This window comes from Kitasatospora sp. NPDC087314 (assembly GCF_044744365.1).
Lineage (GTDB): Bacteria > Actinomycetota > Actinomycetes > Streptomycetales > Streptomycetaceae > Kitasatospora.
Map to the genome: position 1 here is coordinate 57,672 of NZ_JBIUYE010000021.1, position 87,493 is coordinate 145,164.

The following is an 87,493-nucleotide window of genomic DNA, read 5'->3' on the forward strand; positions in this document are numbered from 1 at the left end:
GGCTGCGCGAGCGCTTCGAGCTGTTCGACCTGTTCCGGCCCCGGATCGACCGGCTCTGCCTCAACCGCAACCGGCTGCTGCTCGACGGCTACCAGGACCGCCCGCACCGCCCGCACGCCGCCCGGTACGGGACCGTCCCGAACGCCCTGGTGACCCTGGAGGCGGATCTTCCCGGGCGACGGAGCCGGATTGTCACCCCTGCCCCGTAGGCTGGGAGGGTCATGACGAACGACTCCGAATCCCAGCTCCCCGGCGCGACCGAGCTCCCAGGCGAGGATGGCGACGCCGCCGTCGACGTCGAGGAAGCCACCGCCGTCCCGCGCTCGCGCATTCCCGACCTGCTGCACGCCGCGGTGGCGGCCGTCGGCGGCGTCGAGCGGCCCGGCCAGGTCCGGATGGCCGAGGCCGTCGCCGACGCCGTCGACAACGCCGAGCACCTGCTCGTCCAGGCCGGCACCGGCACCGGAAAGTCCCTCGCCTACCTGGTGCCGGCGGTCGCCCACGGGGACCGCGTGGTGGTCGCCACCGCCACTCTGGCGCTGCAACGCCAGCTGGTCGAACGGGACTTGCCGCGCACCGTCGAGGCGCTGCACCCGGTGCTCCGCCGCCGCCCGCTGTTCGCGATGCTCAAGGGCCGCTCCAACTACCTGTGCCTGCACCGGGCCAACGAGGGCACCCCGAGCGACGAGGGCGAGGGCCTGTTCGACGCGGCCGAGGCGCTCGGCGGGCCCGCCAGCAAGCTCGGGCAGGACGTGCTGCGGCTGCGCGAGTGGGCCGAGGAGACCGACACCGGGGACCGGGACGACCTCAGCCCCGGCGTCTCCGACAAGGCCTGGGCCCAGCTGGCGGTCACCTCCAAGGAGTGCCTGGGCGCCACCCGCTGCGCGTACGGGCAGGAGTGCTTCGCGGAGAAGGCCCGGGAGCGGGCCAAGCTGGCGGACGTCGTGGTCACCAACCACGCGATGCTCGCGATCGACGCGATCGAGGGCGCGCCGGTGCTGCCCGAGCACGGGCTGCTGATCGTCGACGAGGCGCACGAACTGGTCAACCGGGTCACCGGCGCGGCCACCGCCGAGCTGACCGTCGGCGCGGTCAACCGGGCGGTCAAGCGCGCCGCCCGGCTCGCCAACGAGAAGGCCGTGGACGCCCTGCAGGCCGCCGCCGAGAACTACCACGGCCTGATGGAGACCGCCCAGCCCGGCCGGGTCGAGGAGCTGCCCGAGTATCTGGCGTACGCGGTCACCGCGATCCGGGACGCCGCGCGCCAGGTGATCAGCTCCCTCGGCGAGACCCGCGACAAGGGCCTCAGCGACGAGGACGCCGTCCGCAAGCAGGCGATGGCCTCCGCCGAGTCGCTGCACGAGACCGCCGAGCGGCTGCTGGAGGACTCCGAGTACGACGTGGTCTGGATCGAGCGCAGCGACCGCTTCGGGATGGGTACGGCCTCGCTGCGGGTCGCCCCGCTCAGCGTCTCCGGGCTGCTGCGCGAGGGCCTGTACAAGGAGCGCTCGGTGGTGCTCACCTCGGCCACCCTCAAGCTCGGCGGGGACTTCAACGGCGTCGCCGCCTCGGTCGGCCTGCCCTCGGAGGCCCGGCTGCCGGACGAGCGCACCCCCGGGGACAACCCGGAACCGGGCTTCGGCGAGGACGCGGTGCCGCACTGGCGGGGGATCGACGTCGGCTCGCCGTTCAAGTACCCCAAGCAGGGCATCCTGTACGTCGCCCGGCACCTCGCCGATCCCGGACGCGATCCGGAACGGCCCGACATGCTGGACGAGTTGGCCGAGCTGATCGGCGCGGCCGGCGGGCGCACGCTGGGCCTGTTCTCCTCGATGCGTGGCGCCCAGACCGCCGCCGAGGCGCTGCGGGAGCGGCTGGACAACCGGATCCTGCTCCAGGGGGAGGACACCCTGGGCGAGTTGATCCGCGAGTTCGCCTCGGACGCGTCCACCTGCCTGTTCGGCACGCTCTCGCTCTGGCAGGGCGTGGACGTGCCCGGCTCGGCCTGCCAGCTGGTCGTGATGGACCGCATCCCGTTCCCCCGACCGGACGACCCGCTGATGAGTGCCCGCCAGAAGGACGTCGAACAGCGCGGCGGGAACGGCTTCATGGCCGTCGCGGCGACGCACGCGGCGCTGCTGATGGCGCAGGGCGCGGGCCGGCTGGTGCGCGCGGCGGACGACCGGGGCGTGGTCGCGGTGCTGGACCCGCGGGTGGAGACCAAGCGGTACGGGAGCTTCTTCCGGTCCTCGATGCCGGAGTTCTGGTACACCACGGACCGCAACCAGGTGCGCCGCTCGCTGGCGGCGATCGACGCCTCGGCGCCGCCGGTCAGGCCGGTGGTGAAGCGGGGCTGAGCGGCGGGACTCGTCGGACGCGCCCTGGACGCCGGAGGGGCTCCCCGCAGCGGTGCGGTGGAGCCCCTTCTCCCGGTTCGTGCGCGCGGAGGCGTCAGAGGCGGCGCAGGACCGCGACGACCTTGCCCAGGATGGTCGCGTTGTCGCCGTTGATCGGCTCGTACGCGGGGTTGTGCGGCATCAGCCAGATCCGGCCGTCCTCGCGCTTGAGCCGCTTGACCGTCGCCTCGCCGTCGATCATCGCGGCCACGATGTCGCCGTTCTCGGCGACCGGCTGGCGGCGCACGGTGACCCAGTCGCCGTCGCAGATGGCCGCCTCGATCATCGAGTCGCCGCGCACGGTGAGCGCGAACAGCTCGCCCTCGCCGACCAGCTGGCGGGGCAGCGGGAAGACGTCCTCGACCGTCTGCTCGGCGAGGATCGGCCCGCCGGCCGCGATCCGGCCGACCAGCGGCACGTACGAGGTGGACGGCCGGCCGGCCGTCTCGGCGGTGTTCGGACGGGCCACCTCGACGCCGCGGACCTCGTAGGCGCGCGGGCGGTGCGGGTCGCGGCGCAGGAAGCCCTTGCGCTCCAGGGCCATCAGCTGGTGGGCGACCGAAGAGGTGCTGGACAGGCCGACGGCCTGGCCGATCTCGCGCATGGACGGCGGGTAGCCCCGGCGCTGGACGGAGTCCCGGATGACCTCGATCACCCGGCGCTGGCGCTCGGTGAGCCCGGCCTCGTCGGTGCGGATTCCGGGGGGGCGGCCGGGCATCGCGCGAGTGGGCGCCGGGTGGGCGTCGTCGAGCGCGGGGGAGTGTTCGATCGGCTGGTCCGGAACGCGGCTCGTGCTGGAAAGGGCCTGGCCGGAGAGTCGGTGGTCTTCGCTACGGTCCATGCTGATGTCCACGCTCTGCTGATTCGTGGTGCGCTGCCCCACCTTGAACTGGGAGTGTTCCTGCACCGGGATGGTGTTGCTTTCGATGGTGTTCACGGCGGCCCCTCTCGACGGCTGTCCTCTCCCCTTTTCCAGCCCAACGCCCCTCCTATCGAAAGGTTGCGCCAAACACACGTTCGAGTGAATTATTCGGGAGTTGGCTGACTCGATCAAGGCTTTGTTGTACATCGAGTAAATGTTCGACCTGATGTCGACCTCGGCAGTCTAATCGGCGCCGACACGCCAGGGGTGTCGCTTCCCCCGGAGGCCTACATCTAGTGGTTACAGTCCTCTCCGTGCCCAGTACTAGTGGTTACGGCGCATGATCAGCTTGCCGAGGCCGGGGTCGCATCGCATAGACTCAACCGGTCCGCACGTCCTGCCAGGGAGGGATCTCCAGGTGCACTGCCCCTTCTGCCGGCACTCCGACAGCCGCGTTGTCGACAGCCGGACCAACGAGGACGGCAGTTCCATCCGCCGCCGCCGGCAGTGCCCGGACTGCGGCCGCCGCTTCACCACCGTGGAGACGGCCGCGCTGATGGTCGTCAAGCGCAGCGGGGTCACCGAACCGTTCTCCCGGCAGAAGGTCATCTCCGGCGTCCGGAAGGCCTGTCAGGGCCGCCCGGTCACCGAGGACGCCCTCGCCCAGCTCGGCCAGCGGGTCGAGGAGTGCGTGCGCGCCACCGGCAACGCCGAGCTGACCACCCACGACGTCGGGCTGGCCATACTCGGCCCGCTCAAGGAACTCGACGTGGTCGCCTACCTGCGCTTCGCCAGCGTGTACCAGGCGTACGACGGACTGGAGGACTTCGAGGCCGCCATCGCGGAACTCCGCGCCCAGCGGCCCGACCCCGAGGCGGACGGCACCTGCGTGCCCGTCGCCGCCGCCGCGCCCTAGGAGGCGTCGGCAACCCGGCCCCGTTCCGAAGGGGCCTGCTGCACCGCATCGGCCCCGCGGGGCCCCGCGCGCCCGGAAACGGGGCGCAGAACACTACAAACCGTGCGTGAGCGGGCGATGTCTCCGCCTGCCCGCACACCGGAAGAACGAGCCAGCGGTGCCCGGACTTTTCAGGGCACTTCGGGCGTTTGCCCAGGAGGAGGAGAAGTGACAGACACCACGAGCGGTTCCGCACGAGGGTCGAAGTCCGACAAGGCCGCTGCCAAGGGCGCCGGCAAGGCACCCAAGGGTGGTCTGCGGATCGGGCGCATCTACACCACTCCTGGCGTGCACCCGTACGACGAGGTCCGCTGGGAGCGGCGTGACGTCGTCATGACCAACTGGCGTGACGGGTCGATCAACTTCGAGCAGCGCGGCGTCGAGTTCCCCGACTTCTGGTCGGTCAACGCCGTCAACATCGTCACGTCCAAGTACTTCCGCGGCGCCGTCGGCACCCCGCAGCGCGAGTGGAGCCTCAAGCAGATCATCGACCGCGTGGTGCTCACCTACCGCGCCGCCGGCGAGAAGCACGGCTACTTCGCCACCAAGGACGACGCCGAGGTCTTCGAGCACGAGCTGACCCACGCCCTCCTCCACCAGGTGTTCAGCTTCAACTCGCCGGTCTGGTTCAACGTCGGCACCAAGCAGCCCCAGCAGGTCAGCGCCTGCTTCATCCTGGCCGTCGACGACTCCATGGAGTCGATCCTCGACTGGTACAAGGAAGAGGGCATGATCTTCAAGGGCGGCTCCGGCGCCGGCCTCAACCTCTCCCGGATCCGCTCCTCGAAGGAGCTGCTGTCCTCCGGCGGCAACGCCTCCGGCCCGGTCTCCTTCATGCGCGGCGCCGACGCCTCCGCCGGCACCATCAAGTCCGGCGGCGCCACCCGCCGCGCGGCGAAGATGGTCGTGCTCGACGTCGACCACCCGGACGTCGAGGCCTTCATCGAGACCAAGGTGAAGGAGGAGGAGAAGATCCGCGCCCTGCGCGACGCCGGCTTCGACATGGACCTCGGCGGCGACGACATCACCTCCGTCCAGTACCAGAACGCCAACAACTCGGTCCGCGTCTCCGACGAATTCATGACCGCCGTCGAGAACGGCACCGAATTCGGCCTGCGCGCCCGGATGACCGGCGAGGTCATCGAGACCGTCGACGCCAAGAAGCTGTTCCGCAAGATGGCCGAGGCCGCCTGGGCCTGCGCCGACCCCGGGATCCAGTACGACTCCACGATCAACCACTGGCACACCTGCCCGGAGTCCGGCCGCATCAACGCGTCCAACCCCTGCTCCGAGTACATGCACCTGGACAACTCCAGCTGCAACCTCGCCTCGCTGAACCTGATGAAGTTCCTGCGCGACGACGACTCGTTCGACGCCGGGACCTTCGCCAAGGTCGTCGAGCTGGTCATCACCGCGATGGACATCTCCATCTGCTTCGCGGACTTCCCCACCGAGAAGATCGGCGAGACCACCCGCGCGTTCCGCCAGCTCGGCATCGGCTACGCCAACCTCGGCGCCCTGCTGATGGCCACCGGCCACGCCTACGACAGCGAGGGCGGCCGCGCCCTGGCCGGCGCCATCACCTCGCTGATGACCGGCACCGCCTACCGCCGCGGCGCCGAACTCGCCGGCGTCGTCGGCCCGTACGACGGCTACGCCCGCAACGCCGCCCCGCACCAGCGGGTCATGAAGCAGCACGCGGACGCCTCGGTCGCCGCCGTCTCGCTCGACGAGCTGGACGCCCCGGTCTGGGCCGCGGCCAACGACACCTGGCAGGACGTCCTGCGCATCGGCGCGCAGAACGGTTTCCGCAACGCCCAGGCCTCGGTGCTCGCCCCCACCGGCACCATCGGCCTGATGATGGACTGCGACACCACCGGCGTCGAGCCCGACCTCGCCCTGGTCAAGTTCAAGAAGCTCGTCGGTGGCGGCTCGATGCAGATCGTCAACGGCACCGTCCCGCGCGCCCTCAAGCGCCTCGGCTACCAGGACGAGCAGATCGAGGCGATCGTCGCCCACATCGCCGAGCACGGCAACGTGGTGGACGCCCCGGGCCTCAAGGCCGAGCACTACGAGGTGTTCGACTGCGCGATGGGCGAGCGCTCCATCTCGCCGATGGGCCACGTGCGGATGATGTCCGCGATCCAGCCGTGGATCTCCGGCGCCATCTCCAAGACCGTCAACATGCCGGCCTCCGCGACCGTCGAGGATGTCGAGGAGATCTACTTCGAGGCGTGGAAGATGGGCGTCAAGGCGCTCGCCATCTACCGCGAAAACTCGAAGGTCGGCCAGCCGCTCTCGGCGAAGAAGAAGGACTCCGAGACCAAGGCCGAGGAGGCCCCGGCCGCCGCGGTCGAGAAGGTCGTCGAGTACCGCCCGGTCCGCAAGCGCCTGCCCAAGGGCCGCCCGGGCATCACCACCTCCTTCACGGTCGGTGGCGCCGAGGGCTACATGACCGCCAACTCCTACCCGGACGACGGCCTCGGCGAGGTCTTCCTCAAGATGTCCAAGCAGGGCTCGACCCTCGCGGGCATGATGGACGCCTTCTCCATCGCCGTCTCGGTCGGCCTGCAGTACGGCGTGCCGCTGGAGACCTACGTCTCGAAGTTCACCAACATGCGCTTCGAGCCGGCCGGTCTGACCGACGACCCGGACGTGCGGATGGCGCAGTCGATCGTCGACTACATCTTCCGCCGCCTGGCGCTGGACTTCCTGCCGTTCGAGACCCGCTCGGCGCTCGGCATCCACTCCGTCGAGGAGCGCCAGCGTCACCTGGAGACGGGCTCCTACGAGCCGCTGGAGGCCGAGGAGCTCGACACCGAGTCGCTCGCCCAGTCCGCCCCGGTGGTCGCCGCGCCGGCTCCCGCCGCTGCAGCGCCCAAGGCCGCTCCCAAGGCGAGCCCGGCGCAGGCGCACAACTCCACGGAGCTGATCGAGATCCAGCTCGGCCTCAACGCCGACGCCCCGCTCTGCTTCTCCTGCGGCACCAAGATGCGCCGCGCCGGCAGCTGCTACCTCTGCGAGGGCTGCGGCTCCACCAGCGGCTGCAGCTGACCGCCGGTACTGACCCCACGCGGGTGAGCCACCGCTGAGGCGGGGCGAGGACTTCAGGTCCTCGCCCCGCCTCTTCTCGTTTCCTCCTCCCGTTGCCTGGGGGGCGGTCGATGTCACGGATGGGGGCGGTGGGTGGTCGGTAGGGGGTGACGGGGTTCGAGTGGAGGAGTGGTGTGGTGGCGGGGACGGTGCTGGTGACCGGGGCGACGGGGACGTTGGGGCGGGAGGTGGTGCGGCTGCTGGTCGCGCGGGGGGTGGCGGTGCGGGCGTTGAGCCGGCGGGCGCGAAGCGGGGGTGACGGGGTCGAGTGGGTGGTCGGGGACCTGGTGACCGGGGCGGGGATCGCCGGGGCGGTGGCCGGGGTCGAGGTGGTGGTGGACTGCGCGACCACGGTGGGGCGCAAGGACGTGGCCGCGGTCCGGACGCTGGCGGCGGAGGCCGGGAGGGCGGGGGTACGGCACCTGCTGTACGTCTCGATCGTGGGGATCGACCGGGTGCCGATCCCGTACTACCGGGCGAAGCTCGCCTGTGAGCGGGTGGTGCGGGAGTCGGGTCCGGGGTGGACGGTGCTGCGGGCGACGCAGTTCCACGAGCTGCTGCTGAGGGTCTTCGACGGGTCGGCGAGGCTGCCGGTGTTCCCGGTGCCGGGCGGGGTGCGGATCCAGCCGGTGGACGTGCGGGAGGTGGCGGCGCGGGTGGTGGAGCTGGTGGGGGAGAAGCCGGTCGGGTACGCGCCGGAGGTGGGCGGGCCTCGGGTGTGGTCGTACCGGGAGCTGGCCGAGGCGTACCTGCGGGCGGCGGGTCGGCGGCGGGTGCTGCTGCCGGTACGGGTGCCGGGGACGGTGGGCCGGGCGCTGCGGGCTGGCGGGAACCTCACGCCGGAGCGGGCGGTGGGCCGGGGGACCTTCGAAGAGGCGTTGGTGGAGCGGTTCGGCAGCCGCTGATGTCAACCAGGGGAGACATCAGCGGCGTGAACCGTCGGCCTCGACGGTGCGTCGGCCATGTCGCCAATCGGTGTGCGTGAGGTGAATGAAGGAGACTGGCCGTCAACTCGCCGCTTGAGGCCGATGTCTGAATCGATATGATCGGTCGAAAGCGTGAACCGATCGGCCGCCCGGAGACGTTACGCAACGTCGCCGGGCGGTCTCGTATGCGCCCGACCAGCTGTCGGCGTCTTCCCGCCGCCGGCCGCCGCCCGCCGACGTTGCCGAGGATCGCACCGATGAGAGAAGCCACCAGCCCCGACGGTCGGCCGCGCCGGCGGCCCGCGCCGCGCACCGCCGCCCTGACCGCGGTGGCCGTCCTGCTGGCGGCGGTCGCCGCCCCGGTGGGGATCGCCCGGGCGCTGGGTGCGCGCCAGCCGCTCACCGCCCTCGCGGTGGGCGCGGTCGCGGTGCTCTGGCTCATCGCGGTCGGCCTCGCGGCGGCCGGCGCCGAGCGCTCCCGCCGACTGGCCGAGGACCTGGACGCGCAGCACGAGGAGACGAGGGCCGCACTGGTCGTCGCCGGCGCCGCCCGGCAGGCCGAGACGGCCGCCGGGGACCGCGCCGGCGACGCGTACGCCGAGCGGGACGCCGCCCGGGCGGAGCAGGCCAGGGCGGAGGCGGACATCACGGCCGCGCACGCCGAACTGGCCCGGCTGCGGGCCGAGATCGAGACCGAGCGCGCCGGGTTCGAGGCCGAGCGGGCCCGGGCCGAGGCCGAACGCGCCGAACTGGACCGGCTCACCGAGGGCGTGCTGCCCGAGGTGGTGAAGAAGCTGCGGGGCGGCGCGGCCGTGGACAGCGCGCTGGCCGCCCACCGTGCGCACCCCCAGCGGGCGCTGCTGCGCGCCGTGGCCGAGGAGGTCGGCCGGGGCGAACGGCTGCGCGCCGCCGCGCTCGCGGTCTGCGCCACCGCCGCCGGGCGGGTGCAGGCACTGGCCACGAGCATGCACGCCGAGCTGCGCGAGATGCAGCACCGGCACGACGAGGAGGTCCTCGGTGACCTGCTGCGGCTGGACCACTCGACTGCCCAGGCGGGCCGGATGGCCGACGGCATCGCGGTGCTCACCGGGGCCCGCTCGGGCCGGCGCTGGGCCAAGCCGATCGCGGTGGAGTCGGTGCTGCGCGGTGCGCTCGGCCGGATCGGCGCCTACCAGCGGGTGCGGCTGCACAACGCCAGCACGGCCGCCGTCGCCGGGTTCGCCGCCGAGGGCGTGATGCACGCACTGGCCGAACTGCTGGACAACGCCACCAACTTCTCCGCCCCGCCGGCCGAGGTGCACGTCTACGTCGAGGAGGTGCCGGCCGGGCTGGTGATCACCGTCGAGGACAGCGGGCTGGGACTGAGTGACAGTTGGCTGCGCCGGGCCGAACGGGCCGTCTCCGCCGAGCCGTTGGACCTCACCATGCTGTCCGCCGGCACCCGGCTCGGGCTCGCGGTGGTCGGCGTGCTGGCGCGCAAGCACGGGCTGCAGATCTCCTTCCGGCCGTCGGCGCGCGGCGGTACGGGGGTGGTGATGCTGATCCCGCAGCAGCTGGTCACGCATCCCGCTCCGGCGTCCGAGCCGGCGCCCGTCCCGGCTCAGGCGCCCGTCGCGGAGTCGGTGCGCCCGGCGCTCATCCCCGCGCGCCCGGCCCCCGCACCCCTGCCGCCGGCACCGACCGCTGCGGGCGTTCGCGCGCCCGCCGTCGCCGTGCCCGCCGTTCCGGCGCCCCCCACAGCCGCCGCCCAGGCCACCCCGGTACCCGCTGTCGCCGGGCCAGCCCGGATTACCGAGAGCGGGCTGCCGCAGCGCCGCCGCGGCCAGACGCTGGCCGCCACCACGCCGACGGCAGCAGCCGCGAAGCCCGTACGCGCCGATGCGGTGGGCGCCGCCGCCCGGTTCGGCGCCTTCCGCAAGGCGGCCCTGTCGGCACCGGGCGACCAGCCCGCCGCGGTGGCGCCGACGACCACGGACACCGACACCGACACCGACCCCACGCCCGACGATTCCCCCGTCACCGAGAAGGACTCCCGATGAGCAGCGCCACCGACCGCGACCTCGACTGGCTGTTGGAAAACCTGCTGGCCGCAACCCCCGGCACCCGGCACGCCCTGGTTCTCTCCGCCGACGGCCTCAAGCTCTGCCACACCGCCGGGCTGAGTGCCGACCAGGCCGACCAACTGGCCGCGATCGCCTCCGGTCTGCAGAGCCTGGCGCACGGCGCCTCGATCGAGTTCGGCGACGGCAGCGGCGGCGTCCGGCAGTCGATGACCGAGTTCCACGGCGGCATCCTGTGCATCGTGGCGGCCGGCGAGGGCGCGCACCTGGCGGTGGTCACGGACGAGGAGGCGGACGTCGGCGTGGTCGGCCACAACATGCACGGCCTGATCGAGCAGATCGGCGTCCACCTCAGCGCGCCGGCCCGCGGCGACGCCGCGCCGCAGGAGGCGGAGTCGACCACACCGCAAGGGAGCACCCTGGCATGAGCGAGCGGACAGTCGGGGCGGGCGCATGAGCGGCCGGCCGGTGCTGCCGGGCCGCGACGACGACCCGGACCGCCTCTACACCATCACCCGGGGCCGCAGCCGTTCCCCGGAGAACGCCTTCGACCTGGTCACCCTGATCGTCGCCGAGCGGCGGCCGGTGCCGGGGATGCAGTCGGAGCACGCACGGATCCTGCGGATGTGCGAGGCCCCGACCGCCGTCGTGGAGGTGGCCGCGGAGCTGGCGCTGCCGATCTCGGTGGTGAAGATCCTGCTCGGCGACCTGCTGGAGTCCGGGGCGGTCACCGCCCGCCACCCCCGGTTCGCGCCGACGAAGGCCCGGCTGCCCGATCTCGACACGCTGAAGCAGGTGCTGCATGGCCTTCAACAGCTCTGACCCGGCCTCCGGAGGCCCTATCTCCGGTCCCGGCGTCGTGCCCGCCACCGGGCGCACCCCGCTGCGGGCGACGGCCGACAACGCGCTGAAGGTCGTCGTGGTCGGCGGCTTCGGGGTGGGCAAGACGACGCTGGTCGGCTCGGTCAGCGAGATCCGTCCGCTGAACACCGAGGAGGTCATGACCAAGGCGGGGGAGGGGGTCGATCCGGCCGGTGCCTGGGGCAAGCGCTCCACCACGGTGGCCTTCGACTTCGGCCGGATCACCCTGTCGGCGAGCCAGGTGCTGTACCTGTTCGGCGCGCCCGGGCAGGAACGGTTCTGGTTCCTCTGGGACCGCCTGTTCAGCGGTGCGCTCGGCGCGGTCGTCCTGGTGGACACCCGCCGGTTGGAGGACTCCTGGTACGCGATCGACCGGCTGGAGCACCACGGCACCCCGTTCATCGTGGCCCGCAACAACTTCGGCGAGCCGACCCACACGCTGGCGCAGATCCGCGAGGCCCTGGACCTGCCCGCCGAGGTGCCGCTGGTGGACTGCGACGCCCGGGACCGGGAGTCCGGCAAGCGGGTGCTGATCGAGCTGGTCCGCCACCTGACCGCCCTGGCCGAGGCCGCTGCCACCCCGTCGGCCGGAGCCGCCGTCACCGCGGAGGCCGGAGCGGCCGTCACCGCCGAGGCCGAAGCCCCCGCCCCCGCCGAGGCCGAAGCCCCCGTCACCCCGGAGTACGAGGAGAGCACCCCGTGACCGAGCCCGCCGCCACCCCGCCCCCGGGCTGCCCGGCGCACGCCGGGGCCACCCCGCTGTACGGGCCGCGCTTCCAGACCGACCCGGCCCAGCTCTACCGCGAGCTGCGCGCCGCGCACGGCCCGGTCGCCCCGGTCGAACTGGCCGGCGGCGTCCCCGCTTGGCTGGTCATCGGCTACCGCGAGCTCCAGTTGGTGACCGGCCAGCCGCAGCTGTTCGGCCGCGACTCCAGCCGCTGGCACGCCTGGGCGACGCTGCCCGCCGACTGGCCGCTCAAGCCGATGATGGCGCCGGTGCCGTCCATCCTGTACGCGGAGGGCGAGGAGCACGTCCGCCGCTCCCGGGCGGTCACCGACGCGCTGTCCGACGTCGACCCGTACGAGCTGCGCAAGCACGCGGAGGAGATCGCCGACCTGCTGATCGACGAGTTCGCCGGCCGCGGGGAGGCCGACCTGGTCGCCGAGTACGCGCACCGGTTGCCGCTCCTGGTGCTGTGCCGGGTGTTCGGCCTGGACGAGGAGCAGGCGCCGGAGCTGATCGCGGCGTTGCTCACCATGCTGGACGGCGGCCCGGACGCGCCGGCCGGCGCCGAGCGGTTGCTGGAGCTGATGCTCGCGTTGGTGCGGGAGAAGTCCGAGCACCCGGGTGGCGACGTCGCCTCGCGGATGCTGGCGCACCCGGCCGGGCTGACGCAGGACGAGGTGATGCGCGACCTGCGGGTGCTGCTGATCGCCGGTCACCAGCCGTCCTCCTACTGGATCTCCAACGCGCTGCGGCTGATGCTCACCGACGAGCGCTTCGCCGCCTCGCTGGCGGGCGGCCGCCGCAGCATCAGCCAGGCGCTCAACGAGGCGCTCTGGGAGGACACCCCGACGCAGATCTTCGCCGGTCGCTGGGCGACCAGGGACACCCGGCTCGGCGGTCAGCGGATCGCGGCGGGCGACCTCGTCCTGCTGGGGATCGCCGGGGCGAACGCGGACCCGTCGGTGCGCCGGCCGGACGGCCGCCCGGCCGAGGGCAACCGGGCGCACATGAGCTACTCCTACGGCGAGCACGGCTGCCCGTTCCCGGCCCAGGAGGCCGCCGAGGTGATCGCCACCACGGCGATCGAGGTGCTGCTGGACCGGCTGCCGGACCTGCGGCTGGCGGTGGCCGAGCACGCGCTGGTGTGGCGGCCGTCGGCCTGGGTGCGCGGGCTGGTGGCGCTGCCCGTCTCGTTCACCCCGGGCCACCCGGTCTGATCGACACCCCTGTCCTGCCCGGGCGTCCTGCCCGAGCGCCCTGCCCGAGCGAAGGTCCGAGTTCAAGAACCGAGTTCAGGACCGAGTTCAAAGATCGAGTTCAAAGATCGAGTTCAAGGAGAACCGCCGCCGATGACCGCTGCCCCGGCCCCGATCGCCCTCGATCCGCTGGCCCGCGACAGTGCCGCCGAGGGCGCCCTGCTGCGGGCCGCCGGCCCGGTGGTGCCGGTCGAACTGCCCGGCGGTGTCGCCGCCTGGGCGGTGACCCGGCACGCCGAGGCCCGCGACCTGCTGACCGACGTCCGGCTGGTGAAGGACGCCGCGCACTGGGCGGCCTACCAGCGCGGCGAGGTCCCGAAGACCTGGCCGCTGATCGGTCTGGCGGTGCCCGGCCCGAGCATGGTGACCACGGACGGCGCCGAGCACCGGCGGCTGCGGGCGCTGGTGGCGCAGGCCTTCACCCCGCGCCGGGTGGAGCTGATGCGCCCCCGGGTCGAGCAGATCACCCACGCGCTGCTGGATGCCCTGGCGGCGGGGGAGCCGGTGGTGGACCTGAAGTCGGCCTTCGCCTTCCCGCTGCCGATGACGGTGATCTGCTCGCTGCTGGGCGTGCCGGAGTCCGACCACGGCGTGCTGCGGGACCTGTACGAGCGGTTCTTCGGCATCATGCCCGACCCGGCGGGCATCCAGGCGACCGTCGCCGGGCTGAACGCCTTCGTCAACGACCTGGTGGCGCAGCGCCGTTCGGCGCCGGGCGACGACCTGGCGAGCGCGCTGCTGGCGGCGGACACCGAGGGCGGGGCGCTGACCGACGCGGAGGCGGCGGCCACCCTGCGGGTGATCATCGCGGCCGGCCACGAGACCACGGTGAACCTGATCGGCAACGCCGTACGGGCACTGCTGGCGCACCCGGACCAGTTGGCGCTGGTGCGCTCGGGGCAGGTGTCCTGGGACGCGGTGGTCGAGGAGTCGCTCCGCTGGACGCCGCCGACCAGCAACTTCCTGTTCCGCTTCGCGGCGGCGGACGTCGCGGTCGGCGACGCGGTCATCCCGGCGGGCGAGCCGGTGCTGATCTCGTACAACGCGATCGGCCGGGACCCGGCGCAGCACGGGCTGACGGCGGAGCTGTTCGACGTCACCCGGGACCCGACCCGCCACCTGTCCTTCGGTCACGGCCCGCACGTCTGCCCGGGCTCGCCGCTGGCGCGGTTGGAGGCGGGGGTCGCGCTGCCGGCGCTGTTCGCGCGGTTCCCGGGGCTGTCGCCGGCGGTGCCGGACGAGGAACTGCGGCCGAGCCCGTCGCTGGTGGTGAACAGCCTGCTGGAGCTGCCGGTCCGGCTGTACTGACGGATCGCCGCGGTACGGCCCCGTCCGGGTTTCCGGATGCTGTTGGTGAATCCAGGGGCCTGACTACTTCGCCCCGTCGAGTCGTTGCTCGGCGGGGCGAAGTCGTGCGAAGTGGCTTGTGCGGGTGCGCGCCCGGGGAGTTTCGGTGAGGTGGGCGTCGATGCGGGCGAGGTTGATCGCGGCGCCGGTGAGCTGGTGCTGCAGGTTGGTCTTCGCGAGGCCTTGGTAGCGGGACCTGCGCAGGCCGCAGCGTTGGATGCCTTGGGAGATGGTTCCCTCGACCCCTGCGCGGATCTTGTAGCGCTTCTTCCAGTCGTCGGTCTGCTGGAGGGCGCGGGCCTGGCCGATGGCCTGGTGCTCGTCGCGGTGGCGGAAGGTGAGCTCGCGGTGTACCGCCTTCGGCGAGCTGACGCAGTTTCGCAGGGGTGGGCAGGGCCGGCAGCCGGTGGCCGAGAACGCCACCCGGATCACGGGAGTGCCGGGGTGGGACATCGCCTGGCGCCATTGGTCGGTGGTGCGGCCGCCCGGGCAGGCGACGCGCTGGTTGTCCCAGTCGATGGTGAAGGCGTTCTGGGTGAAGGCCCCGTCCTCGGCCGCGGCCTGGGCGGTGGTGTCGGCTCTGATCGGGCCGTGCAACTCGACGCCGTGCTCGCGCCGGGCAGCCACGATCCCGAGGGCGTACTTGAAGTCGATCCTCACCCGCACCGCCTCCGCGACCTGCCGGTCAGTCAGTCCCTCCACGAACTGCAGCACCAGCACCAACGCCAGTCGGCCCGGGGACCAGGCCGGTTTGCCCCGCGTCGGGAACAGGTCGGCGAAGAGCTCATCCGTGAACAACACCCCCAGCTCGTCCCGGACCCGGATCGCCAGGCTCCCCTTCGGGAACGCCGCCCGGGCCACCCGCACCGTCTCCAGCGGGATCCCGCCCTGCTCCCTCGGTCGCATCGACACCACACACCCCCACCACAACGACGAACTCCGGCCTCCGAGAGCAAGTCTCGAAGTCCGGAGTCACTCACCGCAGGCGATCGCTCACAATTCACCAACAGCATCCGGGTTTCCGGGCGGGGCCGCCGGGTTGCCGCGGGGGGCTCCGGGGTCACGGTCGGGACACCGGCGGACGAAGGTCGACGTGGACCTTGGCGGCGGCTGGCGGCTGCGTTAACGTCGTCGGATCGGTTCGTCCGTCGCCCACCCGTGATCTCTGCACGCCCATCTCCGGTACAGCGCAATGTCGTTCAGCCCACAGCCGGCAGCACGCCCTGGCCAGGAGGACCGCATTGACCCTCAACCCGACCGCGTCGTCCAGGAGTTCCGGCCGCCGCCTGGTCGCCGTACCGGCCCTGCTGGCGGCGCTGGCCCTGACCGCGGCCTGTTCCAACAGCTCCGGCGGATCGGGGGGCGGTGGTGGCGCAGCGGCCCCGTCGCTGTCCGGTGACTGCGCCAAGTACCAGCCGTACGCCGGGCATTCGGGCACCACGGTGACGGTGTTCGCCTCGATCCTCAGCCCGGAATCGGACAACCTGGAGAAGTCCTGGGCCGAGTTCGCCAAGTGCACCGGCATCAAGATCGGTTACGAGGGGTCGAACGACTTCGAGTCCCAGCTGCCGGTCCGGGTGGCCGGCGGCAACGCCCCGGACTTCGCGATCATCCCGCAGCCCGGGCTGCTGGCCCAGATGGTGAAGAGCGGCAAGGTGGTGAAGCCGCCCGCCCAGACGGTCGCCAACCAGGAGAAGTGGAGCCCGATCTGGAAGACCTACGGCTCCGTCAACGGCACCTTCTACGCGGCGCCGATGAGCGCCAACATGAAGTCGCTGGTCTGGTACTCGCCGAAGGCCTTCAAGACGGCCGGCTACGAGGTCCCGAAGACCTGGGCGGACCTGACGGCTCTCAGCGATCGGATCGCCAAGGCCGGCGGCGCCAAGCCCTGGTGCGGCGGCATCGCCTCGGGCACGGCCACCGGCTGGCCGGCCACCGACTGGCTGGAGGAGGTGGTGCTGGGCACGTACGGCGGTGACGTGTACGACCAGTGGGTCGGCCACCAGGTGAAGTTCTCGGACGAGAAGATCACCACGGCGATGAAGACCGTGGCCGGCTGGATGCAGAACCCGGCCTGGGTCAACGGGGGCTACGGCGACGTCAAGTCGATCGCCACCACCACCTTCCAGGACGCGGGCGCGCCGGTCCTCACCGGCAAGTGCGCCATGCTCCAGCAGGCGTCCTTCTACGAGGCGCAGTGGCCCAAGGGCACCAAGGTCGGCCCGGACGGCGACGTGTTCGCCTTCCACCTGCCCGCGGTGAACCCGGCGATCCCCAACCCGGTCGAGGGCGGCGGCGAGTTCCTGGCCGCCTTCTCCGGCCGGCCCGAGGTGCAGGCGGTGCAGAACTACCTGTCCAGCGCGGACTGGGCGAGCAGCCGGGTGAGGACCGCGACCGGCTGGGTCTCGGCCAACCAGGGCGTGGACAAGAGCCTGTACACCGACCCGATCGACCGGCTGTCGGCGGACGCGCTGACCGACCCGACGGCGACCTTCCGCTTCGACGGCTCCGACCTGATGCCGGCGGCCGTCGGCGCCGGGCAGGAGTGGAAGTCGCTGACCGCCTGGTTCGCCGAAGGGCAGTCGATCCAGAAGACCGCCGCCGACATCGACGCCGCCTGGCCGCAGTAGCCGCCAGGCCCGGGTCGGCGCCGGGCCCGAGCCGGCATCAGGCCTGAGTACGCGCCGGGCCCGAGCAGGCGCCACCCGGCGTCTCCAGGACCACCTGTCGAGGGCGGTGCGGGGCCACCCACCCGCACCGCCCGCCCCCTTCCCACGAGAGCAGGAGGGACGCACAGCCATGTCCGTACCCGGAACCCCGTCCCCGGCCACCGCGCTCGCCACCGGCGCGTGGGGCGATGCGGCGGTCAAGTTCGGCAACAGCCTCGGCGCCGTCGCGGGCTTCCTCGGCATCCTCCTGCTGGTCTTCTTCGCCGCCGGCCGGGCCAGGGGCCGGCTCTCCCGCCCGCTGGCGGTGGCGGTGTTCCTCGGCCCGGCCGCGGTGCTGCTGCTGGTGGGCCTGGTCGTGCCGCTGATCCGGACGGTCTACCTGAGCCTGCAGAACGACGACGGCAGCCGGTTCGTCGGCGGCGAGAACTTCGGCTGGGCGTTCACCACCGACTCGGTGCAGAAGGTGCTGGTCAACACGCTGCTCTGGCTGGTGGTCGCGCCGCTGGTGGCGACCGGCCTGGGCCTGCTGCTGGCGCTGCTGGTGGACCGGATGCGCGGCCAGGCGGTGTACAAGTCACTGATCTTCATGCCGATGGCGATCTCGCTGGTCGGCGCCTCGATCATCTTCAAGTTCGTCTACGAGTCGCGCGGGCCGGGGCAGCAGCAGATCGGCCTGCTCAGCCAACTGGCCATCGCGGTGGGCTGGGACGACCCCCCGAACTGGATGCTCTCGCAGCCACTGAACACCTTCCTGCTGATGGCGGTGATGGTGTGGGTGCAGACGGGCTTCGCGATGGTGGTGCTGTCGGCGGCGATCAAGGCGATCCCGGACGAGGTCACCGAGGCGGCCCGGCTGGACGGGGCGCAGGGGGTGCGGCTGTTCTGGTACGTCACGGTGCCGATGATCCGCACCACGGTGGTGGTGGTGCTGACCACCATCATGATCATCACCCTGAAGGCCTTCGACATCGTCCGCACCATGACCGGCGGCAACTTCGGCACCCAGGTGCTGGCCAACGAGATGTACTCGCAGTCCTTCGTGCAGTTCAACACCGGTCGGGGCAGCGCCCTCGCGGTGATCCTCTTCCTCGCGGTGCTGCCGCTGGTGGCCTACAACATCGTTCAGCTGCGGAAGGAGCGGAGGGTCCGATGAGCGCTCGACACGGCAAGCCGACCCGCGCGATGAGCGCGCCGCACGCCAATCCGGTCCGGAAGGCCTTCAGCCGCCCGCTGGCCTCGGTCTTCGTCATCGCGGTGACCGTCCTGTGGACGATCCCGACGCTGGGTCTGCTGGTGACCTCGCTGCGCCCCAAACAGGACGTCACCTCGAACGGCTGGTGGAACGCCCTCCTCCACCCGGACCTCGGCCTGGGCAACTACCACACGGTGCTGTTCGAGGGCGGCTCGGGCGTCTCCACCGGGCTGATGCCGTTCCTGGTGAACTCGCTGGCGATCAGCGTCCCGGCCACCCTGTTCCCGCTGGTGCTGGCGGCGATGGCGGCGTACGGGCTGGCCTGGGTGCGGTTCCGGGGCAGTGACACGGTGTTCTTCGCGGTGTTCGCGCTCCAGGTGGTGCCGATCCAGATGGCGCTGATCCCGCTGCTGCGGCTGTTCTCCGGCGGCGCGCACCTGGGCTCGCTGACGCTGATCCCGGCGGTGGACCTGAAGGGCAGCTACGCGCCGGTCTGGCTGGCGCACACGATGTTCGCGCTGCCGCTGGCGGTGTTCCTGCTGCACAACTTCATCGCCCAGTTGCCGCGCGACCTGATGGAGGCGGCGGTGGTGGACGGCGCCTCGCACTTCAAGATCTTCCGTTCGATCGTGCTGCCGCTGTGCACCCCGGCGCTGGCCTCGTTCGCGATCTTCCAGTTCCTGTGGGTCTGGAACGACCTGCTGGTCGCGCTGACCTTCGCGGGCGGCACGCCGGAGGTGGCGCCGATGACGGTCCGGCTGGCGCAGCTGTCCGGATCCTTCGGCGGGCGGTGGGAGCTGCTGACGGCCGGGGCGTTCCTGTCGATCATCGTCCCGCTGATCGTCTTCTTCAGTCTGCAGCGGTACTTCGTCCGGGGGCTGCTGGCCGGGTCGGTGAAGGGGTAGCGAGGGGCGGGGGGCGAGGAGCGAGGGTGAGGGGGGTGAGGGGCCGGCGGTTGGGGCACAGTGGCTGGCCAGGGGTTTCTGAACTTGTTCAGAACTGATTTTTGAACCTGTTCAGAATGGTCTACAGTCGGCTGCAGTCGCGGCGCCGAGCGCGCCCGCCGGCGGACCGCCCCGAGGGCGGCTTCCGCGTGCCCACCGACCACTGAGGGGGACCCGTGTCCGGTCCGTCCACGCCCGCCCCGGCCGACCTGCCACCCGGACCCGGGCCGGCGCCAGGGCATGCGCCCGCGTCCGGACCCGTGCCCGGTCCGTCCTGGGGCGCCGGCCTGCCCGTGCCGCCGTCCACCTCGTGGCTGCGCCCCAGCGAGCCCGAGCGCAAGGCGCCCGCCACGCCCCGGACCCTCCTCCTGGCCCTGCTCACCGGCCTGCTGACGGCCTGGCTGCTGTTCGACGGCCTGGGTGTCAACCTGCTGATCTGCGCCGGGGTCACCGCCGTCGCGGCCGGCCTCGCCGCCCGGTCGGCGGGCCGCCGGATCCGGCCCTGGACGGCGGTGTGGAGCCTGCTGGCCGTCGCCCTGCTCGCCGTCCCGGCGTTCTGGGAGGCGGGCTGGCCGGTGACGCTGTCCGTCGTGTGCGCCCTGGGCCTGGCCTCGCTCGCGCTGCACGGCGGCCGCCGCTGGGCGGGCGTCCTGCTCGCCCTGCCCGCCATCGTCTGGCAGCTGCCGCCCGGCGTGCTCTGGGCGGTGGACGGGCTGCGCAGCCGGAGCCTGCCCGGCCGGGGCCGGATCGTCCCGGTGCTCAAGGCGCTCGCGGTCGCCGCCGTCCTGCTGACCGTCTTCGGCCTGCTGTTCGCCGGTGCGGACGCCGCCATGGCCGACCTGCTGAGCGGCCTCAGCCCCAGCCTCGACCTCGACGAGCTCCCGCTGCGCTCGGTGCTGTTCGCCCTCGGGGTGCTCACCGCCGTGGGCTTCGCCCACATCGCGGCCGGGCCGCGCCGCTGGGACCGTACGGTCGTCCGGCCGGGCCGGGCCCGCCGCCGGCAGGAGTGGGCGCTGCCGCTGGTGGCGCTCAACCTGATGTTCGGCACCTTCGCGGTGATCCAGGGCCTGGTGGTGCTCGGCGGCGCCGACGCCGTCCTGCGCACCACCGGGATGAGCCGCTCCGAGTACGCCCGGCAGGGCTTCTGGCAGCTGAGCGTGATCACCGCGCTCACCCTGGTCGTGGTGGCGGTCGCCAAGCGCTGGGCCCCGCGCAGCACGCCGGCCGACCGCCGGGTGGCGCGGATCCTGCTCGGCGCGCTCTGCCTGCTCGCCCTGGTCGTGGTCGCCTCGGCACTCGGCCGGATGTGGTTCTACGTCGACGCCTCCGGGCTGACCCGGCTGCGGCTCTGGGTGCTGGTGGTCGAGGGCTGGCTCGGCGTGGTCCTCCTGTTGCTGATCACCGCCGGGCTGACCCGCTCGGCCGGCTGGCTGCCGCGCGTCGTCGTCCTCAGCGGCATGCTCACGGTCGCGGTGTACGGGCTGATGGGCCCGGACGCGATCATCGCCGAGCAGAACGTCGCCCGCTTCGAGCGGACCGCCCAGATCGACCTGCGCAACGTCCGCGACCTCTCGCCGGACGCCGTCTCCGCGCTGGACCGGCTCCCCGGCGTCGAGCGGACCTGTGCGCTGCAGCTGATCCACGACGGGCTGGAGCACCACCCGAGGCCCTGGTACGCCACCAGCGCCTCCGCCGCCCGGGCCCGGGAGATCCTGGCGCAGCGGCCGCCGGCGGACCACTGGGCGAACGGGCGCACCTCCTGCGAGCAGGCCGGGCTGACGTACGAGCACCTCCGGCCGTGACAGCGGGTCGGTCGTGGCGGCGGCCGGTCGTGACGGCGGCCGGTCTGACGGAGACCGGTCCTGACACGGGTCGGGAAACGGCCGGGCCGGCCGGGAGCGTGCTGCTCCCGGCCGGCCCGGTGTGGTGCGGTGTGGTGCGTCTCGGTGGAGCTCAGTGCATCGCGACGCCGGAGGCGCCGCTCGGCAGGTCGCTGGCCTTGGCCTTGACCACGAAGACCGCGACCACCAGCGCGACCGCGGCGAGCACGGCGCCCACGATGAAGCCGTGCGAGATGCCCTGGGTGAGGACCGAGTTGGCGGCGTCGGTGCCCTTCGGGAACTCGTGGTGCTGCTGGAGGTAGGCCAGCTGGTCCGGAGTGGCCGACTGCAGGAACTTCGGCTGCTGGATCTTGCCCTCGGCGGTGGCGTAGTGGGCGAAGACCGTGGTCAGGATCGACAGGCCGAGCGAACCACCGATCTGCTGCATCGAGTTGAGCAGGCCGGACGCGGCGCCGGTCTCCTGGCCGGGGACGCCCGCGACCGCGAGCAGCATCACCGGGACGAAGATCAGGCCCATGCCGAAGCCGAAGATGACCGTGGGGCCGAGCACCCCGTCCAGGTAGCCGCTGTCCTTGCTCATCTGGGTCAGCCAGGTGAGGCCGACGGTGACGAGCAGCGCGCCGCCCGCCATGAACGGCTTCGGGCCGTACTTGGCCTGGAGGGTGGAGGCGATTTGCGCGGCGACGATGATCGACACGCTGATCGGGAGGAAGGCCACACCGGCCTTCAACGGGCTGTAGCCCAGCGGGCCCTGCACGAAGAGGGTGATGTAGAAGAAGATGCCGAACATGGCGGCGGCCAGGCAGAGCATCATCACCAGGCCGCCGGTGCGGTTGCGGTTGGCGAGCAGGTGCAGCGGGGTGATCGGCTGGTCGGTGCGGTTCTCGATCACGACGAACGCGGCGAGCAGCAGCACGCCGGCCGCGAAGGAGCCGAGCGTGATGCTGTCCGACCAGCCGTCGGAGGCGGCCCGGATGAACCCGTAGACCAGGCCGACCAGGCCCAGTGTCGAGGTGAGTGCGCCGGGCAGGTCGAAGCGGCCCGCGTGGCGCTCGGACTCGGCGATGTAGCGCGGCGCGGCGAGCGCGATCAGCGCCGCGATCGGCACGTTGACGAAGAAGACCCAGCGCCAGTCGAGGTATTCGGTGAGCAGACCGCCGGCCAGCAGACCGATCGCGGCACCGGACCCGGCCACCGCCGAGAACACGCCGAACGCCCGGTTGCGTTCCGGCCCTTCCTCGAAGTTGGTGGCGATCAGGGCGAACGCCGTCGGTGAACAGATCGCGCCGCCGATGCCCTGGAGCGCGCGGGCGGCCAGCAGCATGCCGCCGTCCTGGGCGAAGCCGCCCAGCAGGGAGGCGAAGCCGAACAGCAGGGTGCCGAAGATGAACACCCGGCGGCGGCCGAGGATGTCGCCCGCGCGCCCGCCGAGCAGCAGCAGCCCGCCGAAGGTCAGCGTGTAGGCGTTGATGACCCACGACAGGTTGGTGGTCGAGAAGTTCAGCGCGTCCCTGATCTGCGGCAACGCGATGTTCACGATGGTGGCGTCGAGCACCACCATCAGCTGCGTGGCCGCGATGACGGTCAGGGTGATGCCCTTGCCCCGGCCTTGGCTGCTTTGCGGTGGTGAGTTCTTGCTGAGCGTGTCGGAGATAGCCACGATTGTGCCCCCTGCTGGCTATGTGCCTGGCTGTGTGCCGTGTGCTTCGTACGCTGCGGACCGACTGGTCCGGCGTGGGCCCGCAGGCTGGCGCGGGCCTAGGAAGGAACGGGATCGTTCACTAATGTGGACGATATCCTGGCCTTGATTGTGAACGCAAGCGTTCCCTAAGGATGGTGGCGATGGATCGGTTGGTGCGGCGCCTGACGGCGGACCGGGCGGCCGGTCGGGCGGGCGCCCGACCGCCAGAGGCGGCGGACGCGCCCCCGTCGCCCTCGGGGGCGGCGCCGGGTCCGGCGGCTCACTGCCCGATGCGGGTCGCCAGGGAGGCCCTCGCGCGGCCGGTGCGGCGGCGGGGGAAGGAGTTGGAGAACGCGATCTTCGAGGCCACGCTCGACCAGCTCACCTCCGGCGGGTACGCGCGGCTGACGATGGAAGGTGTCGCCGGCGCGGCACGGACCGGGAAGGCCGCGCTCTACCGGCGCTGGGCGTCCAAGGACGAACTGGTCATCGACGCCCTGGACTCCACTCTCCCACGCCCCTACGACACCTCCGACCTGGGGTCCGCCCAGCTCGAATTGCGCCAGCTCATCGAGGTGTTCGCGGACGCGATGAACTCCCCGACGGGCGCCGCCATCCAGGCGCTGATGGGCGAGATCGACCATGAACGGGCCGAGGTCTTCAAGGACTTCATCGTCCAGCGGGTGATCGAGCCGACCAAGGAGACCATCCTGGCGATCCTGCGCCGTGGCGCCGAACGCGGCGACGTCCGGCCCGGCGCGGCCACCGCGCTCGTCGCGGATGTCGTCCCGGCGATGCTGCTCTACCAGGTGAAGATCTGCGGCCGGCAGAACATGGGGCCGGACTTCGGGGCCCGGCTGGTGGACGAGGTGCTGCACCCGCTGATCCGCGCCTGAGCGCGGCGCGGGCGGCCCCCGGCGGGTGCGGGCGGGTTCTGTGCGGGTGCGGGTGGGTTCGGGCGGCTGCGGAGAGGTGCCCGGTGGCCGGACGGCGGGGCTTAGGCTGGAGGCTGCCCAGCTGAACGGAATCCGCGATGCCCATCGTCCCGCCGACGCACTCCGTCGAGCGCTCGCTCCGCCGGGCCGGCGCCAAGATCGTCGTCGGCCTGGACGAGGTCGGGCGTGGTGCCTGGGCCGGCCCGGTCACCGTGGGCGCGGCCGTCACCGGCCTGCGCAAGGCCCCGGAGGGGCTGACCGACTCCAAGCTGCTCACCGAGTTGCGCCGCCGCGCGCTCGCCCCGCTCCTCGCCGACTGGGTCACCGCGTACGCGCTCGGCCACGCCTCGCCGCAGGAGTGCGACGAGCTCGGCATGACGGCGGCGCTGCGACTGGCCGCCGTCCGGGCCCTGGAGGCGCTGCCGGTCGAGCCCGACGCGGTGATCCTGGACGGCAAGCACGACTACCTGGGCGGCCCCTGGCGGGTGCGCACGGTGATCAAGGGTGACCAGTCCTGCATCTGTGTCTCCGCCGCCTCGGTGCTCGCCAAGGTCCACCGTGACGGGCTGATGGCCGAACTCGGCGAGGAGCGGCCGGAGTACGGCTTCGCGGACAACGCCGGCTACCCGTCCCCGGTGCACCGCGCCGCGCTGGAGGAGTTCGGCCCTACCGAGCACCACCGGCTCTCCTGGGCGTACCTGGACGGGCTGCCGAAGTGGCGGCACCTGAAGCGCGTTCGGGACGTCGCGGGCGCGGCCGAAGACTCCGCCGACGAACAGTTGACGCTCGGTTTCTGACGGTCCGTCTGGAATTGCCTGGGTGGGGGAGGTGGGTGTCCGGTGCTCAAGGGGTGGGGCGCCCGTGCGCGTTCGACCGGCATTTGATAGATATCCGGGTATGCCTGTCTTCCCCGAGGAGCCGGAGATTCACGAGAGCCTCCCGGGCCCCGGCGTTCCCTTCCCCCGCGAGTCGGACGCACAAGCCCTCCGCGCGCCTGCCAGCAGCGGCGCGACTTCCACCGTACCCACCACCGTCGCCGCCGCTCCGGTGCCCGGCCCCCGCCCGGCACCTCCGCGCCCGGCACCCCCGCGCGCCGACCGTCCCGGTCCGCCGCGGCAGATCCCCAGGTCCGGCCCGGCGCCGCGCCGTCCGGCCGCCGCCGCACCGCAGGTCGAGACCGAGCGCGTCGCCGTCCCCGCCGCGCAGGCGCTGGAGCGCGCCGACGACCTGGTCGACCGGCTGCTCGACGCCGGCCGCAACCCGGGCGACATCCTGGTGCTGACGGTCGGCGAGGCCCACCCCTGGCAGCAGCACGAGCTCTCCTTCGGCGAGGAGCGCTACTGGGCGCAACTCGCCGAGGGCGGGGACGTGTTCTACGCGGACGTCGCGCTGACCCGGCCGGTGCGCCGAGAGGTGGTCGTCCTGGTGCTCAACGGCGGGCCGGCCGCCCGGGCCGCCGAGGCCCACACCAAGGCGCTCGGCCACGCGACCGCGCTGCTCGTGGTCTGCGGAGACCCGGCCCAGCTGCCGCCGGCCCGGCTCACACCCGGCCGGGCGTAACCGCGCCCGGCCGACCGGCCGGCGCCTGACCACGGCTGAGCCACCCCGGGCCCGGCGCCGCACGACGCCGGGCCCGGGGTCGGTCGTACTCCGGTGACGGCGAGGGCTTTCGGCTCCCGGGACACGGGTCGTCGGGGTCAGCGGGTGCCGGTGCGCCGGGCCGGCTGGACAGCAGCGACCCGCGCCGGGGGGCACGGGTGCTCGGGCGGGCGGGAGTGCTGGGCCCGCTCGGCTGCCTGGTGCCGGGCACGCTGGCCGCGCGAGGCGTCCAGCGCCGAGCGCGGCGGCAGTTCCGTCACGGTGTGCACCGGCCCGTCCGCCCACGACCCCGCGTGCGGGTTGCGTCCGCTCCGGCCGTCCCCGAGGATCTGCCAGCCCGCCGGGGTGAGCCCGATGTAGGAGCCGCAGCGCAGCCCGTGCAGGCCGGCCGCGTCCCGCAGCGCCCACATCCAGGCGCCGTCCTGCTCCGTCCAGCCGGGTGCGCCCTCGCGGCAGCGCAGCAGCACGGCCGTCCGGGTCGGTCGGGCCAGCCGCAGGTCGTGCGGAGTGATCTGGCGCAGATGCGTGAGCAGGGCGTTGCGGTGGTGCCAGCCGTCGGTGTCGTGCGGCCAGGGCGTGAACGAGGCCGAGGCGGCCAGGTGGTGCAGCGCGTCGAGGACGGCGACCACGACCGTGCCCGGTTGGGGCAGGTGGCGCTGGTGCAGTTCCAGGACGAACTCGCGCGGGTCGCGCAGCAACGGGATCCCCGAGGCGATCCAGGTCTCCAGGTCCAGCAGCCGTCTGGGCGCCGAACTCCGGGCGAGGGGATGCTGACCTCGGCCGATACCGTTGATCACGATCCTCCTTCCTGACCCACGGGCACGCGGGTACGCGGGTACGCCGAAGGCCGGGTCCAGCGGACAAGGTTTCGGGTACGCGCCAATTCTCGTGGCATAGGGGGTGGAGCGGCAACGATGAAATGATGAACGCCACCCGAAACCCCATGTTCCGCCGGATATGTTCCACCGCTCTCCGAGCGGCGCTCGGGCGGCCTCGGACCTTGATCCAGGCCGCGTGCAGGCTTCGGTGAACCGTCATCGGCACGGTGACCACTCCTTTCCCCGGTGGGGTGTCCCGCGAGTTCGTGGTGGGGCCGTCTTCTCCCTTCGTTAGGCCATTCGAGTGAGTGTCGGGGCGGCGGTCGGCGGCCGCCCGCTCACCCCTGCACAGCCAGCACCAAGGGCAACACCGCGCTCGCTCCGGCGCGGCGCAGCAACCTGGCGGCCACGGTGACCGTCCAGCCCGAATCGACGAGGTCGTCCACCAGCAGCACCGGCCCGCCGGCTTCGGCCACCGCCTGTGCCACCTCCGGCGGCAGCGTCAGCGCCCCGGCCAGCGAGTGCAGTCGCTGGGCGCTGTTGCTGCGCGCGCCGTGCGGCGGCTGACCGCCGGCGTACTCGATCCGGCCGAGCAGCGGCAGCCGCCCGATCTCGCCGATCCGCGCACCGAGGCTGCCGACCAGCTGGGGGCGGGTCGAGGAGGTCATGGTCACCACGCCGACCGGCCGGTCCAGCCGGGTGCCGTCCGCCGTCCCGGGCCCGGCCCACCCGCCCGGGCCGCGCGCCCAGTCGGCGAGCACCGCGACCAGGGCGTCCACCGCCTCCCCGGGCACCGGCACGTCCGGGGCCTGGTCGGCGAGCAGGGCGCGCAGCCGGTTGCCCCAGCCGATGTCGGACAGCCGGCCGAGTGCCCGCCCGTTCTCGGCCTGCTCGCCCGCCGGGATCCGTCCCTTGAGCGGCACGCCGAGGGCGTCCATCCCGGTGGGCCAGAGCCGGCGCGGCTCGAAGCTGACGCCCGGGCGTCCGAGGGCGGCCCGGGCCGCGTCCAGCACCTCGGCGGAGACCTCGGGGGTGTGCAGCGGCCCCGCGCAGTTGTCGCACCGGCCGCACGGCCGGGCCTGGTCGTCGTCCAGCTGGCGGCGCAGGAACTCCATCCGGCAGCCGGTGGCCGCAGCGTACTCGCGCATCGCCCGCTGCTCGGCCTCGCGGGAGGCCGCGACCTTGGCGTACCGGGCGGTGTCGTACGCCCAGCTCTGCCCGGTGGCCGTCCAGCCGCCCTTGACCCGGCGGACGGCGCCGTCCACGTCGAGCACCTTGAGCATGGTCTCCAGCCGGGTGCGGCGCAGGTCCACCCGGGGCTCCAGCGCGGCGGTGGACAACGGGCGGCCGGCCTCGGCCAGCGCGTCGATGGTGCGGCGCACCTGCTCCTCCGGCGGGAAGGCCAGCGAGGCGAAGTAGCGCCAGATCGCCTCGTCCTCGCGCCCGGGCAGCAGCAGCACCTCGGCCCGGTCGACGCCGCGCCCGGCCCGGCCGACCTGCTGGTAGTAGGCGATCGGCGAGCTGGGCGAGCCGAGGTGCACGACGAAGCCGAGGTCGGGCTTGTCGAAGCCCATGCCCAGCGCGGAGGTGGCGACCAGCGCCTTGACCCGGTTGGCCAGCAGGTCGGCCTCGGCGGTGCGGCGCTCGGCGTCCTCCGTCCGGCCGGAGTAGGAGGCCACCGGGAAGCCCCGCTCGCGCAGGAAGGCCGTCACCTCCTCGGCGGCGGCCACCGTCAGGGTGTAGACGATGCCGGAGCCCGGGAGCCGGTCGAGGTGGTCGGCCAGCCAGGCCAGTCGGTGCGCCGGGTCGGGCAGGGCCAGCACGCCCAGGGTGAGGCTCTCCCGGTCGAGCGGCCCGCGCAGCACCAGGGCGCGCTCGTCGGTGCTGCCGGTGCCGAGCTGCTCGGCGACGTCCGCGGTGACCCGGGCGTTGGCGGTGGCGGTGGTGGCCAGCACCGGGACGCCGGGCGGCAGCTCGGCGAGCATCGTGCGCAGCCGGCGGTAGTCGGGGCGGAAGTCGTGGCCCCAGTCCGAGATGCAGTGGGCCTCGTCGACCACCAGCAGGCCGGTGGAGGCGGCGAGCTTGGGCAGCACCTGGTCGCGGAAGTCGGGGTTGTTCAGCCGCTCCGGGCTGACCAGCAGGACGTCGACCTTCCCGGCGGAGACCTCGGCCTGGACCTCGTCCCACTCGTCGGTGTTGGCCGAGTTGATCGTCCGGGCGTGGATGCCGGCCCGGGCGGCCGACTCGACCTGGTTGCGCATCAGGGCGAGCAGCGGGGAGACGATCACCGTCGGCCCGGCGCCCCGGGCCCGGAGCAGGGCGGTGGCGATGAAGTAGACCGCGGACTTCCCCCAGCCGGTGCGCTGCACGACCAGGGCGCGGCGGTGGTCGACCACGAGGGCCTCGATGGCCGTCCACTGGTCCTCGCGCAGGGCGGCGCCGGGCCCGGCGAGCTCGCGCAGGACGGCTTCGGCCCGCGCCCGGACCTCGGCGCGGTCGGCGGTGGCGGTGGTGTGGTTCTCGGGCTGCTGCATGGCGTCCATGTAACCCCGAGCCGCCGACAAGGGGCGAATGCCGGGGCTGCGGGAGAGGTGGAGACCGGATGTATTTCATCAGCTCTTCCGCTGGACGGCCGTCAACTTTCACTCGGAGGAGTGGGCGCGGCGTGCTCCGAATGAGGGAGGTGGAAAACGAGGGCGGGGTTATCCACAGGAAAAGAGAAAAATCTGGCACGGCTTTCGGATTGAGCCACGCTTCCGGTCATGAACGCCATGAACAACGAACACGTCATCCTGTCCCTCGGCCCGGCCTCCGGCCACCGGCCGGTCACCATGCGCGGTCCGGCCGACATGGCCGAGCTGCTGCCCTACCTCCTGGGGTTCTACCCCGACGACAGCATCGTCGCGGTCGGCCTCCAGGGTCCCGACCTGCACCAGGGCGGAGTGATCCGGGCGGACGTCCCGGAGTCGCCCGCGCAGTGGCCGGCCGCGGCGGACGAGACGGCCGCCCTGCTGGTCGCCCTCTCCGAGCGGCACGGCGAGCGGCCGGTCCAGGTGCTCCTCTACCTCTGCCAGGATCCGACCACGGCGCACGCCCCTCCGGTGGTGGACGGCCTGCGGCCGCTCGCGGACGACCTCCGGGCGGCCTTCGGGCGCAGGGGGGTGGCCGTCAAGGAGTCGCTCTGCGTCTCGGACGGCCGCTGGTGGTCCTTCCTCTGCCGCCGTGCCGGGTGCTGCGATCCGGCGGGCAATCCGATCCGCCGGGCCCCCGGCCCGGGCCCGGCGGCGGCCGCCGCGGCCTTCGCGGGCCTAGCGCCGCGCGGCAGCCGGAAGGCGATCATCGGCGGGCTGGCCCCGATCGGCCCGCCGGGGGCGGACGCCCAGCGTGCGGCGCTCGCCCGGGCCGAGGCGGCCGAGGCCGCTGAGCGCGCCGGGTCCGCCGGGGGCTCCGCCGTCGCCCGGGAGCGGGGCGCCGAACTGCTCGACCAGGCCTTCGCCGAGTTCGCGGCCGGAGCCCGGGAGCTGGACGAGGATCGGGCGGCCCGGGTGCTGGTCGCCCTGCGGGACCGCCACACCCGGGATCGCGGTGTCGAGTACACCCGGCCCGCCGAGCTCGCGCCCGCCGAACGGCTCTGGCGCTTCCTCGCCCGGCGCGCGGTGCCGCCCTACGAGGGCTGCGCGGTGGCCCCGCTCACCCTGCTCGTCTGGGCCTCCTGGGTGGCGGGGGACACGGCGACGGCCCGCGTCGTGCTCGGCCACGTCCTCCGGCTCGCCCCGTCCTATCTGCTGGCCGAGCTGCTGTACGAGTCGTTGAACGACGGCATGGCGCCCGACGCGCTGCTCGCGGCGGTCGAGGCGCAGCGGCGGAGGCGCGAAGAGGACGGGCCCGTACCGGCGCCCGCCGACGCACCGGGGCCGGAGGCCGCCGCGGGCCCGGGCGGCGGGCAGGGCGGCCACGGTGGGCGGCCCGGCCCGGCGGGGGCCGCGCGCCGCCACCGGAGCGGCCGCCGGAAGGCCTCGAAGGCCGCACAGGCCGCAGCGGCCGAGCGCGGCCCCGTCGGTCCTGTCGGCCCCGCCGAAGCGGCGCCGGGGCCGGGCGATCCGGGGCCGGCAGCCGTGCTGCCGGCGCCCGGGTGGGTTCCGGCGTCCCGGGAGCGGTCGGCCCGCGGACTGCGGCTCGGTCGGGCGGCGGCGTGCCGGTCGACCGCCGCACCGTCGGCCGCCGGGCGGCACCGCTGCCGGGGCGTCCGTCGGGCGGCGAGGGGAGCCCGCCATGCGCGCTGACCTCGCGGGGCGCCCGTCGGGGGCGGTCCGGAGCCTCGCCGCAGTGCCCGGCCGGGCTCCGCTACGCCTCGCCGTGCGCCATCTTGATCAGGCGGTCGAGCACCGTGCCGCCGCTCGCCCGCAGGCCGTCGTGCTCCCACTCGTTGGTGATCCAGGTCCGCACGCCGCGCACCGCGCGGGCGGTCTCCAGCGAATCGGCGGTCTCCACGTACATGTCGTCGTGGTAGACCGCCGCCACGACGGGCACCGTGTTGGCCGCCAGCCGCGCCGGGTCGTACAGGTCCGGCCAGTCGGTGCGGGCGGCCAGCAGGTCCGCGGTCTCCTTCAGCGGGCGCAGCGCCGGGTCGGTGTCGAACATCCAGGGGTAGATCATCTCTCCGGTGAACAGCACCGGCGAGTCGGAGTCCAGCGCGGCCCGGGCGTCGAACTGCGGGAACTCCTTGCGGACCCGCTCAGCCGACCAGGCGGTGCCGCCCTGGTCCACCGAACGCTGGCCGTAGATCGACTCGTGCAGCACGGCGTACAGCGGGCCCTCCGCGAAGGAGAGCCTGGCCTGGACACCGGCCAGGAAGGTGTCGGACAGCTCGGGGCCGGCCGCGCCGTCCACCCAGGCCTCCTCCAGCAGGTAGTGCAGGGTGCCGGAGCCGCTGCCGCCGCCGAGCATCAGCCCGAGGGCCTGGAACGCCTCGACGGTCAGCAGCCCGCCGTCGGGCAGGGTGGCCGGGGCGGCGGCGAGGTGCGCGGCGATCCGTCGTACCGCCTCGACGTCCTGCGGGAACCTGGCGTAGTGGTCCTCGTTCTTGCGGGCGACCCGCGGGTAGGCGGCGCGGTAGACGTCGTCCGCCGAACTGCCGAGGCCGGCCAGACCGCCGGTGACGAAGGCCTCGGTCAGGCCCTCGGGAGCGATGGAGAGGTAGGTGAGGATGCAGAAGCCGCCGAAGCTCTGGCCGAGCACGCTCCAGCGCCGGTCCGCGCCGAGCAGCTGGTGGCGGATCAGCTCGGCGTCCCGCACGATCGAGTCCGCGCGGAAGTGCGCCAGGTAGTCGGCCTGTTCCTGGGCGCCGCCGCGCCGGGCGAGAGTCTGCCGGGTCGCGGGCGTGGACCGGCCGGTGCCGCGCTGGTCGAGCAGGAGCACCCGGTAGTCATCGAGGGCGCGCTCCAGCCAGGCGTCCCGGCCGAGCGGGCGGGCGGCCTTGCCGCCGGGCCCGCCCTGGAGGAAGAGCAGCCACGGCAGGTCGGCCTGCTCGCGGCCGGCGGCCACCACCTCCCGGGCGTACACCTCGATCCGCTCGCCCTGCGGGGTGGCGTGGTCGAGGGGGAGTTGGAAGACGTGGTCGGTCGTGACAATCCCGGGCAGCCGGCTGACGGTGGACATGCAACTCCTCGGTCTCTGCTGGTCACAGCGGTCACGTCGCGGCTCACGGGGTCACCGGGTGCGGGCACCGCGACCCCCGCACCGTATCCTGGCCGCGGTCGGGCGCCGGTTCGACGGCCACCGTCCACTCGATCAGGCATACGGGGGGCGGGTCGGGGTGGTCCTCGCGGCAGACCCCGGACCTGGAGCGCAGCGGCCGCCGCCCGGCGGCGAGCCTGCGGCGCCGCCCTGGTGACGGCCAGACTGTGACGGCCCGAGGGTCGCGGCACGACCGCCCGGCCCGCCGGGTGCGACGGACCGTACCCGGCGTCGGGCGTGACCTGGAGGTGGTTCGCGGCGTTCACCCTGGGGGCCCTGCACCCGGCCGACGGCCGTCCGGCAGCCCGGTTCCGGTCGGCCGCGCGCCGAGCGGGGCGGCCACCTCGTCACGGTGCCGGAGCGGGCGGCCGTCGCCCGCACCACCGGGCCGGCCGCCATCACGGGCTCGAACGGTCCGGCGGGCGCGGGCCACGGGCCGGGCATCACCGGTAGGCCGGCGCACCGGACCTGGTGATGTACCGGGCACCGCGGCAGGCCCGACGCGAAGGCGCGCGGCGCGCCGGTACCGGCCCGGTACCGCGCACCGCATGGCACGGCCCGGCACCGGGTACGGCCAGACACGGCACACCTGCCGACGGGACACCCCGCCGGCCCGGCACCATCAGCACGCGATCGAGCATGCTCGCGGCCCACCGGCCTGACCGGCCACCGGACCGCCGAGGGGAGGAGAGTCCGGTGACCGCCACGAAGCCACCACAGGCCATGCCGGCCGAGAGCGTGGTCGGCGCGCCGAGACCGGTCGGCCGTCCCGACCAGGTCCAGGCGGGCGGACCGGCGGGGACGCCCGCCGTCCACCACGCGGTGCTCTGCGTCAACGCCCCCGCGATGGCCGCCTCCGGACCGGACGGACAGCTGCGCGGCCACGGCCTGCACGGCTTCTACCGCAATGGAGTCCGGGTGCTCGCCCGGATGGAGCTGCGCCTGGGCGGCATGGAACCGCTGCCGCTCCAGGGCACCCTGACCAGCACCGCCCGGGCCCGGTTCCTCGGCGCCGTCCGGCTCCCCGGCGACCTCGATCCGGATCCGGCGCTCACCGTCGAGCGGCTGCGGCACGCGGACGGCGTGGAGACCGTCACCGTGCGCAACACCGGCAGCCGGCCCGCCCGCCTCCCGATGGAGATCGCCCTCGGCACCGATCTCGGCCCGGTCGCCGAGATCGCTGCCGGGCACCGCCCGCCCGACCTGCCCGGCCAGGTGCAGTCCGCCGGGCTGCGCTGGGCCGGCCCGGCGCACAGCGCCGTGGTCAGCGCCAAGCCCTCCCCGCACGCCGTGCTGGCCGGCGCCGGGGTGCTCCGCTGGGACCTGGAGGTCCAACCCGGCGCCCGCTGGTCGGTCGAACTGCGCGCCGAACTGGAGAGCACCGCCCCCGGCCCGCGCCCACCCGGCGGGCGCGGCACCGGCGTGCCGCTGCCCTGGGCCGAACCGGAGGTCCGCAGCGACGACGCCCGGGCCGCCCTGCTGGTCACCCGTTCCCTGGACGCCCTCGGCACGCTCCTGTTCGCCGACCCGGACCGACCGACCGACCTCTACCCGGCCTCCGGCGCGCCCTGGCGCTTCGGCCTGGCCCCGGCCGACGCGCTCTGGGCCGCCCGGCTGACCCTGCCGCTCGGCACCCGGCTCGCCGCCGGCACCCTCCGGGCGCTGGCCCGCCGTCAGCAGCTCACCCCCGTCCCGGGGCGCACCGAGGGCCTGCTGCCCGGGGCCCTGCGGCACGGCGGCCCCGAGCTGCCGCCCACCTGCACCGCCACCGAGGCCACCCTGCTCTTCGTCACGGTGCTGGCCGAGGCCTGGCGCTGGGGCCTGCCCCGGGCGGAGACCGCCGACCTGCTCCCGGCTGCCGAGCGGGCCCTGGCCGCCCTCCGCGAGGGCCTGGTCGACGGCTTCGTGACCGACCTCAGCCGTCCGGCGGAGGACCGAGCCGCTCACCCGGTGGCCGCCCGCGCCGAGGTCCAGGCGCAGGCCCACCGCGCCGCCCTGCACGGCGCCGAACTGCTGGAGGCCTTCGGCCGCCCCGGCGCCGAGCAGTGGCGCGGTTGGGCCGCCGACCTGCGTGGGCGCTTCCGCGAGCGGTTCTGGATCGACGACCTCTCCGGCGGCCGCCCCGCCGCCGGGCTGGCCCCGGGCGGTCAGCCGCTGCCGGCCGTCGCCTCCTCCCTGGTGCACCTGCTCGACACCGGGCTCGCCGCCGACGGCGGCCGGCACGAGGGCCTGCTGGACCGGGAACAGACCCGGCTGCTCGCCCAGCGCCTGGTCGCGCCGGAGCTGGACAGCGGCTGGGGCCTGCGCACGCTCAGCGCCAAGTCCCCCCGCTTCAACCCGCTGGGCCACCGGGGCGGGGCGGTGCGGGTCCACGAGACCGCGCTGGCGATCGCCGGACTGGCCGAGGCCGGCCACGAGAACGAGGCCGGCACCCTGTTGGAGGGTCTGCTCGCCGCAGCCGCCCACTACGAGGGGCGGCTGCCCGAGATGTACGCGGGGGAGCAGCGCACCCCCGGCTGCCCGCCGGTGCCGCACCCGGCCGCCTGCCGCCCGGCGGCCGTTTCGGCGGCCGGCGCCGCGCACGCGGTGTTCGCCCTCGCCGGGGTTCGCCCCGACGTCCCGGGCGGCCGGGTCCTGGTCCGCCCGGCCAGCACCGCCCCGCTCGGCGAGCTGGAGCTGACCGGCCTGCGGGTGGCCGGAGAGCCCTTCTCGGTCCGGGTGAGCCGGATTGGTGTGGCGATGGTCGAGGAGGCCTCCGCGGCGCTGCACCTGGTCGCCCGCTGACGCTCCCGCCCGGCCCGTCCGCCTCCGGCGACGGCCGGGCGGGCCGGGCGAAGCATGTCCGCGGCCTGTGCTTATCGTCAGAGAGACGACTATGATCGTCGCCATGTCGCGCTACGATCCGTCGGCCTTCCCCCCGTTCGCTGTCACGGTTGACCTGGTGGTGCTGACGGTGCGCGACCACGCGCTCTGCGCCCTGCTGGTCAGACGCGGCGAGCCGCCCTTCCAGGGGTACTGGGCACTGCCCGGCGGCTTCGTCCGCCCGGACGAGGGCCTGGCCGAGGCCGCCTCCCGGGAGCTGGCCGAGGAGACCGGCCTGCGCGCTCACTCCGCCCCCGGCCACGAGGCGGTCGGCCCCGGCGCGGCCGGCGCCCACCTGGAGCAGCTCGCCACCTACGGCCACCCGCAGCGCGACCCCCGGATGCGGGTGGTCAGCGTCGCCTACCTGGTCCTCGCGCCCGACCTGCCGACCCCCCGGGCCGGCGGCGACGCCAGCAGCGCCCGCTGGGCCCCGGTCGGCGAACTGCTCGGCCAGAGCCCGGTCGACGGCGTCCCGCTCGCCTTCGACCACGGGCTGATCCTCGCCGACGGCGTGGAACGCGCCCGCTCCAAGATCGAGTACTCCTCCCTCGCCACCGCCTTCTGCCCGACCGAGTTCACCGTCGGCGAGCTGCGCCGGGTCTACGAAGCGGTCTGGGGCGTGGTCCTGGACCCGCGGAACTTCCACCGCAAGGTCACCGGGACCCCGGGCTTCCTGCTGCCCTCCGGCGGCACGACGACCCGTCAGGGCGGCCGTCCGGCCCAGCTGTTCACCGCGGGCGGCGCGAGCGCCCTCAACCCGCCCATGCTGCGCCCGGAGTCCTGACGGCCCCGGCCCACCCCGCCCACCGCCACCCACCGCCACGGCCATCCCACCCTGGCCCACCCCGCCCCGCCCGGGAATCGCAGGATCGGATTGTCCCCTGATCGGGTGAGGCGGGCGTCCGACGGGCCCGCGCCGCTCCCGTAATGCCCGGAATCGCCGCCGCCGACCCCTAATGTGCTGGCGCGGAGCCGTGCGGGCACGCGCCGACACATCAGGGGGCGCTCCGCGTCGAGCAGGCCGGCCGAGGGCATGGGAGCAGGCAGCGATGATCCAGATCACCGGACTGACCAAGGTCTACCGCAAGGGCGTCCCGCCCGCGGTCCTCGATCTGACCTTCGACACCCGGCCCGGCATGGTGACCGCGCTGCTCGGCGCCGAGGACGCGGGCAAGTCCACCGCGCTGCGGCTGATGCTCGAACTCGAGCGCGGCCAGGGTGTCACGCTCTTCGACGGCCGCACCTACCGCCGGCTGCGCCGCCCGGAACGCGAGGTCGGCGTGCTGTTGCCCGGCCCCGGCCCCGGCCCCGGGCCGGGCGCGGCCGCCATGGCCGGCCACCCGGGCCGCAAGGCGCACTGCCACCTGCGGATGCTGGCCGCAGCGGTCGGCGTCCCCGTGCGGCGGGCCGACGAACTCCTGGAGCAGACCCGGCTGACCGCCGTCGCCGGACAGCGGCTGCGCTCCTTCTCGCCCGGCATGCACCGTCGGCTGGCCCTGGCCGCCGCCCTGCTCGGCGACCCCGGCACACTGCTGCTGGACGCGCCGACCGATGGCCTGTCGCCGCGCAACGTCGAGTGGTTCCACTCCTTCCTGCGCTCGTTCGGCGTCGCCGGCGGGACGGTCCTGGTGACCACCCGCACCCCACAGGAGGCCGCGCAGCTCGCCGACCGGGTCATCACGCTGGATCGCGGCCGCCTGGTGGCAGACCAGCCGGTGGCGGACTTCTGCCGGACCAGACTCAGCCCCGAAGTGGCCGTCCGCGGGCCGCAGATGTCGCGGCTGGCCGACCTGCTGGTCAGTCAGGGCGCCGAGGTGCGCCGCGACGGCGGCGCGGGCCTCGCGGTGGCGGGCATCGACCGCACCGAGATCGGCGAACTCGCCTACCGCCACGGCATCCTGCTGCACGAGCTGGCCGACCGGGTGGTCGAGCAGCCGGCGCCCCGGGCCGCCCTGCCGATCGCCTCCGGCCGCTCCGGCCACCTCCGCGTCCAGCCGGCCCTCACCGCCTCCGAGCCCGCCGCCGAGTCCGCCGCCGAGTCCGCCGCCGAGTCCGCCGCCGAGTCCGCCGCCGAGCCCGCCCCGGAGTCGACCCCTGACGCCCCGGCCGTCACCGTCCCACACCACCGGGACGGCCAGCACCAGGACAGCCGGCACCGGGGCGAGATGGCGCTGCCCACCCGCGCCCTGCCCGTCGCCTCGGTCACGACCGCCCTGGCCGCCCTCGGCCCCGCCCCCCACCGGGCCGACCCCGCCGATTCCGCCCCGACCGTCGCGGTGGAGCGGCTGTTCCGCGACGGCCCCGGCGTTCCGGCCCGATCCGCATCGGCCGCCGGCCCCGCCGCCGCCCTCGCCTCCGCCGCCAGTGCCGGAGAGCCCGCGCCCGACCCGGTCGCCGGCCGCCGCAGGAGCGCCGCCGCCGCCCTCGCCCCCGCCGCCAGTGCCGGAGAGCCCGCACCCGACCCGGTCGCCGGCCGCCGCAGGAGCGCCGCCGCCGACCTGTCGACCGACGACACCGTTCGGCTCGGCCGCCTGGCCCGGGCCACGGCGGCGAGCCCGGCCCCCGCCACCCCCGACGACCACCGGAGCGAGTGAACCGTGCGTGTCCTGGCCTACGAGCTGCGCCGACTGCGCGGCCTGCGTTCCACCTGGCTGCTGCTCGCCGCCGTGCTGCTCTGCAACGCCACCGCGGCCGCCGTCCTGGCGAGCCAGGCCCCGGACGGACCGTTGGCCGCCCCTGCCGGGGTCCGGCTGCTGACCGCCGCCGTGCCGCTGATCCCGTTGCCGTTCGCCGCGTTCGGCGCCGGCGTGCTGGGCGCGCTCTCCTACGGGCACGAGGTGCGCCACCCGGGGCTGTCGGCCTCCCAGGTGTCGTACCTGCGACGGGTGCGGCTGCTGCTGGCGAAGCTGCTGGTGATCGGTCCCGTCGCGGCGCTGCTGGCGCTGGCGACCCTGCTGCTGGACGCGCTGGCGGTGCATCTCGCGCTGCCGGGCGGGGTGACGGTGGCCGCCTGGGCGGAGCCCACGGCGTTGTCGGACCGGGTGTCGGAGGCGCTGGCCGCCGTCGGGCTGTCCGGTCTGGCCGACCTGCCGGGCGCGTTCGCCCCGGTGGCACTGGTGGCCGGCCACGGCGTGCCGGCGGCCTTGCTGGCGTTCGTCCTGCTGACCGTCGTGGCGGGCTGGACCGGGGTGCTGACGGCGTCGCTGACCCGCAGTGCGGCGGCCGGAGTGCTGCTGCTGTGCGCGCTGCCGGCACTGCTGGAGTCCGGTGTGGCACTGCTGCTGCGGCGGACCGGCGCGCCGTGGCCGACCCGGGCGGCCGAACTGCTGCCCTTCCAATCCGGCATCGAGTGGGCCTACGGCTGGGTTTACGGCGGGGAGCGCGAGGCGGTGGCCGGGAGCACGGCGCTGACGGACCCGGTCCTGCTCGCGGCGGTGGCGGCGCCCGCGGTCGTCCTGCTGCTCACGGCGCTCCTGGTGCAGGCCCGGCGGCGCGCGCTCTGACCCGGTGCGCTCCGACCCGGCGCGCACTCCCGCACGGCGTGCACCCCCACCCGGCGCGCACGACCGCACCGAACCACCAAGATCGACCAGCAGTGACCGCAATGCGCGGTTCTTCCTGATAAGAAGTCAATTATCCAGTCGCGGTCGATCACCCTTTCGTGTGCTTTTCACGAGAATTCTCAAGCTGCGCCTGCCGATCGCCGACAAAGGAGCTGTGAGTACCCTTGCGCACCCCACCATGACCCCCGCCCGTTCCGCCGAAGGGCCCATCCACGGCCCCGGCGATCTGGACCGCTTCCCGTACGACCGGCCGACCCCGCCGGCGCCCCGCTGGGAGGGCGCCGAGTCCGATCTCGCCCGGGTCGGCCGCAAGACAACCAGCAGCCGCGGTCGCGGTCTGCACGGCCAGCTGGTCCAGCAGCTCGGCCAGATGATCGTCTCCGGTGACCTCGGCGCCGACCGTCCGCTCGTGCCCGAGGAGATCGGTCAGCGGTTCGAGGTGTCCCGGACCGTCGTCCGCGAGTCGCTGCGCGTGCTGGAGGCCAAGGGCCTGGTCAGCGCCCGGCCGAACGTCGGCACCCGGGTCCGCCCGGTCGCCGACTGGAACCTGCTGGACCCGGACATCATCGAGTGGCGCGCCTTCGGTCCGCAGCGGGACGAGCAGCGCCGGGAGCTGTTCGAGCTCCGCTGGGCGATCGAGCCGCTGGCCGCCCGGCTCGCCGCCGGCCACGGCCGGGAGGACGTCCAGCAGCGGCTGGTCGAGCTGGTCGAGATCATGGGCCACGCCGCCGCCCAGGCCGACCTCGCCACCTACAGCCGGGCCGACGCCGAGCTGCACGGACTGGTGCTGCAGATGGCCGGCAACCGGATGCTGGAGCACCTGTCCGGGATCGTGGCCGGCGCGCTGCAGGTGTCGGGTGGCCCGGCGACCTCGTGCGAGCGGCCCTCCGAGTCCTCGGTCGGTCTGCACGCCCGGCTGGTGGACGCGCTGGGCACCGGTGACGGCACCGCGGGCGAGGTCGCGATGCGCGCGCTGCTCACCGTCCACCCCGAGATCGAGCCGTCCGTCCCCGCCCCCCGGGAGCACTGAGCGGGCTGTTCCGGTGAGCGGGCGCCCAGGGCATCCTCCGCTCCTCCAGGGCCCTCCGGCCGCACCCGCGCGGCGCAGCCGGAGGGCTTCTGCACGTCGGCGGTCCCGCCCGGAAAGCGCGATGCCCCGTCCATGACAACAGGTTTGGGCGCAGGTGAGCGATGATGGATTCCGGCCCCGTGGCCGCGGGTGCCGAGTGGTGTGACCCGCGACACGAAGGCCATGCGTAACACTTGACGAGTAGCAGCGATGTCTCCTGAGCGGGAGCAGCTCCGGAATACTCCAACATGTCACAATGCTGTGTTGGTCCGCGGCGCTGCTGCCGTCCTGCAAACCCAGTCCTCAAACCCGAGTCGGTCGGAATCGACACCGCGCGTCCGACGCGCGATTTCCTTCCCCGCCCGCTCGGGCGGCCGGTACGGGTTCGAGTCCACTCATCGTCCGAGAGGTTGTTCGTGTCGGCCAGCACATCCCGTTCGCTTCCCCCCGAGATCGCCGAGTCCGCAGCTCTGCTGGCGCTCATCGAGCGGGGCAAGGCCCAGGGGCAGATCGCCGGTGACGACGTGCGCCAGGCGTTCGAGGCGGACCAGATCCCGGTCACCAAGTGGAAGAACGTCATGCGCAGCCTCAACCAGGTGCTGATTGAGGAGGGGGTGGATCTCATGGTCAGCGCGGCCGAGCCGGCCGGCGCCAAGCGCAAGAGCGTTGCTGCCAAGAGCCCCACCAAGCGCACCGCCACCAAGGCTGTCACCACCCGGACCCCGGCCGCCTCCGCGGCCCCGACCAAGCCGCCCGTGCGGATCGCGCCCGGTGCGCCCGTGGCGGCCCCGGCCGTCGCGGCCGCCGCCGCGTCGGCCCCCACGGTGTCCGCCGAGATCACCGCCGAGGAGACGACCATGGTCGTCGGCGAGGCGAAGGCGATCGCGGCGAAGAAGGCCGCCCCGGCCAAGAAGGCCGCCGCCAAGAAGACCGCCGCGCCGGCCAAGAAGGCCGCCGCCAAGAAGACCGCGACCGCCAAGGGCGCCAAGGGCGAGGAGGAGCTGCTCGGCGAGGAGGAGCTGCTCGAAGACGCGGCCCTGCCCGGCGACAAGGCCGGCACCGAGGCCGAGGCCGGCCCCGAGGAGGAGTCGGAGGGCTTCGTCCTCTCCGACGACGACGAGGACGACGCGCCGGCCCAGCAGGTCGCCGTCGCCGGCGCCACCGCCGACCCGGTCAAGGACTACCTGAAGCAGATCGGCAAGGTCCCGCTGCTCAACGCCGAGCAGGAGGTCGAGCTCGCCAAGCGCATCGAGGCCGGCCTGTTCGCCGAGGACAAGCTCTCGGCCGCCGACAAGCTCGCCCCCAAGCTCAAGCGCGAGCTGGAGATCATCGCCGAGGACGGCCGCCGCGCCAAGAACCACCTGCTGGAGGCCAACCTCCGCCTGGTGGTCTCGCTGGCCAAGCGCTACACCGGTCGCGGCATGCTCTTCCTGGACCTGATCCAGGAGGGCAACCTCGGTCTGATCCGTGCGGTCGAGAAGTTCGACTACACCAAGGGCTACAAGTTCTCCACCTACGCCACCTGGTGGATCCGCCAGGCGATCACCCGGGCCATGGCCGACCAGGCCCGCACCATCCGCATCCCGGTGCACATGGTCGAGGTCATCAACAAGCTGGCCCGCGTCCAGCGCCAGATGCTCCAGGACCTGGGTCGCGAGCCCACCCCGGAGGAGTTGGCCAAGGAACTCGACATGACCCCCGAGAAGGTCATCGAGGTCCAGAAGTACGGCCGTGAGCCGATCTCGCTGCACACCCCGCTCGGCGAGGACGGCGACAGCGAGTTCGGTGACCTGATCGAGGACTCCGAGGCGGTCGTCCCGGCCGACGCGGTCTCCTTCACCCTGCTCCAGGAGCAGCTGCACTCGGTGCTGGACACCCTCTCCGAGCGCGAGGCCGGCGTGGTCTCGATGCGCTTCGGCCTGACGGACGGTCAGCCGAAGACGCTCGACGAGATCGGCAAGGTGTACGGGGTCACCCGTGAGCGCATCCGCCAGATCGAGTCGAAGACCATGTCGAAGCTGCGCCACCCGTCGCGCTCCCAGGTGCTGCGCGACTACCTGGACTGATCGGCACCCCGTTCGCAAGCGCGTGACGAAGGCCCGGAGCCGTACGGCTCCGGGCCTTCGCGGCTGTCCGGGTCCGGGCGGGTCAGCGTCCGGGTGGCCGTTGTCCCTCGTCCGGGTGGCGGTGCGACGGGAAGCGGTCGCGCAGTGTAGTTGATCACCTACGCTGTGCCGGTTGCCTGCTGCCGAGCCGACTGGAGTCACGGTGTTGCCCAACCCGGACCGCGCTGCCCTGCCGACCCCCGCCCCGCCGCCGGCGAGCCCGTCGGTCGCCCGCGCGGCGCGCCGCCGACGGGCCGCCGTGCTGGCGCTGCTGGCCGCCGTCCCCGTTCCGCTGGCCGCCCTCGGTACGGCCGGGCCGGCCGAGGCGCAGCGCCGGGTGGTGGGCGGCACCGTCGTGAGCACCGCCGACCACCCGTGGGTGGTGGCGCTGTCCAGCCGCCAGCAGTTCGGCAGCGGCCGTTCCGGCCAGTTCTGCGGGGGTGCGCTGGTCACGCCGACCAAGGTGGTGACGGCCGCGCACTGCTTCTACGACGAGACCAAGGGCGCCAAGGTGGACCGGCCGGGCCTCAAGGTCGTCGTCGGTCGGGACGACATGCGGGGCTCGGCCGGCCGTGAGGTGTCCGTCCGGTCGGTCTGGGTCCACCCCGACTACGCCTTCGCCGCCAACCTGAACGACGTCGCGGTGCTCACCCTCGCCGACGCGCAGGGCTCCCGGCCGGTGATCGGCCTGATCGGCCAGGGCGAGACCGGTCCGTACGCGCCCGGGACCACCGCGCAGGTCTTCGGCTGGGGGGACAGCACCGGGCGGGGCGACTACTCGCCCACGCTGCGCGGGGTGGAGGTGCCGATCGTCGCGGACCAGACCTGTGCGCAGGCCTATCCGGGCGGGCAGGACGGGAAGTTCGACGCCCGGGGCATGGTCTGCGCGGGCGAGGAGAAGGGCGGCAAGGACGCCTGCCAGGGCGACAGCGGCGGCCCGCTGGTCGTCGGCGGCCGACTGGTGGGCCTGGTGTCCTGGGGGACGGGCTGCGCCGAGGCGGGCCGCCCGGGCGTCTACACCAGGGTGGCCTCGGTCGCGGACGCGGTGCGCTCGGTGCTGTGAGGCCCGCCCGGGCCGTCGCCGGTGACCGGCCGGTGACCTTCTGACGTCATGTCGGTGCGGACCGTGTTCGGCCAGGGGAACGACAGAGCCGGGCGACCGGCCCCCCGAAGGGGACCCGTCGCCCGGCCCACCGGTCGCGCGCGGTGCGCAGCCGGACACAGCTCGACGTCGGCTGCTGGTGCGGCGCTCGGGATCAGCGCTCTTCTTCGGCCGCCGTGGCGTTGGGGGTGGTGAGACGGCCGCTCTCGTCCTGTATCTCCACGGCGATCTTCTTGAGCTCGGGCTCGAACTTCCGGCCGTGGTGGGCGCAGAAGAGCAGCTCTCCGCCGCTGGCGAGTACGACGCGCAGGTAGGCCTGGGCGCCGCAGCGGTCGCAGCGGTCAGCCGCGGTGAGCGGGCTCGCAGGGGTCAGAACAGTAGTCACGTCGCCTCTTCTCTAGCTCGACGAGCTGTCGTACCAGGGTCAACATCCAACCAGGCCGAAAACGTTCCCGCTCGTGGCTTTTCTTCTCTGAGGATTCTGCTGTGTTGATGAGGACGTGCCCCGGGGGCCGGTGGTTCATGCGTACCGAATCCCAGGATCCGCCCGTCGCTCGAACGCCCGATCGGGACCGGGTGCGAGGTCCGCGTAGCATAATCCTCTGCCGGGTTGGAGCATAAGCCCCGTCCCGGGCCCCGGTAGCCTGCATAACGGCAGTTCCGGAGCCTGCGCCAGGCCCACGATCCGCCAGGACCGGTGGTACCGGGAGGAGATGGCGCCCCGGGGCCCCGGAGGCCGGTGCGGTCCTTGTTCGCGCAGCGCGTACAAGCTGCGCGGGAGCGGCCCGCCGTGCTGCGCACCCAGCGGAGGGGTGCGCGCACACCGGGCGACGGCTGTCGGTGCGGCGTGCTGCACTGGCGGATGGTCCGGATGCGTCCTGATGTGACCGATGAGACAGAACTTCACCGAGGAGAGTGCCGCGTGAGTGCCGAAACGACCGTGCCGTCCGCACTGCTGGCCGGCGACGACGGTTCCAACTACACCGCTCGGCACCTGCTCGTCCTGGAGGGCCTGGAGGCGGTCCGCAAGCGTCCCGGCATGTACATCGGCTCGACCGACAGTCGCGGCCTGATGCACTGCCTCTGGGAGATCATCGACAACTCCGTCGACGAGGCGCTGGGCGGCCACTGCGACCGCATCGAGGTCCTGCTGCACCCGGATTCCTCGGTCGAGGTCCGCGACAACGGGCGCGGCATCCCGGTCGACGTCGAGCCCAAGACCGGGCTGTCCGGCGTCGAGGTCGTGATGACCAAGCTGCACGCCGGCGGAAAGTTCGGCGGCGGCTCCTACGCGGCCTCCGGCGGCCTGCACGGCGTCGGCGCCTCCGTCGTCAACGCCCTCTCCGCCCGGCTGGACGTCGAGGTCGACCGCGGCGGCCACACCCACGCGGTCAGCTTCCGCCGCGGCACCCCCGGCATCTTCACCGAGACCAGCCCGGACGCGCCCTTCGAGCCCGCCAACGGCCTGACCAGGACGCGCAAGGTGCCGAAGACCCGCACCGGAACCCGGATCCGCTACTGGGCCGACCGGCAGATCTTCCTCAAGGACGCCCGGCTCTCGCTGGAGCACCTGTACAGCCGAGCCCGGCAGACCGCCTTCCTCGTCCCCGGCCTGACCATCGTCGTGCGTGACGAGCGGCTCACCGAGAGCGAGCAGGTCGAGGAGTCGGTCTTCCGCTTCGACGGCGGCATCGCCGAGTTCTGCGAGTTCCTGGCCCCCGACAAGCCGGTCTGCGACGTGCTGCGGCTGCGCGGCGAGGGCACCTTCAAGGAGACCGTGCCCGTCCTGGACGAGCTCGGCCACATGACCCCCACCGAGGTCACCCGCCAGCTCGGGGTGGACATCGCGCTGCGTTGGGGCGCCGGCTACGACACCACCCTGCGCTCCTTCGTCAACATCATCGCCACCCCCAAGGGCGGCACCCACGTCACCGGCTTCGAGCGCTCGCTGGCCAAGACCGTCAACGAGGCGCTGCGCGCCGCCAAGCTGCTGCGCGTCGCCGAGGACGACATCACCAAGGACGACGCCACCGAGGGCCTCACCGCGGTGGTCACCGTCCGGCTCGCCGAGCCGCAGTTCGAGGGCCAGACCAAGGAGGTGCTCGGCACCTCGGCGGCCAACCGGATCGTCGCCGCCGTCGTCGCCAAGGAGCTCAAGGCCTTCCTGACCTCGGCCAAGAAGGACCAGAAGCTCCAGGCCCGGGCCGTGCTGGACAAGGTCGTCGCGGCCGCCCGCACCCGGGTCGCCGCCCGCCAGCACAAGGAGGCCCAGCGTCGCAAGACCGCGCTGGAGACCAGCTCGCTGCCGGCCAAGCTGGCCGACTGCCGCAGCGACGACGTCGAGCGCAGCGAGCTCTTCATCGTCGAGGGGGACTCCGCGCTCGGCACCGCGAAGCTCGCCCGGAACTCCGAGTTCCAGGCGCTGCTGCCGATCCGCGGCAAGATCCTCAACGTGCAGAAGGCCTCGGTGAGCGACATGCTCAAGAACACCGAGTGCGCCGCGATCATCCAGGTGATAGGGGCCGGTTCGGGCCGCACCTTCGACATCGACCAGGCCCGCTACGGCCGGGTCATCTTCATGGCCGACGCCGACGTCGACGGTTCGCACATCCGCACCCTGCTGCTGACCCTGTTCCACCGCTACATGCGGCCGATGGTCGAGCAGGGCCGGGTCTTCGCCGCCGTGCCGCCGCTGCACCGGATCGAGCTCACCAGTCCCAAGCGCGGCCAGGAGAAGTACCACTACACCTACTCCGACGCCGAACTGCGCTCCACCCTGCTGGAGTTCCAGCGCAAGGGGATGCGCTGGAAGGAGCCGGTGCAGCGGTACAAGGGCCTGGGCGAGATGGACGCCGACCAGCTGGCCGAGACCACCATGGACCCGCGCCACCGCACGCTGCGCCGGATCAACCTGGGCGACCTGGAGCAGGCCGAGAAGATCTTCGACCTGCTGATGGGCAACGACGTCGCCCCGCGCAAGGAGTTCATCGTGGACTCGGCGGCCACCCTGGACCGCTCCCGCATCGACGCCTGACGCGCCCGTGTGACCGGGGCCCTCCACCCGTGGGTGGAGGGCCCTCGTGCTGCGGGTTCCACCTGCCCGTCCACCCCGGCGCCGATCAGCCGGGGGCGCCGGATCCGTAGCGTCGGAGAGGTCAGCACAAGCCTCCCGTCGGGACGGAGAAGTCCGATGAGCGCCCTCGTCAACGTCGTTGTGATCGCCGCAGTGATGGTCCTGGTCGTCCAGCGCCAGATGCGCGCCCAGCGCCTGGACACCGAGCGCCGTTTCTGGTTGCTGCCCCTGATCCTCGGCGCGATCGCGCTGCTCGATCCGCAGCTCGTCGACCACCAGCACACCGCGGTGTCCGCCGCCCTGCTGGCCGCCGGGCTGGTGGCGGTGCTCGCGATGGGCTCCGTCTGGGGCTGGACCGTGCGGCTGTGGCGGGCCGAGGACGGCGCGGTCTGGGCCAAGGGCACCAGGGCGACGGTGGCCGCCTGGGTCGGGATGATCGCCATCCGGCTCGGCCTGTACGGGATCGGCGCGGCCCTGCACGTCCACCAGGCGGGCAGCGTGCTGATGCTGGGCCTGGCGGTCATGCTGCTGGTCCGCGCGCTCGTGGTGAACTGGAGGGCGCGGGCCCTGGACCTGCCGAAGCAGGCCGCCGTACTGCACTGAACGCCCGGCCCGGGAGCCGCCGGGACCCGCTGTCCGAGATCTGCGAGGAGGCACCCGTGGCCGGGTGGTACTGGACCCGCTGGCCGTCCCGCGAGGGGCTGGAGCGCGAGGCGGAGAGCCGGCCGCGGTGGGTCCTCGCCATGTTCGGCCGGACCGTCCTGCTGGTCGTGGTCTGCTGGGGGACGCTCGGCGGCGGCAAGTACTCCGGCTGGGCCGAGGCGGCCGCGGCGGGCGGGCTGCTCGTGGCCGCCGGGCTGAGCACCGGCTACCTGCACTTCACCCGGGAGCAGCGCCTGGCACCCTCGCTCGGCCTGGCCGTCGCCATGATCGGTGCCGCCTGGCTGGCCAACGCGGGGCAGGCCTACCTGCTGGCCGACTTCCTCTGGTGCGGGCTGGCCGTGGTCGCCCTGGTCCGGCTGCCGCCCGCGCCCGGCGTGCTCACCGCGGCGGGCGCACTGGGCTCGTACACCGCGGCCAGCTGGGCGAGTTGGCTGAGCATCGTCACCACCATCGGCGGGCTCGGCCTGCTCGGCTACCTGCTGCGGCTGGACATCGAGGCGCGCGGCACCGCCCGGCGGCTGCTCGTGCAGGAGCGGGCCGCGCGGGCCGCCGAGGCGGAGAGCGCGGCGCTCGCCGAACGTGCCCGGATCGCCCGGGAGATCCACGACGTGCTCGCCCACAGTCTCTCCGCGCAGCTCGTCCACCTGGAGGCGGCCCGGCTGATGCTGGACGCCGGGACCGACCGCGAGCAGATCCGCGAACGGGTCGTCGCCGCCCGGCGGATGGCGCAGGACGGGCTGGTCGAGACCCGGCAGGCGCTGTCCGCGCTGCGCGGCGAACTCACCCCGGTCGGGGAGTTCCTGGTGGAACTGGCCGGGCGGGAGCGGGCCGCGCTGACCGTCACCGGTACGCCCCGGCCGCTCGCCGCGGAGGCCGCCCTCGCCGTGCGGCGCACCGCGCAGGAGGCGGTGACCAACGTCCGCAAGCACGCGCCCGGCGCCCGGTGCTCCGTCGAACTGCGCTACCTGGCGGAGGCGGTGGAGCTGGAGGTGCGCAACTCCCGGACCCAGCGCGGCGAACCGTTCGGGGAGCTGGCGGCCAGCGGTAGCGGGTACGGTCTGCTGGGGATGCGCGAACGCGCGGAACTGCTCGGCGGCACCCTGCTGGCGGGCCCGGAGGACGGAGGGTGGCGCGTGCTGCTGCGGGTGCCGGCATGAGCGGGGCGGGGCTCACCAGGGTGCTGGTGGCGGACGACCAGACGGTGGTGCGCGAGGGCATCGTGATGCTGCTGGGGCTGCTGCCCGGCATCGAGGTGGTCGGCGCGGCGGCGGACGGGGAGGAGGCCGTCGCCATGGTGGAGCGGTACCGCCCGGACGTGGTGCTGATGGACCTGCGGATGCCGCGCTGCGACGGCGTCGAGGCGACCCGGCGGATCCGGGCCGCGCACCCGCGGACCGAGGTCGTGGTGCTCACCACCTACGCCGACGACGACTCGTTGTTCCCCGCCCTGCAGGCCGGGGCGCGCGGCTACCTCACCAAGGACGCCGGGGGCGAGGAGATCGCCCGGGCGATCGCGGACGTCCGTGCGGGGGCGGCCGGGCTCTCGCCGCAGGTCCAACTCCGGCTGCTGGAGCGGCTGTCGGGGGCGTCCGGCGGATCCGCCGGGGAGGCCGGGAAGCCGGCCGGCCGACCGGGGGAGCTGCCGGACGGGCTGACCGCCCGGGAGGCGGAGGTGCTGGCGCTGATCGCCGAGGGGCTCTCCAACACCGAGATCGCCCAGCGGTTGTTCGTCAGCCCGGCCACGGTGAAGACGCACATCAACAACCTGTTCGCCAAGACCGCCGTACGGGACCGGGCACAGGCGGTCGCGTACGCCTTTCGACACGGGATCACCGGTATGCAGCAGTAGTCGGATGAGTGTCTGTCGGATGATCGATCACCTCATCGAGTGAACGAATCTGCGATGGTCGGAGGCGCTGTCCGGGGGCCGCCATCATGGTTGAGGTCAGAGTGCCCGACCGGTCGCAGGAGCAGCAGTGCCACAGCAGCAGACGAGCAGTCCCGGGCAGGGACAGCGATTCGACTGGTGGGCCGCTCCGGCCGCCGCCACCGACTCCGACCTGTCGACCGCGCCCGACCGATCGGCGGTACCGGCCCAGCCGGTGCCCGTCCGTACGGTCCAGCCGGCTCCCGTCCAGGAGGCCCGGCCGGTAGCGGTCGAGCGCCCGCCCGTCCGGGCGGCCGCCGCCCCGCTCTCCGAACCCGCCGTTGAACCGGCGCCCGCCCGCGCCCTGGTCTCCGCCACCGACAGCACCAAGGTGTACCGGGCCGTCCAGCGCGGCGAGGCCTTCCAGGACATCCGCCGCAGCTACCGGTCGTTCGTCTTCCCGACCAGCGGCGCCTTCCTCGGCTGGTACCTGATGTACGTCGCCGCCCAGGCCGCCGCCCCCGGCCTGATGCGCAGCCAGGTGGCCGGCCCGCTCAACGTGGCCTGGCTGCTCGGCCTGCTGCAGTTCGCCACCACCTTCCTGCTCACCTGGCTCTACGCCCGCAACGCCCGGACCAAGCGCGACCGCGTCGCCCTGGGCCTGCGCTGGGACACCCAGGACCAGCTGCGATGACGACCGCGATGACGACCGCCACCCCGCCCCCCGTCGCCCCCACCGGCGACCACCACGACCTCGCGATCGTGCTCTTCGCCGTCATCGTCCTGGTCACCCTGGCGATCACCCTCTGGGTCGGCCGCCGGGGCAGCGCCACCGAGGACTTCTACGCCGGCGGCCGCGACTTCACCCCGCTGCAGAACGGCTTCGCCCTCTCCGGCGACTACCTCTCCGCCGCCTCCTTCCTCGGCGTCGCCGGGCTGATCGCGCTGTACGGCTACGACGGCGTGCTGTACAGCATCGGCTTCCTGGTCGCCTGGCTGGTGGTGCTGATGCTGGTCGCCGAACTGGTCCGCAACGCCGGCCGGTACACCCTCGCCGACGTGCTCGCGCTGCGGCTGCGCCGCCGCAAGGTACGGGCCGCGGCCGGCGGCGCCAGCGTCGTCGTCACCCTGCTCTACCTGGTCGCCCAGATGGTCGGTGCGGGCTCGCTGGTCGCCCTGCTGCTCGGCACCAACAGCGCCACCGCCCGGACCTGGACCATCATCGCCGTCGGCGGCCTGATGATCGTCTACGTCACGATCGGCGGGATGCGGGCCACCACCTGGATCCAGATCGTCAAGGCCTTCCTGCTGATCGCCGGTTCGGTGCTGCTCACCGTGCTGCTGCTGGTCCGCTTCCACGGTGACGTCGGCGAGCTGATGCGCCAGGCCGCCCAGCACAGCGGCGCCGGTGCGCGCTACCTCGAACCCGGCCTCAAGTACGGCGCCACCTTCACCAGCCGGCTCGACTTCTTCAGCCTGGGCCTCGCCCTGGTCCTCGGCACCGCCGGGCTGCCGCACATCCTGTCCCGCTTCTACACGGTGCCCACCGCGCGGGCCGCCCGCCGCTCCACGATGTGGGCGATCGGCCTGGTCGGCGGCTTCTACCTGATGGCCATCGCGCTCGGCCTGGGCGCGACCGCGCTGGTCGGCTCGTCGGAGGTCCGGCACGCCAACTCGGCCGGGAACACCGCCGTTCCGCTGCTCGCCCTGGTCCTCGGCGGCGGCAACGGCAGCACCGGCGGGGTGGTGCTGTTCGCGCTGATCTCGGCGATCGCCTTCGCCACCATCCTCGCCGTGGTCGCCGGGCTCACCCTGGCCTCCTCGGCGGCCTTCGCCCACGACATCTGGGCCGGCGCCTGGCGCGGCCGGAAGCGCCGCCGGCGCCCCTTCCTGCGGCGCGGCGCCGTCCCGGCCTCCCGGTCGGCCGCCCCGGCGTCGGGGGGCGTGGGCTCGACGGGCTCGGAGCAGTCGGCCGAGGCCACCGAGCGCCAGGAGGTCTGGGTGGCGCGGTTCGCGGCGGTCGGGATCGGCGCGGCCGCGATCGCGATCAGCCTGTACGCCCAGCACCTGAACGTCGCCTTCCTGGTCGGCCTGGCCTTCGCGGTGGCGGCCTCCAGCAACCTGCCCGTCCTGCTGTACAGCCTGTTCTGGTCGCGGTTCACCGCCCGCGGCGCGGTCTGGTCGGTGTACGGCGGGCTGGTCCCGGCGATCGTGCTGGTCGTCTTCTCGCCGGTGGTCTCCGGCACCAAGGCGGCGCTCTTCCCCGGCGTCGACTTCCACTGGTTCCCGCTGGAGAACCCCGGCCTCGTCTCCATCCCGCTCGGCTTCCTGGCCGGCTGGATCGGGACGATCACCTCGCCCGAGCCCGCCGACGCGGACCGCTTCGCCGAGCTGGAGGTGCGCGCCCTCACCGGCGCGGGCGCGGCCTGAGCACAACGCGCGAGGGGACCCCGGCGGGTGCGGGCCTGCCGGGGTTCCCGCACGCCTAGGGCCGGGCTTTCCGGGGTTCCCGCACGTCTAGGCCCGGGCCGCCAGCCCGTAGCGGTGCTCGGGGCGGCCGGTGTCGCCGTAGCGCAGGGTCAGCCGCAGTCGACTGTCCCGCTCCAGCTGCTTGAGGTAGCGCTGCGCCGTCGAGCGGCTCAGTCCGGTGGCGTCCGAGACCTCCTGGGCGGACAGCGGCCGGCCCGCCTGCCGCAGCACCCCCAGCACCAGGTCGGTGGTGGGCGCCGAGTGGCCCTTCGGCAGCGGGCCGGCCGGGGCGGCGGCGCTGCGCAGGGTGGCGAACAGCCGGTCCACCTCGTCCTGGCCGGCCTCCCGGGCCGCCGGGCCGGCCAGCGCGTGCCGCAGCTGCGCGTACGCGACCAGCTTGTCCCGCAGGCCGCCGAAGGTGAACGGCTTGACCAGGTACTGCAGCGCGCCGTGCTGCATCGCGGCGTGCACCGTCGACACGTCCCGGGCGGCCGTCACCATCATCACGTCGCAGGCCACCTGCCGCTCCCGCAGCCGGCGCACCAGCGCCAGGCCGGTCTCGTCCGGCAGGTGGTGGTCGAGCAGCAGCAGGTCCACCGGGCGGCGCTCCAGCGCGGCCAGCGCCTCCCCGGCCGAGTGCGCGGTGCCGGTCACCCGGAAGCCCGGCACCTTGGCCACGTACGCGGCGTGCACGTCCGCGACCCGGAAGTCGTCGTCCACCACGAGTACGTCGATCATCAGGCCTCCACGAGCTGAGTGGTGAGCAGGGCCTCGGGCAGCTCGACCGTGAACCGGGCGCCGCCGAGCGGCCCCGCGTCGAGCACGATCCGGCCGCCGGTCCGTTCGACCAGCCGCCGCACCATCGCCAGCCCCAGCCCGCGCGGACGGTGCGCGGGTGCGTCCTTGCTGGTCCACCCCTCCTCGAAGACCTGCTCGCGCAGCTCCTCCGGCACGCCCGGGCCGCTGTCCGTGACCTGCAGCAGCAGCGTGGAGCCGGCCGCCGCCAGGGTCACCTCCACCCGGCCGCCGCCACCCGCCGCGAGCGCGTCCACCGCGTTGTCGATCAGGTTGCCGAGCACCGTCACCAGCGCCCGCGCGTCCACCACCGCGTCCGGCAGGTGTGCCGCCCGGGCCAGTACCAGCCGCACCCCGCGCTCGCCCGCCACCGCCGTCTTGCCCGCCAGCAGCGCCGCGACGTGCGGATCCTGCACCTGCTCGGCGATCCGCGCCGCGACCACCGCGTGCGAACCGGACTGCTCCGAGATGAAGGCCACCGCCTGCTCGTGGCGGCCCAGCTCCAGCAGGCCCAGCAGGGTGTGCATCCGGTTGGCGTGCTCGTGGTCCTGCGCCCGCAGCGCCTCGGTCAGACTACGGGTGGTGTCCAGCTCGCGGACCAGCGACTCCAGCTCGGTCCGGTCGCGCAGCGTCACGACGGCGCCGCCCAGGGGCCCGTCCCCGGGCTCCCGTCGGCCGGGCGGACGACGGGAGCCCGAGGACAGGCCGGGGGCCGTGCTCATCCGGTTCACCACCAGCACCCGGTCGTCCCGGACGGCCGGCAGGTCGGGGCCGGTGATCCGCCCGGTCAGCACGTCGGCCAGCCGGCCCGGCGGCAGCACCGCGTCGATCGGCAGGCCGGTGCAGTCCTCCGGCAGACCGAGCAGCCGGACCGCCTCGTCGTTCGCCAGCCGGATCCGGCCGCGCTCGTCCAGCGCCACCATGCCCTCGCGGATGCCGTGCAGCATCGCCTCCCGCTCCACCAGCAGCGCCGAGATGTCGGCCAGCGCGATGTTGTGGGTGCGGCGCTTCAGCCGCCGGGCCAGCGCCAGCGTGGCGAGCGTCCCGGCGGCCAGGCCGGCCCCCGCGCACAGCAGGATCCCGGTGAGCATCTTCAGCAGCCGGCGGCGGATCGAGTCGTCGCTGATGCCCACCGACACCTCGCCGACGATCCGGCCGTCCGCGACCCGCAGCGGCACCTTGCCGCGCGCGGTGCGGCCCAGCGTGCCCTGCTGGATCGCGGTGACGCTGAGGCCGCTGAGCGCCGGCTCCGGGTCGGTGCTGACCCGGTGGCCGATCCGCTCCGGGTCGGTGTGCGAGAGCCGGATCCCGTCCAGGTCGGTGACCACCACGAAGCTGGCGCCGGTGGCCAGCCGGATCTGCTCGGCGTTGCGCTGGGCGGTCGCCGAGTCACGGGCGTCGGCGGCCCGGGCGATCGCCTCGTCGGTGGCGGTGGCCTGGGCGATCGACAACGCCCGCTGCATCGCGTCGTGGTCCAGTTCACTGCTGACCGGGGCCAGGAACAGCCCGGCGGTCACGGCGGTGACACCGACGGTGACGACGGTCTGGCTCAGCAGTAGTTGCGCGAAGACCCGGCGGGGCCAGTGGGGGAGCTTCATCCGGGCCTCCTCTCGGGGGCTGCGGGTCCGTGCAGGTGGGGGGCGGCGCGGCTGACGGGCCGTGCAAGTGGGGGTCGGCTCGGGCGGGGGCGGTCGGCGGGTTCGGGGGTCGGGCCGGTGTGGGGTTGGGACACCCTATGTTTCCGGGGTGTTTCTGTCAGCCGCGTCCCCGCAGTTGTAGCGGAAGCAAAACGAGCAGAACACCCCTCAATGCGGAGAAACCGCAGTACGCCGAGAAGGCTCCCGCCGTGGCCCGGCCCGCTCCTACCTTCCAGGGGCAAGCACAGACCCGGGAGGTCACCATGAGCAAAACCCCGGCGATCGAGCTGACCGGCGCGACCAAACGGTTCCGCACCCCGTCCGGGGCCCTGCACACCGCCGTCCGCGATCTCGATCTGACCGTCGCCCAGGGCGAGTTCGTCGCCGTCGTCGGACCCACCGGCTGCGGCAAGTCCACCACGCTGACCCTGGTCAGCGGCCTGGAGGAGCCCACCGAGGGCGAGGTCCTGGTGTACGGCGAGCCGGTCCGCGGGATCGACCCCAAGGTCGGGTTCGTCTTCCAGCAGGACGCCGTCTTCCCCTGGCGCACCGTCCTGTCCAACGTCATGGCCGGGCCGCGCTTCCGCGGCGTGCCCGCCGCCGAGGCCAGGGAGCGGGCCCGGGACTGGCTGGGCCGGGTCGGCCTCGCCGCCTTCGAGGACCGCTACCCGCACCAGCTGTCCGGCGGCATGCGCAAGCGCGTCGCGCTCGCCCAGACCTTCGTCAACGACCCGGCCATCCTGCTGATGGACGAGCCGTTCTCGGCGCTGGACGTGCAGACCCGCGCCCTGATGTCCGACCAGCTGCTGGAGCTGTGGGCCGGCACGGGCTCTTCCGTCGTCTTCGTCACGCACGACCTGGACGAGGCCATCGCGCTCGCCGACCGGGTCGTGGTCATGACGGCCGGACCGGCCACCGTCAAGGAGATCTTCACCGTCGACCTGCCACGACCGCGCACCGTGGAGGCCGTCCGGCTGGAACCGAGGTTCGTCGAGCTGTACCGCGAGATCTGGGCCTCGCTCGGCGAAGAGGTGCGCATCACCCGCGAGAGAGGAGCGGGTCGTGCCGCTTGAGACCGCGTCGGCCGTCGCCGGCAAGCCCCCGGCGGCCGCCCCCGCCAGCCGTACCGAGGCCCGCGAACGGGCCGCCCGCAACCGGAAGTTGACCGTCTACGGGGCCCGGGTCGCGGTCCTGCTCGCCTTCCTCGGGCTCTGGGAGGTCTGCGCCCGCACCGAGGTCATCGACCCGTTCAACTTCTCGCAGCCGTCGAGGATCTGGGACCAGATCTGGCAGTGGGTCACCCACGGCACCGCGCAGGGCTCGCTCGGCGAACAGATCGGCTACACCCTCTACGAGGCCCTCACCGGCTGGGTGATCGGCGTCATCGGCGGTGTGCTGCTCGGCATCGCGCTCGGCCGGATCCGCTTCCTGGCCGATGTGTTCGGGCCCTACATCAAGGTGCTCAACGCCATCCCGCGGATCGTGCTCGCCCCGATCTTCCTGATCTGGTTCGGCCTCGGCCCGGCCTCCAAGGTCGCCTCCGCCGTGGTCCTGGTGTTCTTCCCGGTCTTCTTCAACGCCTTCCAGGGCGCCCGCGAGGTGGACCGCAACCTCGTCGCCAACGCCCGCATCCTCGGCGCCGACAACCGCAAGGTCACCCTCCAGGTGGTCATCCCCGCCGCCACCACCTGGATCTTCACCAGCCTGCACGTCAGCTTCGGCTTCGCCCTGATCGGCGCCATCGTCGGCGAGTACATCGGCGCCACCAAGGGCCTCGGCCTGCTCGTCGCCGCCGCCCAGGGCACCTTCAACGCGGCCGGCGTGTACGCCGCCATGACCATCCTCGCCGTCGTCGCGCTGCTCACCGAGGGACTGCTGACCTTCGCCGAGAAGAAGCTGTTCCGCTGGAAGCCCGCCGACGCGGGCGACGGCCGCTGAATCCCCCCTTGCAGAGAGAGGCACCCCCACCCATGCGCCCGAACTCGACCGGCAGAGTTGCCGCAGCCGCCCTCGCCGCCGTCCTGCTCCTCCCGCTCGCCGCCTGCGCCAACGACGCCGCCACGACCGCCCACGGCGCCGCCGCCCCGGCCGGGCAGCAGGTCGACGGGCCCAAGGTCAAGATCATGGTCGGCGGCCTGGACAAGGTCATCTACCTGCCCGCGATGCTCACCCAGCGGCTCGGCTTCTTCGCCGAGGCCGGCGTCAACGTCGAGCTGATGACCGAGCCGGCCGGCGTCAACGCCACCACCGCCCTGCTCGCCGGCGACGTCCAGGGCGCCGTCGGCTTCTACGACCACACCGTCGACCTGCAGGCCAAGGGCAAGATCGTCGAGTCCGTGGTGCAGTTCGCCCAGGCCCCCGGCGAGGTCGAGATCGTCTCCACCAAGCAGGCCGACGCCATCAGGTCCGGCGCCGACTTCAAGGGCAAGAAGCTCGGCGTCACCAGCATCGGCTCCTCCACCGACTTCCTCACCAAGTACCTCGCCGTCAAGAACGGCGCCGCCGTCAGCGAGTTCAGCCCGATCGCGGTCGGCGCCGGCCAGACCTTCATCGCCGCGCTCCAGCAGGGCAGCATCGACGCCGGGATGACCACCGACCCGACCGTCGCCAACATCCTCGACAAGGGCCTCGGCAAGATCCTCTACGACATGCGCACCCCCGAGGGCTCCCGCGACGCCCTCGGCGGCCTCTACCCGTCGTCCTCGCTCTACATGAACACCGACTGGGTGGAGAAGAACAAGGACACCACCCAGAAGCTCACCAACGCCTTCGTCAAGACCCTCAAGTGGATGTCCACGCACAGCCCCGAGGAGATCTCCGCGAAGATGCCCGCCGACTACGCGCAGGGCGGCGCCGAGCAGTACGCGGCCGCGATCAAGGCGACCCTGCCGATGTTCACCACGGACGGCGTGATGCCCGCCGACGGCCCGAAGACCGTCCTCGCCGTGCTCGCCGCCTTCCACCCGGACGTCAAGGGCAAGGAGGGCACCATCGACCTCGCCCGCACCTACACCACCGAGTTCGTCGGCAAGGCCGTCACCGGCTGACCGGCCTCCCCCGATGTGACGGTCCCGCGCCCACCCCCACGGGCGCGGGGCCGTCCGTTCGTCATGCCCCCGGTCTCGTCAGATCCCCCGGACGGAGAGCACGTCCATCCGCGACGGCGTCCCCGCCACCTTGCCGCAGCTCTCCGGACGCGGCGGCTCGCTCACCGTCTCGATCACGTCCACCTCCCAGGCCCGGCCGTCCGCGTGCAGCACCGAGACCAGCCAGCGGCCCTCGCCGTCCGGCCGCTGGGCCAGCGTCAGCGCGTCCACCCCGGTCTCCCCGGTCGCCAACCGCACCGCGTGCTCGGCCGCCTGGCCCGGACGGTCCCAGCCCGAACAGCCCCGCGACCACTGCGGCACCACGTGTCCGGCCGCCGTCGCCGCCAGCACCTCCTTGGCCGTCTCCGCCGTCAGCCGCCCGTACGCGTAGCCGTACGGCAGCACCAGCATCGTGGGGGAGAAGCGATGCCCGCCCAGGTGCGTCACCTCCCACACCTCGCTGTGCCCGGCCGCCGCCAGCTCCGCCGCCAACGGACGGCCCAGCAGCGCGCAGCAGCGGTCCCGCCGCCCGTTGGTGCACACCAGCGCCAGCGGGCCGCCGACGTGCTCCACCCCGAAACCGCCGTGGTCGCCACCGCCCAGCGCCGCGAAGTCCAGCGCCAGCAGCTCCGCCGGATCGGCCACCTCCGCCCGGCGCACCCAGCCGCGACCCGGCACCGTGTGCGCCACCAGCACCTCGTGCCCCGCCGTCGGCAGACAGTCCGCATGCCGGCCCGGCCGCCGGATCAGCGCCACCCGCACCCCCGTGCCCGCCGCGGCCGCCTCCAGCGCCCGTCCCGTCGCCGGATCCAGATGGCTCTCCCCGAGCGCCTTCGCGCCCCACGGCCCGTTCTGCTCCACCAGCAACCAGGTGGTCGCCACCGCCGCGGTGGCGGCCAGCGGCTCCGACAGTTCACACGACGCCGTCGCACAGGTGCTCACCCGGGCAAGGCTACCCTCACCACCCGCCGCCGCCCCCCGGAACGACGGAGGAGGGGCGCCGGACGGCACCCCTCCTCCGGTCGGCCGTCGGCTACGCCGGGCCGGCGACCACCGCGATCGGCGTCGTCACCGGCGTGCCCGAACCGTCACGGCGCGGGTCGCGCTCCGGCAGCTCCACCGGCGCGCCCTTGCCGGTCGCCGCCCGGGCCGGGGCCGCGCCCGCCCAGGCGAAGGTCAGGCCGTCCTCGCCGCGCAGGAAGCGCTGGCAGCGCACGCCGCCCGTGGCCCGGCCCTTGCGCGGGTACTGCTCGAACGGCGTCACCTTCCACGACGTCTGCTCCTCGCCGGACAGCGTCCCCGACGCGCCCGCCACCGAGACCACCACCGCGTCCGCCGCCGGATCCACCGCCGTGAACGAGAGCACCCGCGCCCCGTCGGAGAGCTTGATCCCCGCCATGCCGCCCGCCGGACGGCCCTGCGGACGCACCTGCCCCGCCGGGTAGCGCAGCAGCTGCGCGTCCGAGGCGATGAAGACCAAGTCCTCCTCACCGGTGCGCAGTTCGACCGCGCCCACCAGCTCGTCACCCTCCTTGAGGGCGATCACCTCGAACTCGTCCTTGTTCGCCGGCCACTCCGGCACCACCCGCTTGACCACACCCTGCACCGTGCCCAGCGCCAGCCCCGGCGAGGACTCGTCCAGCGTGGTCAGCGCCAGCGCCCGCTCCCCGTCCTCCAACCGCAGGAACTCGCCCACCGCCGCACCGCCGGCCAGCGTCGGCGACGGCGTCGGAGGCAGCGCCGGCAGGTCGATCACCGGCAGCCGCAGCACCCGGCCCGCCGACGTCACCACACCCACGTCCGCCCGCGCCGTCGCCGGCACCGCCGACACGATCACATCGTGCTTCGACCGCTTCTCCGACAGCTCGAACGGCTCTCCGTCCGCCGTCCGCGCCAGCAGGCCCGTCGACGACAGCAGCACCCGGCACGGGTCGTCCGCCACCTCCAGCGGCACCGACAGCGCCGCCGACGGGGCCGCCCCCGCCTCCAGCAGCACCGTCCGCCGCTCCGTCCCGAACTGCTTCGACACCGCGCCGAGTTCGGACGACACCACGCTGCGCAGCCGGACGTCCGACTCCAGGATCTCGGTCAGCTCTGCGATCTCCGCGCTCAGCTTCGCCTTCTCCTGCTCCAGCTCCACCCGGTCGAACCGGGTCAGCCGCCGCAGCGGCGTGTCCAGGATGTACGCGGTCTGCGTCTCCGACAGCGAGAAGTGCTCCATCAGGCGCTCCTTCGCCTGCCCCGCGTTGTCACTCGACCGGATGATCGCGATGACCTCGTCGATGTCGAGCAGCGCCACCAGCAGGCCCTCGACCAGGTGCAGCCGCTCCTCCCGCTTGCGCCGGCGGAAGTCGCTGCGCCGCCGCACCACGGTGAACCGGTGGTCGACGTAGACCTCCAGCAGCTCCTTCAGCCCCAGTGTCAGCGGCTGGCCGTCCACCAGCGCCACGTTGTTGATGCCGAAGGTCTCCTCCATCGGCGTCAGCTTGTAGAGCTGCTCCAGCAGCGCCTCTGGCACGAAGCCGTTCTTCACCTCGATCACCAGCCGCAGCCCGTGCTCGCGGTCGGTCAGGTCCTTGACGTCCGCGATGCCCTGCAGCTTCTTCGCGTTGACCAGGTCCTTGATCTTCGAGATGACCTTCTCGGGGCCGACGTTGTACGGCAGCTCGGTCACCACGATGCCCTTGCGGCGCGCCGTCACCGCCTCCACCGTCGTGGTCGCCCGGATCTTGAACGTGCCACGGCCCGACTCGTACGCGTCCCGGATCCCCGACAGGCCCACGATCCGCCCGCCCGTCGGCAGGTCCGGACCGGGCACGAACCGCATCAGCGTGTCCAGGTCCGCGTTCGGGTGCTTGATCAGGTGCCGGGCCGCCGCCACCACCTCGGACAGGTTGTGCGGCGGCATGTTCGTCGCCATGCCGACCGCGATGCCCGTCGCGCCGTTCACCAGCAGGTTCGGGAACGCCGCCGGCAGCGCCAACGGCTCCTGCTCGCTGCCGTCGTAGTTCGGGCCGAAGTCGACGGTGTCCTCGTGGATCGACTCCACCATCGCCATCGACGCCGCCGTCAGCCGCGACTCCGTGTAGCGCATCGCCGCCGGCGGGTCGTCGTTGCCCAGCGAACCGAAGTTCCCGTGCCCGTCGATCAGCGGCAGCCGCATCGAGAACGGCTGCGCCATCCGGACGACCGAGTCGTAGATCGACGCGTCGCCGTGCGGGTGCAGCCGGCCCATCACCTCGCCCACCACACGGGCGCACTTCACGTGCGCGCGATCCGGTCGCAGGCCCATCTCGTTGGCCTGGTACAGGATCCGGCGGTGCACCGGCTTCAGACCGTCCCGCGCGTCGGGAAGCGCACGCGAGTAGATCACCGAGTAGGCGTACTCCAGGAAGGAGCCCTGCATCTCGTCCACGACGTCGACATCGAGGATCCGCTCCTCGAAGTCTCCGGGCGGCGGGGTCTGCGAACTGCGGCGGGCCATCGCGGCGGGGCTCCCTTACGTCTCGCTTGCTGTGTCTCGGTCAGTCTCTGACGTCCATCCGCCGGCCCCCGTCAACAGGGCGCGGCGCCCCCATTGTGGACCCTCGCGCCGACACTCCCGGCCAGCGCCCCTCTTCCGCCCCTGGCGAACGCCCCGCCCGCGCGGAGCACGAACACGCCCCCCGCGCGTTGCACCACAATGGGGGACGCCACACGAACCCCGACATCGACGACGGGAAGGACCCGAGCGCATGGCCAACCCGGCCCCCGCATCCGCCTCCACCGGAGGAAATGGCGCTGCCATCGCCATCACCGAGCACCGCCTGGCCAACGGCCTGCGCGTCGTCCTCTCCGAGGACCACCTCACCCCGGTCGCCGCGGTCTGCCTCTGGTACGACGTGGGCTCGCGCCACGAGGTCAAGGGCCGCACCGGCCTCGCCCACCTCTTCGAGCACCTCATGTTCCAGGGCTCCGCCAGCGTCTCCAACAACGGACACTTCGAACTCGTCCAGGGCGCCGGCGGATCGCTCAACGGCACCACCAGCTTCGAGCGCACCAACTACTTCGAGACCATGCCCGCCCACCAGTTGGAGCTCGCGCTCTGGCTGGAGGCCGACCGCATGGGCTCGCTGCTCGCCGCCCTCGACGAGACGTCCATGGAGAACCAGCGCGACGTCGTCAAGAACGAGCGCCGCCAGCGCTACGACAACGTCCCCTACGGCACCGCCTTCGAGAAGCTCACCGCGCTCTCGTTCCCCGACGGCCACCCGTACCACCACACCCCGATCGGCTCCATGGCCGACCTGGACGCCGCCACCCTCGACGACGCCCGCGCGTTCTTCCGCACCTACTACGCGCCCAACAACGCCGTCCTGTCCGTCGTCGGCGACATCGACCCCGAGCAGACCATCGCCTGGGTCGAGAAGTACTTCGGCAGCATCCCCGCCCACGACGGCAAGCAGCCCCCGCGCTCCGGCGAACTCCCCGACACCATCGGCCGCGAACTGCGCGAGCACGTCCACGAGGACGTCCCCTCCCGCGCGCTGATGGCCGCCTACCGCCTCCCGCACGACGGCACCCGCGACGCCGACGCCGCCGACCTCGCCCTCACCATCCTCGGCAGCGGCGAGTCCAGCCGCCTCTACAACCGGCTCGTCCGCCGCGACCGCACCGCCGTCGCCGCCGGCTTCGGCCTGCTGCGCCTCGCCGGCGCCCCCAGCCTCGGCTGGCTCGACGTCAAGACCTCCGGCGACGCCACCATCGAGCAGATCGACGCCGCCGTCGACGAGGAACTCGCCCGCTTCGCCGCCGAAGGCCCCACCACCGAGGAACTCGAACGGGCCCAGGCCCAGATCGAGCGCGAATGGCTCGACCGGCTCACCACCGTCGCCGGCCGCGCCGACGAACTCTGCCGCTACGCCGTCCTGTTCGGCGACCCCAAGCTGCTCAACGACGCCCTCCCCAAGGTCCTCGACATCACCGCCGAGGAGGTCCAGGCCGTCGCGAAGGCCCGGCTCCACCCCGACAACCGGGCCGTCCTCGTCTACGAGCCCACCGCGGCCGACGACGCCGACGCCACCGCCGCCACCGATGAGGAGGGTGCCGCCGCATGAGCACCGACTACGTCCCCACCATGACGTTCCACCCCCAGCCCGAGCCCGGCACCCCCGGCCCCTGGGCCTTCCCCGCCCCCGAGCGCGCCGCCCTCGGCAACGGCGTCACCGTCCTGCACTGCCACCGGCCCGGCCAGCAGCTCGTCGCCGTCGAGGTCCTCCTCGACGCCCCGCTCGCCGCCGAGCCCGACGGCCTCGACGGCATCGCCGCCATCCTCGCCCGGGCCCTCAGCGAAGGCACCGACACCCTCACCGCCGAGGAGTTCGCCGCCGAACTCGAACGCGCCGGCGCCACCCTCGACGCCCACGCCGATCACCCCTGCATCCGCGTCTCCCTGGAGGTCCCCGCCTCCCGCCTGCAGCGCGGCCTCTCGCTGCTCGCCGACGCCCTGCGCGCCCCCGCCCTCCCCGCGGACGAGATCGAGCGCCTCGTCGCCAACCGGCTCGACGAGATCGTCCACGAGCAGGCCAACCCCGCCCGGCGCGCCGCCAAGGCCCTCTACGCCGAGCTCTTCGACGCCGCCGACCGCCTCTCCCGGCCCCGCAGCGGTACCGCCGACACGGTCAAGTCCATCGACCGCGCCGCCGTCAAGGCCTTCTACGACGCCCACGTGCGCCCCGCCACCGCCACCGTCGTCGTGGTCGGCGACCTCACCGGCACCGACCTGCCCGCCCTCCTGGAGAGCACCCTCGGCACCTGGACCGGCAGCGCGGCCGAGCCCTCCACGCACGCCCCCGTGACCGCCGACGACCACGGCCGCGTCCTCATCGTGGACCGCCCCGGTTCCGTCCAGACCCAGCTCCTCATCGGCCGCATCGGCCCCGACCGCCACGACCCCGTCTGGGCCGCCCAGATCCTCGGCGCCTACTGCCTCGGTGGCACCCTCACCTCCCGCCTCGACCGCGTCCTGCGCGAGGAGAAGGGCTACACCTACGGCGTCCGCGCCTTCGCCCAGCCGCTGCGCTCCGCCGCCGACGGCAGCGGCCGCTCGCTGCTCGCCATCAGCGGCTCGGTGGACACCGCCTCCACCGCCCCCGCGCTCGCCGACACCTGGACCATCCTGCGCACCCTCGCCGCCGAGGGCCTCACCGACGCCGAGCGCGACGAGGCCGTGCAGTTCCTGGTCGGCGTCGCCCCGCTGAAGTACGAGACCGCGGGCTCGGTCGCCGGCACCCTGGCCGACCAGGTCGAGCAGGACCTCGCGGACGACTACCAGGCCGAGGTCTACCGGCAGCTCGCCGAACTGCCCACGGCCGCCGCCACCGAGGCCGTCGTCGCCGCCTTCCCGCCGGACCGCCTGGTCACCGTGCTGGTCGGCGACGCCGCCGTCATCGCCGACGACGTGCGGGCCCTCGGCATCGGCGAGGTCACCGTCGTCAGCTGACCCACGCAGCCCCGCGCGGCTCGGTGGAGCACCCGCTCCGCCGGGCCCGCGGCGTTTCTAAGACCGCCCACCATGTGCCGGTCGGTCTAAATCCGTTGCGGGCGACCGGCGTACCGTGGATAGATATTCCCCGGCACACACGTACGAACTCTGACGCAGGAAGGGAGGCGGTCACCATGCGGGTCGAGCGAACCATACGACGACGCTCCCCAAGGCCGTATTCCCTCTGTGCCCCGGGCGCCTGAGCCCCACCCCCGGACTTCCCCGAGCCACGCCGGGACTTCTTCGCGCGGCACGCCCTTCCCCGAACTACCCGACCCCTGGAGGTCGTTCACCATGACGTACACCGAGGTACCCGGAATCCGGGTCCCGATCCGGATGTGGACCGACCCGGCCACCGTCGAGGGCCAGGCCATGCAGCAGCTGCGCAACATCAGCTCCCTGCCGTGGCTGCACGGCCTCGCCGTGATGCCCGACGTCCACCTGGGCAAGGGCGCGACCGTCGGCTCCGTCATCGCGATGAAGGGCGCCGTCTGCCCGGCGGCGGTCGGTGTCGACATCGGCTGCGGAATGAGCGCGGTGAAGACCTCGCTCACCGCCGAGGACCTCCCCGAGGACCTCTCCCGCCTGCGCTCCAAGATCGAGCAGGCCATCCCGGTCGGCCGCGGCCTCCACACCGACCCGGTCGACCCGACCAAGCTCCACGGCTTCCGGGCCGCCGGCTGGGACGACTTCTGGCACCGCTTCGACGGGGTGGCACAGGAGGTCAAGTGGCGTCGCGAGCGGGCCATGCAGCAGATGGCCACGCTCGGCGGAGGAAATCACTTCATAGAACTGTGCGTCGACAGCACCGGCGTGGTCTGGCTGATGCTGCACTCCGGATCGCGCAACATCGGCAAGGAGCTGGCCGAGCACCACATGGGCGTCGCCCGCGCGCTGCCGCACAACCAGGGCCTGATCGACCAGGACCTCGCGGTCTTCATCGCGGAGACCCCGCAGATGGCCGCCTACCGCCAGGACCTGTTCTGGGCGCAGGAGTACGCCAAGAACAACCGCGCGATGATGATGTGGCTCTTCCAGGACGTCGTCCGCCGTGAGTTCGCCAAGGCGAAGGTCACCTTCGACGAGGTCATCAGCTGCCACCACAACTACGTGGCGGAGGAGACCTACGACGGCGTCGACCTGCTCGTGACCCGCAAGGGCGCGATCCGGGCGGGCACCGGCGACTACGGGATCATCCCGGGTTCGATGGGCACCGGTTCGTACATCGTCCGCGGTCTCGGGAACGAGGAGGCGTTCAACTCCGCCTCGCACGGCGCCGGCCGCAAGATGAGCCGGAACGCCGCGAAGAAGCGGTTCACCACGCAGGACCTGGTCGAGCAGACCAAGGGCGTGGAGTGCCGCAAGGACAGCGGCGTCGTGGACGAGATCCCGGGCGCCTACAAGTCCATCGAGAAGGTCATCGAGCAGCAGAAGGACCTGGTCGAGATCGTCGCCCACCTGAAGCAGGTCGTCTGCGTCAAGGGCTGACCGTGCTGCGGCCGCCGGGATGACCGGGGGCCCCGCCGATTCCGGACACGAAAGCGCCCGGCAGCGTGATGGCTGCCGGGCGCTCGCGTCGGTCGAGGTGGCTCAGGCCGCGGCCGGGAGCTCGTCGAGGCCTTCCTGGACGAGCTTGGCGAGGCGGTCGAGGGCGTCGTCGGCGTTGGCGGCGTCGGAGGCGAGGATGACCTCTTCGCCGCCCTGGGCGCCGAGGCCGAGCAGGCCGAGCATGGAGGCGGCGTTGACGGGGTTGCCGCCGGGCTTGGCGATGGTGATCGGCACGCCGGTGGCCGTGACGGCCCGGACGAAGATGGAGGCGGGACGGGCGTGCAGGCCCTCGGCCCAACCGATGGTGACGCGGCGCTCAGCCATGAGACGTGCCTTTCCGGTGAAGCTGGTCACGGCCGTGCTCGGGGAAGCGGCCATGTTGTCTAGACCAGTGTTGCACGCAGGCGCCCGCTTCGAGCCGCCGCGTTCAGGACTTGTGATTGTTTCTTTTCGGGGCATAAGGCCCGGCCGGCGACCCTGTCAACCCTGCCGTGAGTACGCACCCGGCGCCATTCGGCCCGCCGCCGGATAATCTGACGAACGTGGACGACTCCGCGGTGGCGCAGCCCGAGCAGGATCCCAGTGGCCAGCCGGTATCCGGTGAATCCGGTGCGGACTACCCGCAGCACTGGGAGGCCGACATCCTGCTGCGGGACGGCGGCACGGCTCGAATCCGGCCGATCACGCCGGATGACGCGGGGCGCCTGGTGGAGTTCTACGAACAGGTGTCGGACCAGTCCAAGTACTTCCGTTTCTTCGCTCCTTATCCCCGGTTGTCGGAGCGGGACGTCCGTCGCTTCACCCACCACGACTTCGTGGACCGGGTGGCGCTGGCGGTGGTGGTCCGGGACCGCTTCATCGCCACCGTCCGTTACGACCGGATCGACGCGGAGGGCCGCCCGTCCGATGCCGGGACGGACGCCGAGGTGGCGTTCCTGGTGCAGGACGCCCACCAGGGCCGCGGCGTGGCCTCGGCACTGCTGGAACACATCGCGGCGGTGGCGCAGGAGCGCGGGATCCGCCGGTTCCAGGCGGAGGTGCTGCCGGAGAACCGGAAGATGGTGAAGGTCTTCACCGATGCCGGGTACACGCAGCACCGGAGTTTCACCGACGGCGTGGTGCACCTGGAGTTCGATCTCGAACAGACGGACCGCTCGCTGGCGGTGATGCGGGCGCGTGAGCACCGGGCGGAGGCGCGCTCGGTGCAGCGGCTGCTGACCCCGCGCTCGGTGGCGGTGATCGGGGTGTCGCGCAATCCGCAGACGGTGGGCCGGGCGATCCTGCGGGACCTCCTGGGCGGCGCCGACAGCGGCCCCGACGGCCGCCCCGCCGACGGCCCCGACAGTGGCCCCGGCAGCCGTCCGGCCGATGGCCCCGACGGCACGCGCCCCGTCTACGCGGTGAACCGCAACGCCCCGCCGGGGACCGTGCTGGACGGCGTCCCGGTGCACCGTTCGATTCTGGACATTCCCGGGCCGGTGGACCTCGCGGTGATCGCCGTCCCCGAGGGCGCCGTCCCGACGGCCGTCGCCGAGTGCGGCGCGCACGGGGTGCAGGGCCTGGTGGTGGTGACCGCCGGGTACGCGGAGACCGGCCCGGAGGGGCGGGACCGCCAGCGCGCACTGGTGCGCCAGGCGCGGGCGGCGGGGATGCGGGTGATCGGCCCGAACGCCTTCGGCCTGATCAACACCGACCCGGACCGCCCGCTGAACGCCTCGCTGGCCCCCCACCTGCCCGACCGCGGGGGCTTCGGGATCTTCTGCCAGTCCGGTGCGATCGGCGTGGCCCTGTTGGAGGCCGCCCACCGGCGCGGTCTCGGGGTGTCCTCCTTCGCCTCGGTGGGCAACCGCTCGGACGTCTCCGGCAACGACTTCCTGCAGTACTGGGCGGAGGACGAGGCCACCGAGGTGGTGCTGCTGTACCTGGAGTCCTTCGGCAACCCGCGCAAGTTCACCCGGATCGCGCGGCGGCTGGCCGCGGTGAAGCCGATCGTGGTGGTGAAGGGCGCCCGGCACACCGGCAGCCTGCCGCCGGGCCACGCCGTGCCGGCGACCGCGACGGGGCTGCGCGACGCGACGGTGGGCGCGCTGTTCGAGCAGGCGGGCGTGATCAGGGTGGAGACGATCACCGAGCTGTACGACACCGGCGAGCTGCTGGCCCTGCAGCCGCTGCCGCCGGGGGACCGGGTCGCCGTGGTCGGCAACTCGGACTCGCTGGGCCTGCTGACCTACGACGCCTGCCTGAGCGCGGGCCTGCGGCCGCGCACGCCGGTCGACCTGACCACCGCCGCGACCGGCGAGAACTTCCGGATCGCGCTGGACGTGGCGCTGGCCGACCCGGCGGTGGACGCGGTGATCGCGGTGGCGATCCCGCCGATCGGCACCTCCGCGCACGCGTTCATGGGTGGCCGGTTGACCGGCCCGGACGATCCCGAGATGGGTTCGGACGATCCGGAGATCGCCGCCGCGCTGCTCGAAGCCGGCCGGCGCGCACAGGAATTGGGCAAGCCGCTGGTGCTCGCCCACCTGGCCCTGACCGACCTGCCGGCCCGGCTGCGCCCGGGCGGCGTCCCGGCGTTCGCGGCGCCGGAACGGGCGGTGCGGGCGCTGGCGCACGCGGTGCACTACGCGCAGTGGCGGCGCCGGACGGCGGTGGCGGAGGAGACCGCCCGGGTGCCCGAGCTGGACCGGATCGACGAGCCGGGCGCCCGCACGCTGGTCGAGGCGGCGTTGAGCACCCGGACCGCGACCGCCGCGCGGACCCAGCCGGGCGGCGCCCGGATCACCCTGCCGGACGCCGAGGCCCGCGAGCTGCTGGCCCGCTACGGCATCGACGTCTTCCCGGCGCTGCCGGCCCCGGACGAGGAGACGGCCGTCCGGGCCGCGGCCGCGCTCGGCTACCCGGTGGCGCTGAAGGCGACCGCTCCGCACCTGCGCCACCGCCCGGACCTGGGCAGCGTGCGGCTGGACCTGACCGACGAGCCCGGGCTGCGCCGGGCGCACCGCGAGCTGGACGCACTGCTGGGCGGCGCGGCGCAGGCGGAGCTGGTGCTGCAGCGGCTGGCGCCGCGCGGGGTGGACACCGTGATCGGTGCCACGGTGGACCCGGCGGTCGGCGCGATCCTGTCGTTCGGCCTGGCCGGTGCGCCGGCCGAGCTGCTGGGCGACGTCGCGCACCGGCTGGTCCCGGCCACCGACCAGGATGTGGCCGGGCTGGTCCGGGAGGTGCGGGCGGCGCCCCTGCTGTTCGGCTGGCGGGGCGCGGAGGCGGTGGACACGGACGCGCTGGAGGAGTTGCTGCTGCGGGTGTCGCAGTTGGTGGACGACGTGCCGGAGATCGCCTCGGTGGATCTCGAACCGGTGGTCGTGGCCCCGTACGGGCTGGCGATCCTGGGGGCGCGGGTGCGGATCGCGCCGCTGCCCGTCCGTAGCGATCTGGGCCCGCGCGCCATGAGCACCCTGTAACCTTCCTTGGTTGCGCCTGCCCCGTGGGCGCTGTTGTCCGAAGCTCGGCGCCGTGCCGCCCGCTTCGTCGGCGGACCATGCCAGGATGGAGTTATGGCGAAGACCGGTACCACCAGCACTCAGGACCTGCGCTCGGCGATCGAGCGCAGTGGCTACTACCCGGCCCTGGTGTCCGAGGCGGTCGAGGCCGCGGTGGGCCCGGAGCCGATCAGCTCGTACCTGGTGCACCAGGAGACGACCTTCGACGCCAACGAGGTGCGCCGGCACGTGACCGTGCTGGTGCTGACCCCGACCCGGTTCGTGGTGAGCCACACGGACGAGCAGTCGGGGGACACCGGCAGCCCGGCGGTGCCGTTCGCGACGACGTCGACGGAGAGTGTCCGGCTGGACCGGATCGGTTCGGTCGTGCTGAGCCGGATGGTTGCGAACCCGGAGACGTACACGCCGGGGACGCTGCCGCGCGAGGTGGTGCTGACGATCGGCTGGGGGGCGGTGCAGCGGCTGGACCTGGAGCCGGCGGGCTGCTCGGACCCGAACTGCGAGGCGGACCACGGCTACACCGGTTCGGCGACGGCTGACGATCTTTCACTGCGGGTGAGCGAGGCCGGCGACGGCCCGGAGACGGTTGCCCAGGCGCTGGTGTTCGCCCGCGCGCTGTCCGACGCGACGATCAGCAACGGCCCGCGGGTCTGAGCGCCGCCGTCTCCGACTGCTACGAATCCGGTTTCATGTCCTTTGCACCTGCCGACGGCTTCGACGCCTTCGAGATCCTTGACCCGGCCACGGCTCCCGCGCCCCCGTACGGCAGCGGCTCGCTCTGCGATCTGCTGCCCTCGGTGGCGGCGGGGCTCGGCGTCCCGGGGTTCACTGCGACCCTGCCGATCGCCCCGGCGGACCGGGTGGTGGTGTTCCTGGTGGACGGCCTGGGCTGGGAGCTGCTGCTGCGGCACCCGGAGTACGCGCCGTTCCTGTCCTCGCTGGTGGGGAGTTCGCTGGGTGGCACGGGCCGCCCGCTGACCGCGGGTTTCCCGTCGACCACGGCGACCTCGCTGGCCTCGGTCGGTACCGGCACCCCGCCGGGGCTGCACGGTCTGGCCGGATACACGGTCGCGGTGCCGGGCGCCGGTTACCTGATGAACCAGCTGCGCTGGCAGCCGCACACCGACCCGCGGGCGTGGCAGCCGTACCCGACGGTGTTCGAGCGCACGCACGAGGCCGGGGTGGCGACCGCTCAGGTGTCCTCCCCGCTGTTCGCGCAGACCCCGCTGACCAGGGTCGCGCTGTCCGGCGGCACCTTCCTGGGCCGGACCACGGGCGAGGAGCGGATGGACCTGGCCGCCTCCTGGCTGGCCGAGCACGACCGGGCGCTGGTGTACACCTACGTCAGCGAGCTGGACGGCGCGGGCCACCGCTTCGGGGTCGACTCGGACGAGTGGCGGATGACGCTGGACGCGGTGGACCGGCTGGCCCGCCGGCTGGCCGAGCAGCTGCCGCCGCGCTCGGCGATGTACGTGACCGCCGACCACGGCATGATCGACATCGCGCCGGAGGACCGGATCGACTTCGACGAGGACTGGGAGCTGGGCGCCGGCGTGGCCCTGCTGGGCGGCGAGGGCCGGGCCCGGCACGTGTACGCGGTGCCCGGTGCGGCGGCCGACGTGCACACGGTCTGGAGCGAGGTGCTGGGCGACCGGATGTGGGTGGCCACCCGGGACCAGGCGATCGCGGCGGGCTGGTTCGGCCCGGCCGTGGACGAGCGGGTGTACGGGCGGATCGGCGACGTGGTCGCCGCGGCGCGCGACGACATCGCGATCACCGCCTCCCGCAACGAGCCGGGCGAGTCCGCGATGATCGGTCTGCACGGCTCGATGACCCCGGTCGAGCAGTTCGTGCCGCTGCTCGAAGTCCGCGGCTGAGCCCGGACCCTGACTCTTCTGCGCCCGAACTCCCCTGATGTGAAAGGCCCTTGCTCCACCCATGGCTGAACTGGTGTTCTTCTCGGGCACGATGGACTGCGGCAAGTCGACGCTGGCGCTGCAGATGGACCACAACCACACCGCACGCGGTCGGCAGGGGCTCATCCTGACCCGCAACGACCGGGCCGGCGCGGCGACCATCTCCAGCCGGCTCGGCCTGCGGGCGGACGCGGTCGAGGTGACGGACGACTTCGACTTCCACGCGTACGTGGTGCACCGGCTCTCGGCGGGCGGCCGGGTGGACTACCTGATCTGCGACGAGGCGCAGTTCTTCGACGCCGAGCAGGTCGACCAACTGGCCCGGGTGGTGGACGAACTGGACATCGACGTCTATACGTTCGGGATCACCACGGACTTCCGGACCCGGCTGTTCCCGGGCTCGCAGCGGCTGATCGAGCTGGCCGACCGGGTCGAGGTGCTCCAGGTCGAGGCGCTGTGCTGGTGCGGCGCGCGGGCGACGCACAACGCCCGGACGGTGGGCGGGGTGATGGTGGTCGAGGGCGCCCAGGTGGTGGTCGGCGACATCTCGGTGAACGAGGACGAGATCGGGTACGAGGTGCTCTGCCGTCGCCACCACCGCCGCCGGCAGACCGCCGCGACGGCGCGGGCCTCGGTGCTCTCCCCGGACGTGCTGCCCTTCGAGGAGCAGCAAGCCTAGGGCCTGTGCCTGTCTTCGAGCCGCCACGCAGGCGGGGGTTTGACGACAGGCCCTGGAGCGAGCCCTACCGGAGCTCCAGCACCGAGAAGTGCCCGCCCTGCGGGTCGGCCAGCCGGGCGGCGCGGCCGCGGGCGGTGTCGTGCGGTTCGACCAGGACGCGGCCGCCGAGTTCGACGGCGTGCCGGGCGGTCGTCGCGGCGTCCTGGACGGCGAAGTGGACCCGCCAGCGGGGCGGGTGGCCGCGCAGGTCGGCGTCGTGCCGGATGCCGGCGACCGGTCGCCCCTGCACGAGCAGCGCGGACTCGCCGCCGGTGGGCCGGACGGGGCGGTCGAGCACGGTGGCGTAGAAGGCGGCGGCGCCGTCGGCGTCGGGGGTGAGCAGTTCGGTCCAGGCCGGTCCGCCGGGTTCGGGGCCGGCTTCCCGGCCGGTGTGCTCCTCGCCCTGCCAGAGGCCGAAGACGGCGCCGGAGACGTCGGCGGCGATGGCCATCCGCCCGGCGCGTTCGGCCTGGAGTGGCCCGACGGCGACGGTTCCGCCGCATGCGCGCACCAGTTGGGTGGTGCGGTCGGCATCGTCCACGGCGAAGTAGGTGGTCCACTGCACCGGGAAGCCGGTGGCGGTGGAGACGCCGAGGCCGGCGACCGGTGCCCCGTCGAGTTCGGCGCGGACGTAGGCGCCGAGCTGGCCGGGGCCCGGGGTGTAGGTCCAGCCGAGCAGGTCGGCGTAGAAGGCGCGGGCGCCGGCCAGGTCGTCGGTCAGCAGGCTGACCCAGCAGGGGGTGCCCTGGGCCAGTCGGAGTTCCACCGCGGGCAATGCGGGCCTCCTCATGGGTGGTTGGCGCACGGAAATACTCGCGCGCGAGGGTGATGCTTCCACCCTGGCGCGGGTCGAACCCTCGGGCCGCGCGGAAATTCCGGCAAAGAGCGCACAAAGAGCGGTGGGGCGGCGGCGCTGCGCGACAATGGCCGCCATGACCACCTTCAACGACGGTTCCCCGCTGATCTCCGCGGCCGGGTTGGCGCAGGCGCTCGCCTCCGCGCGCCCGCCGGTGCTGCTGGACGTGCGCTACCGGCTGGTCGGTGCCGCGCAGTCCGGCCCGACCGCGGTCGAGGAGTACCGGGCCGGGCACCTGCCCGGCGCCCACTTCGTCGACCTGGACCGGGACCTCGCGGCCCCGCCCGGAGCCCCCGGCCGGGGCGGCCGACACCCGCTGCCGGACCCGGAGGAGTTCGGAGCGGCGATGCGCCGCCTCGGGGTGGGCGCCGACCGCCCGGTGGTGGTGTACGACGGCGCGGCCTCGCTGGCGGCGGCCCGCGCCTGGTGGCTGCTGCGCTGGGCCGGGCACCGGGACGTCCGGGTGCTGGACGGCGGGTACGCGGCCTGGCTGGCGGCCGGACTGCCGGTGTCGACGGAGGTTCCGGCGCCGGCGGAGGGCGATTTCAAGCCGGCTCCGGGGCAGCTGCCGGTGGTGGACGCGGAGGGTACGGCGTCCTGGGCGCGCAGCGCTCTGCTGCTGGACGCCCGGGCGGGGGAGCGCTACCGGGGCGAGAGCGAGCCGGTGGACCCGCGGGCCGGTCACATCCCGGGCGCGGTGTCGGCGCCGACGGCCGAGAACGTGACCGCCGACGGGCGGTTCAGGCCGGCCGCGGAGCTGGCGGCGCGGTTCCGCGCGCTGGGCGCGGGTGAGCGGGAGACGGCGGTGTACTGCGGCTCGGGGGTGACGGCGGCGCACCAGATCCTGGCCTTGGAGGTGGCGGGCCTGCCGGCGACGTTGTACCCGGGGTCGTGGAGCGAGTGGTCGAGCGACGGGACTCGTCCGGTGGCGGTGACCGACCAGCCGGGCTGAGCCGGGGCGTGCGGAAGGGGCGGGAGGCCGAGCCTCCCGCCCCTTCCGCACGCTGTGCTACTCCTGCTTCTTGCGCCGGCTGCCGAAGACGATCTCGTCCCAGCTGGGCACGGTCGCCCGGCGGCCGGGCCGGACGCCGTCGGCTTCGGCCTGGCGGTCGGTGGTGCCGACCAGGCGTTCGCGGTGCGGGGCGACGGCCCGCGGCATCAGGATGTCGGCGTAGGCCGAGCCCGCGCCGACCGCCGGGGCGGCCGCGGCCGGCTCCTCGCTCTCCTCGGCGACCTCGGCGGGCACCGGCTCGATCGGGGCGGGGCCGACGGCGAGGTCGCCGCGGAAGGCGGGGACCACGTCGAGCAGGCTGGTCAGGGAGTCCCTGGCCTCGGCGGTGGCCTCGCGGGACTCGCGGACCTCGCGCGCGGACATGATGCGGTCGGCGGACGGCCGGTCGATCATCGGGCGGGGCGGCCGGTCCTGGGGGAGCCGGGCGATCCGCGGGATGAACGGGAAGACCGACTCCTCCTCGCGCTCGACGTTCTCGCCGATCAGCGCGCGGGCCTCGTCGTCGTTGGGCTGGACCAGGCGCCGGGGCGGGTCGTACGTCCAGGAGGCGCTGCGGCCCTCGCCGTCGGCCCGGTAGGAGAGGATGACCTCCCAGGTGCCGTCGTCGCGCCGCCAGGAGTCCCAGCGCTCGGTGTCCTTCTCGGCGCCGCGCAGCGCGAGCCGCTCGGAGACGGCCTCGCCGAGCTGCGGCCCGGTGGATTCGCCGTTGCGGCGGATGGCGGTCTTGCGGGCGCGCTCGGCCATGAAGGCGCGCTCGGCGAGCACCGGCCCCTCGAAGCGGCGGACCCGGTCGACGGAGATGCCGGCGGCCTGGGCGACCTCCTCGGCGGAGGCACCGGCTCGTATCCGGGCCTGGATGTCCCGGGGGCGGAGGTGGCTCTCGACCTCGATCTCGATCTGGCCGAGGCGCGGCCGGTCGCCGCGAATGGCGGCGCGCAGCCGCTCGTCGATGGGAAGGGTGTACTCCGTGCTGTCGGCAGCCTTGAGCACCAGCCGTGTGCCGTCGTTGCTGACGGCCACAACCCGCAGTTCGGGCACGGTTACCTCCCGGGTGGTGCCTGCCGACGTCACCTGCGTCGCTGCTCCCGTACTGAGTGTGGCCTGCCCACTCGCGACTGGCCACAACCTTGCTGAGTTCCCCGGCGTGTCGGGCCTACGCCCGATTGCGCCGCTGTGGCACGGTTGCCTTTTTGCCACGTCATCCGTCGACGTCGCGCCTGGGTGTCCCGGCCGTCCTCGCACGCGGAGTGTTCGCGACGATCCGGGACCGGCGTCGCCGTGCGTGCCTGTTCCGTGGCTCTTCGTCAAGCTGCCGGTGTGGGCGCAGTCGACAAGTCGACCCAAGGCTCAGGCTTTACGAACAGTACTCCATTCGTGGCATCCGGAGGGGCGGCTCGCCGCTCAAGTCTCCCGCGATTCACGGGAATCTCAAGAGCGCGTGCCCCTAATGGCGGACCACTGCCGGGTGAACGGTGATCATCTTCACATATATCGGGGACGAAGAACCGCATTTTCGCCCCTTGTGTCCTTCTTTGGGCAAGATGGAGTGACTTGTTCGAGGAACAGTCGTACGGACCGAGGGATGTCGATGTCGGAGCGGAGCCCCGCCGAGGAGGGCGGCGAGAAGCAGCGCAAGCGGATCGATCTGAGTGTGGCTCAGGTCGCGGCGAGTGCGCTGGCCACCGTGGCCGGGGCGCTGCTCGCCTCCGAACTCGGGGTGTACGGAACGATCCTGGGCGCGGCGGTGGTCAGTATCGGGGCCACCACCGGCGGTGCGGTGTTCCAGCACATCTTCAGGCGCACCGGCGAGCAGCTGCGCGAGGCGGTGGTGGATCGGGGGCCGGGCCAGACCGTGAACGGGCTGCGCCAGGTGCCGGCGCGCCCGGTGGAGCCGGCGCCGACGGTGATCTCCTCGGAGTGGAACGAGCCGCAGGTGGTGCGGGCGCGCCGGCGCTGGACCTGGAAGACCTACGCGGCGGTGTCCGGGCTGGTGTTCCTGCTGGCGATGACGCCGATCGTGGCGTTCGAACTGGCCACCGGGCAGCCGGTGTCGGCGACGGTGAAGGGCGAGTCGGGCAACGGCACCTCCTTCGGCGGCGTGGTGGGCCCGAAGTCCTCCTCGCCGCGGGAGGCGCCGCCGACGGAGCGGCCGTCCACCGGCGGCGGGCACGGGTCGGACCCGACGCCGTCCGGCGGGGCCTCGGCCCCGGTGACGACGAGGCCGAGCCGGGAGCCGAGCGCGAGCCCGAGCGGCGGGTCCGGTGAGCGCGGCGACGGTACGGCCTCGCCCTCGGCGTCCCCGAGCGCGACGCCGTCGGCAGGTTCGTCCCCGAGCGCGGACGGCGGGAAGCCGTCCGGCGGGGCGAGCCCGAAGCCGCCGGAGCCGAGCAACGCCCCAGCGTCCGTGGCCCCGCCGCCCGCCGCGCCGACCGGGGACGCGACCCCCTAGGCAGGCCCCGGGACTCCTGCGCCCCCGGGACTCCGACGCTCCGCGACTTCTACGCCCCGGGGCTCCTACGCTCCAAGGACACGGCGCAGGTAGTCGTTGCCGAAGAGGCGCTGCGGGTCGACCTCGTCGCGCAGGGCGGTGAAGTCGCCGAAGTGCGGGTAGACGCCGGCCAGGTACTCGGCGTCCCGGGTGTGCAGCTTGCCCCAGTGCGGGCGGCCCTGGTGGGCGGCCATCAGCTGCTCGACGGCGGTGAAGTAGCCCTGGTCGGCGGTGCCCCGGTAGAGGTGGACGGCGATGTAGGCGCTGTCCCGCCCGGCGGCGGTGGAGAGCCAGAGGTCGTCGGCGGGGGCGAACCGCACCTCCACGGGGAAGCTGACCTTCCAGTCGGAGCGCTCGACCAGGGCCTTCAGTGCGCGCAGCACCTCGGCGACGGACGCGCGCGGCACCGCGTACTCCATCTCCACGAAGCGGACCTTGCGGGGGCTGGTGAACACCCGGTACGCGGTGTCGGTGTAGCTGCGGTCGGACCAGGCGCGGCTGGCCAGCGAGGCGATGGTGGGGATGCTGGCGGGGAAGCGCCGGCCGACCCGGCAGGCGCCCTCCCAGACGGTGTTGGAGAGGAAGTCGTCCTCCAGCCACTCCTTGAACCGGGGCAGCGGGGCGGCCGGACCCTGGCTGCGGTTGTTGCGCTTGGTCGAGCAGCGGTCGGTGTGCGGGAACCAGTAGAACTCGAAGTGCTCGTTCACGGCGGTGAGGTCGTCCAGCCGCGCCAGCACCTCGTCGAAGGACATCGGCTGCTCGTGCGCGGTGAGCAGGAAGGCCGGTTCGACGGCGAAGGTGAGCGCGGTGATCACGCCGAGGGCGCCGAGGCCGAGCCGGGCGCCCTGGAACAGCCGCGGGTTCTCGGTGGGGGAGCAGCGCCGGACGCTGCCGTCGGCGAGGACGATCTCCAGGGCGCGGATCTGGGCGGCGAGCGAGCCGGAGTCGCGGCCGGTGCCGTGGGTGCCGGTGCTGGTGGCGCCGGCCACGGTCTGGACCTCGATGTCGCCCATGTTGGTGAGCGAGAGGCCCTCGGCGGCGAGGATCCGGTTGAGCCGGGCGAGCGGGAGGCCGGACTCGACGGTGACGGTGCCGGCCTCGCGGTCGATCTCGCGGACGGCGGTGAGCGCGTACGGGCGGAGCAGGACGCCGTCGCCGGCGGAGGCGATCGAGGTGAAGGAGTGGCCGGAGCCGACGGCCTTGACGGTGCGGCCCTGTTCGGCGGCGCGCAGGATCTCCTTGGCCAGCTCCTCCGCGGTGCCGGGGGTGGCGGCCCGGGCGGGCCGGGCACTCTGGTTCCCGGCCCAGTTGGTCCACCGGGTGGGGGTCGCGGTACTGGCCTGGGGCATGGCGCCGCCTCCTGCTCCGTGGCCGACCGGGGTCGGCGCGGTCCGGGGCGGTGGGGGCCGCCCTACCCGCGGGTAGGCCCACGGGTAGGGAGAGATTAGTCAGTTCACCGTTCGAGGTCTACGGTCTCTTCGACCGCTTCGGCGGCTCCTCCGGCGGTCTGTTCGACGGTGAGCCCGGCACGCAGCCGGCCCAGCCCGGCCAGCGCGACGACCACGCCGAACGCCCCGGCGGTCAGCGGCACCCAGTAGCCCGCGGCGGATCCGGCGGCGTCGACCACCCAGCCTCCGGTGGAGGAGCCGACCGCGACGCCGAGGGCGAGCCCGGTGGTCGTCCAGGTCATGCCCTCGGTCAGCTGGGCGGCCGGGACGAGCCGCTCGACCAGGGCCATCGCGGTGATCAGGGTGGGGGAGATGGCGATGCCCGCGACCAGGAGCGCGCCGCCGACCACGATCAGCCCGCCGACGCCGCGCACCGACCCGGCGACCAGCACCAGCGGCACCATGCTGAGCGCCATGAACAGGACGCCGCCGAAGAAGCGGCCGGCCATCGAGCCGGTGAGCTTGAGGGTGCCGAACACCACGCCGGCCAGGCAGGAGCCGAGCGCCCACAGCGCCAGGATCACGCTGGAGACGGACTTGTGCCCCTGGGTCTCGGCGTAGGCGACGGTGACGACCTCCACCGAGCCGAAGATCGCACCGGTGGCGACGAAGGTGAGGATCAGCACCTGCAGGCCGCGGTTGAGGATCACCGAGCCGCCGAGGTGCCGGGTGGCCGGGTGGACCGGCGGCTCGGTGGAGCGCTGCCCGGCGAACAGCAGGACGCCGACGGCGAGGAAGACCCCGGCGAGCAGGACGCCGGCCTCGGGGAAGACGGAGGTGGCCAGGGTGATGGAGAGGATCGGGCCGACGATGAAGCAGAGTTCGTCGACGACGGCCTCGAAGGAGTACGCGGTGTGCAGCTTGCCGGCGTCGTCGCGGTAGAGGTGGGCCCAGCGGGCGCGGACCATCGCCCCGGTGCTCGGCATGACGCCCAGGCCGGCGGCGAAGACGAACAGCGTCCAGTCCGGCGCGTTCGACCGCGCGCAGAGCAGCAGCCCCACGACGGCGACCACGGTGATCGCCATCGCCGGCACGATGATCCGGCGCTGCCCGTGCCGGTCCACCAGCCGTGAGACCTGCGGGCCGAGCAGCGCGGCGGAGACCGCCAGCGTCGCCGACACCAGGCCCCCCAGCCCGTAGGAGCCTCTCAGCTGGGAGAGCATGGTCACGATGCCGATGCCGGTCATCGAGATCGGCAGCCGGGAGACGAAGCCGGTGGAGGAGAAGGCCAGACTGCCGGGGGAGGCGAATATCTGGCGGTAGCTGGACAGCACGGGAGCTCCGCGGGGGTAAGGAACGAGGCTGGTGAACACAGCTTACGTACCTTGGCAAACGGTAATTTCCGGACACCCGCGCGGCCCCGCCGGAGGTCCCCGGTCCCTCAATGGCAGGATCGGTGCCATGTCCGACGCGCGCAAACCCTCACCGTCCGGCGCAGCCCCGTACGACGCCCTGCTGCTGCTCTCCTTCGGCGGGCCGGAGGCCCCCGAGGACGTCGTCCCCTTCCTGGAGAACGTGACCCGTGGCCGCGGGATCCCCAAGGAGCGGCTGAAGGAGGTCGGCAAGCACTACTTCCTGTTCGGCGGGGTCAGCCCGATCAACGAGCAGAACCGCGAGCTGCTCGCCGCGCTGCGCAAGGACTTCGCCGAGCACGGGCTGGACCTGCCGGTCTACTGGGGCAACCGGAACTGGGCCCCCTACCTGGTGGACACGCTGCGCGAACTGGCCGCCGACGGCCACCGCCGGATCGCCGTCCTCGCCACCAGCGCCTACGCCGGCTACTCGGGCTGCCGCCAGTACCGGGAGAACCTCGCCGACGCGCTGGCCGCGCTCGCCGCCGAGGGCGTGCCCGAGCTGCGGGTCGACAAGCTGCGGCACTTCTACAACCACCCCGGCTTCGTCGAGCCGATGATCGACGCCACCCTGGCCGCCCTGGCACAGCTGCCCGAGGACGCCCGGGCCGGCGCCCGTTTCGCCTTCACCACCCACTCCATCCCGGACACGATGGCCGAGACCTCCGGCGCCCCGGACGACCCGGCCCGCGGCCGCCCCGGCGGTGCCTACGTCGCCCAGCACCTGGACGTCGCCCGGCTGATCGCGGCGGCCGTCGCCGAGCGCACCGGCGTCGCGGACCGGCCCTGGGAGCTGGTGTTCCAGAGCCGCAGCGGCGCCCCGCACACGCCGTGGCTGGAACCGGACATCTGCGACCACCTGGAGGCCCAGCACGCCGACGGCGCGCCCGCCGTGGTGATGGTCCCGATCGGCTTCGTCTCCGACCACATGGAGGTCAAGTACGACCTCGACACCGAGGCCGTCGCCAAGGCCGCCGAACTCGGCCTGCCGGTGGCCCGCGCCGCCACCGTCGGCGCCGACCCGCGCTTCACCGCCGCGGTGCGCGAGCTGGTGCTGGAGCGGGCCGCCACCGAGCGCGGCGAGCCGGTGACCCGCTGCGCCCTGGGCGCGCTCGGCCCCAGCCACGACGTGTGCGCGGTGGCCTGCTGCCCCAACCCGCGCGCCCCCCGCCCGGCCGCCGCCGAGCGCTGACCCCGAGGAGACCCATGCCCACCCCCGCCCTGCCCGTCGACGGTCTCCTCGACGACCTGCTGGAGGTCGCCCTGGACGCGGCCCGTCAGGCCGGCGCCCTGCTGCGCGACGGCCGGCCCGCCGATCTCGGTGTGGCCGGCACCAAGAGCAGCCCGGTCGACGTGGTCACCGAGATGGACCTCGCCTCCGAGAAGCTGGTCCTGGAGCTGATCACCGACCGCCGCCCCCAGGACGGCTACCTCGGCGAGGAGGGCGCCGAGCGGCACGGCACCAGCGGGGTGCGCTGGGTCGTCGATCCGCTCGACGGCACGGTCAACTACCTGTACGGGCTGCCCTCCTGGGCGGTCAGCGTGGCCGCCGAGGTGGACGGCCGGGCGGTCGTCGGCGTGGTGTACGCCCCGGCCCGCGGCGAGCTGTTCCACGCCGTCCTCGGCCGCGGCGCGCGCCTCGACGGCCGGCCGGTCTCGGCCCGCCCGGCCCCGCCGTGGGGCCAGGCGCTGATCGGCACCGGCTTCAACTACGTCCAGCCGGTGCGGGTGCGCCAGGCCGAGGTGCTGCTGGCCCTGATGCCCGAGGTGCGGGACATCCGCCGGGGCGGGGCCGCCGCGGTGGACCTGTGCGACGTCGCCGCCGGGCGGCTGGACGGCTACTACGAGCGCGGGCTCGCCCCCTGGGACCGCGCGGCCGGCTGCCTGATCGCCACCGAGGCCGGCGCCCTGGTCGGCGGCCGCCCCGGGCACGGCCCGGACGGCGAGCTGACCGTGGCCGCCGCCCCCGGCGTGTACGAGCCGCTGCAGGAGCGCCTGGCCGCGCTGCGCGCCTGGGCTGACTAGCCACAGGGCCGGTCCGGGCGCGGGCGCCGGAACATGCGAAGAGCCCTGGCATACAGGGGATGCCAGGGCTTGGGGTTTCGCACGACCCCCGCAGGGCCGCTGGTGCCGGAGGTTCGGCGTCAGGTCGAAGGTCGGATCGATCAGGCGGCGGTGCGGTGGCGCTCCAGCACGGTGTCCACACCGTGTTCGGCGGCGAGCCGGCGGAGGTCGTCCAGCTCGGACTGCTCCACCTCGGCGAGGAACTCGTCCCCGGCCTCGATCGCGCGGTGCAGGTCCTGCTCGGCGTTGGCTATGCGCTGCAGGATTCCGGCCTTGAAGGCGTCCATACGGGCCCCCTTACTGTGTCGGACGTGCACGGTCGTACGTTCTCCGCCCCGAGGAGGTGTGGCCAGCGGCAGCGTCCGGTCCGGTAGGTCTTGAATCTCCGGTCGGGCGCGGAGACGGCCTTCGGCCGCTCCCGGTGACGTCCCAGCCCCAGGGCCGGCGCGGATGAACGCACGGCGGGTGGGTGCGATCGGCCAACAGCCAGATCGCGGGTGTGCAGCTGTCCTCCCCGCCGGGAAGACGGGGAAACCTTCCGGCGCGAGAAAGTTGCCTGCGTCACAGTCCAACCGGACTGGTCCGGATGCGAACCGTGACCGTCCGCCCTCCCGCACCGTGCCTGAGCGGCAGCTTATCGCTGCTTTACCGGCGGACCAGGCAGGATGGAGACACCGTCGGAGCCGTGCGTCCGCTTCCGGGGCCGGCCTGGAGAAGGGACAACGACCGTGCGGGTTCTCGTCGTCGAGGACGAGCAGCTGCTCGCCGAGGCTGTCGCCACCGGCCTGCGCCGCGAGGCGATGGCCGTCGACGTGGTGTACGACGGGGAGGCCGCGCTCCAGCGCATCGCGGTCAACGACTACGACGTGGTGGTCCTGGACCGCGACCTCCCGCTGGTCCACGGCGACGACGTCTGCCGCAAGGTGGTCGAGCAGGGCCTGGCCACCCGGGTGATCATGCTGACCGCCTCCGGCGACATCAGCGACCGGGTCGAGGGCCTGGAGATCGGCGCGGACGACTACCTCCCGAAGCCGTTCGCCTTCAGTGAACTCGTCGCCCGGGTAAGGGCGCTGGGCCGCCGCGCGACCGTCCCGCTGCCCCCGGTGCTGGAACGCGCCGGCATCTCGGTCGACCCCGGCCGCCGCGAGGTGATCCGCGACGGACGCACCGTCCAACTCGCCCCCAAGGAGTTCGCCGTCCTGGAGGTGCTGATGCGGGCCGGCGGTGCCGTCGTCTCCGCCGAGCAGCTGCTGGAGAAGGCCTGGGACGAGCACACCGACCCGTTCACCAACGTCGTGCGCGTCACCGTGATGACGCTGCGCCGCAAGCTCGGCGACCCGCCGGTGATCATCACCGTCCCGGGCTCCGGTTACCGGATCTGACCGGACCCACCGGACCACCTGGCCGGATCCGACCGGACCAGACCGGAACCGGCCGGAACCGGCCGTCGGGCCGGGCAGGACTCCACCCATCCCGCGCCCGCCCCGGGCGGACGCTCCGAGAGGACCATCATGACCACCCCGCCCCCGGCCGGCGGGCCCTCCGGCGCGCCCGCCGGCGGCCCGCGCGCCGTGCCGCCCAAGCCCCCGCACCCCCCGCACGCGACCCGGCCGCACCACCCCGGACGCTACGCCCCCGGCGACGGCATGCTCGCCTGGCTGCCCTTCCGGCCCACCATCCGGATGCGGCTCACCCTGCTCTACGGCGGCATGTTCCTGATGGCCGGCGTGGTCCTCCTGCTGCTGATGTACGTGTTCTTCCAGGACGCCGTGCAGGGCTTCGTGCCGCACAAGTTCGACCTCGGGGGCAACCGGATCCTGGTCGGCGGCACCTCGATGGACGGCGCGCAGTTCAACCAGGCGCTGGCAAGCGAGTACTTGGCGCGCTCCGACTCCGCGCGGACCACCCTGCTGCGCAAGTCGCTGACGATGCTGGTCTGCCTCGCCGTGATCGCCTTCGCGGTCGGCTACGCGCTGGCCGGCCGGGTGCTGCGCCCGCTCGGCGAGATCACCCGCACCGCGCGCGACGTCGCCTCCTCCGACCTGCACCGGCGGATCGAGCTGGACGGGCCGGACGACGAGCTCAAGGAGCTCGCCGACACCTTCGACGACATGCTGGACCGGCTGGACCGCTCCTTCGACTCCCAACGCCGCTTCGTCGCCAACGCCTCGCACGAGCTGCGCACCCCGCTGGCGATCAACCGCACCCTGCTGGAGGTCCAGCTCTCCGATCCTGCCGCCTCACCCGACCTCCAGCAGCTCGGCAAGACCCTGCTGGCCACCAACGAGCGCAGCGAGCAACTGGTCGAGGGCCTGCTGCTGCTCGCCCGCAGCGAGAACGAGCTGACCGACCGCCGCCCGGTGGAGCTCTCCGAGGTGGCCACCCGGGCGCTGGAGCAGACCCGCGCCGAGGCCTGCCAGCGCGAGATCGAGCTGCGCTCCAAGCTCTCCCCGGCCGTGGTCGCGGGCAACGGCGTGCTGCTGGAGCGGCTCGCGCTCAACCTGCTGCAGAACGCCGTCCGCTACAACACCCCGGGCGGCTGGGTCGAGCTGGCCACCGCCGAGGTGCCCGGTGGTGGCGAGCTGGTGGTCTCGAACACCGGCCCGGTGGTGCCCGGCTACGAGCTGGAGCACATCTTCGAGCCGTTCCGCCGGGTCAAGGGCGCCGAGCGCACCCGCAGCGACAAGGGGGTCGGGCTCGGCCTGTCCATCGTCCGCTCGGTGGTGCGCGCCCACGGTGGCGCCATCGAGGCCACTCCGCGCGCCGGTGGCGGCCTCACCATGCGGGTCCGGATCCCCAACCCCTGACCCGCCCCGCGGGGCCCCTCCCGGGCCCTCCGCGCCGTCCCCGCCGCCGCGCTCCGTAAGCGACCGTTCACTGCCGCCCCCGTCAGGCCCGTCAAGACGACATAAGGCCTGGCGGGGGCGGCTTGTCATTTGCTGCCCGGGCAACTTACGGTGTCGTAACCTACGGAACCGTAAGTGTGTCTCCGATGTGCCCGCCCAACGCGCCCGTCCCGCGCGTGCCGTCCCCCGGGAGCAAGACCGTGACCATCGCCCCTGTGCAGAGCAGCACCTCGCTCGGATCGAGCGGCTGGACCGACGCGCGGCTGATCCTGGCCCTCGAGGAGGTCGTGGAGAAGGAGCTCAACCGCCACCTGGGCGTGGCCAAGGAGTGGATGCCGCACGAGTTCGTGCCGTGGAGCCGGGGCCGCGACTTCGACGGCGTGCTGGGCGGCGAGGCCTGGGCCGTCGAGCAGTCCCAGGTGACGCCGCTCGGCCGGGTGTCGCTGGTGGTGAACCTCCTCACCGAGGACAACCTCCCCAGCTACCACCACGAGATCGCCAGCATGTTCGGCCGCGAGGGCGCCTGGGGCACCTGGGTGCACCGCTGGACCGCCGAGGAGGGCCGGCACGGGATAGCCATTCGCGACTTCCTGCTCGCCACCCGGGCCGTCGACCCGGTGGAGCTGGAGCGGGCCCGGATGAGCCACATGTCCGAGGGTTTCGAGTCCGACAACGCGCACAGCATGCTGCACTCGGTCGCGTACGTGGCGTTCCAGGAGCTGGCCACCCGCATCTCGCACCGCAACACCGGCAAGTACGCCGGCGACGAGCTCTGCGACCAGCTGCTGGCGAAGATCGCCAACGACGAGAACCTCCACATGGTCTTCTACCGGAACCTGCTGAAGGCCGCCCTGGAGATCGCCCCCGACCAGGCCATGCGAGCCGTCGCGGACGTGGTCACCAACTTCCGGATGCCCGGCCACGGCATCCCCGGCTTCGAGCGGGCCGCCGCGCAGATCGCCCTCGGCGGGGTCTACAACCTGCGCATCCACCACGACGACGTGCTGCAGCCGGTGCTGCGCCACCTGCGCGTGATGGAGATCGGCGGCCTCGGCCCGGAGGGCCTGCTGGCGCAGAACGAGCTCGGCGTCTTCCTGGACGGGCTGGACGGCCAGGCGCGCAAGTTCGAGGAGCGCCAGGCCGCGATCCTGGCCCGCCGGACCGCGCGCCGAAGCGCCGAGTAGGGCGCGCGGCGGGGCAGTCGAAGTGGGTGGATTTTCCGCGGTTTGCCCCGGAAGATTCTGAACGTGACCAAGCTCACATCGTGTCGCTCCGTGACTTCGGTCGACCTCGGAGAGTGATCACCTGCTCAGGGGTGCCGATCGCCGTCCGTGATCGGATTTCAAGCCCAGGCCGGTCCGTAGGATTGATCGGCACCCCAGGTGGGCAAGGGATTCGGCAGGCTTTCGAACGGCTGGCGGTCACTGTGAGTGGCTGCCGCGCCGGGGCTGGAGGAGGCCGACGATGGCCCAGCGTGAGGCCTCCCACACCCCGGTGGATCACCCCAACGGACCCCTGGCTGAGTGTCGATTGAGTAACAGGGCTTGAAGTAAGGCAAAATCTCCGCCTCGGGTCGGGCACAAGACCGACCCCCCATGCGTTACGTGCGCTGGAGATACCGCACACACCGCACAAACCCGGAGGGGGAGAGCGAACAATGGCAACGGACTACGACACCCCACGCAAGACCGACGACGAGCTCAACGAAGACAGCATCGAGGAACTCAAGGCTCGGCGGAACGACAAGGGCGGCGGCTCTGTCGACGTCGACGAGTTCGACGCGGCCGAGGGCATGGAGCTCCCGGGCGCCGACCTCTCGAACGAGGAGCTCGCGGTCCGGGTGCTGCCGAAGCAGGCCGACGAGTTCACCTGCATGAGCTGCTTCCTGGTGCACCACCGCAGTCAGCTGTACAGCGAGAAGAACGGCAACCCGATCTGCCGGGACTGCGGCGCCTGAGCACCGCGGCGGACAGGGCCCGGCGCCCGCGGTTTCCGCGGGTCCGGCACAGCGCCCCTTCCGGCCCCGGGCAGCGGGGCCGGACGGCAGGTCCGGTGGCCGTCCTGACGGACGGCACTGGGAGGACGGGGTCGGCCATGAGCACGTCGGCCGACACAAAGTCGTAGGGACGGTCCCGCATCAGCGGAACCGTCCCTCTCCGTTTTTCCGACCAGGTCGTTCCGACTCGGCCTTTCCACCCGGGGCCTTCCGGCCCGGTGCGCGCCCCCGGCCTCCCCGGCCCGTGCGCGCGACCCCCGGTCCTACGTGCGGGCGCCGCGGCGAGCCTCCTCCAGCGCCTCCGCCAGCTTCATCGGCGAGCGGGTCGACAGATAGAGATACGGCGTCGGGTCGGTCGGGTCGGTCACCTCGATCCGCAGCGCCGTCGGGACGTAGCTGCGCAGCAGCATGAAGGCGCGCGGGTTGGCCTTCGGCCCGCGCCAGGCCACCGCCTCGGCGGGGCTCAGCGGGTGCGCGGTGCCCAGGGCGTCCACCGGGATCCGGGCCGGTCCGGCGACCAGCGAGCCCTGCACCACGCGGATCCGGGCCGAGCCGTAACTGCTGATCGCGACCGCGCCGGCGGCGATGCCGACCACCAGCCCGACCAGTGCGGCCAGACCGCCGACCCGCAGCAGGATCAGCGCGAGCGTGAGCCCGGTCGCGACCGGGAGCAGCCACCAGGAGCGCGGCACCGTGAGGCGTTCGTCGTACATGCCCCCATTGTGGGCGCCCTGACGCCGGGGCCGGGACGCCACCCCCACCGGGCGTGCCCCTACCGCTCGGTAGGGTGGGGCCCCGTGACCGGTTCGACCACCCCCACCGCCCCCACCGACCGGCCGGCGCCCGCGATGCCGCCGACCCCGACCACCCCGCCGCCGGACGCCGTGCTGCCACCGCGCGCCCCCGAGGCGCCCGCCCCCGGCACCCGGCTCGGCTCCCACTACGAGCACTGCTTCGGCTGCGGCCCGCAGCACCCCGGCGGGCTGCGGATCGACGCGGTCGCCGGCGAGGGACTCGACGTCACCGCCGAGTTCGTTGTCCGCGACGTCCACCAGGGCGGTCCGGGCCTGGCCCACGGCGGAGTACTGACCACCGCCATGGACGAGACCCTCGGCACGCTGAACTGGCTGCTGCACGCCCCCGCCGTCACCGGCCGGTTGGAGACCGACTTCCTCTGCCCCGTCCCGGTCGACTCGGTGCTGCACCTGCGGGCGTGGATCACCGGAGTCCGGGGCCGCAAGATCTACAGTGCCGCCGAGGCGCGGATCGGCGGCCCCGACGGACCGGTCGCGGTGCGCGCTCAGGCGCTCTTCATCCAGGTGAAGCTGGAACACTTCACCTCGCACGGTCGTCCCGAGGACATCGAGAAGGTCCTCGACGACCCGGATCTGATGAAGCGCGCACGAGCCTTTGAGGTGAACCCTTGAGCAACGCCCCCCGCCCGCCGCTGGACGTCCTGATCAGGCGCATCGACCCCGAGCTGCCGCTGCCCGCCTACGCGCAGCCCGGTGACGCGGGAGCCGATCTGCGCACCACCGTCGACGCCGAGCTGGCCCCCGGTGAGCGGGTCGTCCTGCCCACCGGCGTGGCCATCGCCCTCCCGGACGGCTACGCGGCCTTCGTCCACCCCCGGTCCGGGCTGGCAGCTCGTTGCGGAGTTGCCCTCGTGAACGCCCCAGGGACGGTCGATGCCGGGTACCGTGGAGAGATCAAGGTGATCGTCGTCAATCTGGACCCGCGCGAGGGGGTCAGCTTCCGCCGAGGGGACCGGATCGCCCAGCTGGTGGTCCAGCAGGTCGAGAAGGCCCGCTTCCACGAGGTGGCCGAGCTACCCGGGTCGGCACGCGCCGAGGGCGGGTTCGGGTCGACCGGTGGCCACGCCGCGGTCTAGCATTCCCGCGGCCTCGCAGGAAGCCGAGCAGGTATTCGCATCGGTCTTGGACCGGGAAGGACAGTGACCGTGTTCCGTCGTCGCCAGAAGAGCGAGGACGCTGTCGAGCAGCTCGCCGACGACGCCATCAGCGCCGACGAGACGGCCGATGACGTCGAAGGTTCCGCCGAGAGCGAGAACGTGACCGAGCTGGACCCGGCCGACAAGGTCGGCCTGCCGCCGGCTCCGCGGCCGGACGGCCCGTGGGACCACTCCGAGCTGGAGAACCCCGAGGAGGGGCGGGTCGACCTCGGGGGTCTGCTGGTCCCGGGTGTCGAGGGTATGGAGCTGCGCGTGGAGGTGGCCGGTGACGCGATCGTCGCCGCGACCCTCGTCCTCGGCAACAGCGCCATCCAGCTGCAGGCCTTCGCCGCTCCGAAGTCGGAGGGCATCTGGGGGGAGGTCCGGGAGGAGATCGCCAACGGCATCACCTCGCAGGGCGGCCTCATCGAGGAGGAGGAAGGCCCGCTCGGCTGGCACCTCCGTGCCCAGGTCCCGGTGCAGCTGCCGGACGGCACCCAGGGCGTGCAGCTGGTGCGCTTCGTGGGCTGCGACGGCCCGCGTTGGTTCCTGCGTGGCGTGATCTCGGGCCAGGCCGCCGTGCAGCCGGAGATGGCCGGGATCCTGGAGCAGGTCTTCCAGCAGACGGTCGTCGTCCGCGGCGAGACCCCGATGGCGCCCCGCGACCCGATCGTGCTGAAGCTGCCCGAGGACGCGCAGATGGTCGCCGACGGTGGCGGTGCGGCCGCGTCGGCCGGCGAGGGAGACAGCCGTTTCGGCGGCGCGGCCCTCGACCCGTTCGCCCGCGGCCCGGAGATCACCGAGGTCCGCTGACCTGGTGCGTGCCGTACTGATCGCCCCTGCCTGGACCCCGGGCAGGGGCGATTTGCATGTGGCGGGCCCGTCCCCGTACAGTTCCGGAGTCGCCGCGAGAGAGCGGGGACAAGCGGAAAGCAAAATCCGATGAATGAAACTCCGGAAAACGGAGCGGAAAACATCTGATAAGCTTGAAACACGAAAGAACGAAGCGCCCGGAGGGCCTGCTGGAAGGCAGCCTGAAGGAAGTGTCCGTTCCTTGAGAACTCAACAGCGTGCCAAAAGTCA

The 87,493-nt window shown here is 73.2% G+C and carries 70 protein-coding genes and 1 pseudogene (1 of these 71 running past the window's edge); 53 read left to right on the forward strand and 18 right to left on the reverse strand.

All coding sequences use genetic code 11. From position 1 onward, the window contains the following. On the forward strand, positions 1–209 hold the end of the coding sequence (locus ACIO5E_RS35520; RefSeq protein ID WP_400676027.1) for an IucA/IucC family protein. Its footprint begins 1,615 nt before the window's first position; the window shows 209 of its 1,824 coding nt (coding positions 1,616–1,824); the start codon falls outside the window, past its left edge; the stop codon is at positions 207–209. A gap of 12 nt (positions 210–221) precedes the next feature. Then, complete coding sequence (locus ACIO5E_RS35525) at positions 222–2,357, forward strand: ATP-dependent DNA helicase (RefSeq protein ID WP_400676029.1); 2,136 nt, start codon at positions 222–224, stop codon at positions 2,355–2,357. 94 nt (positions 2,358–2,451) lie between these two features. Here the strand turns inward: ACIO5E_RS35525 and lexA are convergent, their stop codons facing one another. Then, entirely contained in the window at positions 2,452–3,114 is a 663-nt protein-coding gene (gene lexA, locus ACIO5E_RS35530; protein WP_224281048.1) for a transcriptional repressor LexA, read from the reverse strand. Positions 3,115–3,676: 562 nt separating this feature from the next. Here lexA and nrdR point away from each other — a divergent pair. From nrdR to ACIO5E_RS35575, 9 genes are all read left to right on the forward strand, one after another. Beyond that, positions 3,677–4,174 (forward strand): transcriptional regulator NrdR, encoded by a 498-nt coding sequence (gene nrdR / locus ACIO5E_RS35535; protein WP_280685042.1) that lies wholly within the window; start codon positions 3,677–3,679, stop codon positions 4,172–4,174. A 207-nt stretch (positions 4,175–4,381) separates the two neighbouring features. Next, positions 4,382–7,267 (forward strand): vitamin B12-dependent ribonucleotide reductase, encoded by a 2,886-nt coding sequence (locus ACIO5E_RS35540; RefSeq protein WP_280685041.1) that lies wholly within the window; start codon positions 4,382–4,384, stop codon positions 7,265–7,267. 176 nt (positions 7,268–7,443) lie between these two features. Then, on the forward strand, positions 7,444–8,211 hold the full coding sequence (locus tag ACIO5E_RS35545) for an SDR family oxidoreductase (protein ID WP_400676032.1): 768 nt from the start codon (positions 7,444–7,446) through the stop codon (positions 8,209–8,211). Between the two features lie 278 nt (positions 8,212–8,489). Further along, positions 8,490–10,271, forward strand: coding sequence for a sensor histidine kinase (locus tag ACIO5E_RS35550; protein WP_400676034.1), 1,782 nt, complete (start codon positions 8,490–8,492; stop codon positions 10,269–10,271). Next, entirely contained in the window at positions 10,268–10,720 is a 453-nt protein-coding gene (locus tag ACIO5E_RS35555) for a roadblock/LC7 domain-containing protein (protein ID WP_280685038.1), read from the forward strand. The genes ACIO5E_RS35550 and ACIO5E_RS35555 overlap by 4 nt, the downstream gene beginning before the upstream one ends. Positions 10,721–10,745: 25 nt before the next feature. Then, positions 10,746–11,114 carry a DUF742 domain-containing protein gene (locus tag ACIO5E_RS35560; protein ID WP_400676036.1) on the forward strand — a complete coding sequence of 123 codons (369 nt, stop codon included), beginning with the start codon at positions 10,746–10,748 and terminating at the stop codon, positions 11,112–11,114. Beyond that, positions 11,095–11,856 carry a GTP-binding protein gene (locus ACIO5E_RS35565; protein ID WP_400676038.1) on the forward strand — a complete coding sequence of 254 codons (762 nt, stop codon included), beginning with the start codon at positions 11,095–11,097 and terminating at the stop codon, positions 11,854–11,856. Before ACIO5E_RS35560 ends, ACIO5E_RS35565 begins: the two co-directional genes overlap by 20 nt. After that, positions 11,853–13,097 carry a cytochrome P450 gene (locus tag ACIO5E_RS35570; protein ID WP_400676040.1) on the forward strand — a complete coding sequence of 415 codons (1,245 nt, stop codon included), beginning with the start codon at positions 11,853–11,855 and terminating at the stop codon, positions 13,095–13,097. Before ACIO5E_RS35565 ends, ACIO5E_RS35570 begins: the two co-directional genes overlap by 4 nt. Before the next feature lie 132 nt (positions 13,098–13,229). After that, a complete protein-coding gene (locus ACIO5E_RS35575; RefSeq protein WP_400676042.1) occupies positions 13,230–14,444 on the forward strand; it encodes a cytochrome P450 in 1,215 nt (404 codons plus the stop codon). Between the two features lie 63 nt (positions 14,445–14,507). On the opposite strand, the gene ACIO5E_RS35580 is transcribed toward ACIO5E_RS35575, so the two are convergent. After that, on the reverse strand, positions 14,508–15,395 hold the full coding sequence (locus ACIO5E_RS35580; protein WP_400676044.1) for a transposase: 888 nt from the start codon (positions 15,393–15,395) through the stop codon (positions 14,508–14,510). A 329-nt stretch (positions 15,396–15,724) separates the two neighbouring features. Here ACIO5E_RS35580 and ACIO5E_RS35585 point away from each other — a divergent pair, with 329 nt between their 5' ends. The 4 genes from ACIO5E_RS35585 (at position 15,725) to ACIO5E_RS35600 (ending at position 21,090) form a co-directional block, all read left to right on the forward strand. Continuing rightward, complete coding sequence (locus tag ACIO5E_RS35585) at positions 15,725–17,113, forward strand: ABC transporter substrate-binding protein (RefSeq protein ID WP_400676046.1); 1,389 nt, start codon at positions 15,725–15,727, stop codon at positions 17,111–17,113. Positions 17,114–17,282: 169 nt separating this feature from the next. Then, complete coding sequence (locus ACIO5E_RS35590) at positions 17,283–18,305, forward strand: sugar ABC transporter permease (protein ID WP_280685032.1); 1,023 nt, start codon at positions 17,283–17,285, stop codon at positions 18,303–18,305. Further along, positions 18,302–19,249 (forward strand): carbohydrate ABC transporter permease, encoded by a 948-nt coding sequence (locus ACIO5E_RS35595; protein ID WP_280685031.1) that lies wholly within the window; start codon positions 18,302–18,304, stop codon positions 19,247–19,249. Before ACIO5E_RS35590 ends, ACIO5E_RS35595 begins: the two co-directional genes overlap by 4 nt. 299 nt (positions 19,250–19,548) lie before the next feature. Then, positions 19,549–21,090: a DUF4153 domain-containing protein gene (locus ACIO5E_RS35600; RefSeq protein WP_400676049.1), complete on the forward strand. Its 1,542-nt coding sequence runs from the start codon at positions 19,549–19,551 to the stop codon at positions 21,088–21,090. A 151-nt stretch (positions 21,091–21,241) separates the two neighbouring features. Here ACIO5E_RS35600 and ACIO5E_RS35605 read toward each other — a convergent pair whose 3' ends face one another. After that, complete coding sequence (locus tag ACIO5E_RS35605; protein ID WP_400676051.1) at positions 21,242–22,789, reverse strand: MFS transporter; 1,548 nt, start codon at positions 22,787–22,789, stop codon at positions 21,242–21,244. Between the two features lie 365 nt (positions 22,790–23,154). Between ACIO5E_RS35605 and ACIO5E_RS35610 the strand changes: the two genes are divergently transcribed. The 3 genes from ACIO5E_RS35610 to ACIO5E_RS35620 all read left to right on the forward strand — a co-directional run bounded on the left by ACIO5E_RS35610 (position 23,155) and on the right by ACIO5E_RS35620 (position 25,305). Then, positions 23,155–23,706 (forward strand): TetR/AcrR family transcriptional regulator, encoded by a 552-nt coding sequence (locus ACIO5E_RS35610; RefSeq protein WP_400676052.1) that lies wholly within the window; start codon positions 23,155–23,157, stop codon positions 23,704–23,706. A 137-nt stretch (positions 23,707–23,843) separates the two neighbouring features. Next, positions 23,844–24,542, forward strand: coding sequence for a ribonuclease HII (locus ACIO5E_RS35615; RefSeq protein WP_400676054.1), 699 nt, complete (start codon positions 23,844–23,846; stop codon positions 24,540–24,542). A 100-nt stretch (positions 24,543–24,642) separates the two neighbouring features. After that, entirely contained in the window at positions 24,643–25,305 is a 663-nt protein-coding gene (locus ACIO5E_RS35620; protein ID WP_400676056.1) for a hypothetical protein, read from the forward strand. 137 nt (positions 25,306–25,442) lie between these two features. Here the strand turns inward: ACIO5E_RS35620 and ACIO5E_RS35625 are convergent, their stop codons facing one another. Together ACIO5E_RS35625 and ACIO5E_RS35630 are read right to left on the reverse strand one after the other, a co-directional pair. Continuing rightward, the gene (locus ACIO5E_RS35625; protein WP_400676057.1) at positions 25,443–26,141 is read right to left on the reverse strand and encodes a hypothetical protein; all 699 of its coding nucleotides are present in this window, start codon (positions 26,139–26,141) and stop codon (positions 25,443–25,445) included. A 359-nt stretch (positions 26,142–26,500) separates the two neighbouring features. Further along, complete coding sequence (locus ACIO5E_RS35630) at positions 26,501–28,696, reverse strand: RecQ family ATP-dependent DNA helicase (RefSeq protein ID WP_400676059.1); 2,196 nt, start codon at positions 28,694–28,696, stop codon at positions 26,501–26,503. Between the two features lie 228 nt (positions 28,697–28,924). On the opposite strand from ACIO5E_RS35630, the gene ACIO5E_RS35635 reads away from it, so the two are divergent. After that, positions 28,925–30,445, forward strand: coding sequence for a DUF4192 domain-containing protein (locus tag ACIO5E_RS35635; RefSeq protein WP_400676061.1), 1,521 nt, complete (start codon positions 28,925–28,927; stop codon positions 30,443–30,445). A 61-nt stretch (positions 30,446–30,506) separates the two neighbouring features. Here the strand turns inward: ACIO5E_RS35635 and ACIO5E_RS35640 are convergent, their stop codons facing one another. Then, positions 30,507–31,820, reverse strand: a complete 1,314-nt coding sequence (locus tag ACIO5E_RS35640) for an alpha/beta fold hydrolase (RefSeq protein WP_400676062.1) — start codon at positions 31,818–31,820, stop codon at positions 30,507–30,509. Positions 31,821–32,594: 774 nt separating this feature from the next. Between ACIO5E_RS35640 and ACIO5E_RS35645 the strand changes: the two genes are divergently transcribed. The 7 genes from ACIO5E_RS35645 (at position 32,595) to ACIO5E_RS35675 (ending at position 42,560) form a co-directional block, all read left to right on the forward strand. Then, positions 32,595–34,682 carry a glycogen debranching N-terminal domain-containing protein gene (locus ACIO5E_RS35645; protein ID WP_400676064.1) on the forward strand — a complete coding sequence of 696 codons (2,088 nt, stop codon included), beginning with the start codon at positions 32,595–32,597 and terminating at the stop codon, positions 34,680–34,682. Between the two features lie 103 nt (positions 34,683–34,785). Further along, a complete protein-coding gene (locus ACIO5E_RS35650) occupies positions 34,786–35,544 on the forward strand; it encodes an NUDIX domain-containing protein (protein WP_280685021.1) in 759 nt (252 codons plus the stop codon). Positions 35,545–35,809: 265 nt separating this feature from the next. Beyond that, positions 35,810–37,354, forward strand: a complete 1,545-nt coding sequence (locus ACIO5E_RS35655; RefSeq protein ID WP_400676066.1) for an ATP-binding cassette domain-containing protein — start codon at positions 35,810–35,812, stop codon at positions 37,352–37,354. Positions 37,355–37,357: 3 nt separating this feature from the next. Further along, positions 37,358–38,263, forward strand: coding sequence for a hypothetical protein (locus ACIO5E_RS35660; RefSeq protein ID WP_400676068.1), 906 nt, complete (start codon positions 37,358–37,360; stop codon positions 38,261–38,263). 160 nt (positions 38,264–38,423) lie between these two features. After that, the gene (locus ACIO5E_RS35665) at positions 38,424–39,353 is read left to right on the forward strand and encodes a FadR/GntR family transcriptional regulator (protein WP_400676070.1); all 930 of its coding nucleotides are present in this window, start codon (positions 38,424–38,426) and stop codon (positions 39,351–39,353) included. Between the two features lie 449 nt (positions 39,354–39,802). Beyond that, complete coding sequence (locus tag ACIO5E_RS35670) at positions 39,803–41,458, forward strand: RNA polymerase sigma factor (RefSeq protein WP_400676072.1); 1,656 nt, start codon at positions 39,803–39,805, stop codon at positions 41,456–41,458. A gap of 205 nt (positions 41,459–41,663) precedes the next feature. Then, positions 41,664–42,560, forward strand: coding sequence for a S1 family peptidase (locus ACIO5E_RS35675; RefSeq protein ID WP_400676074.1), 897 nt, complete (start codon positions 41,664–41,666; stop codon positions 42,558–42,560). Positions 42,561–42,753: 193 nt separating this feature from the next. Here the strand turns inward: ACIO5E_RS35675 and ACIO5E_RS35680 are convergent, their stop codons facing one another. Next, on the reverse strand, positions 42,754–42,984 hold the full coding sequence (locus ACIO5E_RS35680) for a hypothetical protein (protein WP_280685015.1): 231 nt from the start codon (positions 42,982–42,984) through the stop codon (positions 42,754–42,756). A 537-nt stretch (positions 42,985–43,521) separates the two neighbouring features. On the opposite strand from ACIO5E_RS35680, the gene ACIO5E_RS35685 reads away from it, so the two are divergent. The 6 genes from ACIO5E_RS35685 to ACIO5E_RS35710 all read left to right on the forward strand — a co-directional run bounded on the left by ACIO5E_RS35685 (position 43,522) and on the right by ACIO5E_RS35710 (position 50,632). Continuing rightward, positions 43,522–45,633, forward strand: coding sequence for a type IIA DNA topoisomerase subunit B (locus tag ACIO5E_RS35685; RefSeq protein ID WP_400676075.1), 2,112 nt, complete (start codon positions 43,522–43,524; stop codon positions 45,631–45,633). Between the two features lie 156 nt (positions 45,634–45,789). Further along, the gene (locus ACIO5E_RS35690; RefSeq protein ID WP_400676077.1) at positions 45,790–46,275 is read left to right on the forward strand and encodes a DUF1453 domain-containing protein; all 486 of its coding nucleotides are present in this window, start codon (positions 45,790–45,792) and stop codon (positions 46,273–46,275) included. Positions 46,276–46,331: 56 nt separating this feature from the next. After that, positions 46,332–47,492, forward strand: coding sequence for a sensor histidine kinase (locus ACIO5E_RS35695; protein WP_400676079.1), 1,161 nt, complete (start codon positions 46,332–46,334; stop codon positions 47,490–47,492). Then, complete coding sequence (locus ACIO5E_RS35700; protein ID WP_400676081.1) at positions 47,489–48,184, forward strand: response regulator; 696 nt, start codon at positions 47,489–47,491, stop codon at positions 48,182–48,184. The genes ACIO5E_RS35695 and ACIO5E_RS35700 overlap by 4 nt, the downstream gene beginning before the upstream one ends. 127 nt (positions 48,185–48,311) lie before the next feature. Further along, positions 48,312–48,896 carry a DUF485 domain-containing protein gene (locus tag ACIO5E_RS35705; protein WP_400676083.1) on the forward strand — a complete coding sequence of 195 codons (585 nt, stop codon included), beginning with the start codon at positions 48,312–48,314 and terminating at the stop codon, positions 48,894–48,896. Continuing rightward, on the forward strand, positions 48,893–50,632 hold the full coding sequence (locus ACIO5E_RS35710) for a cation acetate symporter (RefSeq protein WP_400676085.1): 1,740 nt from the start codon (positions 48,893–48,895) through the stop codon (positions 50,630–50,632). Before ACIO5E_RS35705 ends, ACIO5E_RS35710 begins: the two co-directional genes overlap by 4 nt. 87 nt (positions 50,633–50,719) lie before the next feature. On the opposite strand, the gene ACIO5E_RS35715 is transcribed toward ACIO5E_RS35710, so the two are convergent. Continuing rightward, entirely contained in the window at positions 50,720–51,409 is a 690-nt protein-coding gene (locus ACIO5E_RS35715) for a response regulator (RefSeq protein WP_400676087.1), read from the reverse strand. Continuing rightward, on the reverse strand, positions 51,409–53,064 hold the full coding sequence (locus tag ACIO5E_RS35720) for an ATP-binding protein (protein WP_400676089.1): 1,656 nt from the start codon (positions 53,062–53,064) through the stop codon (positions 51,409–51,411). The genes ACIO5E_RS35715 and ACIO5E_RS35720 overlap by 1 nt, the downstream gene beginning before the upstream one ends. Positions 53,065–53,366: 302 nt before the next feature. Here ACIO5E_RS35720 and ACIO5E_RS35725 point away from each other — a divergent pair, with 302 nt between their 5' ends. From ACIO5E_RS35725 to ACIO5E_RS35735, 3 genes are read left to right on the forward strand one after another with little or no spacing between them, the layout of a single operon-like run. After that, on the forward strand, positions 53,367–54,176 hold the full coding sequence (locus ACIO5E_RS35725; RefSeq protein ID WP_400676091.1) for an ABC transporter ATP-binding protein: 810 nt from the start codon (positions 53,367–53,369) through the stop codon (positions 54,174–54,176). After that, positions 54,166–55,041, forward strand: coding sequence for an ABC transporter permease (locus tag ACIO5E_RS35730; protein ID WP_400676093.1), 876 nt, complete (start codon positions 54,166–54,168; stop codon positions 55,039–55,041). The genes ACIO5E_RS35725 and ACIO5E_RS35730 overlap by 11 nt, the downstream gene beginning before the upstream one ends. A 32-nt stretch (positions 55,042–55,073) precedes the next feature. After that, entirely contained in the window at positions 55,074–56,150 is a 1,077-nt protein-coding gene (locus tag ACIO5E_RS35735) for an ABC transporter substrate-binding protein (protein ID WP_400676095.1), read from the forward strand. Between the two features lie 78 nt (positions 56,151–56,228). On the opposite strand, the gene ACIO5E_RS35740 is transcribed toward ACIO5E_RS35735, so the two are convergent. Then, entirely contained in the window at positions 56,229–57,131 is a 903-nt protein-coding gene (locus ACIO5E_RS35740; protein ID WP_400676097.1) for a sucrase ferredoxin, read from the reverse strand. A gap of 91 nt (positions 57,132–57,222) precedes the next feature. After that, the gene (locus ACIO5E_RS35745; protein ID WP_400676098.1) at positions 57,223–59,673 is read right to left on the reverse strand and encodes a DNA topoisomerase (ATP-hydrolyzing) subunit A; all 2,451 of its coding nucleotides are present in this window, start codon (positions 59,671–59,673) and stop codon (positions 57,223–57,225) included. Between the two features lie 250 nt (positions 59,674–59,923). On the opposite strand from ACIO5E_RS35745, the gene ACIO5E_RS35750 reads away from it, so the two are divergent. The 3 genes from ACIO5E_RS35750 to ACIO5E_RS35760 all read left to right on the forward strand — a co-directional run bounded on the left by ACIO5E_RS35750 (position 59,924) and on the right by ACIO5E_RS35760 (position 64,200). After that, complete coding sequence (locus ACIO5E_RS35750) at positions 59,924–61,285, forward strand: M16 family metallopeptidase (RefSeq protein ID WP_400676100.1); 1,362 nt, start codon at positions 59,924–59,926, stop codon at positions 61,283–61,285. 20 nt (positions 61,286–61,305) lie between these two features. Then, positions 61,306–62,670, forward strand: coding sequence for a M16 family metallopeptidase (locus ACIO5E_RS35755; protein ID WP_400676132.1), 1,365 nt, complete (start codon positions 61,306–61,308; stop codon positions 62,668–62,670). Positions 62,671–63,006: 336 nt separating this feature from the next. Next, positions 63,007–64,200: an RtcB family protein gene (locus tag ACIO5E_RS35760; RefSeq protein WP_400676101.1), complete on the forward strand. Its 1,194-nt coding sequence runs from the start codon at positions 63,007–63,009 to the stop codon at positions 64,198–64,200. Positions 64,201–64,302: 102 nt separating this feature from the next. Here ACIO5E_RS35760 and ACIO5E_RS35765 read toward each other — a convergent pair whose 3' ends face one another. Continuing rightward, positions 64,303–64,584 carry an HPr family phosphocarrier protein gene (locus ACIO5E_RS35765; RefSeq protein WP_280684998.1) on the reverse strand — a complete coding sequence of 94 codons (282 nt, stop codon included), beginning with the start codon at positions 64,582–64,584 and terminating at the stop codon, positions 64,303–64,305. Between the two features lie 233 nt (positions 64,585–64,817). Here ACIO5E_RS35765 and ACIO5E_RS35770 point away from each other — a divergent pair, with 233 nt between their 5' ends. The 4 genes from ACIO5E_RS35770 (at position 64,818) to ACIO5E_RS35785 (ending at position 70,358) form a co-directional block, all read left to right on the forward strand. After that, a complete protein-coding gene (locus ACIO5E_RS35770) occupies positions 64,818–67,724 on the forward strand; it encodes a GNAT family N-acetyltransferase (RefSeq protein ID WP_400676134.1) in 2,907 nt (968 codons plus the stop codon). A gap of 93 nt (positions 67,725–67,817) precedes the next feature. Beyond that, on the forward strand, positions 67,818–68,417 hold the full coding sequence (locus ACIO5E_RS35775; protein WP_280684997.1) for a DUF5998 family protein: 600 nt from the start codon (positions 67,818–67,820) through the stop codon (positions 68,415–68,417). A 35-nt stretch (positions 68,418–68,452) separates the two neighbouring features. After that, positions 68,453–69,640: an alkaline phosphatase family protein gene (locus ACIO5E_RS35780; RefSeq protein WP_400676103.1), complete on the forward strand. Its 1,188-nt coding sequence runs from the start codon at positions 68,453–68,455 to the stop codon at positions 69,638–69,640. Between the two features lie 61 nt (positions 69,641–69,701). Continuing rightward, positions 69,702–70,358 carry a thymidine kinase gene (locus ACIO5E_RS35785; RefSeq protein WP_280684995.1) on the forward strand — a complete coding sequence of 219 codons (657 nt, stop codon included), beginning with the start codon at positions 69,702–69,704 and terminating at the stop codon, positions 70,356–70,358. 64 nt (positions 70,359–70,422) lie between these two features. Here ACIO5E_RS35785 and ACIO5E_RS35790 read toward each other — a convergent pair whose 3' ends face one another. Continuing rightward, entirely contained in the window at positions 70,423–71,163 is a 741-nt protein-coding gene (locus ACIO5E_RS35790; RefSeq protein ID WP_400676136.1) for a VOC family protein, read from the reverse strand. 166 nt (positions 71,164–71,329) lie between these two features. On the opposite strand from ACIO5E_RS35790, the gene ACIO5E_RS35795 reads away from it, so the two are divergent. Further along, on the forward strand, positions 71,330–72,205 hold the full coding sequence (locus ACIO5E_RS35795; protein ID WP_400676105.1) for a sulfurtransferase: 876 nt from the start codon (positions 71,330–71,332) through the stop codon (positions 72,203–72,205). A 57-nt stretch (positions 72,206–72,262) separates the two neighbouring features. Here the strand turns inward: ACIO5E_RS35795 and sepH are convergent, their stop codons facing one another. Next, entirely contained in the window at positions 72,263–73,336 is a 1,074-nt protein-coding gene (gene sepH, locus ACIO5E_RS35800) for a septation protein SepH (RefSeq protein WP_280684992.1), read from the reverse strand. Positions 73,337–73,853: 517 nt separating this feature from the next. On the opposite strand from sepH, the gene ACIO5E_RS35805 reads away from it, so the two are divergent. Beyond that, on the forward strand, positions 73,854–74,714 hold the full coding sequence (locus tag ACIO5E_RS35805) for a hypothetical protein (protein ID WP_400676107.1): 861 nt from the start codon (positions 73,854–73,856) through the stop codon (positions 74,712–74,714). A gap of 65 nt (positions 74,715–74,779) precedes the next feature. Here the strand turns inward: ACIO5E_RS35805 and ACIO5E_RS35810 are convergent, their stop codons facing one another. Both ACIO5E_RS35810 and ACIO5E_RS35815 read right to left on the reverse strand, forming a co-directional pair. Further along, on the reverse strand, positions 74,780–76,102 hold the full coding sequence (locus tag ACIO5E_RS35810) for a D-arabinono-1,4-lactone oxidase (protein ID WP_400676109.1): 1,323 nt from the start codon (positions 76,100–76,102) through the stop codon (positions 74,780–74,782). A 104-nt stretch (positions 76,103–76,206) separates the two neighbouring features. Then, complete coding sequence (locus tag ACIO5E_RS35815) at positions 76,207–77,475, reverse strand: MFS transporter (protein WP_400676111.1); 1,269 nt, start codon at positions 77,473–77,475, stop codon at positions 76,207–76,209. 127 nt (positions 77,476–77,602) lie between these two features. Between ACIO5E_RS35815 and ACIO5E_RS35820 the strand changes: the two genes are divergently transcribed. Beyond that, a complete protein-coding gene (locus tag ACIO5E_RS35820; RefSeq protein WP_400676113.1) occupies positions 77,603–78,745 on the forward strand; it encodes a ferrochelatase in 1,143 nt (380 codons plus the stop codon). A gap of 14 nt (positions 78,746–78,759) precedes the next feature. Continuing rightward, the gene (locus ACIO5E_RS35825; protein ID WP_400676115.1) at positions 78,760–79,578 is read left to right on the forward strand and encodes an inositol monophosphatase family protein; all 819 of its coding nucleotides are present in this window, start codon (positions 78,760–78,762) and stop codon (positions 79,576–79,578) included. A 140-nt stretch (positions 79,579–79,718) separates the two neighbouring features. Here ACIO5E_RS35825 and ACIO5E_RS35830 read toward each other — a convergent pair whose 3' ends face one another. Further along, the gene (locus ACIO5E_RS35830; RefSeq protein WP_030057688.1) at positions 79,719–79,904 is read right to left on the reverse strand and encodes a hypothetical protein; all 186 of its coding nucleotides are present in this window, start codon (positions 79,902–79,904) and stop codon (positions 79,719–79,721) included. A 441-nt stretch (positions 79,905–80,345) separates the two neighbouring features. Here ACIO5E_RS35830 and ACIO5E_RS35835 point away from each other — a divergent pair, with 441 nt between their 5' ends. The 4 genes from ACIO5E_RS35835 to ACIO5E_RS35850 all read left to right on the forward strand — a co-directional run bounded on the left by ACIO5E_RS35835 (position 80,346) and on the right by ACIO5E_RS35850 (position 84,420). Next, positions 80,346–80,999 (forward strand): response regulator transcription factor, encoded by a 654-nt coding sequence (locus ACIO5E_RS35835; protein ID WP_280684986.1) that lies wholly within the window; start codon positions 80,346–80,348, stop codon positions 80,997–80,999. A 129-nt stretch (positions 81,000–81,128) separates the two neighbouring features. Beyond that, entirely contained in the window at positions 81,129–82,424 is a 1,296-nt protein-coding gene (locus tag ACIO5E_RS35840) for a sensor histidine kinase (RefSeq protein ID WP_400676117.1), read from the forward strand. Positions 82,425–82,663: 239 nt separating this feature from the next. Then, positions 82,664–83,647: an acyl-ACP desaturase gene (locus ACIO5E_RS35845; protein ID WP_400676119.1), complete on the forward strand. Its 984-nt coding sequence runs from the start codon at positions 82,664–82,666 to the stop codon at positions 83,645–83,647. Positions 83,648–84,120: 473 nt separating this feature from the next. Then, on the forward strand, positions 84,121–84,420 hold the full coding sequence (locus ACIO5E_RS35850) for a DUF4193 domain-containing protein (protein ID WP_030057692.1): 300 nt from the start codon (positions 84,121–84,123) through the stop codon (positions 84,418–84,420). Between the two features lie 302 nt (positions 84,421–84,722). Here ACIO5E_RS35850 and ACIO5E_RS35855 read toward each other — a convergent pair whose 3' ends face one another. Further along, the gene (locus ACIO5E_RS35855; RefSeq protein WP_400676121.1) at positions 84,723–85,172 is read right to left on the reverse strand and encodes a DUF3093 domain-containing protein; all 450 of its coding nucleotides are present in this window, start codon (positions 85,170–85,172) and stop codon (positions 84,723–84,725) included. Positions 85,173–85,307: 135 nt separating this feature from the next. Between ACIO5E_RS35855 and ACIO5E_RS35860 the strand changes: the two genes are divergently transcribed. From ACIO5E_RS35860 to ACIO5E_RS35870, 3 genes and pseudogenes are all read left to right on the forward strand, one after another. Beyond that, on the forward strand, positions 85,308–85,886 hold the full coding sequence (locus ACIO5E_RS35860) for a PaaI family thioesterase (protein WP_400676138.1): 579 nt from the start codon (positions 85,308–85,310) through the stop codon (positions 85,884–85,886). Continuing rightward, positions 85,883–86,417: pseudogene (gene dut / locus ACIO5E_RS35865) on the forward strand (dUTP diphosphatase). Before ACIO5E_RS35860 ends, dut begins: the two are co-directional and overlap by 4 nt. A gap of 2 nt (positions 86,418–86,419) precedes the next feature. Then, positions 86,420–87,223 carry a DUF3710 domain-containing protein gene (locus tag ACIO5E_RS35870; RefSeq protein WP_400676122.1) on the forward strand — a complete coding sequence of 268 codons (804 nt, stop codon included), beginning with the start codon at positions 86,420–86,422 and terminating at the stop codon, positions 87,221–87,223. Positions 87,224–87,493 lie beyond the last annotated feature (270 nt).

What these genes read in the sequence shown, in the direction of transcription:
- ACIO5E_RS35560 (WP_400676036.1), top strand. Translation starts at nt 10,746, where the DNA reads ATGAGCGGCCGGCCGGTGCTGCCGGGCCGCGACGACGACCCGGACCGC.
- ACIO5E_RS35590 (WP_280685032.1), top strand. Translation starts at nt 17,283, where the DNA reads ATGTCCGTACCCGGAACCCCGTCCCCGGCCACCGCGCTCGCCACCGGC.
- ACIO5E_RS35615 (WP_400676054.1), top strand. Translation starts at nt 23,844, where the DNA reads ATGCCCATCGTCCCGCCGACGCACTCCGTCGAGCGCTCGCTCCGCCGG.
- ACIO5E_RS35840 (WP_400676117.1), top strand. Translation starts at nt 81,129, where the DNA reads ATGACCACCCCGCCCCCGGCCGGCGGGCCCTCCGGCGCGCCCGCCGGC.
- ACIO5E_RS35630 (WP_400676059.1), bottom strand. Translation starts at nt 28,696, where the DNA reads ATGCAGCAGCCCGAGAACCACACCACCGCCACCGCCGACCGCGCCGAG.
- ACIO5E_RS35650 (WP_280685021.1), top strand. Translation starts at nt 34,786, where the DNA reads ATGTCGCGCTACGATCCGTCGGCCTTCCCCCCGTTCGCTGTCACGGTT.
- ACIO5E_RS35525 (WP_400676029.1), top strand. Translation starts at nt 222, where the DNA reads ATGACGAACGACTCCGAATCCCAGCTCCCCGGCGCGACCGAGCTCCCA.
- ACIO5E_RS35810 (WP_400676109.1), bottom strand. Translation starts at nt 76,102, where the DNA reads ATGCCCCAGGCCAGTACCGCGACCCCCACCCGGTGGACCAACTGGGCC.
- ACIO5E_RS35620 (WP_400676056.1), top strand. Translation starts at nt 24,643, where the DNA reads ATGCCTGTCTTCCCCGAGGAGCCGGAGATTCACGAGAGCCTCCCGGGC.
- ACIO5E_RS35785 (WP_280684995.1), top strand. Translation starts at nt 69,702, where the DNA reads ATGGCTGAACTGGTGTTCTTCTCGGGCACGATGGACTGCGGCAAGTCG.
- ACIO5E_RS35860 (WP_400676138.1), top strand. Translation starts at nt 85,308, where the DNA reads ATGCCGCCGACCCCGACCACCCCGCCGCCGGACGCCGTGCTGCCACCG.
- ACIO5E_RS35735 (WP_400676095.1), top strand. Translation starts at nt 55,074, where the DNA reads ATGCGCCCGAACTCGACCGGCAGAGTTGCCGCAGCCGCCCTCGCCGCC.
- ACIO5E_RS35825 (WP_400676115.1), top strand. Translation starts at nt 78,760, where the DNA reads ATGCCCACCCCCGCCCTGCCCGTCGACGGTCTCCTCGACGACCTGCTG.
- ACIO5E_RS35690 (WP_400676077.1), top strand. Translation starts at nt 45,790, where the DNA reads ATGAGCGCCCTCGTCAACGTCGTTGTGATCGCCGCAGTGATGGTCCTG.
- ACIO5E_RS35710 (WP_400676085.1), top strand. Translation starts at nt 48,893, where the DNA reads ATGACGACCGCGATGACGACCGCCACCCCGCCCCCCGTCGCCCCCACC.
- ACIO5E_RS35830 (WP_030057688.1), bottom strand. Translation starts at nt 79,904, where the DNA reads ATGGACGCCTTCAAGGCCGGAATCCTGCAGCGCATAGCCAACGCCGAG.
- ACIO5E_RS35565 (WP_400676038.1), top strand. Translation starts at nt 11,095, where the DNA reads ATGGCCTTCAACAGCTCTGACCCGGCCTCCGGAGGCCCTATCTCCGGT.
- ACIO5E_RS35725 (WP_400676091.1), top strand. Translation starts at nt 53,367, where the DNA reads ATGAGCAAAACCCCGGCGATCGAGCTGACCGGCGCGACCAAACGGTTC.
- ACIO5E_RS35655 (WP_400676066.1), top strand. Translation starts at nt 35,810, where the DNA reads ATGATCCAGATCACCGGACTGACCAAGGTCTACCGCAAGGGCGTCCCG.
- ACIO5E_RS35715 (WP_400676087.1), bottom strand. Translation starts at nt 51,409, where the DNA reads ATGATCGACGTACTCGTGGTGGACGACGACTTCCGGGTCGCGGACGTG.
- ACIO5E_RS35795 (WP_400676105.1), top strand. Translation starts at nt 71,330, where the DNA reads ATGACCACCTTCAACGACGGTTCCCCGCTGATCTCCGCGGCCGGGTTG.
- ACIO5E_RS35745 (WP_400676098.1), bottom strand. Translation starts at nt 59,673, where the DNA reads ATGGCCCGCCGCAGTTCGCAGACCCCGCCGCCCGGAGACTTCGAGGAG.
- ACIO5E_RS35700 (WP_400676081.1), top strand. Translation starts at nt 47,489, where the DNA reads ATGAGCGGGGCGGGGCTCACCAGGGTGCTGGTGGCGGACGACCAGACG.
- ACIO5E_RS35820 (WP_400676113.1), top strand. Translation starts at nt 77,603, where the DNA reads ATGTCCGACGCGCGCAAACCCTCACCGTCCGGCGCAGCCCCGTACGAC.
- ACIO5E_RS35850 (WP_030057692.1), top strand. Translation starts at nt 84,121, where the DNA reads ATGGCAACGGACTACGACACCCCACGCAAGACCGACGACGAGCTCAAC.
- ACIO5E_RS35760 (WP_400676101.1), top strand. Translation starts at nt 63,007, where the DNA reads ATGACGTACACCGAGGTACCCGGAATCCGGGTCCCGATCCGGATGTGG.
- ACIO5E_RS35805 (WP_400676107.1), top strand. Translation starts at nt 73,854, where the DNA reads ATGTCGGAGCGGAGCCCCGCCGAGGAGGGCGGCGAGAAGCAGCGCAAG.
- ACIO5E_RS35775 (WP_280684997.1), top strand. Translation starts at nt 67,818, where the DNA reads ATGGCGAAGACCGGTACCACCAGCACTCAGGACCTGCGCTCGGCGATC.
- ACIO5E_RS35555 (WP_280685038.1), top strand. Translation starts at nt 10,268, where the DNA reads ATGAGCAGCGCCACCGACCGCGACCTCGACTGGCTGTTGGAAAACCTG.
- ACIO5E_RS35635 (WP_400676061.1), top strand. Translation starts at nt 28,925, where the DNA reads ATGAACGCCATGAACAACGAACACGTCATCCTGTCCCTCGGCCCGGCC.
- ACIO5E_RS35595 (WP_280685031.1), top strand. Translation starts at nt 18,302, where the DNA reads ATGAGCGCTCGACACGGCAAGCCGACCCGCGCGATGAGCGCGCCGCAC.
- ACIO5E_RS35720 (WP_400676089.1), bottom strand. Translation starts at nt 53,064, where the DNA reads ATGAAGCTCCCCCACTGGCCCCGCCGGGTCTTCGCGCAACTACTGCTG.
- lexA (WP_224281048.1), bottom strand. Translation starts at nt 3,114, where the DNA reads ATGCCCGGCCGCCCCCCCGGAATCCGCACCGACGAGGCCGGGCTCACC.
- ACIO5E_RS35755 (WP_400676132.1), top strand. Translation starts at nt 61,306, where the DNA reads ATGACGTTCCACCCCCAGCCCGAGCCCGGCACCCCCGGCCCCTGGGCC.
- ACIO5E_RS35750 (WP_400676100.1), top strand. Translation starts at nt 59,924, where the DNA reads ATGGCCAACCCGGCCCCCGCATCCGCCTCCACCGGAGGAAATGGCGCT.
- ACIO5E_RS35855 (WP_400676121.1), bottom strand. Translation starts at nt 85,172, where the DNA reads ATGTACGACGAACGCCTCACGGTGCCGCGCTCCTGGTGGCTGCTCCCG.
- ACIO5E_RS35550 (WP_400676034.1), top strand. Translation starts at nt 8,490, where the DNA reads ATGAGAGAAGCCACCAGCCCCGACGGTCGGCCGCGCCGGCGGCCCGCG.
- ACIO5E_RS35780 (WP_400676103.1), top strand. Translation starts at nt 68,453, where the DNA reads ATGTCCTTTGCACCTGCCGACGGCTTCGACGCCTTCGAGATCCTTGAC.
- ACIO5E_RS35575 (WP_400676042.1), top strand. Translation starts at nt 13,230, where the DNA reads ATGACCGCTGCCCCGGCCCCGATCGCCCTCGATCCGCTGGCCCGCGAC.
- ACIO5E_RS35765 (WP_280684998.1), bottom strand. Translation starts at nt 64,584, where the DNA reads ATGGCTGAGCGCCGCGTCACCATCGGTTGGGCCGAGGGCCTGCACGCC.
- ACIO5E_RS35640 (WP_400676062.1), bottom strand. Translation starts at nt 31,820, where the DNA reads ATGTCCACCGTCAGCCGGCTGCCCGGGATTGTCACGACCGACCACGTC.